Origin of the sequence: Aromatoleum petrolei, from assembly GCF_017894385.1 — a bacterium.
GTDB lineage: Bacteria > Pseudomonadota > Gammaproteobacteria > Burkholderiales > Rhodocyclaceae > Aromatoleum > Aromatoleum petrolei.
The window spans coordinates 456,640-568,820 of the sequence record NZ_CP059560.1 but is presented as its reverse complement, the minus strand read 5'-3'; the positions used below and the strand labels follow the sequence as shown (position 1 = coordinate 568,820).

The window sequence follows — 112,181 nt, the reverse complement described above, 5'->3', positions numbered from 1 at the left end:
GCGGCTGCCGTCGTGCATCAAGTATCCCTCGCTCACCAGCGGACGAAGGAGATTGAGCAGACTGCTCTTTGGGGTCTCGAGCAGGACGTTGAGGTCCGCCAGAGTAAGTCCATTCGGGGACCGGGCCAGAGCATCGAACAGGCCGAGCAATCGGGTCAGCGAACGGGGGCCGCCGATTTCCTTTTCAGCGGCCAAGCTCTCCGCTTTTGCCATGAAGCGCTCCTTTCAAAGTCGTTCAATTATTGGAACGCGCATATTACAGGAAGTGCGGGCTCGGTACGACAGCCGTCGACGGCGGCTTTGCCGCCGACCCTGCGCTCCGTGCGACGTGCAGGGCGGAAGTCGTATCAGTTCAGCAGGTCGGCCGATATAGGCAGGCGCTGCTCCTCGCCACGCCCGGCAGCGCGCACTTGCGCACCTCGACAGCTTGCCCTTGCGACCCGCGTGGCCGCGCTCGAGGCGGCGCTTGCCCGCTACGGCGCGCCAGAAATCTTCAATAGCGACCGATGTAGCCAGTTCACGGCGGAGGCCAACATCGGGGTGTTAAAGCGCCATGGAATCCGCATCAGCATGGACGGGCGTGGGCGGATGGAGGGTTTGCCTTTATGTTCCTGTGGACATGCTCGCCGCGCTCATGATGATTCGGGTCCCCGTCTCGTTTCCTGGTTAGGGACAAGCGCACGGAAGAGGCGGCCCTGCGTTGGGCGTTAGCCGCGCGATGCTGCCCTCAACGAATGACACCGGTTTCAACCTGTCCGTGACGAGTGTAGAGCGTCAAGGCTGTGAGGCGACAGCGTGGGTTCGGACATCGTTAGTCGGCTGGAGCCTGCCGGCTCTCCAATCCGCCCGAGTCCTTCGGTCGGGGGAGCTGAGCATACGGAGGTAGTCAGCCCTGCTTGACCATGGGGAAGAACGTTTATAAAATTGATCAACGTTCAGAAAATTGCATGGAGTCCACATGAACAAGCACCTCCGCACCTCGGAATACCTTCTATTCGACGTCAGCGATCGCGTCGCGCGCATCACTCTGAACCGTCCCGACAAGCGTAATGCGCTGCATCCTGCCATGCTGGCTGAGTTGCGTGATGCGCTGCTCGAGGCGGACGACCTGAACGACGTCAACGTGGTCATCCTCGAGGGGGCGGGCAAGGATTTCTGCGCTGGTTACGATCTCGCCGGCGCCTATGCCGGGTTCAAGGACGGCACGCCCCCGTGGGACGAGGGCCGTTACCGCACGGTCAACAAGTCGGTCGATGACGATTGCTGGAACATGGAGCAGACCCAGAAGCTCAACATGGTGCTGTTCGACATGCACAAACCGGTGATTGCCAAGGTGCAGGGCAACTGCTTAGCCGGCGGCACGGATCTCGCCCTCATGTGCGACATGGTCATCTGTGCTGAAAACGCAAAGATCGGCTTTCCCGCGGCCCGTGCCAACGGCACGCCGCCTATCCAGATGTGGGTCTATCACGTTGGTCCGCAGTGGGCCAAGCGCATTCTGATGACCGGCGACAATCTGTGGGGCAGGGACGCCGCCCGCATTGGCCTGGTACTCGATGCCGTCCCCGCTGAGGAACTTGACGACGCGGTCAACGAGCTGGCGCACCGTATCAGTTTTGTGGACGCCGAGCTGCTGTCGTCCCATAAGCGCATCGTCAATGCGGCGCTGGAACTGCAAGGCGCCAGAACCCTGCAGCGTTTCGCCGTGGAAATGGACGCGCGAGCCCACTTGTGCCAAGGCCCCCGTCGCACCCAGTTCAAGGCCGACATGGCCGAGCTAGGCCTGAAGGATGCGTTGAAGAAGCGCGATGAGCCGTTCGGCGACGGCATGGTCAAAATGAGCTGGCTCGACAAGTGATGAGGGCATCAGTCATGTCTGATAACTTTCTGATCGATGAGCCAATCAAGGGCGTCAAGCGCATCACCATCAACCGTCCGGAGTCGACGAATTCCTTTCAGTTCGAGATGTACACGGAACTCGCCGATCTGTTCAGACAGATCAAGTACGACCCGAAGATCCGGGTGGTGATTCTGACTGCCGCAGGAACCAAGCATTTCTGCACCGGCCACGACCTCAAGAACCCCGGCAAGGCGGACTGGGTCCCGGAAGGCGTGGGCAAGCCCTTCTTCTCACGGTATGCGATCGACGTCATCGCCTCGCTGCCGGTGCTAATGCGCAATCTGCCGCAGCCGGTGATTTGCGGCGTGAACGGCACCGTAGCCGGAATGGCCCTCGCCTTCCCGCTGGCGGCGGACATCACGATTGCCGCGAAATCGGCCAAGTTCGTCAACGCCATCCACAACGCCGGCTCGGGTGCCGAACTGGGCATCAGCTACCTGCTTCCCAGGGCGGTGGGCGCTCAGCGGGCGGCCGAGATCCTATACACCTCGCGCTCGGTGATGGCCGACGAAGCCGAGCGTATCGGCCTGGTCTTGAAGGCCGTGCCGGACGAGGAATTGCAGGACGCCTGCCTGGAAATTGCCAAGAACATCGTCGTCAACGTGCCGATGGGTATTTGGGTGACCAAACAGTCGTTGTGGCACAACATGAATGCGGGCAGCCTGGAGCAGGCAATCGAGTTCGAGAGTCGCGGCGTCTATGTGGCGCAGTCTACCGAGGACAAGGTCGAGAAGCAGAAGGCGTTCTTCGAGAAGCGAGCACCGAACTTTAGCTTCAAGTAAGCAATGCCGCGGGGCCGGCCGGGCACGCCTACGTACCTTTCAGACGCAGTCAAGGACCGGCAGTCATGCGGCATCGAGCCGCGCTTTAGGAGACTGGGAAGTGAATTTCGAGACCATCCGTTATGAAGTCAAGGAAGGCATCGCGACGGTGACACTGAACCGTCCCGAAGTGTTCAACGCGCTGAACACGGCGATGATGAACGAGCTCATCGCCGTGTTCGACGAGACCGACCTTGACGACAAGGTTCGAGTCGTGGTCGTGACCGGCGAAGGCAAGGGCTTCTGCGGCGGTGCGGACCTGTCCAAAGGCGCCGATGTCTTCGACAAGAACAAGACCGGCAGCGCGGCGCAGGACAGTCCGATCCGCGAGGACGGCAGCTTTGATTACAGCAAGGAATCGGCGCGCGACGGCGGGGGCAAGCTCGCCCTGCGCATCTTCAACAGCCTGAAGCCCGTGATCGGTGCGATCAACGGCGCAGGCGTCGGTATCGGCGCCTCAATGCTGCTGCCCATGGATATCCGCATCGCCAGCGAAAAGGGTCGCTTGGGCTTCGTCTACGCCCGGCGCGGCATCGTCTACGAGTGCTGCTCGTCCTGGTTCCTGCCGCGCATCGTGGGCATCAGCAAGGCACTCGAGTGGAGCCTCAGCGGCCGCGTGATGCCGGCTGAGGAACTCAAGGTCGGCGGTCTGGTGAGCGAGGTGGTGCCGCACGAGCAGTTGCTGCCGCGCGCGTACGAAATTGCGCGCGAGATCGCCGACAACACTGCGCCGGTCTCCGTCGCACTGATGCGCCTGATGGCGTGGCGCAGCCTCGGCATGGCGCATCCGATGGAGGCGCACCGCATCGAAAGCCGGGGCATCTGCACCCGCGGTCGCAGCGCGGACGCGAAGGAAGGGGTCCAGTCCTTCGTGGAGAAGCGGTTGCCCGTTTTCCCCTGCACCGTGTCAAAGGACATGCCCGACTACTTTCCCTGGTGGGAAGAGCCGTCCTACTTCTAACCGTTCTTTGACTTCGGTCAGCGCAAGGAGACAGTGTGTGAACACATCCATCACCGAACTCTTCGGCATCAAGTACCCGATTCTCAATGCAGGCATGGGGCGGGTGGCATTTCCGAACATGGTCGCTGCGGTATCGAACGCGGGAGGCTTGGGCGTGCTCGGCGCAGGTTCCGGTGACCCAAGGCAGACGCGCGAATACATCAGAGAGATCCGCTCGCTGACCGACAAGCCTTTCGGCATAAACGCGCCGCTGGCGCTGCCCAACGGAAGAGAAAATGCGATTGTCGCCCTCGAGGAGAAGGTGCCGGTCATCAACTACTCCATGGGCAAAGGCGACTGGATTGTCAAGACAGCCCACAAGTACGGTGGCAAGGTCATGGCGTCCGTCAACGACGTCAAGCTCGCGCAGCGCGCCGAAGCCCATGGCTGTGATGCCGTCATCGCTGCCGGTCACGAGGCGGCCGGCCATGCGGGCGAGATCGGGACCTTCGTCCTGGTGCCGCGGCTGGCCGAAGTGCTAAAGATCCCGGTCATCGCGGCGGGCGGTATTGCCAACGGCGACGGCCTGGTCGCAGCCCTCGCCCTGGGCGCGGGCGGGGTGTCGATGGGCACCCGTTTCTGGACCACCAAGGAAGGTCCGATGCACCAGAACTGGAAGAACAAGGCCCTCGAGCTGGACGTCCAGGACACGCTCTTCTCCCCCCGCTTTGACGGCATACCTTGCCGCCAGATGAAGACGGCGGCGTCCGAGCGCATGATGAACACCAAGATGCTGAACGTGTGGGAGATCTTCCTGAACTCATTCGCCATCGCCAGGGAACTCAACATCCCCTGGCCCACGCTGGTGAAACAGACCTTGTCGCTGGGCCCTCGGCAGATCGAATCCATGATGCGCATGTCGAAGATGATGCAGATGCACACGATCACGATGACGACTGGCGATCTCGACAAGGGAATGACTGCGTCCGGTCAGTCGGTGGGCCTGATTCACGACCTGCCCAGCATCGCCGAGGTAATGGAGCGCCTCGTCGCGGAGGCGGAGTCGGCGCAGCGCCGGCTTGCTGTTCAGATATCCGAGTCCGGGACCGTAAAATGCGGACGAGTCGTCCGTGCCGCTGGGTAGCCCTAGCTCCGCGGTCTGATGTCCCTTGTTGCGGTCACCGGGCGCCCCAGGGCGGTTACTCACCACCTCGACGGGGTGCCGCAAGGCGGCGGGGGCACAGGCAATTGGCTTCAATGTGGTGCCTTCGCGCATCAGCAGGCTCTTCTCCGCGAGGTGTGTCTTGATGACCTCGAAGATCCTGTGCGTGAGCTCGTGCGTCTCCTGCTGGCAGGCGTCGAAACTTCAACAGTGTGATTGCATCGGGCACCGCTTCCCACAGCGCGCCGGAAAAGATCGCTGAGGAAACAGCTCGCGCCAAATGTCCTGAGTTCTCGCATGCGGCGGATCGGAGCGTTTCGCCCCGATCCGCCGCACCTGGATTGCCCTACTTGGCAATCCTGTCGCGCCCGCCATCAGGTCGGCGCGACGTTGTAAGGCTTCGTTATACGGCAAACTCTGCGTAACCGTTAGTGATCACGACGAGATCTCGCTCCTGCACACGGCACCGAAATGCCGCTTTGCGATTACCTTCGTTCCAGATGTCGGTCACGATGGTCTCACCGGGGAATACTGGTGCGCTGAAGCGGGCATCGAAACGTCGCAGGCGGGATGGCGCACCTTCACCGACGGCGCGTACCAGCGCGCGTGCGGCAACCCCGTAGGAACACAGCCCATGGAGTATGGGTCGGTCGAAGCCGCCACTTCGTGCGACCGTCGGATCGATATGCAGGGGATTGTAGTCCCCGGACAGGCGGTAGATCAGCGCCTGTTCCGGCCTGGTCGTCAGCGCGATGCTGAGATCAGGGGCGCGCTCGGGTGTGGGATGGGGCTTTGGCGCGCCATCCGGGTTGCCCCCAAAGCCTCCATCGCCCCGCAGGAAAGCCGTTGCCTCGGAAACGCCGATGAGTTCACCGCTGGCCGCATCGGTCAAGGTTCGTGACATGCGCATGATCGCACCTTTGCCGGCGCCCTTGTCGTAGATCGCCTCCACTTTCTCCTGACCGATGACTTCGCCTTCGGTCGGCAATGGCCGATACATGGTGAGCCGTTGTTCACCATGCAGCAACATTTTCCAGTTGATCGCCAGCTCCGGCTCCATGATCCAGAAGCCCGGCGGACAGAGCGTCACCGCCATCGTCGGAAGTGCCTCGAGCTGCTCTTCGTAGGTGAGAAGCAATTCCTGGGGATCGCAGGGATCCGCCTGCCCAGCGCCGACTCCCAATGCATAAAGAATAGTATCCCTCTTGGAGTGGGATGCTCTGACTGGGGCGAAAACCCTGTTCATGATTACTTCGTAATTTAGTGCCATGCTGTCTCCACTGTCTTGCTGATCTTCTGGCTTCGGTATTGAATTCTCGAAACGACGTCGATCTGCGGCGTTCAGGAAATCCTGTCCAGATCCATCAACAATCGTTCCGGAGAGTCACCAAAATCGCGAGTCGTCCCGTGCATGCGCAGTGCGTGTTCAGCCACACCTGGTTGGAACACGTAACAAGCACCAATCGTATGTCCTGTCGCTGCAGCGTTCGGAAGCGCATCAAGATCCAGACTTCTGGACCCCGATATGTGGATGGCGCGCCTGAACAGCATGAGCGCCTCCAGTTCATCGGGATCATTAAAGTTGACCTCGATCCAGGGCTTCATGGTCCTCAGATTCTGCCCGGCAAAGGGCGTCGGCGACAAAATGCGGGTGTCCTGCACAGTCCAGTTCAAGAAGTTGACGCCGTCAACGTACATCGTTGCAAACTGCTGCTCTTGCCCTTCGGACCAAGTGATTTCAAAGTCATATTCACGCAGGCGGATACCACGCGCTGCGTGCGCTATGGCCAGTCCCGCCATGTCGAGCATGTGCGTACATTGCATGCTGCCGTCGATATACCGATACACGTTCGTGAAATCGGTGGTAAGCGGCATTCCCTCGAGCCTTGAGAGCGCCGCCGCCGCACTTGCACAGAGACTCCAGGGAGTGCGCAGGGCCAGCCCCTCGACGGCGACAACTCGCACAGAATCGTGCCGAACGGTGACTCCGTAGCGGTGGGGGTCGTCTTCGAGATCTGCGCGAGCCTCGCCAGTGTCAGTCTTGACGCGTATGCGGCGGCGGTAAATGTCCCTTGGACGCATCTCAGGGGTTGAAATCGAGGCCCTTGTCGTCAAGGAAAAGGTCCTTATCCGACGCAGCGATGTCCCGCGCGGTAAGACCTCCGGGATTGGACAAGACGGGGCCAGATACCATCTTCAACTCCATTATCTTGGTGCCCGAGGCAAAGATCGTCCTATTCGTTTTGTCTCCGGAAAGGCTGCTGACCATGTACAGGATGACCGGGGCTACGCGCTCCGGTGACCACGATTGGGACAGCTCTGATGGAAGAACATTCGCTGTGAGAGGCGTGACGGCGGCAGGAACCAGGGTCCAAACGCGGATTCCGTATTTCTTTCCCTCCAACGCGAGGCTATTGCTGAACCCCCAGATTCCTGCTTTTGCGGCGCCATAGTTCGTCTGTCCGACATTGCCAGCCAGACCTGAAGAGGAGCTGGTATTGACGATTACCCCTCCTGCTTTATTGTCCTTCATCCAGCGAAACACCGGCTGCGTGACGCAGAAGGTACCCTTGAGATGGACGTTTACGACCGCATCCCACATCTCTTCGCTAAGGTTGGCAAGACCCTTGTCGCGCAGAATCCCCGCATTGTTGATCAGGATATCAACACGTCCGAACGCCTCTAGTGCCGTGACGAGGATCGACTCCCCACCGGCCATGCTGCTCACATCGGCGACTGCGGCAACCGCGCGACCTCCATTGACCTCGATTTCGTGTACCACCTTCGCTGCGTTCTCCGCGTTGAAGTCGTTTACCACGACACCTGCGCCTTCTTTCGCCAGCAAGAGCGCGTAAGCGCGACCCAACCCGCTCCCGGCTCCCGTGATGATCGCAACCTTGTTGTCTAACAGACCCATTGCTCTTTCTCCTTGATTCGACTCTGAGATGCTACAAAGAAGTCATTGCGTCTTTTGAAACCTGGGGGCCGCTTAGGCGGGGTCGGCTTTCTTCGCCCGTGCTGCGGTGCGATTCGCGATCCTGGTAAACAGGATGCGGAAGGCGGATGTGAGGTCTGTGCCGAAGTTGGGATCGCCGTTCTTGCCGAAGGCCTCGGCGATCTCTGCCCATTCGGGCTCGGGAATATAGCGGCGGGCGGCTGGCAATATGAATTTGTCTTCGGTGCTCATATGTGCTCGCGTGAAATCCATATAGACATCAAGGGCTGTGATCGATTCGTCAGCACCGCGTCCAGGATCCGCCTCGTATGTCGCCAGGGCTTGTTTCAGCTGGTTCAGTTTGTAAGAGTCTTCTCTATGCTGGACAGATAGTTCTGCGATTACCTGGTCGAGTTCGCTCGTCCGCCCGCGCAACCGCGGAAAGATATAGTGTTCTTCCTTGGGATGATGCAGCTTCTGTGGAAAGGTCTCGATGTAATACAGCATTGAGCGCAGAAGACTGAAATCCGGGCTTAGGCCTTCATTGCTGGCCGTTTGCAGCAGGTGCCTGATCCCATAGATCATTACCGCGAGCGAACGATGCTCGTCCTGCATAATGGCAATGGTTTTGTTCATCATGGGCGCCGAAGAGCTGCTTTCGCTCGGTCCAATCAGCACGGGAATCTGGGCGTGCGAGAGCACTTTTTGCGTCTGAGAACCCAGCATGACGCTCTTGATCCCCTTGCGACCATGGGATGCCATGCATATCAGATCGCAGCCGCAATCTTTGGCTGTCTGGAGGATCGCTTCATGGGGGTAATCGCTCACCTTGAGCACTGAGCCGAAAGCCACCCCCGCTTCCACCGCATAGGTCTCGGCCTTGGCTAAGACCGCACGTCCATCGCCCGCGGCGATCTCGGCAAAGATGTCGGGGGAAAGCAGGTGCATAAGGGCCCCATCACCGAACAGAGAGGCAGCGTATTCGCGTTGGGCGTGAAAAAATGTCACGCGCGCACCTAGAGCACGCGCCAGCCCGACGGCAGATGCAATTAATTCATTGGACAATTCGGTGCCGTCGGTGGGTACCAGCAGATGGCGATACATTACTGTTCCTCAACGGTTAGTTGGCATCCCGTCCGGGCGTAGCCGGCAATCAAGTCGCCCGCACTGGACTTGTACGAGTGCGGTTGGCGAGCTTGCCTGGTGGAAATTCGAAGGTGGCGGCTTTACCTCCTCGCCGAACCCTTCAAGGCCGCGCGTGCCGCTGTACTCGAACGGCATATCGGACATTGCATTCGTGTACTCGGCGATGCGGTCGATCTCGTCGGCACGCGGTGCCACCCGTTCGCGCGCTATGCGGCGGACAAAATCTTGAATGGCGGGTTGGTAGTCGTGCAATGCGTAAGCCATGCTGGTTCGTGTGGGAGCGGACGTTTTTGCGCAAAGGCGCTTTACAAAGATGAACGGTGTTCGCTATAGTGAACACATTCCGGCGGTATGTCAAGAATCCTTCGCATCGCGTTGCCGCAGTCTTTCCCCCTCCAGCGCCCGGCCGACTACTGGGAAGTGACGCGCAAGGGAATGATGCAATTCTGTGACAAAAAAGTGAACAGAGTGCGTATAACTATTCAAAAGCCCGCGAAACCGCCTCACTCTCCCGTCCGCGGCGCTATGGAAAAGCCATGATGAATCCATCGCAAAAGCCAGTATCCGAACTCTCTTTGATGGCGGTCCTCATGCTGGCGGTCATGGTTGTCGGCTTCGACGGAGGCATGATGTTTTCCGCCATGCCTACGATGATTCGCCTCTTCGGCGACCCGGTCGTGGCCGGCTGGCTGATCACTGCTTATTTCCTCACTGCCGCAGGCTCCTGTGCCGTTTCCTCACGCTTGGGCGATCTTTACGGGCGTGGCCGCGTACTGCGCTGGATGTTCGTCATGGCGATTCTGGGTTCCGCCATCGCAGCATTCGCCCCGACCCTGGAATGGATTGTCGTGGGGCGGGCCCTGCAGGGGATCTCGGACGCGATCCTGCCGTTGACATTCGGGCTGGCGCGAGAACGGCTGCCGGAACACCGCGTCCCCCACGGGATCAGCTATCTTTCCGGGGCAGGTGTCATCTTCGCCGGTCTGGGTGTGTTCCTGGGCGGCGTGGTTGTGGATAACCTGTCATGGCATGCACTGTTCTATGCATCCGGCATGTTAGGGGTGGTCGCGCTCCTCGCGGCCGAACTGGTGCTGCCACCCTCGAAGATGGAGATAAAGCGAGAGGCCCTGGATATCATCGGCGGCCTGTTGTTTCTTCCTGCCATCACCTTGGTGCTGATCGCCATTACCAATGCGAAGAAGGCGGGGTGGCATGACCCGGCTGTGCTCGCAATGATCGGACTCGGGTTGGCGCTCATGGTCGTCTGGGCGCGGTACGAGTCGCTCCACCCGAATCCTCTGATCGACGTGCGGCAGTTCCGGAACTGGCAGATCGCCATTACCAACCTCAACATGATTCTATTCGGCCTGGCCACTAGCCAGCTGATGTTGGTTCTGCTCCTGCTGCTCCAGCAGCCAAAATGGACGGGCGTAGGCCTCGCGCTTTCGGCGACACTGGCCGGCGCCATCAAGATTCCCTCAAACCTGACGGCTTTGATCACGGCCCCCTGGTGTGCCCGCCTTACTGGGCGCTACGGGGCGCGCCAGGCAGCTCTCTACGGCTTGGCTTTCCAGACAGTGGGGTGGGCCATGCTGACCGGGATCCATGACTCGCTTCCGGCCGTTGTGGCGCTGCTGATCTTCCTCGGTGTGGGGACCAGTATGACTTATGCGGCCTTGGCGAACCTGATCGTGGAAGCGATCCCCGCCGAACGTACTAGCGAGGCCATTGGCGTGATGCAGGTGGTGCGGACTACCACCACGGCCATCGGGGCCCAAGTGGTCACCTTTCTGCTCTATTCGTCGACGTTGAGCGATCCGAGCGGAGGCGCGGGCATCTATCCATCGCCCTGGAGCTACAAGCTGACCCTCGGGGCTATTACCTGCGCTGTGTTCGTCGGCTTGCTGCTGACTTACACGTTGCCGCGCCGTTCCACTGCCAGCCCGGCCGTAGCGATCAGCAGCTGAGGGCGAGGGCGTCACCTAGTTGCAGGGCGAGGCCGGTGACCGCCAAGTGCATGGGGCCAAGACTATCTTGCTCAAGATAGGCGGTATGTTCTTCAGTGACCAAGGCTTGGTGCTACGGGTCGAGTGACAGGTCATCCAGCCGACGGAGTCTTGCTGGTGGCTAAACTTGAAAGGGAGTAGATGATGGGAGTTCTGCTGACGGATGCCGACGAAGGCGTGCATGAGAAGGGGGAGCAAACCAACTGGAACGAAAGTCGGTACGTCGATTTCTGGGACGCGAATCAGCGGGTGGGCGGCTGGTTCCGCATCGGCAATCGGCCGAACGCAGGCTGGGCAGAGATGTCCGCCTGCATCACCCTCCCGGACGGCAAAACCGCTTTCATGTTCGAACGGCCGAAGATAACGGCTAACACGCTGCACTCGGGCAATCAACAGTGGGAGATCGTGCAGCCTTGGGTCGCCAATCGCGTCCAGTATCGGGGGGAACTCATGGTCATGGACGATCCGTGGATACTCATCGATCCGAAGAGGGCCTTCGAAACCGCGCCGCGCGCGTTCGCTGACATCGACTTGGTCTGTCGCTCAACGGGGCTCAAGACAGTCATGGGCTTCGATCAGGATCACATCGACAAGATCTTCCTGCCCGGCCAGGCCGGTTTCCACTACCAGCACCTGGCCCGTACGACGGGGACGGTGAGGGTCGGTGAACATTGCTGGCAGGTGGCCGGCTTCGGCGGCAAGGATCACTCCTGGGGACCGCGGAACTGGCACGCAAAAATCTATCTGCGCTGGCTGATCGCCGCGCTGGACGACGACAACGGCTTCATGCTCGTGCGAGCGGTCGGTCCGACCAAGAAGACGCGTAGCGGCTTCGTGCTCGACAAGGGAAAGTTTCACCTTGTCGACGACTTCGATATGAAGAACCACTATGCGGGCGAGCCGAACTTCGAACTCAGAAAGGTGGAGCTTCGGATCAGGAGCGGCGAACGTATCTGGGATGCCGTCGGCACGCCCCAATCCTGGCTACCGCTGCGGCACAAACAGCATAACGAGAAGGGGGAGGAAGCAATTCTGCGCATCGTCAAGTCGCCAACCGATTGGCAGATGGCCGGACGGCACGGCGAAGGCATGTGCGAGTATCACGACCTCATGGTGGATGAACGACCCATTGGGCTGGAGGATTGATGGACACGTCGCTCCGAGGCATCGACGCTGCCGCGTTGGATGGCTGGTTTCAGGACAATATCGCTGACGTTCATGCCCCGCTTCGCTTCGAGCTGATCGCAGGGGGGCATTCGAACCTCACCTACAGAGTCGATGAAGCCGGCGGCAGGAAGTTCGCGCTGCGCCGGCCTCCGCTTGGTTTCAAGCCCCGACATGGCGCGCACGACGTGGTGCGCGAATATCGGATTCTCGCCGCATTGAAGGACTCCGCGGTGCCCGTTCCGGTTGCGGAAGCGCTCTGTACCGACAGTTCGATCATAGGCGCGTCCTTCTATGTGACGCGTTGGGTGGAAGGATACATCCTCGACAGACCTTCGCACGTCGAAGCGGTGCTAGCTGATTCGGGTGCGCGCCGCCGAGCCGCGTTCAGCCTGGTCGACACGCTCGCCGAACTCCACCGTTGCGAAGTGGACGCCGTCGGGCTCGGTGACCTCGGACAGCGGGACAACTATCTCGAACGGCAGCTCATTCGCCTCGGCCAGGTATGGGAAACAACGAAAACGCGTGAACTGCCGATCATCGACTCGCTTCACAAAGAGCTGCTTGCACGTTGTCCGCCGCAGCGCTATACGGGAATCGTGCATAGCGACTATCGTTTCGGAAACGTCATGTTGGGGGCTGCCGGCGACGTTGCTGCAGTGTTGGACTGGGAGCTGTGCGCGCTCGGCGATGTGACGGTCGACGTCGCCTATCTGCTGACCAACTGGGACTTGCCCGAAGACCCGTGGCCCGACGTGTGGATGCAGCCTGCGCCCACGCGTGCCGGCGGCTTTCCTTCGCGGCACGAAATTCTTGCGCGCTATGCGGAAAAGACCGGCTTCGATCTGCAGGCCATCGACTATTACTGCGCCTTCTGCTATTGGCGCATCGCCGTACTTGCCGAAGGCATCAAGCGCCGCTACGAGACGGGCGTCATCGCCCAACACACTGATCTGGATGCGCTCGACCGTCGTGTGCGGAATCGCGCGGCCATGGCGGAACGATACCTGAAGGCAGCCTAAGGCGCGGCCTGTGAGCAGAACGACCGGGCCGGGGAGGCCGGGGCCCGCGTCAACCGGCAAACAGTTTGTGGCTCGGTCGATGCGGGCGGTCGTATGCCAGGCATACGGGCCACCGCACCACTGGCAGTTGAGGAAGCTTCCGATCCTGTGCATGCAGCGCGAGCTCGGTACCCCCAGAGCAGGGAGTCGATTTTCCCGACAAGGCGATTGGGGACGAATGCCGTGGGAATCGGTACGCTTAGGAACCTAAGGCTGACGAAAGCGGGGAGGCCGCTTTTCCCGGAAGGCATGCATCGCCTCGTCCACGTCGCCTGTCAAGGCGCAGAGCACCTGAGTGCGATTCTCCATGTCGATCGCAACGTCCAAGCTCGCAATTTCCAGGGCACTGGCCACGACTTGCTTGGTCATGCGCACACCGAAGGCCGAGTTGGCGGCGATCGCCGTTGCCAGTTCCATAGTTGTATCGAGCAGCATTTCGTCGGGCACGACCCTGGAGACGAGTCCGATGCGTTCAGCCTCAGAGGCATCGAAAGGCCTGCCAGTAAGCATCAACTCATAGCAGCGGGCAAGCCCTACCAAGCGCGGGAATAGCCAGCTGATGCCGCAATCGCCGGCCGCTAGACCGATGCGGGCATTGGCGACATGGAAATTGGCGCTGGCAGCGGCGATGCGAAGGTCGGCAGCGAGGACCAAGGCGAAGCCGGCGCCGGCGGCTGGTCCATTTACCGCAGCGATTACCGGCTGGGGCAACTTATGGACACGCTTCACAATAGCGGACAGGCGTTCCTGACTGAGCATGCCTTCCCACACCTGTCCGAGGTCTCCGTCTTTCAGAACCGCCTCCGAGTGCTTGAGGTCATAGCCGGCGCAAAAGCCTCGGCCGGCACCTGTGACGACTACGACCCGCACAGTGCTGTCGCTCGCCAGAACATCCAGTGCGGAATGCATATCCTCGATCCATTCCGTTGTGATTGCATTCAAGCGCTCGGGGCGGTTCAAGGTCATCAGGGCGATACCGTTCTTGCCCCGTTCCAGCATTATCGTGTTCATGCCGTGTCGCTCCCGTTCAGGATCTGCAGCGCGCGGATTCATCGGCAGTTCGGCAAGGAGTTGTCGATCGTCACCGTCAGCCGACTCATGATGGTGCTTGGATTCAGCGCTCAGAAGCCGCTTGCTGTTATCTGACATTGCTATCTTGAATTAGTAGTTGGCGATGATCGGAGGCCTTACGACTGGCTACGCTTCTGCTGAGCGATGAACGCAGCCGCAATGGCATGGTGCTCCTCGCTCAGCGTCGCGGCGAGTTGCCGGCCGAGGGTGGCGTCGAGCATTTGCGCCGCCGACCGATGGAGATAGAGGTTCATGAGCTTCTTCGTCTCGCGCAGGGCTTGGCGCGGTTGCTTTAGCAGCTTGTCTGCCAAGGAGCGGGCCTCATCCATCAGTCTTTCCGGCGGCACGACCCGATTGGCAAGCCCGAATTCCACCGCCTGTTGCGGCATGATGCGGTCGCCGGTAAAGATCAGTTCCTTGGCGCGCAGCAGGCTCGTGTAGAGCGGCCAGGAAACGGAGATGCCGTCACCGACGACGAGGCCGATGTTGATGTGGGGTTCGGCCATGAACGATTTCTCCGACATCAGCACGATGTCGCACAGGGTTGCCATCGTTGCGCCCCATCCGACCGCCGGACCGTTGACCGCCGCGATGATGGGAATCGGCACGTCGATAAAGCCGTGGATGGTGCGCCTTGAATTTTCCTGCACGGCCCGTGCGAAATCCGTGTCGTCGAGCGTCTTGACGAAGTGGCGCATATCGCCGCCGGCGCTGAAGGCGCGCCCCGCACCGGTGAGGATGGCCACCCTGGCCTCCGAATCCTCGGCCAGCGCGCGGAAGAGCTTGGGATAGGCGAACAGCATCTCGGTGGTCGATGCGTTGAGGTCATTCGGCCGGTTGAGCGTGATGATGCGCAGCGCTCCTTCGGCAGTCACGAAGATGTCTTCCGGAAGATCGTAGAGGTTGGACATGGGTTTCCTTCACAAGAAAAATCAAACCCGGGCGCCGCTGTCGAGGCGCAAGAGAGCGGTATTGAGATAGGGGTTCTCAATGACTTGCAGGGCGAGCGACGCGTACTCCCTGGGCAGAGCGGAACGCTTGGAATACAGGTTCCAACTGCGCATGCGCGTCTTGTCTTCGGGAATGTGCTTGTGCTGGGTCAATTCGTAGGCGGAGCTGCAAAGATGTCCGATGCGCACGACGACCATTTTCCGCAGCACGGGGTCGAAACCGACGGAATCCAGGATGCGCTGCCCAAGCCCTCCCGCACTCGGCCAGCTCCGGCGGGGCGTGATTCAGCGTGGGTAGCACGCTGACTTGCGGTACGCCTTGCACTCGACGGCGCGCCTCTTCGTCGAGTGCCTCCGGCAGTGCGTAAGGGATGGACGCGCGGCATGGGGGGCTTCTCAGACGTCTATGACGATTTCACTCGCATGGCGCACAACCCACTGCCGGAAGCTGGTGAGCGGGAGGCCGTACGAGTTAAGGGCTGAGATGTCGGCCCGATAGCCAATTTCGTTGGTCCATTCCTGCGAGCGCACCCAGCCGGGGAAAAGGCCCGCCGCGCGGGCGTCGCCAGGACTTACCGACTCGGCGCGAACCCTCTTGTGCAATTGCTCGCGGAGCACGCTGGCGACCTCGAACATAGTCAGCGTTTCGGCCGCTAGGTCGATGTTCTGACGGTCGAAGCGCATCGGATCGGCGATGGCGGCGCGGGCGAAGGCGCCGACGTCGTCGGCGGCGATCATTTGCATGCGGGTTTCAGGCAGCAGGGCGCTGACAATCCGTCCTGCCCGCAAATGCGGAAACATGCGCTGCGCCTTGGGCTGCGCAAAATTGTCCATCAGGAAGGCAGGCTTCAATACCGTCCAATGGAGAAAACCTGCGTTGCGCACGGCTTCTTCGATATCCCACTTGTCAGTCCAGTATTTCTGGTACCAATAGCCGCTTTCCCATCCCGGAAACCCGGTGTGCCGGCCGGCCTCGCAGACCGAGGCATGGACGAAGTGCCGAACGCCTGTTTGGCGTGCAGCCTCCACCAGGGCGAAACCATGGCGCCGCTCGGCGTCGGAGCCGTCCGGATCGGGCTGCTGCACCGAGAACACACCGTAGATGCCTTCCATGGCGGCAATTAGCGACGCCATATCCCCCATGTCGCCTTTTGCGATTCCAGCTCCGCATCCGGCGAGAGCGCGCGCAGCCGGCCCATCCGGAGTGCGCGTCAGAATGCGAACACGAAAGCCTGCGCCGAGCAGTTCGCGCGCAGCGGCGCCTCCCTGAGCACCCGTAGCACCGGTGACAAGAATGTGCGGTTCGGGTCGGGGCATGTCAGTAATCCTCCGAATGTTCTTGATGGCGAGGGCAAGCTTTCGTCCGCTGCGTGCGGATGTGGCTGTAGCGTGCAGAAAGCAGAACAACGTTCAAAGTATACAACAATACGCACTTCTGCATTACAAAGCACCAACGCCAAGTCCGGCAGCCATGGCCGTAGGTTCCGCTCGGTGAAGGCAACGACTATTTCGGCCCCTTAACCGCATGCCGATGCGGGATTGGACGCGTCCTGCAGCGTTGCATCGAGCGGCGCGACTTTGTCGAGATCGGCTTGCTTGATCTGGAGCTTCGCATCGAGATAGATCTGCGTCGTCTCGATCGAATCATGCCCCTCGCCAGCCAACGCTTGGCCCAGATTCGAGGGATGGGACCGATAACAACCAGCGCGCTGGTCGGTTCGGTCGTGCGCACTCGCCGCGCGGGGGAAAAGTCGAGCCGATACGCGGCGCGAGCTCTTGACGCTCACCGTGCCCGAGGTGCGCCGGCTCCTTGTCGCGTTGGCGCTCGTGCGACACCCCTCACCGTCAATGGTCCGGGCGTGGTCCCGATGGCGACGCCGGCATCAAGGGCGCGTGAAGCGATATCACTGGGCTAGAAGAATCAGACAACAAAGTAAAGACCAGCTGTAGTACGAGCTAGAAGATAGGTCGTATTAACATTGTGTTCAGAAAGATTGACGGCGTTCAAGAAAAATGAGTAGATTTATTAGCCGGTGTGGAGTGGTGTTTAGCCCGAGGAACGCAAGCGCCAAGTTGCACGACGGTTTAGCGATGCGGACGTGCAGCGGGCTGTCGAGTTTGCGAAGGGCGCATGTTCCCGACCGGTATTCTCCATGACGGTTCATACCTCTGCCTCGCCTTGTGCGCTAGGCGAAGGATGAAGGCTGGAAACTTCGCTGTGGAGGCGTGTTAAGCCGAATCCGCTGAGGCCCCGTTTAGGGGGCATTCTTGGAACAACCCTGCGAGGTGATCGCGACCGAATGAATCAGCAGTCCCGAAAGTCATTCGCGCCCACACCGGTTTTGGTTCAACGAACAACGAAGCATCACGCAAAGCAATCAAGGAGCCGAACATGAGGGCCATCGTCTGTAAGCACTACGGACCACCACAATCGCTCGTCCTCGAGGAGCTGCCGGAGCCTGTGCCCGGTCCTGGGCAGTTGGTAGTGGAGGTGCGTGCGGCTGGGGTGAACTTCCCCGACGCTCTGGTCGTGCAGGGCAAGCACCAATACCGGCCCGTGCCGCCATTCGGGGTGGGATGCGAACTTGCCGGTACAATCAAGGCGTTGGGCCCGCGGGTCGGGGGTTTTTCCATCGGCCAGAGGGTCTATGCCCAGGGATCGCACGGGGCTTTTGCCGAGGTGGCCCTGGTCGATGCGGACGCCGTCCGGCCGATGCCGGATGACCTTTCCTTTGAGGCGGCGGCCGGCCTGTCAATCACGTATAACACGGCCTACTATAGTTTGGTCATCCTCGGCCGGGTGTCGCCGGGAGAGACTGTCCTCGTGCTCGGCGGCGCGGGCGGCGTTGGCCTCGCCGCGATTGAGGTAGCTAAGGCGTGCGGGGCGCGGGTGGTGGCCGCTGCGTCTAACCCGGAAAAGTTGGCGGTCTGTGCGGCGGCCGGAGCTGACATGCTGATTAACTACAGTGCCGAGAACCTGCGGGAGAGGCTCCGGCACTTCGCGCCCCAGGGGGTGAACGTGGTGCTCGACCCAGTTGGTGGCGCCTACGCGGAGCCTTCCCTGCGTGCGATGGCTTGGCAGGGGCGCTACCTGGTGGTGGGATTCGCCGCCGGTGAGATTCCCAAAATTCCCCTCAACTTGGTCCTGCTGAAGGGCTGCTCCGTGACCGGGGTTTTCTTGGGGGAGGCGCTGAGCCGAGAGCCCGAGACGGCGCGCGCCATCGAGACAGGGGTAGGGGAGCTGATGGCTGCCGGCAAGATCCGTCCATACGTTTCGGCGCGCTATCCCCTCGAGCGCACCGCTGATGCACTTAACGACCTCCTAATGCGACGAGTCATCGGAAAAATTGTCATTACCCCTTAAGATAGCTGCACTCACCCAAGAACGGCATATTGAGCCAAGTCGCGGTGCGCCGCCTCCGTTCCGCGGAAGTGCTCGGTCAGAAAATCGACGAAAACGCGAATCTTGAGGGGCAGGTATTCCCGATGAGGATACCGGATGAAAATCTCTTGCGTTTCGCTGGATAGGCTTCGAATGCGGTAGTCCGGCAACACTACCTTGAGTTCGCCGGCAGCGAGGTGAGACGCTACCATGCCGAAGTGGGAAATCGCGATGCCTAGCCCGGCTAGAGAGGCGTCAATGACGGCGTCAAAGTGTTCCGTCACCACCAGGCGGCCTTGGGGATTTAGAAGAACGCGGTGTGATTGATCGGCCTTGCCGCCGAACTCATCCACCGCTTCGAACTCCATAGCAGGGACCTCCCCTGTCGAGAGGCGAACCCGAATGAACTGGTGGGATGCCAGATCCGCCAATGTCATGGGAACGCCATGGGCCATCAAATAACTGGGACTTGCTACCAGAAAGAGGTCATGCAGTTCGTACAGGCGGCGTGAAATCAGGCTCGAGTCTTTCTTGCTGCCGCGCACGATGCCAACGTCCAGTCCCTGGCCGATAAGATCCGGCATGCCATCGTTAAAAGACATCTCCAGGTCGACCTTGGGATATTTGGAGAAGAAGGTCGGGAGGAGAGGCAGGATATAGTACTTGCCAAAGACGGTGATCGAGGAGACCCGAATCAGGCCGGTGGGGCCCATTCTGGATTCTTTGAGCAATTCGCTCGCCTCGTCCAACTGGGCCAGGCCAGCGCTGACCTTCTCGAAGTACGTGCGACCTTCCGCGGTGAGGTGCAGGCGCCTCGTGGTTCGATTGAAAAGCCGGGTATCCAACTGCATCTCCAGTTGGGCGATGCTCTTGCTCACCGCTGGCCGCGAAATGCCTAAGCGGTCGGCCGCCGCTGTGAAGCTTCCGGTACGCACCGCCTGTTCAAATGCACGCAGGTACTCAAGCGGGATCACGGCTCTTAGTAATCGCAGTTTGATATTCGTTGTAATGCTAACTGGAAAACGTGTCGAATGCGAGTTCATTTGGCGCAGCACGGCCATCGGCTTGGCGGTCCCGGATCTGGCCGCCGTCCAACAGAGCCTCCAGGACGTCTCACTGTGAGGCAAAAGGGTGTCTAGGAAACCCGGCGCGATTCACAAGTTTCAGTGCGTAGCAACACTGTGGGGGCCCCGGGGGTGCAAGCACCCAAGTCTATCCGACTGTCCATTCTTCGGAATTGGTTATTTCTAGTTACTAGTAAGTGACGAGAAAACGCCTTTTTCGTGGCCAGTGGCTTACCTAGAATGGCCACAAGTTCCGGTGGAGCTTACTTTTCTAGTAACCCTGAAGCCGCTGAAAGGAGACCCAAATGAGCACCGAGGCAGTCGCTGTGGATCGTTCGAAGCTCCCGTTAGTTTATTCCTGTTCTGGCTGCTCGAGCGCGGCGCAGACGAGTAACGATGTGGCGCTGGCACTGGATCGGCGCAACCTGGCCGAAATGTCCTGCATCGCTGGCGTGGGAGGGGACGTGCCCAAGCTGGTGAAGGTTGCCAAGTCGGGGCGCCCGATCATCGCCATCGACGGCTGCGCGCTGTCCTGCGTCAAGAGCGCCTTGGCGCGCCACGGCGTTCAACCGGCGGTGTGGCACGAACTCTCGCAATACGAGGTCGAGAAGGTCTACGGCGCCGATCCGGATCAAGCTAACGTCCAGAAGGTTCTCGACATCGTCATCGAGTCGATTCCCAACTGACCTCTGCCTAATGCGCGCCCGGTTGGGCAGGGGGGCGCGCAGATGAGGACTTCTTCCTGTTCGGCTTTACGAAGGGATCTGAAGTGGAAGTGAACTCACTATCGGTCATCGTCGCCGGAAGCGGCGGAGCAGGGGCCATTTCGACGGGTAGCTTGCTACTCGAAGCAGCGGGCCTCAGCGGGTGGTATGCCTACATGACGCGCTCGGTCGGAGCGCAGATTCGCGGGGGCGAAGCGGCCGCGCAGCTGCGCGTCAGCTGCGGCCCCGCCGCCTCGCATGAGGACCATTTTCACATACTGCTTGCGCTGGACTGGAAGAACGTTGGCAGGTTCGCCGCCGAGATGCCGCTCACTCAGGACAGCCTGATCATCGGCGACCCGGAGCAGGGGGACGTGCCGCCAGAGATTGCGGCCAGCGGAGCACAACAGGCGTTGCTGCCGATGAAGCAGATGTGCCAGGCGATTGCCGGCGGGCGTCCGAACATGGTGGCCATGGGCGCCTTGGCAGGCCTGCTGAGTCTGCCGCGTCAGGTCGTCGATGCGGTCCTTGAGAAGCAATTCGGGCATAAAGGAGAGAAGGTGCTGGCCGCCAGCCGTGCGGCGGTCAATGCCGGACTGGATGCTGTCTGCTCCCTACCTGAGATGCCGCGGTTGGCGCGGCCGCGAAGAAGCGCTGAGACCCGCTGGATCCTCACGGGCAACCAAGCGACGGGCTTGGGAGCCTTGCGGGGCGGTGTGCGTTTCGTCGCCGGCTATCCCATTACCCCGGCCACTGAGGTCCTCGAGTGGATGGCCCCGGCGTTGGACAAGGTGGGTGGCACCCTCGTGCAAGCCGAAGATGAACTGGCGGCGATCAATCAAATTATCGGCGCCTCATACGGCGGCACGCCCTCGTTGACTGCCACGGCGGGGCCTGGACTATCGCTGATGACGGAGTCGATCGGCCTTGCAGTCGCCTCCGAAACGCCTATTGTGGTGGTCGATGTCATGCGCGGCGGGCCCTCGACCGGCATCCCCGCCAAGTCCGAACAAGCCGACCTGAATATCGCGCTCTACGGTCTTCACGGCGATGCACCACACCTGGTGCTGGCGCCTAATTCTGTGCCGGACTGCCTCTTCGCTACCCAGTGGGCGGTACACCTCGCCGAGAGTCTGCAGACGGTTGCTCTCGTTCTGTCGGATCAGGCCCTCGGGCAAGCGCGCTCAGTCGTCGATAAACCGGCCGACTCGATCTTTCCAACCCGGCGCCTCACCGCGGCTGCGTCCGCCGTAGACAAGTATCAGCGCTACGCATTGACTGATACCGGCATATCTCCGATGGCCATTCCCGGCACGCCCGGCTGTCAGTACACGGCCGATGGACTCGAGCACAACGAGGCAAGTCTGCCGTCCTCCCTCGCGGCGGACCACCAGCAACAACTGGATAAGCGCGAGCGCAAGCTTGCCCTCCACGACTACGGAGTTTCCTGGGCCGACGTGGAAGGGGAAGGGGATATCGCCATTATTACCTGGGGTTCCTGCACAGGCGCCGCCCGCGAAGCGGCGCGCAGATGGCGCGATGAAGGCCGCAGCTTGCGTCTGATCAGCCTTCGGCTGCTCGCTCCCGTGCAGCCGGAAAAACTCGCCTCGGCCCTTTCCGGCGTTTGGCGGGCGCTCGTGGTTGAGCAGACGCACAGCGGTCAGTTCCAGCGATATTTGCGAGCGCACTACACGCTGCCCGCCCAGCTCGAATGCCTGAACCGACCTGGTCCGTTGCCGATTCGGTCTAACGAAATCCTCGCGAGGCTAGCCAAGTGGAAATGAATACCAATAGTGAGTCAGGTCGGTGCGCGAGCCAAGACCCCTATGACTCGGACAGCTACCTGTCCGCCGTCAAACCGATCTGGTGCCCGGGGTGCGGAGACTACTCGGTGCTCTCTTCGCTCACCAATGCGCTCGCCTATCTGCAGCTGCCACCCGAGCAGGTGGCGCTGGTGTCGGGCATTGGCTGCTCCTCGCGCATCCCCGCATACACGAATGTTTACGGCTTTCACGGCGTGCATGGCCGCGCGCTGCCCGTTGCCACCGGGCTGAAACTGGCGCGTCCCGATCTGACCGTCCTGGTGGCTGGCGGCGACGGCGACGGGTTTTCGATCGGCGGCAACCACTTTCTGCACGCCTGCCGGCGCAACGTCGATCTGACCTACATCATCATGGACAATCAGGTGTATGGCATGACGAAGGGGCAGGCCTCGCCGACTACCGCTCCCGACTGGAAGGGTAGCGAGCTCACACCCGAGGGTACCGGCGTCAATTCGTTTCAGCCGCTAGTGATCGCGTTGGCGGCTGGGGCAAATTTCATTGCGCGCTGTTTTAGCGGGGAGCCAGCCAATCTCGCTGAAATCCTGGTGCAGGCCATCCAACACCCGGGCTTTTCGGTAGTGCAGGTATTAAGCCCCTGCGTGACCTTTAGGCCCGAACAGCGCCAATGGAAGAATCTGGTGCGCATGGCTCCCGAGGGCTTGGGCACGGATATACAGGCGGCGACGCAGCGGCTAATGGACGACGACGGCCTGACCATCGGCCAGGTGCTATACAAGGGCAACCGGCCACCCTACCGGTCCCGGAAGGGCTGCGAAAAGAAGATGAGTGAGCTGGAAATGGAATTTGCGCTATGAGCGGGAAACAGAAACCGAACCGGTCGCTCGAGGAGTTGTTCGAGTATGCCATGGCTATGGAACGAGAGGCAGCCCGACGCTACACGCAGCTGTCCGACATGATGGCCCAGCATAACAATCCCGAGATGGCTGACTTTTTTCGGCGCATGGCCGACGTTGAGTGGCTGCATGTCTATAACGTGGGCGAGATCCGGCGTGAAGTGGGTGTGCCTGAGAACATCGGCAAGGCCAAGCCCGGATTGGGTTTGGACGGAGCGGAAGTTCTCGACGTTCTTGACATACATTACCTGCAGCACCCTTACCATGCGCTCACCCTTGCCCGGCAACATGAAGAGCGTGCCGTAAGTTTCTACACCGATCTGGCGGGTTCGGCCGAGAACGAAGAGGTGCGCGCAATGGCCCGGCGCTTTGCCGGCGACGAGGAAGCCCATGTCCGGGAGCTGGACCGGTGGCTGGCACACTACCCCAAGCCTGAAGAGGGCTGGGACGACGATCCCGACCCACCCAACGAGCTGGAATAGTTTTACTGTAAAAGGAGGCCATCATGGCACTTATGATCACCAAACTGTGCAGCGCCTGTGATGCCTGTCTGTCCGAATGTCCCAATCAGGCTATCAGCGCCGGCAAACCCTACGTCATCGATCCCAACAAGTGCACGGAGTGCGCCGGTTCCTTCGATACGCCGCAGTGCATGGACATGTGCCCCGTCAAGGGCGCGATCGTGCCTGCGGTCCCGAGCGTATGACGTGTCGTTCTATCCACTGCGCCTCCGTTGCGGGTCGTGCCCGAAGTTCGCCCAAAGTCATGCGTTTCTGAAATTGAATCTTGTTTCTCGGCATCGCCCATCTCCCCGCGAAATCAAGCGATGCCAGTTTGCCACCCCATCGGCTCACACGCTGATCCTCCTGGATAACCAATCGGTGAGAACTCCACTATGGCCATAGATTCTCAGCAATTCCGTTCAGCCCTGGGCTCCTTCGCGACGGGCATTACGATCGTCACCACGCGAGATAAGGTCGGCCGCGATGTCGGGCTTACGGTCAACAGCTTCAACTCGGTATCCCTGGACCCACCCATGGTGCTGTGGAGCCTCGCGAAGAAGTCTCAGACCCGACAGGCATTCCTCCAAGCTGGGTATTTTGCAGTCCATATCCTGGCAGCCGACCAGAGTGAACTCGCCACTCGCTTTGCCAGCCGAATGGACCGTTTCAGCGGTCTAGTGCTGGAGCGCGGAGAAAAGGAGATCCCACTGCTGCAAGGTTGTGCGGCGAGGTTCCAATGCAAGACGGTGTCCTGTTACGAGGGAGGTGATCACGACATATTCGTAGGGGAAGTTGTCTCATTTGAACATTTTGACAGGCCAACTCTTGTTTTCCTGGGCGGCCGCTATGCGGTTGCGGTTGAAAAGCCGGACCTATCGGGCCAAGAGACAAACACGTCGAGTGACCTCGGGCGAAACACCCTTGGGTACTTGTTCGCGCGAACCTATTATCACCTGCGGGTCCGGCTTCGTCCTGAGCTGGCGCGGCTCAATCTGACTGAAGCGGACTCCTTCATCCTCGCTGCTCTCGCTTTGAACAGCCCCTGTACCGCTCATGAGCTGGCGGATCTGGTTGGAGTGTCTGGCTATCAGATGACGCAGCAAGACATGATGCGCCTAGCCCAGCGCAACCTGATTGATCTGCGGGGCAGCGGAGGTGCGGATCAGGTAGTTCAACTTGCGGACGCAGGCACAAAGATCGTTCTAAACATTGCCTCAGTGTCCGCGGCGATCGAATCAGACGCGGTGACGGATCTTAGCTACACAGAAATCGAGCTTCTCAAGCAAATGTTGAGAAAAATCATTCGAAGGACCAAGGCGCCCTGGCAAAAGGACCCCCTAGTTCTGGAGAGCTCGGGTGTCGAGGTGAGGTAGCGCTACAAAGTCAGCTGGAATGGCTACGAGCTGAATCTGGACACCGCCGGCTGCGGCGTGTCGATTGCGGCGCCGCTCTCGTCCGCCTCGATGCACGACAGCGGCGCCGCCATTCCTCTGTCGCTGATCGGCGTGCAGCACGGCACCAACCTCTACGGCGTCATGGGTGCCGGTATTGCTGCTTCGAGTTGCTTCAACGCTTTTCCAAGGTCCTCGCCCGTGGATAATTTGCTGCCGCAGCGCCAGTCTTGGTGTCCATCAAACGGGGACAGCTCCACCATTGATGGTCTCGGCCAGCGCATTGTCGTAGCTGTCACCCCGACTACCGACCGACGGCTAATGCCCGCTTCGGCCAGTCGCTTGCTGTGGCGGATCGAGACGTACTGCGAGCCCCGATTGCTGTGGTGGATAAACCTGGTGCGATTCACACCATCATCAGCTGGGCAAATCGGGGGCGATTCACCCACCCGGTCAGGTTCGTCGGAATGCGCAGCCGTCAGGGCAAGCGGAGTTCACATTTTCCGCCCACAACCTCACGCGCCTGCTCAATCTGATGTGGCCGAAGGCCGCCTATGGACAAATCCGCCTGTTGTGTGGCCAACTGCCCAAGGGCAGGAAAATGGCGCGAAAACGCCTCGCGAGATGAGGGACGGCGCGCTTCCGGTGCCGAAAAAGCGGAAAGTTCCGGAAGGAATCTCGAGTTTCTCACCGTCCTGCTAATTGAACGGCGATAGCGTCCGCCGGCAAGCAAGGTGCGTCTCGAACGGATACGCAGCATATCAGCCGGGGAATTTCGCACAAGCGCTCGAAATCTTCCGCGCTTATTACAAGCGACGCGGACCGCAAGACGCCGGCGATGCGCCTGGGATTGGCTCGCGGCCCCGTGGCGCTCGAAGACATCTTCCACTTCGAGCAGGAGGCCTCGAATCAAGCATGAAAAAGCGGACGAATGGCGCGCACTCGTCCGCTTCGAAACAGCCTGCGTCCAGCAACACGTCAAGTTACCGGCTAGGGCTCTGCCAGGGGATTTTTACTTAGCTTGAACACGAGGCATAAGAAACTTGCCATGCCTTATGCGGAGAGCCATTCGGTAATGACGGAGTCCCGATCAGCGTCTACCGCAGGTGGCGCCTTCATGCCCGAACCTGCACGTTCGCCAGTGTGGTGCCAGCGGATTGCGGATGTGATGTTGGGCCATTGTCCGACTTCGCCCTCGACGATGCCGCGGGCCGCAAAGTGAGGATGCTTCATCACCTCGTCGATCTGCAGCACCACGCAACCCACGACATCCCAGTCGATGAATCGCTTCTCCCATGTTGCGGCGTCCTCCTTGACGAAAATCGCAGCCAGTTCCCGTCCGAGCGTCTCGTCGTCGGCGCCGAACTCGATCTCTTCGCCGGTGTGGTAATGGAGCATATCTTCGCGTCCGATTCCGCGGCAAAAGGCGGCCCAAAACTTAGGCTCCAAAGCGCCGAGCAACACCGGTTTGCCATCGCGCGACAGATAAGTGTTGTAGATTGGACCCATCTTGTGGTCATGGGAGTTGAAGCGTTCCCCGGTACGCGTGCTCATGGCAATCTCGGTACGGTGGGCTTCCACCATGGCGTCCCAGCAGGAAAGATCAACCCAAGCTCCCTCGCCGCCCTTGCGCACATTGGCTATCGCGGCGCAGATCGCCATTGCGGCGTAGGTGGAGCCCATTTCGTTGCCCCAACTAGTGAAGGGTGTCCCAACGCGCGGTTGGCCATCTTGCCACTCCAGGGGCATGCAATCCGCCAGGGCATCCATGTTGAGACCATGGGAGGGAAGCTGGGACAAGGGACCGGTCTGTCCGAAGCCAGTGACGGAACAGACGATCAGGGAAGGCCGCTCCTGGCGCAGGGCGGCGAAGTCGATTCCGTGTTTCAGCCAGGTTCCGGGCAACTGGTTCTCGATGATCACGTCCGCTTTGCGGGCGAGCCGGAGAAAGAGCTCTCGGCCTTCGGTCGTACCCAGATCCAGCGCGATACTGCGCTTACCGCGGTTCTGGGGCTGATGTTGCGGGCTTTCGCCGTCCGGCGCGAAAGGTGGAATGTGACGGATCCGGTCGCCGCCTCCCGGTCGCTCGACCTTGACCACGTCGGCGCCCAAGGTCGCGAGCTTGAGGCTGGTGAGCGCCGAAGGAATCAGAAAACCGATATCCAAGACGCGCACTCCGGCGAGAGGAAGATAGCTGCAAGTCATGTGTATGAGTCCATTATTGGTGACAGCCGGCTACCCGACAGGCTTGAGGATTCATGAGACCGGAAGTGCCGCCTTGGGCAAAGATCCGGTCTCATGAGCGGGCTTACAGGTGCAGCCAGCGTGCGGCGTTCTTCCAGAGAATGGCGTCGCGCACTTCCAGGGGGGCGCCGTCGAGCATAGCGTTGATGCCCTTCTGGCTTTCGGGCCAGTCGGAGGCGACATGCGGGAAGTCGGAGGAGTAATTGATGTTACCCAGCCCAATCTCATCGCGCAGGCGGATCGCGGCCGGATCGAAGATCGTGTTGAATTGCAGGTGGCCGCGCCGGATGTATTCGCTGGGCGCGTGCTTGAGCTCCGTGAACCCTCCCCAGTACCGATGCTTGTAGTAGTAGTGATCCATGTTGCACATGAAATACGGCACCCAGGAAGCGCCGCACTCGGAGATGCTGAACATCAGCTCCGGGAAACGGTCGAACAGGCCGGAGATGATCAACTCCGCCGCGCACAAGGGGCCGCCGGTGACCGAGTCGATGCGGCCGATGTTCCACAGGGCAAATTCCCGCTTGGTCCAGTCAGCGATGCCTCGCGCCCACCACGGTCCATTGACGCTGCCATGGATGGTGATCGGCATGCCCAAGTTCAGCGCCTCAGCCCAGAACGGGTCGTCGTCCGCCGTGAGTTTGCCCTGCCCGGAAGGAAAGCCGAGGTTGACGACGCACTTGATCCCAGGCAGCTTGCGCACCCGACGCAGCTCCGCAATGGCGTCGTCGACATTCGTGCCGGGAATCAGGGCTACGCCAAACAGCCGCTCCGGACAAGGTGCGCAAAAGTCGGACAGCCAATCATTAAAGCCGCGAATTAGCGCCAAATACGCCTCGCGTCCTGCCGTGTGCTTGATCTTGGGCAACTCTCCGCCCACCGGCGTCCCGCAGTACAGGAGCGTCGCGCTGATACCGTCCAGGTCCATCTCCCGCAGCCGATCCTTGTAATCACCGTGCGCTCCCGGGGAAATCTCGTGGGGCGGTTCGGCAAGAGGGCGAATGTCCATCGGACGGCAACGTCCGGCCTGCATATTGATCCACAAATCGTAGACATGCCCCATACCGATCCCCCATACGGTCTCGGTTACCAGGGAACGGTATTCTTCGGGCACGTACGGCGCCCAAACCTTGGGTGCATGCTCCAGATGCTGATCCACGTCGATGACACGGTAATCGTAAGCCATGATTCTTTACTCCTCTTGATGTCTCGGAACTGTGACAGGCACGCGCACTGGCAACCGGGTGCGAGCTGGTAAGCACTTTAGGCGGGCCGGTTGAACGGATAAAGGCGTTTCCTGCTCATTCACTGGTGAGTGAACGTAACCAATCGGCTGCGACGATTGCTTCGCTTCTTGTCCTCCGTTCGCAATTGGAATTGCTCCCTTCCGCTGGGGATCCGGTCGGAAGTGGGCTGTCGCTGGGGAGGTGATCTGGCGCGCGTCGCGGTAGACGCTTGAGGATCTCGCGAAACACGGTGGTGCGGCCCGAGGAAGGTCGAGCGCGTCGTGGAGCATGAAGCGGAAGTCGCCCTGCGGCTCTCCGCCGTTTGCATTTCATGCGCGTACTGTCTCTTTATATGACGATATTGACGGGAATGTTGGTAACGTCCTACCGAGGCTCGCATTCGCTTCCAAGCTTGCGCTATCGACGTCAAGGAGATTAATATTAGAACTGTGTTCAGAAATACGCACTTCTTATCTATCAGTTTCGAATTCCAAGGAGCGGCAGCATGAGTGCGAAGACAGTGATCGCGGGCGTGGGCATGATTCCCTTCTCCAAGCCGGGAAAGAGCAAGTCCTACGACGAGATGGCCGAGGAGGCGGTGCGGTTGGCCCTGGCTGACGCCGGGATCGACTACAGCGAGGTGGGGCAGGCCTACGCCGGATATGTCTTCGGCGACTCCTGCTCCGGCCAGGCGGGCCTCTATCGGGTGGGCCTGACCAGCGTGCCCATCATCAACGTGAACAACAACTGCGCGACCGGCTCGAGTGCCCTGTTCCTGGCCCGCCAGGCCATCGAGGCCGGCGCGGTGGATGTCGCCTTGGCGGTAGGCTTCGAGATGATGCTGCCGGGGGTGCCTGCTGGCGGCTGGACCGACCGCAAAGCGCCTTCCTTCGTCCTGGAACGGGAAGCCGAGGCCATTCAGGGTCGCTTCGACAATGTGCCCATGGCTGCCCAGCTCTTCGGGGGCGCCGGGGTTGAATACCAGCGTAAGTACGGAATGAAAAACGAGACCTTTGCTCAGATCTCGGTCAAGGCTCGGCGCCACGCCAAGCTGAACCCCTTGGCCGTGTTCCGCGAGCCGATCACGCTGGACGACGTACTCGCTTCCCCTAGTTTTTTTGGCCCCATCACTCGCCTGCAATGCTGCCCGCCCACCTGCGGCGCTGCCGCAGCCATCGTCGTCTCCGCAGACTATGCGAAAAGCAAGGGCCTCAAGCGCACTGTCACAATCGCCGGCCAAGGCCTTGCGACGGACGGCCAGTCATTCCTTGACGCCAAGAGCATGATGACATTGGTGGGCTACGATATGACCCGCAAGGCTTCCGAGCGCGCCTACAAGATGGCGGGCATAGGGCCCGGGGACGTGAACGTGGTGGAATTGCACGATTGCTTCACCGCCAACGAAGTGATCTCCCAGGAAGCGCTGGGTTTGGTGCCCGAAGGTGGCTCGGAAAAATTCATCCTGGATGGAGACAACACCTACGGTGGCCGGCTCGTCGTCAACCCTTCCGGCGGTCTCCTCTCCAAAGGCCATCCGCTGGGCGCCACCGGCCTGGCGCAAATCTCCGAACTGGTCAGCCAACTCCGAGGCGAGTGTGGCGAGCGGCAGGTGACAGGCGCGAAAGTGGGTCTCCAGCATAACGTGGGCCTGGGTGGTGCCTGCGTGGTCACCCTGCTCTCCGTCTGATCGGTTCTATGAACTGAAATCCAGAGGGGAAAAATGCGCAGTCATGTCGCAATGGAGGCCGTGCATCGGGCCGTCTTAGCGTTATCGATTGCGCTGTCCGCGACTGCATTCTCCGAAGTGTCAATTCTGCCGTCGACGCAGCTCCGCCTGCGGTCACTACGCGCAACAGGCCCTCATTCGAGCCGTCGTGGCGCTATGTGGACTTGATGGCTGCAGAACGCTATGACGAACTCGGAACTTTGATCTCCGGCTAGGCCGCAAGGGCGGTTTGCCGGGAATATGGTGCCGAATTGAACACAATTGGGTGTAGGGAGACCCGATCATGAGCACAGCGGAATTGGCCAAGTTCGTGCTGACGACTCGCTACGAACATCTGCCCGTCGAAGCGATTCGGATCGCCAAGGGTAGCATTCTCGATACCCTCGGCGTGGCGGTGGCGGGGGCGGTGGAGCCACCGACCCGCATTCTGGTCGACTATGTCAAAGAGATGGGCGGGAAGCCCGCCGCTCGCGTCTGGGGGCATGCATTCGATACGTCGCCGCCCTATGCCGCGCTGCTCAATGGAACGTCCGCACGCGCATTGGATCTGGACGACGTTTGTACCGGCTGGAAGGGTCATCCGTCAGCGGTGCTGGTGCCCGCCCTGTTCGTAATGGCGGACATCGTGCCGATGTCCGGGCAAGATGCGATCGCCGCTTTCCTCGTTGCCCACGAGATTGGCCTGCGCGCTCATAAGGCCGGCGGTGACGCGGCATTCTTCCGCGGCGCCGATATGTCGCTTGCGAACGGCAGCTTTGCCAGCGCTGCAATTGCAGGCCGCGCTCTGAAGCTCAATGACGCACAGATGCGATGCGCATTCGGCATCGCCAGCTGCGGCAGCTTCGGCTTGACGCTTTCCCATGGCACCCATGCCACGTCCTATCAGGAAGGCTACGGCGCGATGAATGGAGTGCAAGCAGCTCTGCTGGCGCAGTGCGGCCTAACGGCGCACGAGACTGTCTTCGAAACGCATCCGCACGGGCTTGCCCATGTGCGTGCCGGCGAGACGCCCGATGTCGCGGCGCTCGTCAAGGATCTAGGATCCTACTGGGCGGTCGCCGATATGCAGGAGGAGACCGGGCCGTTGTGCCCCAAGCTCTACCCCGCGTGCGGGGCCACGCATACCAGTATCGAAGCCGTGCTCGGCTTGGCGAGAGACCACGATATCGACGCGACCGATGTGGAAGGCATCGTGACGGAAACGAGGAAGTACGTCGACGAGCTACTGTTGCACTGCCATCGGCCGACGACGGGTTTCGAAGGGAAGTTCAGCATGGAATATTCATTGGCGGCCGCGCTGCTGGATCGGCGGATTTCGCTGGAAACCTATACTGACGAAATGGTGGCGCGACCCCAGGCGCAGGATCTCTTGAAGCGCGTCACTTATGTGCACATGCCCGACGATGCGCCGGGGAACCTCCTGAAGCAGACGGTAACGATCGCGCTGCGCAATGGAACACGCTTGTCCCGCACTGTCGAGTTCCCCAAGGGGCATCCGAAGAACCCGATGAGCTGGGACGACCTTGTCGAGAAGTTCCTCGATTGCGTAGAGCCGCATCTCGGCCGCGCCCGCGCCGACAGGATCGTGGACTCGGTGACGCACCTGGAAACCGTGAAGGACATGCGGGAACTGGGCGATGCCCTCGACGTCCGGAAAGGAATTCGCTCGTAGCTGAGGGAAAGGAAGTCTCTGTCGAGGGAAGTGTGGCTGCCCAGTTCCATGAGCCCGCTGCCTCTCCGTCCGGCGGCTACATCAACGGCCAGACCATCGCCATAGATGGTGGTTACACGATTTTCTTCCACTGATTACCCCTCATTCAAGGAGAAGCCATGCTTAGATTCGACGATCAGGTCGTGCTCATCACCGGCGCCGGCCGCGGCATCGGCCGCCAGCACGCCCTTTTCCTTGCCGACCGCGGCGCAAAGATCGTGGTGAATGACTACGGCGGGGGCTTACGCGGCGAAAACGGCAATGACCCGGCCCCCGCTGATGCGGTGGTCGCGCAGATCCATGCCGCCGGAGGCAATGCGATGGCCGCCTGCTGCGATGTCGGCGACGCTGCACAGGTACGGGCGATGGTGGACGCCGTCGGCGAGCGCTTCGGCCGTCTGGACGCGATCATCCACAACGCGAGCACGTTTGCCGAGCTGGGCTCCTTCATCGATGCCAGGGCAGAGGATCTGGAGCGGATCATGCGGGTCAATGCCTTGGGCGGCTGGAACGTTGCCCATGCCGCTTGGCGACTCATGGTCGCCCAAGGCTATGGCCGGGTCGTCATTACCGGGTCCGGGGCCGGTTTCTTCGGTCGACGCAAGGATCAAGCCTACAGCGTCGCCAAATCGGCCCTGATGGGTCTCACCAAAGTGCTGGCGACCGAAGGCGAGGCTCTCGGCATAAAGGTTAACCTGGTGGGGCCCGTGGCCTGGACCGGTACGTCCCAGGCCATGGGCATGCCCTCCGTCATGGCCGACTTTGCGCCGCCCATATTCGTCAGCAACCTGGTCGCCGTGCTTGCGCATGCCGATTGCCCGGTGAACGGCGAGATGTTCCACTGCGGCGGCGGCTTGGTCACCCGCGTTTTCGTCGGCGAGACACCGGGCACCGTGTTCCGCGCGGAGACCATGACACCGGAAGCGGTTCTTGCAGAGATGAACCACATCCTGGACGAAACCGGTTACGCCATACCTGCCTCCTCCGACCGCTCCGGCGCTCGCCTGTCCGCTGCCATTGCCTCCGTCAACCCGGCCTTTGCCGAGGTTCTCGCCGAGGCGAAGCGTAACCGGTAACTCCCCGGCGTCGTTGTCTACGTCCGAAGGGTAGGGAAAGGCGACCGCAATGGATGGCTGGCGAAGAGCTGTTTCCGGCATCGCGGCGTGGATTCGTCGACGCGACAAGCCGGTTCCTGGCCGAGTCCAGCCGACAATTGTTCGCGAGTACAGATCCGGCACAACGGCAATGTATAGCGAGCCTTCGTCGGTCCATAGGTACGTGAAGTCGGCCAGCCACTTCTTGTTCGGCGCATCCGCCTCGAACTCTCGCTGAAGTAGCTTCGGTGCAATGCTGTGTTGGGGCCGCAGCCCCGCAACGTTGGGTGAGCGACGACGCTTCTTGCGCGCAGCCAGCCCGGCCGCCCTCATCAAGCGAGCAACGCGATGAATGCCGTAGTGCTCGCCCCTGGCAAGTACGTCGTGCCAAACGCGTCGGCTACCGTAGGTCCGATCGCTCGCTTCGAAGCTTTGCCGAATCAGCCCCGCGGGCTTCTCGTTGGCGCGGGTACGCAGGCTTGGCCGCCTATTGAACCATTGGTAAAAACCGCTGCGGAAAATCCCGAGCACTTCACACAGAACCCGAATTGGCCACACCGGCCGGTGTTTGGCAACGAAGCCGAACTTCACGTCGGGTCCTTCGCGAAGTAGCCGAGCGCTTATCTAAAAACATCGCGCTCCATCTTCACTCGCGCCAGTTCGCGCCGCAGTTGCTCAAATTCGGCTTGGCTGTCGCTCTTCAGAGACCTGCCAGGCGTCAAATCGGTGCGACCTCCTTCCGCATTCAACACCCATCGGCGCAGCACGCTGCGCTCGAGGCCCAGATCTCGGGCCGCCGCTGTCGCCGTCATGCCCGGCTGCGTTGCCAATCGCCTCGCGCTTGACCGCGTCCGCGAACTTCCTTCCGGTCCGCATCGATTCCTCCTAGACACATGTTGCCATGCAATGTGTCCGGAGAATCGGGGTAGGTTGCCCTAGACCGGCCAGAAGTACACCGCCTTGAGCGGGCCTGGCCCCGCGCGCCGTCCATTGCCTTGACGCTGGAAGCACCGATCGAGGCGAACCGGGCCTCAAAGTCCGGCTCGATCAGTGCGATGGCTTGTTGGCCGATCGGCGTCAGCCACGGTCGGCTTCAAAATGACCCTTCGCTTGCGATGCCGGCTTCATCAAATCACGGTTCCTACCCGCTTCGTTGATGCCCTCGCGCACATGACGCATGGCGGCGAGAAAGAAAATTGCCGTCAGCAGGCCGGAAGCAGCTCCGGTCAACATGGCGTAACGGAGAGAATCCACCCCGAAAGACGCAGCCCAATAATCGCTGAGAAGACCGGTGAACTGCGGCCCGAGGCCTGCACCGATCAGCGCGATCAAAATAAACAGGATTGCGGTGCCTCTGCCCCGCATCTCGGCGCCAAGCAAACTTTGGAACAATCCGTGACCCGGCCCGTATTGCATCGACACGCCGATGCCGAAAAGCATTAGAAAGACAATGCACCAGAAACTGTCCTGCACCAGCAGCATCGCGGCGCCAGCGGCAACTATGATCAGAGACGTGATCGCGTTCAACCCGGGGATCCAGCGCACATCCCTTGCGCCAAGACGGTCTGCCAGGATCCCGCCGATCACCGTGCCCAATGCGCCGGCGAGGCCATAGCCAAGAGCGATCGCCAAGCCGGCCTCGGCCACCGAGAAGCCGTGCGATCGCATTAGGAAGGGGGCCACCCATGCGAGAACGGTTCCGCTGGCAAAAGTGCCCCACACCACGCCTGCGACAACGAACAACAGCGCTGGGCTTCGTGCCATGAAACGCAGGGTCACAAGAGGGCTGAAATCCGCGTGGCCCCGCGGTTTGTCCAGCGTTATGAGCTCCTGACGCACCGGTTCGCGCAGAGTAAGAAGCAGTAGCAGACTAAGCACTATGCCTGGAACACCGGCAATGAAGAACACCATGCGCCAGTCGAACTGGGCGGCGACAAGGCCCCCCAAGAGATAGCCGACTGTTATGCCGAGTGGTGTCCCTAGCATGTAGATCCCCATCGCCGTCGAACGCCGCCGCAGCGAGAACAAGTCTGCGAGCATCGACATGGCGGATGGCGTACCACCGGCTTCTGCCGCACCGACGCAAAGACGCGCAACGACGAGGAAAAGAAAGCTTTGCGCCACTCCGCTGAGCGCGGTAAGCCCGCTCCAGATGATGATGATCACGGCAAGGAGGTTCCGGCGATTCACGCGATCCGCGAGCATACCCATTGGAATGCCGGCGAGGGCATATGGGAGGGAGTGCACCAGTCCCGAATAGAAGCCGAGTTGCGTGTCGGTGAGATCAAACTCGTGCTTGATGGGTTCGAGAATCGCAAATACTACTGTGCGGTCCACGAAGTGCAGAACATAGACCAGTGTCAGCAACCCCAAGGCATACCAACGATACCAAGAGCGTTCCTGCCAAGGGGTCTTCTTGTCTATACCCACGCCTTCCCCCAAATGACTCATTGTCATAATCAGTGTGACTCGTGAGTGGGTTGCGATACGGGAACTGCGAAGTTTTGGGCGAGCCGACCGCCGTCGACATAGACAGTCTGCCCAGTCATGAAACTCGCATCATCGCTCGCAAGAAAACAAGCGACACTGGCCATCTCGCTGGGATCAGCGAAGCGGCCTAGTGGCGTCCGATTGAGCATTACCTGCTCCAAAGCGGGGTTGGCCGCAAGGCCTGCCGCCATCATCGGTGTCCTCATCGGCCCGGCGCCCACGGCATTCACACGGATTCCGTGTGGTGCGAGAGATATCGCCATGGAGCGAGTCAATCCGCCCACTGCTGCCTTGCTCATGCCATAAGCTGTGTGAAAGGTGGCAAGGACAGCTTGAATCGAGGAAATATTGACTATGCGGCCACGCCGCCCCGTCTGCACCATATGACGGGCGACGTGCTGGCTGGGCAGAAAGGTGCCTTTGACGTTGATCCTGTAGAGGCGATCGATCTCCTGTTCACTGGTATCAAGAAAATTCTCGGAGCAATGCACACCAGCGTTGTTGATCAACACATCGATACCGCCCCAGGCGGCCACAGTTTCCGTCACCATGGCGTTCACCGCTTCAGCATTGGCGACGTCGCAAACAAGTGCGAGTGCTTGCGCCCCCTGGTGATGCAACTGTGCCACCGCCTGTTCGCCGGCTTCCCGATTAAGATCGGCAATGACAACTCTGGCTCCGGCCGCGGCCAGGCGCCGGGCACATTCGAAACCCAGCCCTTGGGCGCCGCCAGTGACAATAGCGTTCTTTCCCTCGAAATTCATGCTATCCCCTTCATTCCTCTCTTCTACGGATCAAGGAAGAACACCACCATCGACGCGCAGCAGCGCGCCGGTGGTGAAGCTCGATGCATCGCTAGCGAAATAGAGCGCCGTGCCAACAATCTCGTCTGGTTGGCCGAAACGCTGCAGCGCAAAGGTTTTTGCCGCCTCGTTCAGCTTGTCCATGTCCCAGGCCTTGGCGATGTCCGTGAGGAAACCGCCCGGCAGAATGCAGTTCACCCGCACCTTAGGGCCCAGGTCCAGCGCTAGCGCCTTGGTTATCGCGTTCAAGCCCACTTTGGCGGCGGAGTAGGGGGCAATGAAGGGCTCGGGGCGCTCCGAACCGATGCTGGAAATATTGATGATGGAGCCGCCCGCGCCCTGCTTCATGCGATTGCCCACCAATACCGATAAGCGGAACGGCCCCTTCAGGTTCACCGAGAAAACGCTCTCCCACATGGCCTCGGTCACATCGGAGAGACCAGGGAACAGAGGCGACTTGCCGGCATTGTTAACCAGGATGTCGACCTTGCCGAAGCGCGCATAGGCCGCCTCTACCAAACCCTCCAGCTCGTCCCAATGACCTGCATGGCAGGCGTAGGGCAGGGCCTGGCGGCCCATGCCTTCGATCTCGGCGCAAACCGCCTGGCAGCTCTCAAGGTTGCGGCTGGTGACCACCACATCGGCGCCGGCTGCAGCGAAGGCCAGGGACATGGCCCGACCCAGCCCCCGGCTACCGCCAGTAATCAGCGCAACCTTTCCGGTCAAATCAAAAAGCTTGGCGGCGGCTGTCATCGCTTCCTCCCGTGAATCCGTTCGTACTCAGCCTGTTCCGCCAGCGCTTTCGCGTGTTTCTTGCTGGCCTCTTCCACCTTTCCGGGGAGCCACTCCGTCGGCCAAAGGCCGGGAGATGGACGATAGTCTCGCAGAATGATACGGCTCGCCGTTGCCTGGTGTACTTCGTAAGGTCCGTCCATGACACCCTGCGTGGGCGCTTCCATCCACATACGGCCGAGGGGCATCTCATTGGAGCAGCCCAAGGCGCCGTGAATATGCACTGCACGCTCCACAACGTCCCGGTGAAGCTTATAGGCGAAGGTCTTGCAGAGGGCGATATCGCGGCGAATGTTCGAGTTGTATTCCTTGGCCTGGTCAATCTGCCATGCCGTGTAGAGCACGTAAAGGCGAAACTGCTGGATCTCAGCGTAGGAGTCGGCGATCGCCTGCTGCACTGTCTGCTTCTCGCTGATCAGGCTGCCGAAGGAGCTGCGGGACAGTGCGCGCTCGCACATCATATCCAGAGCGCGCTGGCAGATGGCGATGGTGCGCATGGCATGGTGGATACGGCCGCCGGAGAGCCGGGTCTGCGCGATCAGGAAGCCTTCACCCGGTGCGCCGATCAAGTTTTCGGCTGGCACTCGGACGTTGTCGAAGCGCACATGGGGATGGGTGCACGCCTCTGTATCCATGTCGTGCTCACCGCCCATGACGCAGGTCTGACGCAGGATCTCGAATCCCGGCGTGTCGGTCGGGACCAGGAACATTGAGGCCCCTTTAGTCACCTTGACGTCGGGGTCGGTGATCGCGAGCAAGACGATGAAAGCGGCATTGCTGGCATTGGAGGCGAAGAACTTCTCTCCGTTGATGACCCATTCATCACCATCCCGGACGGCTCGCGTCTTGAGATACGAGGGATCAGCCCCGGCCTGCGGTTCTGTCATGGAAAAGGTGGAAAAGAGCTCGCCTTCCAACAAGGGCTGGAGGTACTTGGCCTTCTGCTCTTCGGTGCCGTAATGGGCCAGCACTTCGGCATTGCCGGTGTCGGGGCCCTGCACACCGAAAATGGTGGGCGCCCAATTGTAGGCCCCCAGGATCTCGTTCATCAGCGCCAGCTTGACCTGGCCGAAGCCCTTGCCGCCCAGCTCTGGCCCCAGGTGGGTAGCCCACAGCCCCATCTCCTTCACCCGCGCCTTGAGGGGGTCGATCACAGGACGCAACCAGGGTGACGGCTTCGCGTGGTGCAGCTCGGGCCACAACACCTCCAGAGGTTCGATCTCCTCCTTAACAAAAGTCTTCATCCAGTCGAGCTTCTTCTGGAAGTCCGGGTCGGTACAAAATTCCCATGCCATTTCATTTCTCCTTGCTAGTTAGCCAGCTGTGCGCGCGCGCGCTCCAGCATGGTCGGTATCTCTTGTGCCGCTCGCGCTCCCTCGCCGGTCGGGTCACCACCCCGCCGCTTGTGCTTTGCGATTTGGGCGCTGATCGACGCCAGCTTGAACAGCACCAAGGCCTGGAACCAGCCTAGATCCCTCACTCGCCGGTCGGTTGCGGCCTCGTACTCGCCGAGCAGGACATCCGGCCGGGGCATGCCCGGCGCGTCCCGTACCGCTGAGGGATGCACTTTAGGATCGGCGGTGAGCAGGAACCAGGCGAGGTCGACCCGTGGGTCTCCGCGTGACCAGATCTCCCAATCGATAACCGCCACGACCTCGTTTCCCCTGCACAACGTGTTGCCCAGGCGGTAGTCGCCGTGAGTGAGGCAGGAGGGCACGGGTGCCGGCAGGGAGGCTATGAGGGCGTTACCGACCTCCACTGAACCGGGCTTGAGGTCCTCGTCCACTGTCGCGAATAGCTTGACCCAGCGCTCCACTTCAGCTGACAACGCGATTTCCGGCTCGTCCCCCAGGCCCTTGGCCTGGAGGGGTACGCCGTGGAGCGCTGCCAGCATGCGAGCAGCCGAGCGGGCGCGCCCCTCGATCTCGACCGCCGGGGGCATGCCGGGGGGATTGGGGTTATCGGGAACGTCGATATGAGGTTCGAAGGAATCCCCAGCCACGAAGCTCATGGCGAAGAAAGGCGGCACTTCGACCGGCGCACCGGCGTCGGCGAACAACACTCGGGGTACCGCCAGACCTGGCGTTCCTTCCAAAGCAGCGAGCAGCCGGGCCTGACGCAGCACATCCCGGTTCCCCACCGGCTTGACGCCGGGCGGCGCCACCTTCAGTACAATATTCTCATCGCTCGCCGGGCCGCCCCGAACTGTCGCCAGGTAGGTCAGGCTGGATGCCCCCCCCCGAAGGGGTTCCACGGCCGTGATGCTCGCCTCCGGTATCCAGTCCCGGACAGCCCGGTTGGCGCGGATCATCAAATCCTCAATGTTCAGATGCACATCTACTCCTTTCCTTTCGGTCGTTCGTCCCCGTCGACACCGCAGCGGACAAGGTTTCGTTCAGGGTGTTCACGTCCTTTCGTGTGACGACCCCTTCGATGGCCCGTCCCTCTAATGGGCCTTCGGGTAACCGCCGCCGCCGAAGGCCGCATCCACGGCCTTGCGATCGACGACGAACCCTGCTTTGGGTAGGGCATCGGCAAAGTCGACGAAGCGCGGTTTTTTGTAGCTAGCGATGCGGGCCTTGCAGTGCTCGATCAACTCTTCCGGTGTGGCGCTGGCGTCAGAGCGCAGCACCACCACGGCTTTGACGCTCTGCTCCCACTTGGGATCGGGCACCCCGATGACGCAGACATCGGCCACCGCAGGATGCGTGCGTAGACAGTTCTCCACTTCAGCCGGGTAGACGTTTTCCGCAGCCGACTTGATGATGGTGGTTTTCGGTCCTACGAAGACCAAGGAGCCATCTTCCTCTCGCTTGCCCAGATCGTTGGTGTGGTGCCAACCGTCGCGGCTGCGCGTCTCGTTCTCCTCGCCGGGTCGGTCCCGATCGAAGTAGCCCGACATCACCAAGGCCCCGCGCACCACGATCTCGCCGGTCTCGCCGGGGGGCACATCCTGCCCGGTCTCATCTACGATGCGTACCTGAACCATGGAGATGGGGCGCCCCGCCATCGTGCTGCCGCCGAAAGCGCGCATCGAGAACATGCCCATCACCTCGGTCTGGCCATAGCCGCCGAAATTCCGGCCCCAGGGGCTGGAGGCGGGGGCCACCATGGGATTGCCGTTGTACTCCTGGGCGTCAGCGGTGGCCCAGCAGCTGCTCACGTCGTACTTGCCTTCGGCGTTGATGGCGCGGATCTGTTCGATGGTGGGAGGCGGGAGGAAGGCGTGGGTAACCCGCTCTTTTTCGATGCACTTCAGCACGTCTTCGGCGTTCATGCGCGCGATGAACGCATTGCAGCCACCGTGGTGGAACACGGCCAGGGTCGTCATCAGGGTGGCTATATGACACATGGGGCCGGAGTTGAGATTCACGCTGCTCTCGTCCACACCCTGCACCCGCCCGATGATCAAGTTCTGGTACATGACTGCTGAGTGGGTGATCAGGGCGGCGCTGGGCCGGCCGCCGAAAGCGGCCGTGTAGACGGCCAGGACCGGCAATTCCGGCTCTATGCGCTCCTCGTCGTCCCGGTCAGATTGGATAGCCAGCAGAGCTTCGTAGCTGTCGGGGCCGTCACTGTCATGCTGTATCCAGCAGTGCTCGTCCTTAACCTTGCCGCGCGCGGCTCGCACGGTATCGCCCACTTCCGCCTCTTGCCAGATGATGACGTGAGGTGCGAAGTCCTCTATCACCGCAGCCATCTCGCTTTCACTCATGCGCCAGTTGGCGGGGCAGCAGATGGCGCCGAGCTTGGCGGCAGCCAGCAAGCATTCCAGCAGCCGATGGGAGTTCTGGCCCATCCAGAGCAGGCGCTCTCCTTTTCGCATGCCCTTGGCACGCAAGAGGTTGGCCAGGCGATTGACCCGGACGTCGAACTGTTCGTACGTATAGCAGACGTCGCCTTCTACCAAGGCCCTAAAATTCCGCCGGGAACGTCGATGTTCCCGCAGGATGTCTCCCAAGGCGTGCAGACGAATGGTCCGATATGCACTCTCAGTCATGAAGCCCCTCGAAAAGGTTGTTTATCCAAAAATCCCGGCCTGTGTTAGAGGTCCGTTGCGGGAAGGGCCAGAGCCTTCCCTTAGGCGGTGTTTCGGTTCATCAAGTCCGCTTGGGTTTGAAGGCGGAGCGGGGTAGGGAGCCGACCGCCACGGGCTCGATTTCCACCTTGACGCCCAACTCCTTCTCCAGGATCTGGACCAGGGAATTCGGCGACCCCTCGCACTCGATTCGCAGACGCATGACTCCGTCCTGCTTGTCGGACTTGATCATCACGAATTCAGGCGCCCCGTGCGGATCGAGTGCCAACTGCACGTCCAGGGGGAACAGCATGCGGTCGCCCGCTTGGAAGATGTCGGACTTGCGCCCAAGCAAACGGTAGCGCAACCCGATCTCCCCGCAGGGGCAGGAGCCCGGAACGCGCTCGACGATGTCTTCGACGTCGTAGCGCAGCCAGAATGCGTCGGTATCCAGACTGGTCCATACCAAGTGACCGCGTCCGCCTTCCGGAACCTCCTTGCCGGTGACCGGGTCGCACACCTGCGCGATGGCCAGATCGGGGAGGGTATGGAAGCCGGTATGGAAGCGGCAGTCGCTTACAGCGCCGGCCGGGATTTCCGAGGAGCCGCTGGTGTTGAAGATGCGGACGTTGTAGCGTTCTTCGAAACGCTTGCGCGGGCCCTCGAACTGGCAACTCGCCTCGATGATAGCCATGGATGCACCGCGGAAAAGTTCACCTAGATCGATTCCGATCTTTTTGGCGGCCTCTTCGTAAATGTGCAGCTGCGATCCAGTAGTCATATAGGCAGTCGGCTTGAGGGCCTGCCAGATCATCAGATGTTCAGCGGCCACGTCCACGGATATGGGCGGACCAACTGGAATCTCCATGGCGGGGAGCGGTCGCAGGCCGTTCACGTGCCCCCCTGCTCCGCTATAGACTCCTCCCGGCCAGCTATGGGTCATGCGGCCATAGGGACGCAACCCCATACGCCACCAGTACCGCGTAATTGCGGACCACATCTTGTCGGCGTCTTTGAAGGTGCGCAGGTACATCATGGGCTTCCCCGTCGTGCCAGCGGAAGCCGTTACTGACGTGGCCTGCTCGAGAGCCACGCCGCGCCAAGTGCCCCACGGCGGGTTGGCCGCATCGTCGGCGCGCAGTTCGTCTTTGATAGTGCGCGGGATCTCGTCCAGGGGCGGCATTTCCTCTGCATTCAGGCCAGCCGCCTCGAACTTCTTCTTGTAGAAGGGAATCGGTTGTTCCCAGATGCGCCGCCACATTTTTTCGAGAGCGGTTCTCTGTACAGCGGCCAGCTCTTCAGCGGACATCGCTTGTCTGGCAGGATCCCAGAGTTCTCGATTGCTACCTGCGTTCATTCACGTTCCCTCTTGCTAATGGAGAAAATCGAACTGTTCCAGGGGGCGACGGACAGGTGCGCCCAAATAGCCTGCGTTGCTTTCAGAGCATGGCGTCCCGCATCTCCCGGATGCTCCGTGGGCATGGGGGAATACGTTGACGACGAGGTTGCTCTTCGATGATTCTTGCCGGTCGCTGTGGGCTCGGGGCGAGACCGAGAGTATCTGTAAGCAATCCCAATCCCCCACTGACCACATGGCCTGATCGTGTTTATAAATATAAACGCTATTCAGAAAATTAGTCAACGCAACTTTGCATGTGTGCCCGTAGGCCACCGCTTTCCGGGCGGGTGCCAAGCGGGAAACAGGTGGACGATGCGCACAAAATGGCGCCCGTAGCCGTTGTTTTCGGCGATGATGTGTTGGTCTGAATCCAACCGGCCAAGATGAATGTCGTTTGACCGGTCATGCTGATTGTCGCCGTCTGCCAACTCGCCGGTCGGGCTGGCCGGTTGGGTCGGCAGCCGAGCGAGGACGTCTTTCACCGCATACGGATCGGGGCCGTTTAACTTAGCCGACTGGATCAGGCTAATGATGGGCGCCGGTCGCTGGCCGGCATGCGAGCTATCCGCGAATAGCCAAGTGCCACAGCGGCGGGCTACCGGCCGGAGTCGATCAGCCAGGCAAGGACGATCTCGCGAGAGATGGAGCCGGCCTCACGGATGACGGATGGGGGCTTAATAGTGACGAAGCCCGGTAAGGTTGGTGGAGCGACGGCTCCTGAAGTGACCTTCAGACCAGGTTTAGTCGATCGCCGGACCAAGGAATGTACGTCGAACAAGGAAATTCGTGGATTCCTGACGCGCTACATCGTGAGGGAGCTGTACCCGCGCATTCTTGCCGATCTGGCCGACTCCAGAACGTACCAGTTGCCATAGGAGCGTCAACGCCTTGATGGAGAGCTCTTGGGGCAATCTGAAGAACGCATTGGTGCATGATCAGTGCTACGTCTGCGCGGGCGCCCGCGCAGACGTTAATCGAGAATACGTGGAAATCTTCTGCAAGCGCCAACGGCGCCACTCGCGCCTTCGTTATCTGGCGTCGGCCTGTTTGCTCAACAATTCAAACAGGCCGCCGCCGCTTATGCCGGGGGCGCCCATTGTAGACAGGCCACCTCAGTTCCAGAAAGGCGTTATTTTTCGTCTACGCACGTGTGGTACAACTTCGGCCAAGCGTAGGAAATCGAACGGTGCCTATTGCGTATCTTGTCACCATAGCGTCATCCCGCCGCCTTTGCCATTTCCCCCGCTTTCGCTCCCAGACGCAACACCAACTTCCCCATGACCTCGCCTAAATGCCTGGTTTGCCGGCCATTGAGCATGCGGGCGTAATGGCGTTCGAGAATGCAAGCCAGCTTGTACTGCGCGAGCACCATGTAATAGGTGAGATTGCCGATGTCGCGCCCGGTGCGCTCAGCATAGTATTCGGCGAGCTCTTCTCGATAGGGATAACCGTCGGGATCGAAATAGCCTGCAGGCGGAGTCGATTCGTCGCGACCACGGAACGCGTAGAGCACCCAGCCCAGATCGAGCAGCGGATCGCCCACTGTCGTGAGTTCCCAATCGATCATCGCCGCCAAGCGTACCGGCGGCTGATGCTGGAACAGCGCGTTGGCGAAGCTGTAATCGCCATGGATGATTCCAGCAGGCGACATGGCGGGCGTATTGGCGCGTAGCCAGTCGGCGGCGTATTTCAGCCCGGGGATCTCGCGTCCTGGATAATTCTCGCTCTCGCGGTAAGAGGCGAGCAGACTGGCCCAGCGGTCCACCTGCCGTTCGAGGAAACCCTCGGGACGACCGAAATCTTTGAGGCCGACGGCACGATAATCGACTTTTGCCAGGCGCGCGATGCCCTCCACCAGGGCAAATGCCTTCTGCCGGCGATGTTGGGGCACATTGAACGGCGCAGGGTCGAACCGGTTCTCGTCGTACCCAAGCCAGCCATCCACCATCGCCATCAGATAAAACGGTGCGCCGATCACCGTATCGTCGGCACAGTAGGCATGAAAATGCGGATGCGGCACGTCGCTTCCGGTCAGCGCCTTGAGCATACGCGCCTCACGCTCGATGATGCGGTTGCTGTCTGGGCGCGGCACCTTGGGCGGGCGGCGCAGGACCACCGACTCGCCTCCGCGACTGATGCGAAACACTGCATTGCTGCTGCCACCGCTCAGTAGTGTACAAGTGAGCGGGCCGTCGCCTAATTCCGCCAAATGCTCATCAAGCCAGCACCGCAAACGCGGTACATCCACTAGGCCGTCGAGAGTAGATTCCATCTTCGTGTCCATCAGGTGTTCGCAGAGTAATGCATCATTTATTCGGTCAGGTGCTCAGCGGGCGATTCCACCCTCGCCAACCGGTGCATTGCGGCTCGGTGCTCCCGCGCCCCGCGCGCGAAACGCGTCATTTCGGCGGGAGCCAGGTCATTCACCAGCGGCACGCTGGCGAGCAGGTGGCGGATGCGGTCGAATTCCGCGACTGCGGTTCTTTCTGGTGCCGGGTCATATCTGTGCCTAGCAACGCGATCGAATTCGATCATGGCATCACCGTGTCAGTGGTGTAGAAGAGCGGCAGTCGCACGGGCAGTTCCGCGGGTTTGCGGATCGTGACGTCGTGCTGGTATCGGGAGGCACAGCGAGCGTGGAGGAAGCGTCACGCGGCACTCGGCAGTCCGCCGGCCAGGGCGAGTGCGGAGAGGTGATGGTGGGTGTCGCCGAACAGGATTTCCAGCACGGTCAGGTGGCGGTAGTAGTGTCCGACGTTGCACTCCTCCGTCACCCCGATGCCCCCGTGGAGCTGGATCGCCTGAGTGCCTACGAATCTCGCCGATTTGCCGATCTGCACCTTGGCAGCGGAGATCGACCTCGAGCGTTCAACCGCATCCTTTTCGTCGGCCATCATGGTGGCGAACATCGCCATGCTTCGCGCCTGCTCCACCGCCACTAGCATGTCGACGGCACGGTGCTGGAGCGCCTGGAAGGAACCGATGGTGACGCCGAACTGCTTGCGCACCTTGAGGTACTCGACCGTAATCTCGGTAGCTTTCTCCATCGCGCCCACCGCCTCGGTGCAGATCGCGGTCAGCGCGATGTCCACGACCCGCTCGATGAGGGGCAGGGCCTCGGCGGTGGTGCCGATCAGTGCAGTGGAAGGAACACGGACATTGCACAGGTCGACATCGGCCGCTCGCCAGCCGTTTTGCACCGTGTAGCTGCGGCGCGCGACGCCGACAGCCTTCGCGTCCACAAGGAACAGGGCAATCCCGTCACGGTCTCGTCGATCGCCGGAAACCCGCGCGGATACGATCAGCCAGTCGGCGCTGTCACCATGCAGCACGTGGCGCTTCGCTCCGTTGAGCAGCCAGCCGTCCCCTTCTTTCCGGGCGGTGGTGGCCACGTCCGCGAGGTCGAAACGCGACTGTGTCTCGCCGTGGGCGAAGGCCATGAGCAGGCCGCCATCGGAAATCGACGGAATCAGGTCCGCACGCTGGGCCGCGGAGGCGCCCAGGCGCAGCAGATTGCCGCAGACCACGACGGTCGACAGGTAAGGCTCCAGCACGAGGCCGCGACCGAACGCTTCCATCACCAACATGGTCTCGACGGGGCCGCCGCCGAAGCCGCCGTCTTCCTCGCTGAAGGGCAGGGCGAGCAAGCCCATCTCGGCGAATTGGGCCCACCGCTTGCGGCTCCAGCCGTCGGGCTGCGCCGCATAGGTCTTGCGCGACTCGAAGTCGTACTGCTCGGCGATCAGGCGGTCGACGCTATCCTTGAGCATCCGCTGTTCGTCGGAAAGATCGAAGTTCATGAGCGTCCTTACAATCCGAGAATGGCCTTGGCCACGATGTTGTGCTGGATCTCGTTGGAGCCGCCGACGATGGAGACGTGGCGGGCGAAGTAGGCGTTGGGCGCTGTCGCCAGTGCCCAGTCGTGTTCGGCTTCGGTTTCGCTCTTGATGCCACGCAGGAAGTCCCTGTCGTATTCGAACGCGTCGTAGCCCGCCACTTCCATCAGCAACTCGGCTGCGGCCTGCTGCAACTCCGATCCCTTGATCTTGAGGATTGAGGTCTTGGGGTCGGGCTTGTCGCTCGCGGCCTTCATGCTCTCCGAGATGACGCGCATTTGGGTCATTTCCAGAGCCTTCAGTTCGACCTCGATTGCGGCGACGCGCTCTCGGAAGGCGGGATCCTCGACCAGTGTCTTGTCGCCCAGCATCACTTTGGCAGCGAGCTCTTTCGCCCGGCGGACACGGTACTTGGACACACCGACGCGCGCGATGCCGCTGCGTTCGTGGCCGAGCAGGAACTTGGCATAATCCCACCCCTTGTTTTCCTCCCCTACGCGGTTGGCCACCGGTACGCGGACGTTGTCGAGGAACATCTCGTTGGTCTCGTGGTTGCCATCGAGGGTGATGATCGGGCGCACGGTGATGCCCGGCGATTTCATGTCGATCAGCAAGTAGCTGATGCCCTGCTGCTTCTTCGCTGCGGGGTCGGTGCGCACCAAACAGAAGCACCAGTCGGCGTGGTGGGCCTGCGAGGTCCACAGCTTCTGGCCGTTGATGATGTAATGATCGCCGTCGCGGACTGCCGTGGTGCGCAGGGATGCCAGGTCGGAGCCGGCTCCGGGCTCGGAGAAGCCCTGGCAGAACCAGTAGTCGTGCGTGGCAATCCTCGGGAGGAAATGCTTTTTCTGGTCGTCCGTGCCGAAGGCGATCAGTACCGGGCCGATCATGTTGACGTTGAAAGAGACCGGCTCCGGTACAGGAGACATGTGCATCTCTTCCCTGAATATGTACTGCTTGACGGCATTCCAGCCCGTGCCGCCCCATTCCTTGGCCCAAGCCGGCGTCGCCCAACCTTTTTCGTGGAGGATGCGCACCCAGCGCTTCATTTCCTCTTTGGAAATTCTTTGTCCGAGCTCGCACTTGCGGCGGATGTCCGCAGGAAGCGCGGTTTTAAAGAAGTTCCGGACTTCGTCGCGGAAGGCCAGTTCTTCGTCTGTATAGCGCAGATCCATGGAATTCCTCAGTCGATGACGCCTTCGGCGCGCAGCCGGGCGATTTCTTCGCCACTGAACCAGGAGGCGAGAGCCTTGTCTGCGTTCGCCGAATTGGCTTCCTGGGGCGGGGTCGGTATGTCGGGCTTGGTGCGGCTGAATTTGGGCGCGGGCGCGGGTTGCACTACACCGCCCACCTCGATGAACACGCCGCGCGCCTTCATGTGGGGATGCTCGGGTGCTTCGAGGAAACTCAGAACGGGGGAGGCGCAAGCGTCGCTATGCTCTAGGATTGCCGCCCACTCGTCACGCGTCCTTGTTTTGAAACGGTCAGCGACGATCGCCTTGGCGGCCTTCCAGTTGCCTGCTTCCATCTGCTTGCCGATGGTCGCCGGATCGATATCCATCAATTTGAGCCATTCGGCATAAAACTTCTCTTCGATGGGGCCCACACAGATATAGCGGCCGTCCTTGCATTCGTAGGAATCGTAGAAGTGGGAGCCCGAATCGGTAATGTTGGTGCCGCGCGTACCCGGCCCGGATTTCCAGATTCCGGCGGCGAGCATGCCGAAGAAGGTCGTGGCGAGGTTCGCCGCCCCATCCACGATGGCTGCATCCACCACTTGGCCCTTCCCCGAGGCGCGCGCCTCGATGATGCCCGCCAGAATGCCGAGGGCCAGATAGAGCGAACCGCCGGCGTAGTCGCCGAGGAGATTGAGGGGAATCGAAGGCGGCTCGCCCTCGCGCCCGATTGCGTCGAGGATGCCGGTCAGTGCGAGGTAGTTGATGTCGTGACCTGCCCACTTGGCCATGGGCCCGTCCTGCCCCCACCCGGTCATTCGCCCGAAGATCAGGCGCGGGTTGCGGGCGAGACAGGTGTCCGGGCCGAGACCCAGGCGCTCGGTGACGCCGGGACGGAAGCCCTCGATCAGGGCGTCGGCCTGTTCCACCAGCTTCAACACCATCTCGACCGCGTGCGGATCCTTCAGGTCCACGTTGATGACGTGACGATTGCGCAGCAGCGTGTTGTACTTCAGCGGGCGCTCGATGCCGAGCTTGACCGCCACCTTGCGATCGACGCGGATCACGGTCGCGCCGAGATCGGCGAGCAGCATCGCGCACATCGGCCCTGGGCCGATGCCGGCAAGTTCGACGATCTTGATTCCGGCAAGAGGGCCCATGGTTACTTGGCCCCCTTGGACCGCATCGCGTCCCACTGCTCGTCGGACCAGTCCTGCATCGCGCGGAAGCTGGGGCCACCAACGCCTTGCATCCAGCGGCCACCGTCCATGACAACGAGGTCGCCGGTCACGTAGCCCGAGCCGTCGCTCGCCAGGTAGGCAAAAAGGTTGGCGAGTTCGGCGTGGTCGCCGAAGCGGCGCAGGGGAACACTGCTCTCCTGGCGCTCCACCTGGGACCCCGGGGGATACAACTGCTCCCAGGCTCCGGGGGTGGGGAACAGACCGGGCGCTACGGCGTTGAGGCGGATGTCCTTGGGGCCCCATTCCACCGCCAGACTGCGAGTCATCGCCAGCACGCCGGCCTTGCAGGCGGCGGAGGGCACGGTAAACGCGGAGCCGGTGAAGGAGGGCGTGGACACCGTGCTGATGACATTGCCGGGGCGGCCGCCCTCGATCCAGCGGCGCCCGGCGGCGATGGTGCAGTAGAGCGTGCCGTGAAGGGTGGTGTCGAGGACGGAGTCGACCGCGCGGTGGGAGAGTTTTTCGGAACGGGCAATGAAGTTGGCTGCCGCGTTGTTCACCAGCACGTCGAGCGGGCCCTCGCGCCAGATCTCGTCCATCATCGCTTCGACGGCTTCGCCGTCGCGGATGTCGCAGGAGATGGTCTCGATCTTGCTGCACGTGTCGCCGAGGGCCGCACGGAATTCCTCTGCGGTGGCATCGAGCACCTCCTTGCGCCGCCCGCAGATCACCAACTGGGCGCCGAGTTCCAGGTAGCGCTTGCCGATGGCTTTTCCCAGACCAGTGCCGCCACCGGTGACGAGGATCTTCTTCTCTTTTAGCAGGTCGTCTTTGAACATGTCCTGATCACTCTTCGACCATATCCTGTTGCTCGGAGACTAATCGGGGCGTGTCGTCAGGCTCGGATAGCTCGTCCCGTCGTTCCACGTAGTTGCGCGAGATACCAGCGAGCTGCTGTGATAGGGACATACCGGCGGCAGAGTGCTGCCGAGCAGCACGACGGCGGCCGGAAGCCCAGCCCGGCCTTAGCGATGGTCTGAGAGTCAACAACATGTCATTTCTCCGGGCGCAATTAGCGCTTCGCCGCGCGGCCGAGAATCCCGTCGGCGATGATGTTGCGCTGGATCTGGTTGGTTCCTTCCAAAATCTGCACCACTTTCGCGTCCCGGAAGTAGCGATTGATCGGATATTCGGCGGATACGCCGGCGGCACCGAAGAGTTGCACCGCGTCGGTGGCGACCTGCATGGCCACGTCGGAGGCGAAGCACTTGGCCATTGCGGCCATCGGTGCCAACTCCCGGCCGGTCACCCCTGCGTCCACCATCGCGGCGGTCCGGTAGACCAGCTGACGTGCGGCCTCGGTCTTCATCGCCATGTCTGCGATCATCCAGCGGATGCCCTGAAAATCGCTGATCTTCTGGCCGAAGGCGGCGCGCTCCCTGATGTACGCAGCGGCATGGTCAATGGCGCCTTGGGCGATGCCCACCGCACGGGCGGCAACGATCGGGCGGCTGGTATTCAGTGCTTCCATTGCCACCTTGAAGCCCTGACCGCCTTCGGGGCCGAGGCGGCTGTTCTCGGGCAGGAAGGCGTTATCGAAGAATAGGGGGCAGGAAGGGATGCCGCGTGCCCCCATCTTGTCTTCTTTGCGGCCGACGGTCAGGCCCTCCACCGGCTTATCGACTATGAAAAGATTGATGCCTAAAGGTGCGCCGTCTTCCCCCTGGGTCTTCGCCGCGACCAGGATGAAGTCGGCAATGTCGGCGTTGGTGCACCAGATCTTGGCGCCGTTGAGCCGGTACCCGCCGGGCACACGGCGGGCGGTCGTCTTGATCCCTGACACGTCTGAGCCGCTCTGCGGCTCGGTCAGCGACAAGGCGCCACGCAGCTCCCCTGTGGCCAGGCCCGGGAGCAGGCGCGCCTTCTGCTCATCTGTGCCGCCGGCGAGAATGGCACCGAAGGGCGTCCATTGCACAACCAGCAGATAGCCGGTGTTGTAGCAGACGCGACCGAACTCCTCGACGGCCACGCAGGCGGACAGCAAGCTGCCAGTGCCGCCATAGTCGACCGGAAAGGGCAGGGCGAAGAGGCCCAGTTCCCTGAGCAGCTCGAACATGTCGTGAGGGTACTCCGCGCTGCGGTCGATCTCATCGGCCCTTGGCGCAACCCGCTCGCGGGCGACGCGGCGAATGAGATCCTGGATGGCAAGCTGGTCTTCGTTCAGTTCGTAGCTCATGCTGGTCCGTGGTCGAAGTCGGCGCCCTGACGAGGAGCCTAAAAAATGAATGATGTTCGTAATGGTGAACATGGCTCGCCGTAATGTCAAGATGGCTGACAGATGCCGTGGCGGGCTGCGGCGCCCATCCCATTGCCCTTAACTCATGGAAATTTCGAGCGTCGGTTTCCTCCCGCCCCCGACTCGCCGATCGCTTGGCTAAAACCCATACTCGAATGCTCTGTCGCGGACTCCTGGCGTCTGTTCTCGTCGACGTGGGCGATGATCTCAACCACGAGTGCGCGCAGCCATTGTTTGTGGGCGCGCATGGTCAGCCTGTGCATTCCATGCGGCATGCAGAGTCTCGGCAGGGCCGTTGAAGTCGGTCTCGCGAGCGATCGAGTCGGGCTACTTCGCGGCTTCGAGCCGTTGCCTGCACAAATGAATCCGCCGCAGCGCTTCTTCTGCCCGCACTAGGCTCGCTCGAGGCGCGCATCGAGCACGGCCACGCGCTTGCCCGTGCGCGCCTCGGTGTCGGCCTGTTGCCGACCGCAGTAAACCGAGGTATCGTTCTTCGATGAAAATGAATGGCATTCAAAAAACAGGTGTGCGAGCTGATCGTTGCCAGCCAACTCGATGCTTCGACTGCGACAACATTTCCGGACAAGGCGGGCGACCGAGGACTCGATTATGAGAACAGCAATCTTCAAAGGTGCCGGGACTCCCCTTGTCATTGAGCGGCGGACCGATCCAGTGCCAGGTCCCGGCGAAGTCGTTGCGCGGGTAGATCGCGTCGGTGCATGTCGGGCCGAACTGGAGGTGGGTTCCCGTGTGCTGGTGATGGGAGGCATCCAATGATGCGCGCCGATTCCGTTCATGCGGGGCGCGGAGCGGTGGAGGAGGACGCCGCTCCGCGGGGGGCGAGCATGGTTCCGGAGGGCTTCGAGCTCATCCCTCCTTTCGGGCCCTTTCATGAGCTGACCGGCCCGCTCTACCACAAGCGGGTCGAGCACGGTTACGTGGTCGGCATGCGCGTCGAGGACAAGCATCGTAACCGCGGGCAGATGGTTCACGGAGGGATGATCTGCATGCTTGCGGATACCGCCTTCTCTTGGGCCAGTGGCCATGTGCGTCCGGCGGCTGCGCAAGCGCTCACCAGTCACCTCTCCGTCGGCTTCGCCGGCAATGCCAAGCCGGGCGACTGGATCGAGGCTCACGTCGACATCGTCAAGGCGGGACGGCGTGTGGTGTTCTCAGACTGCTTCATCTGGTGCAACGGGAAACGTATCGCCCATGCGACGGCGCAGTTCCAGATTGTGAGCGTAGGCGGGGGCGCGACGGATTAGTGTTTGTGCACGGCGCGCCACGCTTTCACGCAGACCAGATCGCGGCCCACGTCATCCGCATAACGATACGGCGAACGTCGGCTGGGGTTTCCTACTGAGGTTCTCTCCTTTTGCCACGCGGCCCCCGCCTACGCCGCCAGCGTCACCGGCCGGCCAAAGAAAAAGCCCTGAAACAAGTTGAAGCCGAGTGCCAGGCAATCGGTTGCACGCTGCTTGCAGTCGACCTTTTCTGCCAGCAGTCGCAGCGGCCACATCTTCAGTCGGGCAACGAGGTTTGCGAGGGAGGCCGGCTCGAGCATGAGCGTGTCGACCTTGACGATATCCACGACGTCGAGGAGGGGTTCGTACTCCTCTCCGTAAACGCTGAAATCATCGAGCGCAAGCCGGTAGCCCTGCGCCTTCAGTTCGCGGCAGCGTCGGACGATCTCGTCACTCACGCGGATCGTCTCCAGCAATTCGATCACGACGCGCTGCTGCGGCAGTGTTTCGATCGCCTCGCTCATCAACGTCGGCCCGTCGACGTTGATGAATGCCCTGCAATCGCCCACGACCGTTTGGATGCCTAGAGTGTCGAAGGCATTGGCGATCACGGTTGCGGTGGCCATGGAATGGTCAGTAACTCGAGCGCAGCCATCCGGCCCGGCACGAAACAGAAGCTCGTACGCAATCACATTTCGGTAGCGGTCGACGATGGCCTGCCTTCCGAGAAACACGTCGGCCGGTTTCAATCCTGGTTCTTGCTTGATGTTCGGGTCCGTAATGACCTGAGGTGATGCAAAACAGTTAGAGCGATCGGCAGGTCCAGTTCCGTCCGTTCGCGCTGAAACCATAGTGCCGAACCCCAAAATCTGCTCCGTTGACCTGTCCATGTCTTGCTCCCGCCCTCTGCCGTTTCTCTTAAAATAGTGAACGATGTTCAACATAGTGAACAAGTGTCTGTGAGTCAAGGGAGAGATTGAACCGAAGGGCGGTGAGGGGTAGAGCCGGCAGGCAGCGGTGGGGCCCGGGTCGGGTCTAGGGAGTGCCCTGTTCTATAAAAAGTGAACACTGTTCGTATTTATGGGTTATTCTTGAGAGAAGGAACAACCCTTCGCCTGGGAGCATTTTCTCCCGGGGTACAGCATGGAGCGGGCAATGGACTTCATCCCTTCTTCTAACGACGAGGACTTTCGCCGGGAAGTACGGAGCTTCCTGCGCGAGCATCTGCCGGCCGAGCTGGCCTGGCGGGGGCAGCAGGGCTACCTGCCGGACAAGGAGGATTCCCTGCGCTGGACGCGGATCCTGCACGAAACCCGCGGCTGGTCAGTGCCGTTTTGGCCGAAGGAATACGGCGGCACCGGCTGGTCGGCGGCCCAACGCTACATCTTCGCGGAGGAGTGTTATCTGGCGGGGGCGCCGATCCAGAATCAGGCCGCCGTTGACCTTGTCGGGCCGGTAATCTGTCATTTCGGCACCGATAAGCAGAAACAGCGCTTTCTGCCGCCGATCCAGCGCGGGGAGGTGTTCTGGATCCAGGGCTTCTCTGAGCCGGGAGCGGGTTCCGATCTGGCCAATCTGCGCACCACCGCCATTCGTGACGGTGATCATTACGTCGTCAATGGCCAGAAGATCTGGACCAGCTTTGGCGTGTACGGTGACTGGAACTTCATGCTGGTTCGCACCGATCCGGCCGCCAAGCCGCAGAAGGGGATCTCCTTCCTGCTGGTCGACTCCCGATCGCCGGGCGTCACGATTCGTCCCATCACGAGCCTGGACGGGTGCGGTCATCTCGCGGAAGTCTTTTACGACAACGTCCGCGTGCCAGTCGAGAACTTGGTCGGCGAGGAGAACAAGGGTTGGGGGTACACCAAGTTCCTGCTCTTCAACGAGCGCGCGTTCCTCGGTGCCGAGGCGCCGGCGCTGAAGCGCTATCTCGCCAAGATTCGCCGCTACGCTTCGCGCGAAAGAGTTGGCGGGAGACCTCTAATCGAGGATCCGAACTTCGCCGCACGCATGGCGCAGTACGAGCTTGAGGTGCTCGCCATCGACATGACCGTGCAGAAGATCCTGCATCAGGGCCTCACCGAGCAGAATGGCGGCATGGCGATCGGCTCGATGCTCAAGGTTCGGGGTTCCGAGATGCATCAGAAGCTGACCGAGATGCTGGTGGAGGTGATCGGCGATTACGGCCCGGTGTTCTATCCGAGCACCGCCGACGACCCGTCGGTGCGCGAGGAGCAGTTCGTCGGCCCTGAGTATGCTCCGGGTCTTGCCGCGGAGCTGTTCTACCGCCGTGCCTGCTCGATCTACGGCGGTACGGCGGAGATCCAGCGCAACATCATCGCGAAGACCTTGTTCGGCCTCCCGTGAAACGCTTCTGACGTCCGGGAATACGTATGCACACTTCCGATCGCTCCCAGCAGAACCGGATCTTGGTCGCCAAGGTGGCAAGCTCCTACGAGACGGGCATGTTCCAGTGCGTGGGCTGGCTCACTGCCGCCTTCAAGCTGGTCTCCGCGGGTGCTTGCGCCATTTGCGCGCCTTGGGCGATCTGTACGGCCAAGCTGTATATGGATATGACGGCCAGACGTGGCGGACGTCATGCGATGGTGGCCGTGATGGTCCTTGACGAGCTGGGCTCCGATGACGCTGAAAGCCGCTGATCCTGCTTGGGGCTCGGGCGTGTTTCCGACTGCAGAGGCCTATCTGCTCGCGTTTGCCGCGGCGAGGGCCACACTCTTTCTCATGTTCATTACTACATGGCTACTGCCTGGACGATCGCCGGTGGCGGTTCAGGCCCGTGCAGCGGCCTGATTCGTAGGAGGCACCGCCGGATGAATTTCGATCTCAGCGAAGAACAGCAGATGCTGCAGGACAGCGTCCGCCGCTATGTGGACAAGTCCTACACTTTCGAGGCGCGGGCGCGGCTGGTGGCGGACGCCGGCGGTTTCAGCCGCGAGACATGGAGCACATTTGCCGAGATGGGCTGGCTGATGGCGCCCATTCCCGAAGCCTATGGCGGCCTGGGGTTCGGCGAGGTGGAGACGGCGCTGATTGCCGAGGGGCTCGGGCGCGGCCTGGTGCTCGAGCCCTACACCTTCTGCACGGTCTTCCCCGCGGCTATCCTGCGTGGCTGCGCTGGCGAGGCGCAAAAGGAGGCACTTCTTAGTGCCTTGGGCGGCGGCGAGACGCTGGTCGCGGTCGCTCACAGCGAGCCGGAGGCGCGCGGCTGCGTCGCTCACGTGTCCGCATCGGCCACGCGACGGTCCGATGGCGCTTACCTGCTGAACGGCCGCAAGAGCCTCGTCGTCGCCGCGCCGATGGCCGATCGCATCATCGTCGTCGCCCGAAGCGCCGGCGCCGTACGCGACGAGGCCGGCATTTCCCTGTTCGTCCTCGACCCGCATGGGCCGGGAGTCCGGCTCGAACCCTACCGCCTGCTCGACGGCACGCCAGCCGCCGACATCGTGCTCGAGGACGCCGTCGTGCCGGCCACCGCCTTGCTCGGCGAAGAGGGCAAGGCTTTCGCCGGTGTGCAGCGCGGGGTGGATGAGGCCATCGTGTCGCTGTGCGCGGAGACTGTCGGTGGCATGGAGGACGTGATCGCCCTGTGCGCCGAGTACCTCAAGACGCGCCAGCAGTTTGGCGTACCGATCGGCAGCTTTCAGGCCCTCCAGCACCGCATGGCCGACATGGCGATCGAGCTGATGCAGGCGCGCGCGACCCTGCACCGGGGCCTCGCGGCGCTGGCCGATCCGGGGCTCGGGGACACGAGCGCGGTGATTTCCGGCTGCAAGGCTCAGATCACCAAGAGCGCCAAGTTCGTCTCCGCCCAGGGCATCCAGTTGCACGGCGGCTACGGCATCACCGAGGAGTATCGGGTGGGCCACCACTATCGCCGGCTGGTATTGGCCGACGCCTGGTTCGGCAATCTCGACTACCACCTCGCTCGCTATGCAGCGCGCATTCAGGCCGAAGGCCGGACGATGGCTTTCGCCTGACGACCGCGCCCTCTTCACGCAAAAGGAAACGACTCATGAAGACCGCAGTCACCGAGCTTCTCGCCATCAAGTATCCGATCGTCCAGGGGGGCATGATGTGGGTCGGCCGTGCCGAGCTCGCCTCCGCCGTATCCAATGCGGGGGGGCTTGGCACGCTCACGGCGCTGACCCAGCCGACCCCGGATGCCCTGCGTGTCGAGGTTGAACGCTGCCGCGGTATGACGGACCAGCCCTTCGCCGTGAATCTCACAGTCCTGCCGACGGCGAGCCCGCCGCCGTATGCCGAGTACGTCCAGGCCATCATCGACAGCGGCGTGAAGATCGTCGAGACTGCCGGTAATGCAAAGGAATACTTCGACAGGTTCAAGGCGGCCGGCATTCGCATCATTCACAAATGCACTTCTGTGCGCCACGCTCAAAGCGCCGAGCGCAACGGGGTCGACATCGTAAGCATCGACGGTTTCGAATGCGCTGGCCATCCCGGTGACGACGACATTGGCGGCCTCGTGTTGATCCCGGCGGCAGTAAGTGCGCTGAAAATTCCGGTCATCGCATCCGGCGGCATCGCCGACGGCAGGGGACTGGCCGCGGCGCTGGCCCTTGGCGCCCAAGGCGTCAATATGGGGACGCGCTTCATGACGACGCAGGAGGCGCCGATTCATCGCAACATCAAGGAAGCACTGATCAATGGCAGCGAGCGCGACACTGTACTGATCTTCCGCACCCTCAAGAACACCGGGCGCGTGTTCCGGAACGCTATTTCCGAGGAAGTGGTGAGCATCGAGCGGCGCCCGGGGGGCTGCACCTTCGAGGATGTGAGGCCGCTCGTGACCGGTGCCCGAGGGCGCGGTACCCTGGAGTCGGGAAACGTCAATGATGGTCTCGTGTGGGGGAGCCAGGCCATCGGCCTGATGAACGACATCCCGACCTGCGCGGCGCTTCTCGAGCGAATGGTGAAGGAATGCCGGGAACAGCTCGACCGCGCACGCGCCTACATGTAATCAGGAGGCGGAAAGTAAGACAACCCATGGGGGCTTTCGCGCAGGCGCGCCCGGTATTCCCCGCTGGGTCGAAGGGCAGTCGCGCGTGGAGTACGGTTTCGACCGGCTTGTGGACGCGGGGCCTGGTGCGGGCGCTAGTGCAAAAGAACCCGCCTCAGCCTGAGCCTGTCCTCGGTCGGGACGCCGCTGGCTCGGTTTGGACTGACCGCGCAGAAGCCGCTGCAACGCGCTTACCAAGGTGATCCGGCGGCGGTTGAGCGATGGCAGCGCGACACCAAGGTGCTGCTACGGAATCAGATTCGCGAGGCAAATTCTATGAACGAGATAGAAGGACGTACTGCCGTCGTCACTGGTGCCGGCGGCGGAATCGGGCGGTCCATTGCCCTTGCCCTGGCGGACGCGGGTGCCAATGTAGTCGTGTCGGATATCGAACCGGAAGCGGCTGCAGCAGTCGCTGCAGAGGTCCGCGACCGGGGTGTTCGATCAATGATGGTCAAGACGGATGTATCGCGGCTCGATGAGGTCGAACAACTCGCTCAGGCTGCCTACAAGCAGTTTGGAGCCGTCGAGATTCTCGTCAATAACGCCGGCGTGACTCTCAGGCCCTTCCGCGCTTCGTGGGATACCAGCTACGATGACTTCCGCTGGGTGATGAGCGTGAACTTCTGGGGAGTGTTGCACGGCCATCACGTCTTTGTTCCGCGCATGCTGCAGACTGAAGGTGAAAAGCACATCGTCAACACCTCCTCGATGGCCTCGCTCCTTACCGTTCCAGGGCATTGCGCGTATTCCATATCGAAATGCGCCGTCGACGGGCTTTCTCACTGTGCGCGCGAAGAACTCAAGACACAGGGAATCGGCGTCAGCATCCTGCACCCGGGGCCGGTCCGCACGCGCATCATCTCCAGCGAGCGTCTTCGAACGGAGGAAGATCGCTCCGAGGCCCGGGGCGTAAAACCGTGGGCGGATCCGACCAGCGCCGCCAAGGCCGAACATGATGTGCGGAGCGTCCCCTCTCAAGTTGATCCAGACGTCGCGTCAAGTCCCATGGACTACATAACGGCCAATGCGATTGGCATCAAGGTTGTTGCGGGGATCAGGGGGAATATTCCGCACATTCTGACGCACCCTATCCCCGTCGAAGCGCTCCAAGCCCGTACCAACGTGGTCATTGCAGGCTTACCGCCCCACGGCGGTTGATGTGCGAAGCACCGGCCATGAGCGAGCCAACATTGCGGATCGGCTCGCATGGCATAGTAGGGCATGCGTCGATGCGGCCGCCCGGCTCTGCATAGGTGTACTCGAGGCAGACACCGCCGACATTGCCTCGCCATCACCCCATGATTGCTTGCTCAATCGGTGGAGGTTCTCCTTTCGAAGCCAGCTATCGATATTCGCTACGCAGAGTTGCCACGGCGCTTCGCTTTGGCCACTTTGCCTGGTCAAGCTCAAGCGCCGTAAGCTTCATTTCGGTCGCCCCTTTCGTTCAAGTGGTTGCGAGCACAACCACTTTGGCACAGCGATGCCGTTTCAGGAGGGGGCGACCATTCCATTAACTTGACGCACACAACTCTCGGCGATCAGTCGATCCATCAGTTCGGCAACCGACGGAATGCCGTGGATCGCTCCGACCGGCTGGCCGGAAGCGACGATCAAAGATTGAACTCCAGCTTGGCGATAATGTTTTTTTGCACTTCCCGGGTGCCACCAAAGATCGTAGAGGCGCGTTCGAACAGGAACCGGGCAGATTTTCCCGGCACGTCTGCCGGCCAGGCGTCAGAATTATGTAATGTATCGGCGTCGCTGCCGAAGAACCGCAGTGCGCGCGCGCCCAGTGCATCGACCTGAAGTTCGGTCACGCGCTGCTGCATCTCTGCGCCACAGATCTTCAACGCGGAGACCACCGCATCGGCATTGTGGCTGGTCCTTTCTCCGGCCAGGATGCGCAGCACGGACCATTCGAGTGCGTGCAGATCGGCTTCGACCCGCGCCAGCTTGCGCGCGAAATCGGGGGTATCGATGAGCGTAACGCCATTGATCCGCTCGCGCCAAGCCGACTCTTTCGCCCTTTCCAGCTCGCGCTTGTTGAAGTACAGGAAGGCGCTGGTGGTGCGCTCCTTTTCCAGCAGGTATTTGGCGTATGTCCAGCCCATGCCGGCTTCCCCGACGAGCTGATCCTTCGGCACCCGCACATTGTCGAGGAAAACCTCGTTGAGGTCGTGCCCGCCGTTGATGGCTTCGATCGGACGTATTGTGATGCCGGGCGCGTCCATCTTGACCAGCAGGAAAGAAATGCCTTTCTGCGGTTTGACCGTCTGGTCGGTGCGCACGAGGAAGAATCCCCAGTCGGATTCGGCTGCGTCGCTGGTCCAGATCTTTTGCCCATTGATGACCCATTCGTCGCCGACCAGTTTGGCATGCGTGCGCAAATTGGCGAGATCCGAACCGGCGCCCGGTTCCGAGAAGCCCTGGCACCAAATTTCGTCGCCGTTCAGCATGGGGGGCAGGAAACGTTGCCTTTGCGCTTCCGAACCAAACGCCACGAGGACGGGGGCCACCATGTGCAGGCCCTGCCAGCCATAGTCTATCCCGTCGGCCTTGTACAACTCGTCGAGGAAGATGTGCTTGCGGATCGGGCTCCATGCGGTCCCGCCGTACTGGGGTGGAAGATGGGGCGCCCCCCAGCCCTTGGCATTGAGAATCTTTTGCCAGCGGCGAAAGTCGGCGATTGGCGGCGGATACATGACGGCGGCGCGGCGCGCAATATCCGGCGGCACGTTTTCCTGCATGAACTGCCGAACCTCGAGCCGGAAGGCCTCGTCTTCTGGGCTGAAATTGAAGTTCACTGCTTGTCTCCCTGGTTGCGTTTCTGTTGGGCGATGAAGTTCGATGCGATCGTGTGATGCTCTTCGCTCAGGGTCGCGGCCAACTGGCGGCCGAGGGTGGCGTCGAGCATTTGCGCCGCCGACCGATGGAGATAGAGGTTCATGAGCTTCTTCGTCTCGCGCAGGGCTTGGCGCGGTTGCTTTAGCAGCTTGTCTGCCAAGGAGCGGGCTTCATCCATCAGTCTTTCCGGCGGCACGACCCGATTGGCCAGCCCGAATTCCACCGCCTGTTGCGGCATGATGCGGTCGCCGGTAAAGATCAGTTCCTTGGCGCGCAGCAGGCTCGTGTAGAGCGGCCAGGAAACGGAGATGCCGTCACCGACGACGAGGCCGATGTTGATGTGGGGTTCGGCCATGAACGATTTCTCCGACATCAGCACGATGTCGCACAGGGTTGCCATCGTTGCGCCCCATCCGACCGCCGGACCGTTGACCGCCGCGATGATGGGAATCGGCACGTCGATAAAACCGTGGATGGTGCGCCTTGAATTTTCCTGCACGGCCCGTGCGAAATCCGTGTCGTCGAGCGTCTTGACGAAGTGGCGCATATCGCCGCCGGCGCTGAAGGCGCGCCCCGCACCGGTGAGGATGGCCACCCTGGCCTCCGAATCCTCGGCCAGCGCGCGGAAGAGCTTGGGATAGGCGAACAGCATCTCGGTGGTCGAGGCATTGAGGTCGTTTGGGCGGTTCAGTGTGATGATGCGCAGGCCACCCTCGGCACTGACGAGGATGTCTTCGGGAAGATCGTAGAGGTTGGACATGTTTCTACCTTTTGTAGAGGTCAGATACGCGCGCCGCCATCGAGGCGCAGGAGGGGGCGCGTTGAGTAGGCGTTCCCGACGATTTGATAGACGCGTATTCGCCCGGGCAGCCGAGGCGCTTGGGATGCAGGTTCCAGCTCTTCATCTTCGTCATGTAGTGGTCGGGTACCGAGCCATCGTTCACAAGTCCGTGGACGGGTCGAAGTACGTCACTGCACGGCGATTGACGCGACCGATCGGTTCCATAAGGGCGCAGCCTGGTATGGCTTTCATCCAACAACTTTGCGATGATAAAAATTGAACAGCGTTCAAGTAACGGCTATCCTACACCTACTCGCTGTATGAATAAAGTCACCGAAAGGAGCCATTCATGATTTCCCCTCTCTTCGATCTGCGCGGCAAGGTCGCCATCATCACGGGATCCAGTCGTGGTCTTGGCCTCGCCTCGGCCCAGGGCATGGCCGAGCACGGCGCCAAAGTGGTCATCTCCGGCCGCAAGCTCGAGGCGTGCGAGAAGGCGGCCGCCGACATCCGGGCCGCGGGCGGCGAGGCGATCGCGGTCGCGAGCAACATTGGGCGCAAGGAGGAGTTGCAGGCCTTGGTGGATGCCGCGGTGGCGCAATGGGGTCGCGTTGACATCGTCATGGCGAACGCTGCCATCCACCCTTGGGTCGGTTCGGTGCTCGATCTCAAGGAAGAGACCTTCAACAAGTTCATGCAGGTCAACGTTCAGAGCAGCATCTGGCTGGCACAGATGACTGTGCCCGGCATGCTCGAGCGCGGCTACGGCCGGTTCATCGTGGTGGCCTCCATCGTCGGCTTGGTGGGTGATTCCATCACCGGCACCTACGGCATGACGAAGGCGGCGGACATGCAGTTCGTGCGCAACATGGCGAACGAATTCGCGAGTAAGGGTGTCACCGCCAACTGCATCGCCCCGGGGACCTTCAAGACGGAGATGGCTCGTTCGCAATGGGAAGACGAAGAGACGATGAAGTGGTATTTCAATCGCAATCCCTCGAAGCGCTTCGGGGACGTGGAGGAGATCGCCGGCCTCGCCGTGCTGTTGGCCTCCCCTTCCGGCGGCTACATTAATGGACAGACCATTGCCGTCGATGGCGGTCATACGGTTGCCTTCCGCTGACGAACCGGGGGCGCGTCCCAGGACAATTGCTTATCCCGTGAGGATGGCGGGCGGTTGCGGAGCAGCCTTGCCCCGCAACCGGGGAGCGAACAGGCAAATCCAATTTCGATCCTCCCTGTCGCAAAGCGGCGGGGGCGTAATCAAATGAGACGAACATGAAATCGAACGACATCCTCTCGACGCTTGACGAAGGCGTCCTGACTATCACCCTGAACCGGCCGGACACCCACAATGCCTGCGACATGACAATGTGGGGGCTGCTGCTGAAGCTGCTCGAGGACGCGGCCATGGATCCGGCGGTGCACTGCGTTCTCGTCACAGGTGCCGGCAAGTCCTTCTCCGCCGGCGCGGACGTGCGTTCCTTTGGCACCATCGACCCCGCCGATCCGATGGCGATGCGCTACGCCGACGACCCGGTATGGACGGGCATCGAGCTGCGGACGGCGCGGCTGGTGCGCAACGCCCGCATCACCGAACTGCTTCACACCATGGGCAAACCCACCATCGCGGCGGTGCGGGGTGCCGCTGCGGGCGCTGCCCTTGCGGTCGCAGCCGCCTGCGACTTCCGTATCGCGTCGGAGACGGCGAAATTCGTCGCGGCCTTCTCCCGCATCGGCACCTCGGGGGACTTTGGCATCAATTACTATCTGACCCAGCTGGTCGGCCCCGCCAAGGCGCGGGAAATGCTCTTCTTTGGCGACAAGGTCGGCGCCGAGGAAGCGCTGGCAATGGGGCTGGTGAATCGTGTGGTGGCCGATGCGGAGCTGGAATTCGAGTCCCTGGCTCTGGCACGTCGCCTAGCCGGGGGCCCTCCGGTGGCCCATCGGCTGATGAAGCAAAATCTCGTCGCCGCTGAAACCGAGAACTTGCACAATGTCATTGAGTTGGAGGCGCGCAACATGCTGCGTTGCCTGCAGACAGAGGACTCCAAGGAAGCGGTGCGCGCCTTCCAGGAGAAGCGCGAGCCCAAGTTCAGCGGACGTTGAGAGTCCATAGACGGCAAGGGTAGCGATTCTGCCGGCGCTGCGCACGGGGATGCAATGGAAGGCGCTCAACGGCAGCGGGATTTGCTCGAGCATTTCGGCATACCGACTGCTTGCCGAATGGCGGGGTGCGGGCGTTCTTGGACGCGTCTGGCACGAGGGTTTGCTCTAATAAGATCGGCTTGAGGGCATTGATGAAGCTGCCCCCGTTATCAAACGGGGGCAGGGTCAGCCCGAGGCGACGGATGCGGAGAGCCGAACCGCCAGAAAGCATCGCTGAAGCCAGCGCCAGCGTCACGCCAAGCTACAGAGCGGCAGCGCCGGCAGGCCACAGCATCTGCGCCACGACCGCAAATCCGCTGCAGCCATTCATAGCGACTGCAAACAACCTCCTGCCTGTCGTCGTTGGACGGGACGCTCAGTCGACCAGGCGCATCAGCGCCTCCTGGGCGCTCGACGCGACCAGGCGCCCATCACGGTCGAAAAACTGTGCCCGGTTGAAGCGGCGACCACGCTGCTCCGTCGGGATTTCGTGGACCATCAGGAGCCAGTGATCGGCGCGGAACGGCCGATGGATCCACAGGGCGTGATCAAGGCTGGAGATGAGTATCTCGCCCCCATAGTGGGGCGCGCCCGGAAGCATGCGAAACGGAGCCGCCAGCCAGCAGTCGCTCAGATAGCCCAAGGCCGCCGTGTGCCAGCAAGGGGCATCGGGCAAGGCTTGGGCGACCCGCAACCAGTACATCGGCGGTCTATCGCCCGACCGGCGCGAGACCAGCGCTTCCAGGTCCGGGATGCGGACATCGACATCGCGTTGCGGGCGCCCCATGCGCCGCAATGCAGCCGGCGGAAGGCGATGGCCGTCCCTGGAGACCATCGCGGCCAGGCTTGGAAGCGCCTCTGGCGGCGGAACTTCGACCTGGAGCGAATGAGCTTGGTCGTCGCCGGTCTCGCCTTCGTGAAACGATACGTCGGCGGTGAAAATGGTTCGCCGGTCTTGGGAAACAACGACACGGCGGTGGCTGAAGCTTCTGCCATCACGAACCCTCTCCACGTCGAAATCGAGCGCCCTCGAGCCGTTGCCGCTGCGCAAAAAGAAGCCGTGGAAGGCGTGCGGGGCGCGCGTCGGAGGTACCGTGAGCAGCGTGGCCATCATCGCCTGGCCGATAAGCTGCCCGCCGAACATTGTCCCGCTCGCATTGGCACAAGCGTACTGGTTGGCGAATCTGTCGACACCGCTTTCGCGCAGGGACAGCAGATCCATCAGGTTGCTGCCGTCCCAGGCGGCTAGCGTGGCGACGGAGTCGGAAGGATTGGCGGTAGGGGCGGCCGAATAACGATCAGTAGGTTTCAATGCTTTAGTCGTGCCTTCCTCAAGCTCGCAGAGACAATTTGAGCAGACCTAGATTGTGGGGAATCCGCCGAAGAAACATTGCCATTTCTTCATCGCGTTTCTCCCTCGGTTGGCGGCAATCCCGGCATGGGCGCGCGATGTTTCTTGAGGTTCTAAAATGTGAACAACGTACATATATAAATATGATAGCACTGACCTCGGCTGCGGGACAAGGCATCTGGCGAGGGCTGTGTTCGGCTGGATCCGCCTGCACGGCTTTAACGCGGCCATGTGTGCAACCGCAAACGATATTCTGTAAGATGAACGGCGTTCAGTAAATGGAGATTTGGCGATGAGGCGAGCAGCGATCGTGATGCCCGTGCGGACCGGGGTGGGGACCTTCGGCGGCAGCTTGCGGCCGGTGGCGGTGGAAGTGCTGGGCGCGACAGTGGTTAAGGCAGTGCTCGAACGTACCCGGCTGGATCCAGGGCGCATCGATGACGTGGTTTTCGCCCAATCCTACGCCAACAGCGAAACCCCCTGCGTCGGGCGTTGGGTGGCGCTGCAGGCCGGTCTGCCGGTTGAAGTGCCCGGCATGCAGCTCGATCGACGCTGTGGCGGCGGGCTCCAGGCCATCATTACTGCTGCGATGATGGTGCAGAGCGGGGCGGCCGACGTAGTCGTCGCCGGCGGCGTCGAAAGCATGAGCAACATCGAGTACTACTCGACGGACATGCGCTGGGGAGCACGTTCCGGTACTGTGAAGCTGCACGACCGCCTCGAGCGCGGACGCGAGCGGTCCCAGCCGGAGACGCGCTTCGGCTATATCTCCGGGATGATCGAGACCGCCGAGAACCTGTCCAAGCAATACGGCATCACCCGCGAGGCGTCGGACGAATACGCGTTGCGCAGCCACCAACGTGCTGCTGCCGCATGGAAGGCGGGCAGGTTCGACGAGGAGGTAGTGCCCGTCACGGTGCCTCAGCGCAAGGGCGACCCGATGATATTTGCCCGCGACGAAGGCATTCGCGCCGACGCCACCGGCGAGACCTTGGCCGAGCTGAAGCCGCTCATGAAGGGGGGGACGGTCACCGCCGGTAATTCCAGCCAGCAGAGCGATGCCGCCGCCGCTTGTCTCGTCGTTGCCGAGAACAAGCTCGTAGAGCTCGGCCTCGAGCCCATGGCCTTCCTCACCGGGTGGGCAGCGGCCGGCTGTGAGCCCGCCACCATGGGGATCGGGCCGGTGCCGGCAGTGGCCAGGCTTTTCGCCAAGACGGGGCTGAATCTCAATCGGATGGATCTGGTCGAGGTCAATGAGGCGTTTGCCTGCCAGGTGCTGTCGGTGCTAAAGGCCTGGAACTGGTACGACGCCGACAAATTGAACGCGAATGGTTCCGGCATCTCGCTCGGGCACCCGATTGGCGCGACGGGTGTGCGCATCATGACCAGCATGTTGCACGAGCTGCGCCGGCGGGGCGGGCGCTACGGGCTGGAAACAATGTGCATCGGGGGTGGCCAAGGTTTGGCGGCCGTTTTCGAGCGGCCCTGATTTTCCACTCGGGGCCTGGACATGGCGACTCATCCCGATTCGGCGCTGGCGCCGCTGCGGTTTCCGTTGTATCGGGCGCTCTGGATCGGTGCCTTCGCCGGGCACCTGGCGATCTGGATGCAGAGCGTAGGTGCGGCGTGGTTGATGGCAACGATGACGTCCTCGACGCTCGTCGTCGCCTTGGTGCAGACGGCGACCAGCCTGCCCGCGTTCTTCTTCGGACTGCCCGGTGGCGTAATCGCCGATTTGGTTGATCGTCGTCGCTACCTTTTGGGCGTGCAACTGACGATGCTCGCGTCCGCGGTCGCCCTGGCGGCCTTAACGCTCTCGGGACTAATCGCGCCGTGGAGCCTGTTGGCTCTGACCGCGTTGCTTGGCGCGTGCTTCGCCCTGCAGATCCCGGCATGGCACACAACGCAGGCCGAATCGGTACCGCTCCGGACACTTCCGGCGGCCCTGGTCCTCGGAGCCGTTTCATATAACGCGGCTCGTGCGGTGGGACCGGCGTTAGCCGGCGGCATCGCCATGGGCGTCGGACCGGCGGCGGTATTCGCCGCTGCGGGAGTCTGTCTTTGCGTGGGTGTCGTGGTTATTTTTCGGTGGCGGTACGTAAGGCATGTCGGTGACTTGCCGCCGGAGCGATTGCTGAGAGGGCTTCGCAGCGCGATTCGCTACACGGCTCACTCCCAGGTCATGCGGATGCAGATGCTGCGGACGGCTGCTTTCGTATCGGCAGGAGGGGGGCTGTGGGCACTGCTGCCTGTCCTTGCCCGCGATCAGTTGAACATTGGAGCGGGTGGGTATGGTGTGCTTTTCGGCAGCCTCGGGGGGGGCGCCATTCTTGGCGCATTCCTTTTGCCTTCGCTCCAGAAACGGATCGAGGTGAACGCCCTTGTCACCGGGGCGGTGGTCCTCTATAGCGCGGCGACGCTGGTTGCGGCCTACGTTCCTTTGGCGCCTGTGGTTTGTCTTGCCTTGGTGCCTGCCGGTGCCGCATGGATGATGGTGGGCAATATCAATCTGGCTGCCATGCAGACAGCAATCCCCGCGTGGATTCGTGCCCGAGCCATCGCGGTATATATGCTGACGTTCCAGGGGGCAATGGCGCTCAGCGGAGGCATCTGGGGGGGCGCGGCCGAGTACTTGGGTGTATCGGGCAGTCTTGCGGTCGCAGCCGTGACGATGACCGCAGGCCTGGTGATTCTTAGGCGAAACCCCGTTCGCTTCGGCAGCGAAGCCGAAGTAACTCCGTCATCACACGACTTTCCCCAGCGGGACTTTCGGGCACCGCCGGCCGAGGAGGGCCCTGTAGCGGTTCAGATCGAGTACCAGATCGATCCAACCGCCAAGGACGAGTTCTTTCGTGCGATCCACACTGTCGGGCGTGCTCGCCGCCGGGATGGTTCCAGGTTCTGGCGGCTGTACCGGGATCTAAGCAATCCGACGAAGTATGTCGAACGCTTCATCGTCGAGTCATGGACTGAATACCTACGCCAGCAATCCCGCGCGACCGTTGCGGACAGGTTGGCGGAGGAACACGCCAGATCCTTCCATACCGGAGAACGGTCGCCTCTGACGTCGCACTACGTCGCCGAATCGTTCTTGGAGAGTCGTTGATCGAGCCCCGTCCAGGAGCGAGGTCCGCGCTTTCTCCGGTCGGTTCGGCCGACTCCTTCGATTCGCTATGGCTGGACTTCCGTGTCGTCGGCCGCGCTTTTCCTTCTCGGGCGTATTCTCGAAAAACAGGATGCCATGCGAAAAGTCGCTTGACGAAGGCAATAACTACGTTCAGAATGCTGTACATCGTTCAAGTATAGGTAGCAGCCGGCCTAGCCGGCAGGCACTTCGGCAAGCAACCGTTGCGGAGAGATCAATGGGAAACATGGTCAAGGACAAAGTGGTCGTCATTACGGGGTCGGGAGCCGGCATCGGTCGTGACTTCGCGCTCGCCTTTGCGGCCAGCGGGGCAAAGGTCGTGGTTAATGATGTGGGCAGAGCCAGGGACTCGGACGAATTCCTCGCCAATCAGGTGGTAGATGAAATCAGGGCCGCTGGAGGCGAGGCCATTGCGGCAACGCAGAGCATCGCCACGTGGGATTCGGCCCACGAGATCATTCAGAAGGCAATTGACGCCTATGGCCGTATCGATTGTGTGGTCAATAACGCGGGTATCGTGCGCGACCGCTTCTTCTTCAAGATGAGCGAGGAGGAGTGGAAGGCGGTGATCGACGTCCATCTGAACGGCTCGTTCTACATGTCCCGAGCAGCCGCACCGCATTTCAAGGAGCAGAACGGGGGCTCGATCGTCCACATGACCTCGACCTCCGGCTTGATCGGCAATTTCGGCCAGTCGAACTATTCGGCCGCCAAGATGGCTATCGTCGGTCTCTCCAAGTCGATCGCGCTGGACATGGCGAAGTTCAATGTCCGCTCGAACTGCATCGCGCCCTGGGCCTGGACCGCAATGACGGCGACGATTCCCGAGGACACGCCCGAGAACAAGGCGCGTGTTGCAAAGATGAAGAAGATGGAAGCTGGGAAGATCGCGCCCTTGGCCGTCTATCTGGCCAGCGACGCCGCGGCGCACGTTTCCGGTCAGATTTTCGGGGTGCGTGCCAACGAGATCTACTTCTTCAATCAGATCAGAATGATCCGGTCCTTGCATCGAGACGGTGGTTGGACGCCAGAGACCATTGCCGAGCATGCCATGCCGGCTTTCGAGTCGAGCTTCTTCCCCAACGTCCCGTCGCTGACGCTGACGCCCTGGGACCCGATCTGAAAGTTGTCTCCTCCTTATCCCGGCCCCGCTGTGGCCGGGATCTTTTTTTAGGGGAATTTCAATGGAAACTGTTGGATTGGGATTTTGTTTCGAGGACTTGCCTCTGGGCAGGCAGTTCAAAACCGTCGGTCGAACCGTTACCGAGGCGGATATCGTCAACTTCATCAATTGCATCGGGATGACGGAGGTGCTGTTCACCAACGTCGAATTCCTAAAGCAAGAGTCCGACATCAAGGGGCGGCCCGCACCGGGTTCTCTGGTCTTTTGCTTCGCTGAAGGCCTCTTGGCGCAGTCCACGATGCAGACAACAGGTTATGCCTTCCTTGGTATGGATTTGAACATCGAGGGGCCGACGTTGGCCGGCGACACGATCCACGTCGAGTGTGAAGTGATCGAGAGTCGTGTGTCCAAGAGCAGACCGGGGCGCGGACTGATTCGCACGAGGAATCGCGTGGTGAAGCAGGATGGCAAGGTGGTGATGACCTACACCCCGCTGCGAATGATCAAGTGCCGTGAGGCATAGAGGTTGGGTGAACCAAATGCTCTCCCGGCCTGATACCTCAAGCGCAGCGGCGACCGGACCTCTTGCGGGAATTCGTGTCGTCGACTTGTCCATTAATGTGCTCGGTCCCGTGGCGACCCAGATTCTGGGCGATATGGGCGCCGACGTCATCAAGGTCGAGACGCCTCAGGGCGATCCCAACCGCGATACCGGCCCGGCGCGCCATCCCGGCATGTCGGCGATGCACATGAATCTGAATCGCAACAAGCGCAGCATCACCCTTAATCTGAAGAATCCTGATGCCAAGAAGGCGCTGATGCGTCTCGTGGAGACCGCCGACGTCGTCGTTCACAGCATGCGTCCTGCGGCCGCGGTGCGCCTGGGTATTTCCTATTCGGATATCTCCGCCAAGAACGATAGGATCATTTACGCTTATGGGCCCGGTTACCGCCAGGACGGACCGAAGAAAGACCTGCCAGCCTTCGACGACGTGGTTCAGAGTGAAAGCGGTATCGCGGCACTGATGGGGCAGGTCAATGGGGAACCGCGCTACTACCCGACAGTAATCATCGACAAGTTCTGTGGCTACATCCTGGCGTCCAGCATAGGTATGGCCTTGTTCGCACGTGAGCGCACCGGCAAGGGCCAGGAAGTCCATGTGCCGATGTTCGAGACGATCTTGTCGTTCAATTATCTCGAGCACCTATGGGGCGGAGCCTTCGATCCCCCGCTGGATCCCGGCGTCGGCTATGTGCGTCTGCTTACGCGCCACCGTCGGCCCTATCCAACCAAGGATGGCTACATTGGGGTACTCGCAGTCAACGACGACCAGTGGCGGCGGATGCTGCCGGCGCTCGGGCGCCCGGAGCTGGTGAATGACACGCGGTTCGCCACCACCGCGCACCGGGTTCGGCACTACGACGAGTTGTACGGCATCGTGGCCGAGCAGCTCAAGCTCAAGACCACGGCGGAGTGGTACGAAATTTTCGATGCGATCGATATCCCGAACGGACCGATGAATTCGCTCCAGGATCTGCTCCACGACCGATATCTTGCGGAAACGGGGTTCTTCCACCGTTACACGCATCCAACGGAAGGGCCGGCCGTCACCACCAGCGTGCCAGTGCACTTCTCCGAGACTCCGGGATCCATCCGCCTGCCGCCGCCATTGCTTGGCGAGCACAATCATGCCGTTCTCTCCGAATTGGGATACAGCACGGCGGAAATCCACGCCCTATCCACGTAAGCGCAAGGAGCCGACATGCAAAGAACGATGCTCAAATCGAAGCTTCATCGCGTCACCGTGACGCATTCTGAGCTTCATTACGAGGGATCGTGTGCCATCGACAGGGATTTTCTCGACGCTGCCGATATCGCCGAGTACCAGCAGATCGAAATTTACAACGTCAATAACGGGGAGCGGTTCACCACCTACGCCATCTCGGCTGAGCGCGGTTCGGGCGTGATCTCTGTTAATGGTGCTGCGGCCCGGAAGGCGGCGCCGGGGGATCTGCTGATCATTGCCAGCTATGCGGTGTATTCGGAGGTCGAACTGGCCAACTACGAGCCGAGGCTTGTCTATTTTGATGGCAGGAACCGCATCGTCGACGCCCGTAACGCCATTCCTGTGCAGGCGGCGGCCTGACGCCTGGCAACACCTCATTACGTGACATTCAGATACCAGGACAGGCCGCGCTGAAGGCTGCCCCAAAAAGCGCGGCACTCTAGCCATGGGATATTCGGCAAAGAGAGGCGACACCGGTGATGGGTGCTGCGAGGCCCGGCCGAGCAAAGCAAGGGAGTAGGGATGGAACGCGAGTCGACGGAATTCGACGTCCTCATCGTCGGCGGCGGCCCCGCGGGGCTGGCGGCGGCGATCAGGCTGAAGCAGCTCGCCGACGAGGCTGGGCGCGAGTTGTCGGTTTGCCTGATCGAGAAGGCGGCCGAGATCGGCGCCCACATTCTGTCGGGGGCGGTGATGGATCCCCGCGCGCTCACCGAGCTCATCCCGGACTGGAAGGAACGAGGCGCACCCCTCGACACCCCGGTGAGCGAGGATCGGTTAATGTTCCTCTCCGAGACGGGCGGGTGGCGCTTCCCCAATGCCTTGCTGCCCGACTGCTTCCTCAACCACGGCAACTACGTCGTGCGCCTGGGGAATGTGGTGAAGTGGCTGGGCGAGCAGGCCGAAGCTCTCGGGGTGGAGGTCTATCCGGGCTTCGCGGGAGCGGACCTGCTCTACGACGAGAACGGGGCCGTCAAGGGCGTAGTGACCGGCGACATGGGCGTCACCCGCGGGGGCGAGCCTGGCCCGAACTACCAGCCAGGGATGGAACTGCACGCCAAATACACCCTCTTCGCCGAGGGTTGCCGCGGGCACCTGGGAAAGCTCTTGGAGGCGAAGTTCGACCTCCGTCGGGAAGCCGATCCTCAGACCTACGGGATCGGCCTGAAGGAGCTGTGGGAGGTGCCGACCGGGCGCCACGTCCCCGGCCTCGTCGTGCACACTGTCGGCTGGCCAATGGATGCGGCCACCTACGGCGGCGGCTTCGTGTATCACCTCACGGGGAGTCTCGTCGCGGTGGGCTACGTGGTGGGCTTGAATTACACGAACCCGCATCTGTCGCCCTTCGAGGAGTTCCAGCGTTACAAGCTGCATCCTGAGATCCGCAAGTACCTCGAGGGCGGCAAGCGCCTCGCGTACGGCGCGCGAGCAATCACCGCCGGTGGACTGCAGAGTCTGCCCCGACTCGTATTCCCGGGTGGGGCCCTGATCGGCGACGACGCTGGATTCTTGAACGCCGCGCGCATCAAAGGGAGCCACGCTGCGATCAAGAGCGGCGCGCTCGCGGCCGAGGCGGCCTTTGCCGCGCTTTCCGCGGAGCGAAACCGCGACGAACTCGTGTCCTACCCGGAGGCCTTCCGCGCGAGTTGGCTTTTCAAGGAGCTGCACAAGACTCGCAACTTCAAGCCCTACATGAAGAACGGACTGTGGCTGGGCAGCTTGCTCTTCGGCGTCGACCAGAAGCTCCTCCAAGGCAAGGCCCCCTGGACGCTGCACAACACTGCGGATCACACCAGCCTGAAGCTGGCTGCCGAGAGTCCGAGGATCGAGTATCAGAAGCCCGACGGCGTGCTTAGCTTCGACAGGCTCTCCTCGGTGTTCCTGTCGAACACCAACCACGAGGAAGACCAGCGCTGCCACCTGCGGCTGAAGGATTCGACGATTCCCATCGCGGTCAACCTTGCCCAGTACGACGCCCCTGAGCAGCGCTACTGCCCGGCGGGCGTCTACGAGATCGTGCACGAGGAAGTCGGCGCGCGGCTACAGATCAACGCCCAGAACTGCGTGCACTGCAAGACCTGCGACATCAAGGATCCGACGCAGAACGTCGATTGGACCGTGCCGCAGGGAGGGGAGGGACCGATCTACCAGGGTATGTAGCGGCGGTCGCTCGTCCCGAATACGCTTTTTCCGGGGTATCGGCTCTGGTTTGCAGATGGCGCTCTCCCCCTCTTCCCTGCAAGTGTCACCGATACCCCTTTTTTACAACCTCCTGACTGAATACCGGATTGAACGCGTTGGGCTCTGGGTTGGCATCATGGTGGGGGCCACCTGTGTCGGGTGACGCAGTGGTGACGTTATGCGGGCGTTGCTGATGCGCGTCGCCCCGAACACCTACCGTTGGAACGAATCTAATTTTCGCGTCGGTGACGAAGGTGTTTGATGTCGGCTGCCATCACGCAGGGCGAGCCGATTGGCAGGTGGTCCACAGTCTCGCCACGGGCAGTGTCCCCGCCGCGATTGCGACTCCGATCTGACTTCAGTCGATGGAATCGGCCGGCGGCGGCATGCGCTCATCGTGGTCGCCCTTGGCGCCGCTCCCTTGCTCACTGCAGTGGTGTCAAAGCCGTTCCTTGCGAACCTCGGCAAACGGCGACGACTCGCTGATCCGACCGACTTCAAGACATATCAGGGGCCGCCAACGGTACTCGCTGGCATTACCTCCTGTTTCTCCTCACATTGACAGCAATCGGCGCTGGGTGGGCCAACTCCTACTCGATGGGCTCACGGTGTCGGGCGGCGACGAAATCGGCTTTGGCGTCGATGCCGAGCTAGTAGCCGAGCGATACGCGATGGAATCGTCCGGTCGCGCTGTCGTCGTGGATCGCAAAGCCAAAGTTGTAGATCCTGCCGGTTTCCAGCTTGGCATCGCCCTCGCCGCCGCCCGCGAGCTTGCGGGTGAACACGACCGAGCAGTTGCCCCCATAAAGCTTGCCGTCGGCACTGACGAGACCCTTGCCGCCTTCCATGACCCGCTTGTCGGCGACATATCCGTCGAAGCCCTTCTTCTCGTCGCTGCGCCACGCCTTCAGCAAGCGACGCCCCCTTGACGTACTTGGGCAGCGCGATGTTCGGCCTGGGCCGATCCGGCCACGAGAATGTCGATGCACATTCCGTGGCGTTTCTCCATGAGCACATGCCCGCCGTAGCTGAGCTTCGCCGGCTGGCCGACTGAGGCCGCGCATCGTAGCAGGACAAGGATTGTGGAGCCTGATCTAGCAGTGCGAGACGCGTTGACACCGCTGATTTCCCATGTTTGAATGTGCATGTTCAAAAAACAGAACATTGTTCAAAAGACAAGAGTGAGTGACGCAGTGACGGTTCAAAAAATGGAATCGATTCACTAGAGTCTGTCGATATCCTGCAAAGCAGATAACGGCAGCGGCGATAGAAATAGACGCCTCGAAGCGAACAGCGAGTTTGTCGTAGCAAGTGGCGATGTGGCGACGCTGTTCGGGCGAAGAACCGTTGAATGAGATTGCGACTTTGTTCTGATGAACTTCATATTCACGAACTTGTTTGCGGTTGCCTCTGGGCGGAATGAAGCCCCGTGCGCCCAGCTCTCGAATACGCCCCAAGAGATTGGCCGCGTCGAACGCCTTGTCGGCGATCACCGCTTCGAGATCCCCGATTGCGACGGGCAAATTATCCGCTTCAGTGTGGTCGTAGCGCTCACCCCCGGCGAGGCGAAATCGTCCCGAGTCGATCTACCGCGGCGCGCCTTCCGGTGCTCTATCCCCCACGAGAGCGGCCGAGACCTTGTTGTCCCTTTTTTTTTTGATGGACCTGCCGCGTGCCGGTGTACGCGAACAATGGTGCTGTCCAGGAATATCTCCTCGACATCGGCGTCTTCGGAAAGCCGGGCGAAGACCGCTTGCCAAGCGCCCTTGTCCGCCCGACGAGAAAAGCGCGGAAACACGCTATTCCAAGGACTGAGCTGTGGCGGAGGATCCCGACATGGAACACCTGTGGCTGCTCCGTTTGCCGCGGAAGTGGGCGCGCCGTCTGGCGCCAAGCCGGTCGTGTTGCGGCTGCTGACCAACCGGACGGCGCCGACCCGGCAGGCGCCAGCCGAGCTGGCGCACTGGTACCGCGCTGGGAAGTGGAGTTGTTTTTCCTGATCTTGAACTAGGGGGCCGGGTCGAGCGGCTGAAACCGGCCAAGACCGCCCGGCTGCAGACTGTTTTGGCGCCCTAGATGGTGATTGCTTGGAGGATCAATCAGCAGATGTGCTTGGGACGAACATCGCCTTCGTCGAGGGTGGCGGATATGCCCGACAGTTCGGGGTTGGGTGAGTTGAAGTGCAATGGAGTGTAGAAAAAGGAGGAAGGCATGAGGAACGAGAAAACAAAGGGGAACGTCGAGAGTTACGAAATTTCGGGCACCCGACACTGGAAGCGGAGCACGGTTTTCCTGGCGGTTGCCATGGCCGTCGGTTCTGGGCCGGCCTCCGCCTTTAAGATCGAGACCGACAATCCGGACGTTCAGATGTCGCTTGACACAACGCTTCGCTATAACGCGCTTTGGCGCGCCTCGGAGCGCGAGGCGGCGCTGGTCAACAGCAACACGGACGAGGGCAATTACCTCTTTGATAAGGGCGATTTGGCGCTGTCGCGGTTTGACGTGTACTCCGAATTCGACCTTAATGTGCGCAACATGTACGGCTTTCGCCTCAGTGGCACTGCTTGGTATGACCCGAATTTCCCTGACGAGGGAAAGAGCGATCCGAGGTTCGCCGCTGTGGCGAACTACCCGGGGAATCGATTCACTAACACCGTCAAGCGCTTTTATCAAGGCCCTAGCGGCGAATTCCTAGATGCGTTCGGTTGGGCGAATCTGGAACCCGGAGGAACGCAGCTCAATGTGAAGGTCGGGCGCTTCGCTTGGCTGCCGGGTGAATTCCTGTTCGGAAACGGCGGCAGCGTCAGCTTCTCGATGGCGCCGAACGATGGCCGCAAGACTGACCTCAGCCCGGGAGCGTCGGCCAAGGAAACGGCGATTCCGATCGGTCAGGCCGGCCTGATCTGGCAGCTTTCTCCCGCTTGGACAGCGATGGCGCAGTACACGGGCGAGTTCCGTTCGTCGCGAATTTCTGAAGGGGGCACCTTCTTCGCCGTCGGCGACGGCGCAACTCTTGCACCTCCGTTTCTATCCTTTCCCGCGGTCCCGCGCGGAAATGCCCGCGAGGGGGACAAGGGAGACGTGGCGCTGGGGGTAAAATTTGCGCCCAGCGCCTGGCAGGGCAATAACCTCTCCTTCTGGTATCGCAAGTTCGACGACAAGAACCCGACCTGGCTCAACCAGGTCCTGATCGGCCCGACGGGCCCGGAAGCCCATGCTGTCTACGCGCAGGACATCAAGCTTTATGGCGTGACGTCGAACCTCCAGGTTGGTGAATGGGCCGTCGGTGCTGAACTCAACTATCGCGAGAACATGCCGCTTGCGCAACGTTCCGGTGTCGTCTTTGGCGCCGGATCCAAGATGGAGGGCCCCCGGGGCAACACTTACCATGCATTGCTGAGCGGCGCGAAGGTCTTCACCAGGAGTGCTCTGTTTGACAGCGCTCCCCTCGCCTTCCAGTTCGACTACACGTACCTAGACAAAATTACCAAGAACCGGGATCTCTTCAACGGCGACATGCGCGGCGTCGCGGGTTTCTGTGACAACAACGAGATTCTGCGCGGCTGCGCGACCCGGAGCGCTGCCAGCGTGGGCGTCTCGTTTACGCCGACTTGGCAGCAGGTTTTCCCCGGCATGGATGTCTCCATGCCCCTGCTGCTCATCTACGGGCTCCACGGGAATGCCGCTGCCGCCGGTGCGGGTACGATGCCGGAAGAGTCCTACCTGATCCGTATCGGTGGCCGCGTCGATTATTATTCAGGCAACCACAAGCACCAATTCGATCTGAGCTACACGCAGCGCGATGGCAAGAAGGGGACCCTTCCCGGCGCGGCCACGAGGAGCTTCTCGGGGTTGGCAAATTTCCGCGATCGCGATTACGTGGTCTTCACCTATTCCACTGCATTCTGAGAGACATACGAGGACGCACCGATGATGAAACTGCGCAAAATTTGCACGGCTATTGCCGTTGTGGCGACGCTTGGCGCCCATGGGACCGCAGCGTTCGGCGACGAGGAGCGTTTGCCCTGGGGGGCGATAAAGGCGGGGAACAAGGAAGGGACCATCCCCGCCTATACCGGCGGTCTGCCCGACACGACTAACCCGCCCGGGTTCAAGAAGGATTCCGGCTTTTGGGCTGATCCCTTTGCAAAGGAGGAGCCGCTGTACACCATAACCGGTGCCAACATGGCGCAATATGCGGACAAGCTCTCCGAGGGGGTCCAGGAACTGCTGAAGCGCTACCCGACCTTCCGGGTCAGCGTCTATCCGACACACCGGAGCGTGTCTTACCCAGACTGGGTAATCGAGAATACAAAGAAGAACGCCGCGGGGCGCTGCAAACTCATTGAGAACGGCCTCGCCGTTACCGGTTGCTTCGGCGGCATACCGTTCCCCCAACCGAAGAACGGCTACGAGGCGATGTGGAATCATCAGCTGCACTATCTTGGGCACTCGATGTGGAACTACGCCAAGTTATGGTACGTGGATGCAAGCGGGAACAAGGTCATGACCGGGGAGGTCAATAACCGACAAGAGAATCCCTATTACAACCGGGATATGACTCCTGAGAGTTTTTATGCGGCTGGGGGCCAGTTTTACAACACCAACAACATCTATACCGCCCCGGCCAGGATTGTCGGCGAAGGCAACATGCAGAAAAAAACCGTAAATCCGGTGGCGAACCCCGACAGAACCTGGAACTATCAACCCGGCCAACGGCGGGTTCGTCTCAGTCCGGATTATCTCTACGACGCTCCGCTCGGAACGTCGGGCGGCGCCATGTTGGTCGACGAGATCTTCGTCTATTCGGGCATGCTCGACCGCTTCGACTGGAAGGTCGTTGACGAGAAAGAAATGATCGTTCCCTACAATGCCTATCGGTGGTACAACGCCAAGGCGGATGAACTGCTGCAGAAGAACCATCAAAACCCCGACCTGATGCGCTGGGAATTGCATCGGGTGTACGTGGTCGAGGCGACGCTCAAGCCGGGGCAGCGCCACGTGCATCCGAAGAAACGGTTCTACTTTGATGAGGATTGCCAATGTGCGCTTCTGATGGATGGCTGGGATGCCGCCGGCAAGATTTCGAAGGGGCTAATTGCACCGATCTTTGTCGCCTACGATAAGAAAATTGGCTTTACAGGCTTTACCGCGATTTACAACTTCAACACGGGGATCTATTTCCATTCCTCGCTCGCTGGAGACTCCAAGGGTATTTTCTTTGACATCGACAAGGTAGATTTCGGCACCTACTATACGCCGGACGGCTTGGCGCGCAGGACCCAGCGTTGATGGGTTGACTCAACTGGGGGAGCGCAATCGTCGGTGTCGCCGATAGATAAGGCCTCATTGGATGAGAGTCCTCTGAAGGTACGCTCCCCCGCCCTCCAGAATGCGATTTCACTCAGGGCGCCTGCCGGGCATGGGTCGCTCTGGATTCGCTCGAACTGAACTGCGGGTCGTAGTCGGCTCTGTACTCGAGATACACCCGGCACGCGTTGCCCCCGCCGTCGTCCTCATCCTGGAATTTACCGACATCCGTCAATAGTTCCATTCAATCATCGCATCCGCGGACCGCCCATGTCACAGGATTCACATAAGTGTCACTGCAAGAGCCCTACGGATAGATCGGCAGGCCCGGATGTCCGGGATCCACCGCGTAGCGACGGCGGCGTCGCGCTTTGCGGCGCCTGCCGCGATAAGAAAACCTGTCGCCTAGGTTTGATCAGCGAGCGATTGGATGAAACCGGCACGGCTTGGTTCGAGCTTCGCTGTCCCAAGGACCACGAGGGCGGCCCAAACGTTGCACACGGTGGCTGGACTGCTTCGGTTCTCGATGAGTGCCTCGGTCACGTCCCGCTCCTGCAGGGCGTGCTTTCGGTTACCGCCGAACTCGCGGTAAGCTTCATCAAGCCGGTGCCCATTGAACGCCCAGTTGAGGTGCGGGCACGGATCGAGCGACGCGAAGGATCGCGCATTTACATATCCGGAGAGATGGTCTTGCTGCCCGGGCGAGCCGTGCTTGCCAGAGGAAAGGGCACCTGGATCGCCCGAGATCGTACCCATTTTGCCCATTTTGAGAACTGGCTCGCTGAACAAGACTCGATGAGCGGAGCGAATCAGGTTGCGCTCACGAAGGCGCGGGCTTGACACGGCAAAACGGAGGTGCTCTACGTTTTTCGCCTTCCGGCCGAACAGTCCTCGTGCTGTCATTTCTTGCCGATCCCGTTGTTCGATCCGGTTCTGCGGAAACGTGGTCGGCGACAGACATCCGAAGGTGGATGTGGCCCACGGTAAAGTGCCAACCACGCAGAGATGCGCACTGGAAAAATCCCAGGGTCAATGGTCGGCAACCAACTTACTTTTTAGTACCATTGTCAGCAATCAACTGGGTAGCCAAACAGAATGAGGTTCACCTTTTCGGGAATTGCCGCGTGCATCGTCCTGTCGAGTGCTGCACTCAGCACGCCGTCCATTGCTGCCGCCGAGTCAGCCGCGGCCGTCGAAGCCAGTGAGAGCTCGGCCGCCAAGGCCCTTCTTGAGCGCGCCGCTGCCCGTTACGGCGCGGACGGCGACGCCGCTTTGGCAGCCTTCAGTCGTGCCGGCGAATTCCTCAGCGGTGATCTGTACGTCTATGTCCTCGGTGCTGATGGCGTCATGAAGGCGAGTGGGGGGCCGTCGATGACGCTGGTCGGGCGGAATATCATTGATCTCAAGGATCCCGAAGGCAAGCCCTTCATCCGGGAAATGCTGGAAGGGGCCAAAGCCAATGGTTCCGGCACGGTGAAATACCGCTGGCTCAACCGCCAGCACGGCAGGGCCGAGCAGAAGGTCGTCTATTATCGGGCTGTTGGTGACAGCATCGTTGCCGTCGGTTACTACATCCCGTTCGCGTCTGCAGAACAGGCGAAGGCGTTACTCTGGCGGGCGGTCCACGAACTTAAGCAGGATCCGCAGGCTGCGATTCGTCGTTTCAACGATTTGAACGGCGGTTTCGTTCAGGACGACCTCTATGCATTCGTCATCGGCAACGACGACGCAATCATGTACGCCCACGGCGCCCAGCCGCGCCTAATCGGGAAATACTCGAAGGACTTGCGTGATGCGGCCGGGAAACTGTTTGTCCAGGAAATGCTGCGCCGGACAAAGGGCGATGATGTCGCCGAGGTCCAATATCTCTGGCGGAATCCGGTCACCTTGAAGACCGCGAAGAAGACGACCTACGCGAAACGCGTTGGAAAGTATGTCGTAGGTGTTGGCGCCTATTCAGTGGAGTGACAATCACGGGAGGGGGCGCGAGCTGAGCGGCCGGGGACATAAGTAACAGCTGTCCGCGCGCGTTGAATTTTGACCCTCTGGAGGTGCGGGCGAAAACTTGGACTGTTTATGCTGCAATTCCCAGAAACTGCCGGTACTCCAAGGGGCTCAGACCACCGAGTGAGAGTTTGATTCGATGCTGGTTATACCAGCGGATGTAGGAATCCACCTGCTGCATGAACTCGCCAAGCGTCGTGTTGATCCAGTTGCGATGGTAGTACATCTCGTTTTTCAGCCGTCCGAAAAAACCCTCGCAGGCCGCGTTATCCGGTGAGCACCCTTTGCGTGACATGGAACGCGTGAGGTCGGCCTTGTGCATTCGCGAGAGCCACCCGGGCCAGCGGTAATGGGCACCGCGATCGGAGTGCACAACCGGCCGATCGGGACTCTCGGCGATTGTCTCGATAGCGGCATCCAACATGGTGTTTACAAGCTCAGCGTCCGGACGCGTGCCCACGGTCCAACTGACGACGAGTCCGTCGAAGCAGTCGATCATGGGCGACAGATATACCTTGCCTGCGGGCAATTGGAATTCTGTGATATCGGTGAGCCACTTCTTGTTTGGTGCCGCAGCCTGGAAGTCACGATTGACCAGGTTCTCCGGTGCGACGTCCAGCTCCCCCTGGTAGGAACTGTACCGGCGCCGCTTCACGGTAGCGACGATGAGCTGCTCCTGCTTCATCAGGCGGCGCACGATCTTCTCGGAGACGTGCCCGTACCCTTTGGCCAGCGCCGCGTGGATGCGGCGGTAACCGTAGCAGTGATGATTGGCTTCGAAGAGCGCCACAATGGTCTGGCGAAGCTCCGCGTACCGGTCACCAAGGCGCAGCTGCGCGCGATGATAAAAATAGGAGCTGCGGGCGAGGTCAAGCCGTGCAAGGAGTTCTGGCAGAGCGTGGATCTGTCGCAGGGCATCAATCAGCAGCGTCTTCTCCCGATTTGTCAGGAGCCGCAGGTCGATGCCCAGATCTTTTTTTAACAGTTCGTTGGCCTTCGTCAGCAGGTCGTGTTCGAGCTGCAGGCGCTGGACGTCCCTACGCAGAGCGTCGAGCTCGCGCTCCAATTCTCCGCGGCTGGCAGTTTGTGGCAAATCGCGACGGTGTGTCATGTATGCGGGAGCCTCATGACCAAGTTGCTGATCTTTCCACTTGTACAACGTCTGGCGGCTAATGCCCACCTCCTGAGCCACCTCGCGCGCACTCTCACGCCTGGAGCACAGATCGATCACCGCAGCTCGCTTCTGCTGCTCCGATCGGGGCTTGGAGGTTACGATCTTGCCAACGACGCGTCGCCTAGCTTCAGGATCATATTCATCGATCCAGGCCGAAAGCGTTATACGGCAAGGGTAACCCAGCGCCTTCATGGTCGCTGCCTGGCACCGACCATGAATCAGATAGTGCTCGACGGCAACCCGCTTCTGTTCATCTAAATACCATGGCTTGGTGCGTACATAGCCTCCTGGCAAGTCGTGACGACGTTCGTATTCTCGATACCAGTCCTTGAGTGCATTCTTCGTCGGGTAGCCCAGCTTACGGATGGTCGCACCCACGCGCTTACCAAGTTTGATGTAGAGCTGCACGGCCCTCATGCGGTCTGCGTACGAATACATGGACGCTCTCCTTAAGAGTCCAAGTTTTCGTCCGCACCTCCACATCCTCATGGTCAGTTTTCGGCGCGTAGCATCAATCTATGAATTGCCCGGCCTCCGTTGAGATGCCGGGCGCGCCATCGGAGCGCGTGCAATTCCATGGCGTGACGTTGGAATATGTTGATCGAATCCTAAAAACCATTGCAGAGTCATGGTTGTTGCGGGCGCGGTTTGGCTATGACGGCCTCCCGCGTACTCGGGGTGCGATTATTCACAAATGGAAATAAAGTTTCAGAAATTCGTGCATTTATTCGCAACAGAGCCCCCGGTACAGTGCGCCTGCATTCAAGCCATTCAGGTGATTCAAGCATTCGCGGCAGATCAACTTCAAAGGAGGATAGCCATGGAGTTGTCGGTACAAGCAACAGCGCGGGCAACGGCAGGTATTACCGCGACGGACCCTCGCGCGGATATCGAGGCCAACGCACGGAACATGATCATCAAGACGCGCGCCACCTTCGCGCATCCCGTGCAGGCGGGGCGCGGCGACGAGCCGGAAGGCAGGCAGTGCCGCGCCAGGCGCGCGCAACGGCCCTTGCGAATCCGCTGACGCGGGTTCGTCCCGAGCTGATCGAATGCTGTTCCCGAGGGGCGGCGCCGACGGAAGTCAGCGCCGCCCCTCTGTATTCAAGGACGCGAAAAGCTCGGCGACCCAGTCGACGAAGACCCGGATCTTCGCGCTCAGATGGCGGTTCGGGGGATAGACGACGTAGATCGGGAAGCCCGGTGAGGTCCAGTCCTCCAGTACCGGTACCAGTTCCCCCCCAATCAGGTGCCGATCGAGCATGAAGCGGGGCAGTTGCACGATCCCCAACCCCGCGAGGGCTGCCGCGAGGTAGGCGTTGCTGTCATTGACGGCGAGGGCGTACCGGCCCGGCAACTCGATGCGCTCGCCCTTGCGCTCGAATTCGAAGGGCGAAATCCGGCCTGTGCCCGCCGAGAAATAGCCGACGACGTGGTGCGGCCCGCCGAGTTCGGACGGGTGCCTGGGTAGGCCGTGCTCGGCGAGGTAGGCGGGTGCGGCACACGTGACGTATTCGATCTGTGCGATGCGTCGGGCAACCAGCGATTCGTCGGCGAGGTTGCCGGCGCGCACCACGCAGTCGACGTTGTCCGCGATCAGGTTCACGAGGCGGTCACCCGCACCGAGGTCGATCTGGATATCCGGATAGCGGGCATGGAAGCCATGCAGCGCGGGGATGATGATCCGGGTGGCGACCGCCGCGGCGACGTCCACGCGGACGCGCCCCTTCGGCGAAGCCTGGGCGTTCGACAGGCTGGAATCGATTTCCTCCAGTTCCGTCAGTAGCCGCGCCGTCCGCTCGTAGTACGCCGCGCCGTCGGCGGTGACGGTGACGCGCCGCGTGGTGCGGTTGAGCAGCTTCACCCGCAGGTGCGTCTCCAGGCTCTGGATCAGCTTCGTCACGGTCGGCTTCGGCATGTCGAGCGAGTCGGCCGCCTTCGTGAAGGTGCCTGCCTCGACGACGCGCGCGAACACGCGCAGCGCCAGGAATTGGTCCATTCGCTTCTCCTCCGGTCCGTCAGACGCGATTGCTGCAGCGCGATTATTCACCAAAGGAAATAAAGAAGCTACGAATCGATTATTTATTCATTGAAGTGTGGGAACTATCGTTCAGCCCATCAGCGCTGTCGGCGCCTACTGTAGGTCCCAACGACCATGTTCCGCTTTCTGCAATCCTGCTGCCTTGCCAACCCGAACCAGCTTCCGGCCACGGAAGACTGCAGCATCGACGTCGGCCTTCCGCGCCCGCTGGGAGTGCGTGTCTATGGGAAACGTCGTGCCGGGGCCGCGCTGGTCGTGCATTTCCACGGCGGTGCCTTCGTTTCCGGTTCGCTCGACAGCGGCGCGACCGTCGCCCGTCTGCTGGCCGATGCGGGGGCGGTCGTGGTGTCGGTCGATTACCCGCTGGCGCCGGCTGATCCGTTTCCGGCAGCGGTCGATGCCGCCTACGCCGCGCTGCAGTGGGCGTGGCGCAGGCGCGCCCGGCTCGCGGGGCAGGGGGCAGCACTGTTCGTCGCCGGCGAGGAGGCGGGCGGCAATCTCGCCGCCGCCGCGGCGCTGATGGCGCGCGATCGTCTGGCGCCCCGGCTTGCCGGCCAGATCCTGCTCTCGCCGATGCTCGATCCCTGCCTCGGCACCGCATCGGTTCGCCGCAGCGATCAGGGGCCGGCCGCTTGCCCGTTGGCGAGAGGGTGGTGCGGATACCTGCGCGGGCCTGCCGCCGCCGAGCACCCGTATGCGACACCCGGTCGCTCGACGCGCCTGGCGGGGCTCGCCCCGGCGCTGCTGATCACCGCGGACGACGATCCGCTCCGCGACGAGACGCTCGCCTATGTGCACAGGCTGGGGGAGGCCGACGTGCCGGTATCCGAGTTCGTGTTGCCGGCGCCCACCGGTTGGCCTGCCGTCCTGCAGGAACCTGCGAGCCTCGGAAGGCCGTGGGAGGAGGAGCTGGGCACCCGCTTCGCGACCTTCCTCGTGAGGGCGGGCAGGCGGGAATCCGTCGATCTCGCCTGAACGAATTTTCGCTCAAAAAAGGGGTTGACTCCGTACCTAACTACGGACTTTAGGATGCCTCGCGTTCCCCAATACTGCAACCGCAGCTCAGAACACATCAACAAAGCAATAAAGGAGTTTGCCATGTCCCCAGAGAGCCATTCCAAGCACCGCCGGCTGTGGACCGCCGGCTTGGCCGTCACAACCCTCACCGCCATTTCCGCTGCCGTCCTCGGCCTGCGCCCGGCGCCGGTCGAAGCGAACCCGAGTGCGGGTGCCCCGTCCGCGACGCCGGTGTCCGTCGCGACCGTCGAGCAGCGCGAAGTCGCGACCTGGGACGAGTTCTCCGGTCGCCTCGAAGCGGTCGAGCGCGTCGATATCCGCTCGCGCGTCGCCGGCACCGTGCAGGCGGTGCATTTCCGCGAAGGCGGGCTCGTGAAGGCGGGGGACCTGCTGGTCACGATCGACCCCGCACCCTACGCGGCGGAGGTGGATCGCGCCGCGGCCCAGGTCGCGGCCGCGCAGGCGCGGGCGGCTTTCACGACGAGCGAACACGAACGCGCGCAGCGCCTGTGGGAGCAGCGCGCGATCGCCGAGCGCGAGTTCGAGGAACGCGTGAATGCGCGCCGCGCCGCGGATGCCGATCTGCGCGCTGCGCAGGCCGCGCTGCAGTCGGCGCGCCTGAACCTCGGCTACACGCAGGTGAGGGCGCCGGTGTCGGGGCGCGTCGGACGGCTCGACGTCACCGTCGGCAACCTCGTCGCGGCCGGCCCCGGTGCGCCGGTGCTGACGACGCTGGTGTCCGTGAATCCGATCTATGCGAGCTTCGATGCCGATGAGGAGGTCGTCGCCCGTGCGCTGCAGGCGCTGCGCGAGGCCCACGGCGAGGCGGCGCGCATCGAAAGTATCCCGGTGCAGATGGCGACGACGATAAGCCAGGATCGGGCCTACGCGGGCCATCTGCAACTGGTCGATAACCAGGTCGACGCCCGCAGCGGGACGGTGCGCGTGCGCGCCGTGTTCGACAACGCCGACGAGAGCCTGATGGCGGGGCAGTTCGCGAAGCTGCGGATGGGACGCCCGAAGGCTGCGTCGGTCGTGCTGATCGACGAGCGCGCGATCGGCACCGACCAGAGCCGCAGGTTCGTGCTGGTCGTCGATGCCGACAACAAGACCGCGTACCGCGAAGTCACGCTGGGCGGCACGGCCGACGGGCTGCGCATCGTCAGTGCCGGGCTGCAGGCGGGCGAGCGCATCGTCGTGAATGGCCTGCAGCGCGTGCGGCCGGGTTCGCTCGTCGCGCCGCAGGCGGTGGCGATGGACGGCCGCATGCAGGCCCACAGCGACAGCAGGGCCCGTGCCGCGGATGCGGCCGGTTCGCCGCAATCCTGATTGATCCGTAGTCCGGAGCACCATCATGAATCTGTCCCGCTTCTTCATCGACCGCCCGATCTTCGCCGGCGTGCTGTCGCTGCTGATGCTCGTCGCCGGCCTGCTCGCGTTGCGCGTGCTGCCGGTGTCCGAGTACCCCGAAGTCGTGCCGCCGTCCATCGTCGTGCGCGCGCAGTATCCCGGCGCGAACCCCAAGGTGATCGCCGAAACGGTCGCGACCCCCCTCGAAGAGTCGATCAACGGCGTCGAAGGCATGCTCTACATGGGCAGCCAGGCGACCACCGACGGCCTGATGACGCTGACCGTCACCTTCCGCCTCGGCACCGACCCCGACAAGGCGCAGCAGCTCGTGCAGAACCGCGTCGCCCAGGCCGAGCCGCGCCTGCCCGAGGAGGTGCGCCGGCTGGGCGTGACGACGGTCAAGAGTTCGCCCGACCTGACGATGGTCGTGCACCTGCTGTCGCCCAACGGCCGCTACGACATGACGTACCTGCGCAACTACGCGCTGCTCAACGTCAAGGACCGCCTCGCCCGCATCGACGGCGTCGGCCAGGTGCAGCTCTTCGGCTCCGGCGACTACTCGATGCGCATCTGGCTGGATCCGCAAAAGGTCGCCGCGCGCGGTCTCTCGGCGGGCGACGTCGTGCGCGCGATCCGCGAGCAGAACGTGCAGGCCGCGGCCGGCGTCATCGGCGCGTCGCCGGGCCTCAAGGGCATCGACCTGCAACTCTCGGTGAACGCCCGCGGGCGCCTGCAGAGCGAGGAGGAGTTCGGCGACATCATCGTGCGCACCGACGAGGATGGTGCCGTGACGCGTCTACGCGACCTCGGCCGCATCGAGCTGGGCGCCGCCGACTACGCGCTGCGCTCGCTGCTAGACAACAAGGACGCCGTCGCGATTCCGGTGTTCCAGGCGCCGGGTTCGAACGCGATCGAGATCTCCGACCGCGTGCGCGAGACGATGCAGCAGCTGAAGCAGCACATGCCCGAGGGCGTCGAGTACGAGATCGTCTACGACACCACCCAGTTCGTGCGCGCGTCGATCGAAGCGGTTGTGAAGACCCTGCTCGAAGCGGTCGCGCTGGTCGTGCTCGTCGTGATCCTGTTCTTGCAGACTTGGCGCGCGTCGATCATCCCGCTGCTCGCGGTGCCGGTGTCGATCGTCGGTACCTTCGCGGTGATGCACCTCTTCGGCTTCTCGATCAACGCGCTCTCGCTCTTCGGCCTGGTGCTCGCGATCGGCATCGTCGTCGATGACGCGATCGTCGTCGTCGAGAACGTCGAGCGCAACATCGAGGCGGGCCTCACGCCGCGCGAGGCGACCTACCGGGCGATGCGCGAAGTCTCCGGCCCGATCATCGCGATCGCGCTGGTGCTGATCGCCGTGTTCGTCCCGCTCGCGTTCATCACCGGCCTATCGGGCCAGTTCTACAAGCAGTTCGCGCTGACGATCGCGATGTCGACGGTGATCTCGGCGATCAACTCGCTGACGCTGTCGCCGGCGCTCTCCGCGCTGCTGCTGAAGGGTCACGACGCCCCGAAGGACGCGCTGACGCGCGGCATGGACAAGGTCTTCGGCCGCTTCTTCGCCGCCTTCAACCGGACTTTCCGCCGCGGCGCCGACGCCTACGGCGGCGGGGTGCGCGGCGCGATCGGGCGCAAGGCGGTGATGATGGCGGTGTATCTCGCGCTCATCGGCCTGACGGCGGGGCTCTTCAAGGCGGTGCCCGGCGGCTTCGTGCCCGCGCAGGACAAGCAGTACCTGATCGGCTTCGCGCAGCTGCCGGACGGCGCCACGCTCGACCGCACGGAAGAGGTCATCCGTCGTATGGGCGAGATCGCGCTGCAGCAGCCGGGCGTCGAGCACGCGGTGGCCTTCCCCGGCCTGTCGATCAACGGCTTCACCAACAGCTCGAACTCGGGAATCGTGTTCACGCCGTTGAAGCCCTTCGACGAGCGCAAGGGCGAGGCGCTGAGCGCAGGTGCGATCGCGATGGAGCTGAACAAGAAGTTCGCCGGCATCGAGGACGCCTTCGTCGTGATGTTCCCGCCGCCGCCGGTGCAGGGGCTCGGGACGACCGGCGGCTTCAAGCTGCAGCTCGAAGACCGCGCCTCGCTCGGCTACGAGGCGCTCGACGCGGCAACCAAGGCCTTCCTCGCGAAGGCGTCGAAGGCGCCCGAACTCGCGGGGCTGTTCTCCAGCTACCAGGTGAACGTGCCTCAGCTCTTCGCCGACGTCGACCGCACCCGCGCGCGCCAGTTGGGCATCCCGGTGACCGAGGTGTTCGACACGATGCAGATCTACCTCGGCAGCCTGTACGTGAACGACTTCAACCGCTTCGGCCGGACCTACTCGGTGCGCGTGCAGGCCGACGCCCCGTTCCGCGCCCGTGCCGAGGACGTCGGGCTGCTGAAGGTGCGTTCGCAGACGGGCGAGATGGTGCCGCTGTCGTCGCTGATGAACATCCAGTCGAGCTTCGGCCCGGAACGCGCGATGCGCTACAACGGCTTCCTCTCCGCCGACATCAGCGGGGCGCCCGCGCCCGGCTACTCGTCGGGGCAGGCGAAGGCGGCGGTCGAGCGCATCGCCGCCGAGACGCTGCCGCCGGGCATCGGCTTCGAATGGACCGAGCTGACCTATCAGGAAATCCTCGCCGGCAACTCGGCGGCGTGGGTGTTCCCGCTCGCGATCCTGCTGGTGTTCCTGGTGCTCGCGGCCCAGTACGAAAGCCTGACGCTGCCGCTCGCGATCATCCTGATCGTGCCGATGGGCATCCTCGCGGCGATGACCGGGGTGTGGCTCTCCGGCGGGGACAACAACGTCTTCACGCAGATCGGGCTGATCGTGCTGGTCGGGCTGTCGGCGAAGAACGCGATCCTGATCGTCGAGTTCGCCCGCGAGCTGGAATTCGCCGGACGCACGCCGATCCAGGCGGCGATCGAAGCGAGCCGCCTGCGTCTGCGCCCGATCCTGATGACCTCGCTGGCCTTCGTGATGGGCGTGCTGCCGCTGGTGCTCTCCACCGGTGCCGGCGCCGAGATGCGCAGCGCGATGGGGGTGGCGGTGTTCGCCGGGATGATCGGGGTGACGGCCTTCGGCCTGTTCCTGACGCCGGTGTTCTACGTGCTGCTGCGCCGTCTCGCGGGCAACCGCGCGCTGAAGCTGCACGGCGAGATCCCGCACCTCGAAGCCTTCGCCGCTTCACCCGTCACCGGCGGCGCCGCAACCGCGCCGGGGCTGGCCGCACCGCGTGCGCATCATGAATAAGGAGTTGAACATGACACTGCTGACCCAACCGCTGCGCATCGCGTTCGCACCGCTCCTCGCCGCCCTCGTGCTGGCTGGTTGCGCGACGGCGCCCGCGATCGATCCTGCCGCGCTGCCCAGCGCCCCCGCGGCCTTCAAGGGAGGCGACGGACGCTGGACCCAAGCCCGGCCGGCCGAAGCGCATGCCGACGGTGCATGGTGGAAGACCTTCTCCGATCCGGTCCTCGATGGATTGGTCGAACGCGCGCTGGCGCGCAACAACAACATCCAGATCGCCGCGGCAAGGCTGGCGCAGTCCCGCGCGCTGCTGCAGGCGGCGGACGCCCAGCGCGCGCCGCAGATCGGTATCGGCGCGGACGCGACGCGGCAGGGCGGGGCGATCACGCCCGCCGGGGGCGGTGCCGGCAACCTCTTCCGTGCCGGCGCGAACTTCTCGTGGGAACTCGACCTCTTCGGCCGCCTCGCGCAGGCGAGTAACGCCGCGTCGCTCGACGCCGGCAGCCGCGAAGCCCTGCTGCGCAACGCACGCCTCGTCGTGCAGGCGGACGCCGCGCGCAGCTATCTCGCCCTGCGGGCGCTCGACGCCGAACGCGCGCTTGTGCGCGAGACCGTCGGTGCCTACCGCGACACGCTGGCGCTGACCGAACGCCGCTTCGAGGCCGGCGACATCGCCGAACTGGACGTCGCGCGCGTGCGCACCGAACTGGCAGCGACCGAATCGGACGCGCTCGCCCTCGACCGTCGCCGTGCCGAAGTCGAACACGCGCTCGCGGTACTGGTCGGCGATGTGGCGTCCGGCTTCGGGCTCGACGCCGGCGACTGGAACACGGCGCTGCCGATGATACCCGCAGGCGTCCCGAGTACGGTGCTCACGCGCCGGCCCGACGTCGACGCCGCGCGGCAATCGATGCTCGCCGCGCAGGCGCGCGTCGGCGTCGCGCAGGCGGCGTGGTTCCCGGACATCGCGCTCACCGGTTCGGGGGGCTTCGCGTCCACGGACCTGGGCGAACTCTTCAAGTGGTCGGCCCGCGCTTGGGGCGTCGGCGCATTGCTGTCGTTGCCGATCTTCGACGGTGGCCGGCGCGATGCGGGTGTGCGCAGCGCGAATGCGGAGCTCGATGCCGCGCTCGCCGGCTACCGCGAACAGGTGCTCGTCGCGTTCAAGGAGGTCGAGGACCAGCTGTCCGCGTTGCGCCTCCTCGCGGAACAGGGCGAGGCGCAGGCGCGCGCGGTCACGGCGGCAAGCCGCGCGACGGTCCTGTCGGACGCGCGCTATCGTAACGGCCTCGTGAGCCAACTCGAACTGCTCGACGCCCGCCGCAGCGAGCTGCGCAACCGGCGGGAGGCCCTGCAGGTGCGCTCGGCCCGCTACCAGGCGACCGTCGGGCTGGTTCGTGCCCTCGGTGGCGGGTGGGAGTCCGCCTACGGTCCGGCCTTGGTCGGACGCAATGCGGGGGGCCGCAGCGCCGGAGGGTGAAGTCCGACCCGGTGCCGCGCGCATGGTTCAGGGGTGGGCTACTACCGAACCTCGCGCCCGTTGAAACTGGTTGCATCGGATCCGTCGGCGGTAGGCCGCGGGGAAGTGCGCGAACAGAGAGGTAAGGAAATGTCGAAGGCATTGTGCCGGCGCTCACGTCCGCGGACAACCCTGCAGCACCGCAGGACTGGCGATTGGCAAGTCGTGGGCCGGTGCGGACGGTCGGCCGACGAACCGTGACGGACCGCGTCCGGCCACAACCAGCCGTTCGTGGTCCGCTCGGAATCTTCCTCACTCGACCGTACGTGGGTGGCCGGTTTGCGGCGGCGAACTTGAGCACCGCCTTGACCCGACCCGGCCAGGGGTGTCCATTCAGTCCTCTAACAGAGCGTCATGCAACGCCCGATTCAGGCTGGAAGCGGGCGGACAACCGGCACGAATATATCGGCCGCTTACTTTGGTGGCGGCACGAAGGACAGACGCCGAAGTTAGCGGAAAGGCCGCGAGGCGAGTTCCAGTCCCAGCAGCGCCAAGAACAACAGAAAACATTGCCGAAATAACTTGGGGTTGATGTGGACACGCACTGTTTGTCCCAGCCACATCCCCGCGAGCGCCGGAACGATGGCAGTGGCTGACAGGCCGAGTTGCTCGAGCCGGAATGCTCCATGCGTCGCCAGCCCAATGGCCAGCGCCACGGTGGAAACCGTGAAGGATAGACCCAGCGCCTGCACCAGTTCGTCCCTCTCCAGCCGTAGGGCCTGCAAGAAGGGGACGGCGGGTATCGTGAAAACGCCAGTGGCACCGCAAATTGCGCCGGTGAAGAGTCCGATGATGGGCGATATCCAGCGCTCGACATGGGGCGGCACAGATAGGGCCGGCGAGAGCAACGCGTACCCCGCATACACCATCAATGCACTCCCCAGCCCGAGTCCCGACCACAATGGATTGACGCGCACCAGTAGTGTGGTGCCGCCCACGGTACCTATCACGATGCCCAACATCATCGGCCACAGTCGGCGCATCAGTCGCGTGGTCGCGGCGCCGGCGAGTAATTGCCAGACATTCGTCACGAAAGAGGGAATCACCAACATGGCAGTAGCTTCAGCCGGCGGCATCACAGTACCGAGCAATCCCATGGCCACGGTGGGCAGACCCATGCCGGAAACGCCTTTGACTACGCCGGCGCTAAGGAAGGTGAAGGTCAGCAACGAGAGGAAAAAGGAGGATTCGTTCATGGGCTGCATTGGAATCCAATGGGTGTATTGGGCACAATGCGGTTTTATGGCTCTAGCCTTCGGATGAACCGAAGTCTGGAAACGGGGCGTAGCATGCGGCTCGATATTGCAGACCTTCATCTGTTCCTGTGCGTGGTGGATGCCGGCAGCATCACCCAGGGTGCCGCGCGTGCCAACCTCGCGCTGGCTTCGGCCAGCGAACGCCTGCGGAGCATCGAAGCCGATGCGGGCGTGGCACTTCTCGAACGCCGTCCCCGAGGTATTGCCACTACGGAAGCCGGGGAAGCGCTCGCTCATCATGCGCGACTGATACTCCGCCAACAGGCGCTACTTAAGGGCGAATTAAGGGACTTTGCCGCCGGCGCTCGTGGCACACTTCATCTCTATGCCAATACGGCGGCACTGGCGACGTTTCTTCCATCACGACTCGCACCATGGCTGGCGGAGCGTCCGCGTCTGCATGTCGAACTGAAGGAGCGGACCAGTGCTGAAATCGTCCGAGCCGTTGCCGCCGGATTGGCCGAGGCCGGCATTGTCTCCAATGCGGTAGAGCCGGGAAACGTCAAATTGCTGCCGGCGGCAAAGGACCACTTGGTTCTAATCGTGCCGAAGGAGCACCGTCTCGCGCAATTCAGGCAGGTTCATCTAGCGGACGTTCTCAACGAACCCTTTGTCGGTTTGACCCCTGAGAATGCACTACAGGACCACCTCGACTACCACGCTCGCACCGCCGGCCATCCGTTCGCGCTGCGAATCCGCATGAAGACCTTTGAAGGGCTGTGCGAGATGGTGGCGCACGGTGTCGGCTTGGGCATCCTGCCGCAATCCATCGCAGGCCGCCTCCGGCGGCGGCACAGCTTCCGGACCGTAGCCCTGACAGACAATTGGGCGTGCCGGCAACTCTGCCTGTGCTTTCGAGACTGGGAAGAGCTGTCACCGCCGATGCAGCGCCTGTTTATCCATTTGAGTGGCAGCTTGAATGCCACCTCCAAATCCCTTTGCTCGAGCTGAGAACTTCGTGACGAAGCTGGCTTGATTGGCGAGGGGATGCGCCCGCGGGCAAGTCATCGACGTCGCTCGCTTCACGCAACGTCTTCAGAAGAAGGCCAAGCTTCCGCAATAAACTTTAAAAGAAGACGTTTGATGCGGGGTTAGCGAACGTCGGCATAGGGGGCGACTGCACTCGATTTGGCGACTCGGGGACAGCGGCACCATGTGCGAACGGCGCGGTTAACGTGTGTGCATGCATGTGCGTCCTGCAATATCAAGCAGCTGCCGCGACGTTTGTTCAGGCGAACGTGAGCCAGCGTTTGATCGCCGACAGGTCGCTCGCAGCAACGCGACGGGTCTTAATGACGTGCAGCGTCTAGCCCGGCCAAATCCCGATGGGGATTCGGCTCAAGACCAGCAGAGTCGGTTATAGCCAGTGCTTGCTGGCTGTCTGCTCGACGACGAGTGCCCGCAGTGTGTCCCAGTCGATTTCGGTGTCGGGTTCGTGAGGTACGCGGATTTCGAGCGTGGCCACGCGGCGGGCGCGCATCTTAGCCGGCTTCAGATCATCGACAAGATGGGCGACCGCGACCTCGATGGCCCGGGCGGAGTAGGCCGGCGAGAAAAATAGGTGCGCTTCGCGCAAAAACCTGCCGTGCAGGAGCAGCGATCGTCGATCGTCAGTGACGAGCGGAGAAGGGGGCTCGTCGAGCGGGATCTGGATGGTTTAAAAGCTGCCGACGCAATTTAACCTGGTCTCTGCCAACCAGGGGCAGAGTGGTTTGTTCATTGTTCGGGTAGTAAAATATCAATACCGCAAACTGCGACACGGGAGTTCAGGATGCCCAACCTGTCAGTCAAACTCGACGAGGCCATGCGCCAACGACTGCACGACATCGCGATGCAGGAGGGGGTGACCCCGCACGCCCTGATGCTGCGCGCGATCGGTCATGAACTCGATCGCGCCGAGGCGGAAGGCGCCTTTGTCAGGCGTGCCCTGCAAGCTCGTCAGCGGGTCGAAGCGAGCGGGATGGCCATTGACGGTCTCGCTTTTGATGCCTACCTGCGGGCTCGAGTGCGAGGGGCGTCTGCGCAACGGCCGACCCCGCAGGACATTGGAAAGCCGGAATCCAAGGAACCGGACGCATGACGCGCTGGTGGTTGGCGCCAGAGGCCGCGGAAGATCTTGAGCGACTGGCGGATTTTCTTCATGATTCCGCGCCGGATCTGGCTGCCGACACCGTGGACCTGATCCTCGATGCCTTGGGTACTCTGTCTCGTCATCCGAATATCGGCCGACTGATGGCCCATGGATTGCGCGAACTTGTAATCTCGCGCGGCCGAACAGGTTATCTGGCGCTCTATAGCTATGATGAGCAGCACGACGCAGTGCTCGTGCTGGCTATTCGACACCAGCGTGAGGACGACTGTCATTGATGACTCGCCCGAGCAACGTCGATGGCATAGGCAAAAACCGTTCTACAAAACGGCCTCCACATCAGCACTGATGCGGCTTTCACGGGGGGCGTTGGCGGGGTTTTGTAGATCGAAAATTGACTTAACTTGCTGATTTTAAAGAAAACAGCCGGTGATTGTGGCTCCAGGTGTCACCGGTTCGATCCCGGTATGTCGCCCCATATATTCAAGCAGTTAGCGAATCGCAGTATCCAAAGTGGTTGTAGAACGATCTACAAAACCGGGCCCGCCGATGAGCGGGCCCGTTTGTTTTTAAACGGTTCCGCACTGGATTCGCGAATCTGCAATCATCGTGGCGGCCGATAACACTGAGCACCCGCATTGCGTCGCGATCATCGCATCGCCGGTAGCCATCGCACGTCGAGCACAGATTCATCTTTGTGCTGTCCGCGTTTCGGCGAGGTGCCCCTGCGGCTTGACCCCACAGCGGCCCGTTCAAAGGGTCAATGATGGCCGACGGTCTGTTCCGGCGCCTGCTCGAGCACCGCGATCGCTTCGCGGGCGATGAAAACGCGGTTGCGTTGGCGCGCGGTGCCCGTCGGACGCCGAACGAGGCGAGATCGGCGACGGCATTGTTGGCGGCGGGAAAGGGCGCGCCATGGAGGCGCTTCACCTGGTTGACTGTGACGACGGGCGTACCGGTGAGAGCGGCGACGAGCTTGCAGCTCGCCGAGTCGGCACGCCGGTCCACGACGCGCCGGTTCCAGTCGTCGCGCAGGGCGGCCAGTTGTGCGACAAGCGCCATCGACTCGTCGCAAGCGCTCAATACCGCCTGCGTGAAGAAGTCGATCCAGCCGTTCCAGCGCGAGCGCAACTGGACTTCCAGCAGGGCATCGAAGTCGTCGTGCCGGTTACGGTACAGGGGGCCGGACACATACAGCGGCGGAAATTCCTCCGCGGCAAGCATCAGCGGGATCCGCAGGCATCCGGTGCGGCCTTGCCGTCGCGCTGCCAGATCAGACGGCCGTCCTTGAGCACTTCGCGGATGCGGTGCAGAGGCAGCTGGCGGGCCTCGCCTTTGTCATCGACGAGGGTGCAGGCGAAGTGGCCGTGATCCGCGAACTCGAGCCGGCGCAACGGAACGTGGACGATGCGCCGGGCGACGCGGTCGTAATAGCCGATGACGAACTCCCCGCGGCCGAAGACGGGGTCCCAGCGGATGCGGGCGAGCAGTGCGTGGATTGGAATCATGGCGTGCGCTGGGGGCAGGGGACGGCAGGCGCGGTAGGATGCTGCATCCGCAGTGTTTCATCCGCACTGACCGCCATGCCGCCTGCCCGTTTCGCCGCCGCATCCGCCGCCGAGCCTCTTGACCTGCGCACGCTGACACGCCGCTTCGCCCACGCCGGCCGGCTTGAGGCCATCCTGTTGCGCCCGGCGCGACGGGCCGCGGCGCAGCCGGTGAGCGAGGCGCGCGCGCTGGCCGGCCGCGGACTCGCCGGGGACCACCGCGCCGCCTTCGGCCGCGGCGGCGGCAGGCGCCAGCTGAGCCTGATCCAGGCCGAGCATCTGGCGGCGGTCGCGGCGTTGGCGGGCCGCGACGAGGTCGATCCGGCGCTGCTGCGACGCAACCTTGTGGTCTCCGGCCTCAACCTGCTCGCCGCGCGCACGCTGTTCCGCGACCAGCCGCTGGTGCTGCGCATCGGCGCCGAGGTCGTGCTCGAGCTCACCGGCGTCTGCGAGCCCTGCTCGCGCATGGAGGAGGCGCTCGGCTCCGGCGGCTACAATGCGATGCGCGGCCATGGCGGCGTCACCGCGCGCGTCCTGATTGGCGGCGTGCTGCGCATCGGCGACGCCGTCGTCTGCGAAGCGGCGCCGCCTGCGGCCGCGGCGCCCGGCCCCCGGCCCCGACGCGCCCCTCACAACCCGCCCGGAGAACCCCGCCCGGAGAACCCCGCATGACCGCCCTGATCCTCGGACTGCTGCTGTTCTTCAGCACCCATTCGGCGCGCATCTTCGCCGAGGACAACCGTGCCCAGTACATCGCCCACTACGGCCTGGCGAAATGGAAGCTCGCCTACTCGCTCGCCTCCGCGATCGGCCTCGGCCTGATCGTGTGGGGCTACGGCGCGGCGCGGCTCGACCCGCTCGTGCTGTGGGCGCCGGCGCCGTGGACGCGGCACCTGGCCGCGGTGCTGACGCTGCCCGCCTTCATCCTGATCGCCGCCGCCTACGTGCCGGGCACACGACTGCGGGCGAAGCTCGGCCACCCGATGGTGCTCGGCGTGCAGCTTTGGGCGCTCGCGCACCTGCTCGCCAACGGCGCGCTCGCCGACCTGCTGCTGTTCGGCTGCTTCCTGGTGTGGGCGATCGCGAGCTTCGTCGCCGCGCGCCGGCGCGACCGAGCGCAGCGGGTGGTGCGGGGGGAAGGAGCACTGGGTTGGGATGCGGTGGCGACTGCGGTCGGGGCGGGGGTGTGGGTCGTGTTTGCGCGCCACCTGCATGGGGTGTTGTTCGGGGTGGTGCCTTTCGGGTGAGGGGGCGGGGCGGGTTCCGGCTGACGGCAGCCGCGGGATTGTTGACCGAGGGCATCGGCGGGCGGCGACGCAGGTCAGCGTCGATGAGGAGACCGTTCCGATCGTTGGGCGGGCCTTCGGTCATGCAGGCCGTAGCGCTCGATCGACGCTGCGCCGGGGCCGTAGCGCAATCTGCCGACAATTTCACCCACCACATCGACATCGGCACGGTGAACAGCGCATTCCCGAACGGGAAGCCGCTGCTCGTTGTCACAGCCGCCGTAGCAACGGCGCCTTTGGAGCGACACGACCGAACTGGCACTAGCGGCCAAGTGCCGTCGCTCGTGGCTTTGACATGGCCTTCATTCGAGAGTCCCCTTCACTCAGAGACCTGCCGGCCAGCCAAGCTTGAAAGCTGCGCCATAGACGGCTTCGTCGAGCCGGCGGGACGCTCGCTCACGAAGTCGGCGTACGGCGGCAACGTCGTCACACTCGATCTCGGCGCGGCGTACTACATCGACATCGGCACGCAGATTGATGCCGCGGTCCACTTGGGCGCGAACGACAATACGCCGGATCACGCCTGCACGATCGGTTTGTCGCATTGCTTCCACTAATCAGCCAGAGCTGTGCTGCAACCCGCTCGGTGAGAGTGCGTTGCCGGGAAATCGTGATGCCCCCGGCAGCGCACCGTGGCAGTCGGCAACAGTGCGCATGACAGAATCGTTGCGATGGAGGGAAGTCCGATACATCATCAATCGTTCGCATTCGGAACAGCACCATGACATCCAAGTGCCAAAGGGAGAATGACTACAGCACGAGGCCCGCGACGACGGTGAGCTGGTGCCTGCCGCACGCGGTTCTGTCGTTCGATCTGATCCGGCGTATCGCCCCTGCGGCCGCGATCATTGACGCGGGCTATTCACAACTGACGGTACTGGCATGACCGAGCCGTCTTCCATTTCCTGACAGATCCCGCCGCGCGCCACGCCTACGTCACGCAGGTCAGCCGCGCGGTCAAGCCGGGCGGGCATGTCATCACCGCCACCTTCGGACCGAACGGCCTAGCGCACGCCCGTACCTGCCGCCCCCCTTTGGGCCTCAGTCGTCGTCCTTCACGTGATGGTCCTCGCGATCGCGCTCGTCGTTTCGCGTCGCGCGGTCCCCGTAAGCAGCGCGGGCGACCTCGGCCGACGTGAATCTGCAGTCCCGGCGGGCAGCCAATTTTCGAAGGAACTCGGCGTTCGCGGGAGGCAGTTCCCCGATGAGCGTCCTGATCTGCTCGCACGTCTCTACCGGATAGGGCGCTGCCGCCATAACCGGCAGGCTGCCGGCAACGATGACGCTGGTGAACGCGGCAGACAGAAAATTGCCCGGACTAAAAAAATGACGCATTTCATTACTCCCGATTTCGGCACCTGAATAGGGCAGAAGGTGGACACGGAGGAGACAAGGCGATGCGAATACTCCATCGCACCGCTCCCCATTCGACTCGGGCAAATGTAGATGCAGGAGAGTGAATGTGGCCTGAACGACTTAAATCGGGCTGAAATGCCGTTCATTCTCCATTCATGCAGACAGCGGAAAAATAAAGGTCGTCGAACGCTTCGTCTGGATGCTGGATGACTTTATTCCGGCGTCTCCGACGCGTTCGTGAATATGTCCTTATACTTTTGCGTTACATGATGCATATTGACGCCACTTCGACCGATCTGTTTTTCTGATGGGTGCCTGCCATGACTTCGCTCACCCTCCTGTTGTGGATAGCGTTCGGGATCATCGTTCAATTCGCCATTTTTCTTGCTGTCGAATTTTGGCAGCACTGGAAGAAGTACACCGCGCTACGCCTCCGCTCGGATCCGGATAAATCGGTGCCGCTTCCCGAGGCAGCACCGGAAACCAATGACGCCGGGGGGAAGTCCTGGACGGGCTTCCTTCCCTTCCGAGTGGTGCGGAAGGACGTCGAGGACGGGGCCAGGACTGTGTGCTCGTTCTATCTTGAACCCGAGGACAAGCGGCCTCTTCCACTCTACCTCCCCGGTCAATTTCTGACGTTTCGCCTCGAAGTTGCCTCGCCCGATGGCGGGACGGAGGAGATCACCCGCTGCTATTCGCTGTCGGACGCCCCGCGAACTGACCTGTACCGGGTGTCGATCAAGCGAGTTCCTGCCCCGCCTGGCAATGCCGTGCCAGCAGGACGCTCGTCGAATCATTTCCACGATCACGTAAACCCGGGCAGTCGCCTGATGGTTCGTGCGCCAGCGGGACATTTTCATATCGATCGGAGTGACGCCCCTGTAGTTCTGATTGCCGGGGGGATCGGCATCACCCCGATGCTGAGCATGGCGAATTGGTGCGCGGCGGAACAGCCGGGACGGGAGCTGTGGTTGTTTTACGGTGTCCGGGATGAACGCGAGACCGTGATGCTCCCTCATCTGCGCGCGCTCGCGGAGCAGCATCCGAACATTCATCTGCGCCTTTGCGTCAGCAGCCCCGGCACCGTGCATGAATCCGAATCGGCCTACGTTCGCCGCGGACGTGTAGATGTGGCCTTGTTGCGCATGGAATTGCCGCTCAAGCCTTATCACTTCTACATCTGCGGCCCCACGCCGATGATGGAAAGTCTGGTTCCGGCGCTTGAGGACTGGGGCGTTCCCGACAACCATATTCATTTCGAAGCCTTTGGTCCTGCCTCAATCAAGCGACGCACGAAAAGTGCCCCGGCGAGCGTGGTGTCCGAAGGGGCCGCCGCCGGGACCGGCCTTGCCGTCACCTTCGGGAAATCGGGCAAGACCCTGGCGTGGAACGCGGGTGGCGGTAGCTTGCTCGAACTGGCCGAGGCGGGCGGAGTGAATGTTCCTTCCGGGTGTCGGGCCGGTAGTTGTGGAACGTGTCAGACGAAAATCGAGTCGGGCGAAGTCAGTTATCGACAGGAGCCGGACTTCGATCCGGAGCCCGGCACGTGCCTGCTGTGCGTCTGCGTCCCGAAGACCGCCGTGACACTGGGGGCTTGAATGACGAAAACCATCTGGCGCAAACACATCCTGCCTTTCGCGGTGCTGGTGGGGCTTCTGGGTGTGGGTACGGTCCTGGGCGACTATCTCCTGCATCGCCTCAATCTGGTGTGGATCGGGCGCTACCTGGGCATCCCCGGCACACTTCTGATCATTGGATCGCTCGCGTACTCGCTGCGAAAACGCAAGATGATCAGTTCGGGGAACCCGAAGTCACTCTTGAATATGCACGAATTTTCGGCATGGTTCGGATCACTGCTCGTCCTGATTCACGCGGGAGTGCATTTCAACGCGATCCTTCCGTGGCTTGCGACCGTTGCGATGGGTATCAACACCATCAGTGGCCTGGTCGGGAAACTGCTCCTCGGCCGTTCTCGCGAGCACGTTCAGGCGCAGCGCGACCACTACCAGCTGCGCGGCTTGTCGCGGACGGAGGTTGAACAGGCGGTGTTTTGGGACGCCGTCACGTTGGATGCGATGACGCGCTGGCGAAAGGTCCATATCCCGATCTTTGTCGCCTTTGCGGTCCTCGGCCTCGGCCACATCATCAGCATTTTTCTCTTCTGGGGCTGGATATGAGCCGGATGGTGAAGTTCATTCTGGCTATCAACCTCGCAGTGCTGGCCGTACTGACGTTCGCATTCCCGGATCTCATGGTCGGGCCGGGGAAGCTGATACCTGGGCACCGGGAACTAGAGGGAGACTGTTTTGCCTGCCACCAGTCATTTTTTGGTGCTTCTGCCGAACGCTGCATCGCCTGCCACGAACCGAAGGACATCGGCCGTCTCACAACCAAGGGCCAACCCATCGCGAAACCGCTGACCAAGACGCCGTTTCACCAGAAACTCGTCAAGGACGACTGCGTCGCGTGCCACAGCGACCATGCGGGGGTAAAACGTTACCGACAGCAAGGGCGCTTCAGTCACGCGCTGCTCCAACCCGATTCACGCGACCAATGCGAAACGTGTCACAAGTCGCCCACGGATGCGCTCCATCAGAAGATCACGGGCAACTGCGGAGAATGCCACGGGCAGGAGAAATGGGTTCCCGCCACCTTCGATCATGACAAGTACTTCAGACTCGATCGCGACCACAACGTCAAATGCGTCACCTGCCACGAGCGCAATGATTACAGTCGCTATACCTGTTACGGCTGCCACGAACACACTCCCGAAAACATTCGCCGGGAGCACATCGAAGAGGGCATCCGCAAGTTCGACGACTGCGTCGAGTGTCACGTCAGTGCGGACGAGCATGACATCAGGGACGGTCGTGGAAGAGAGGGCCGAGGCGGAAGGGACGACGACGATTGATAGGCAAGGTGGAGGATCCGAAACCTATCGTGCCGCAACAAACGTAAGGACTCGCACTCCGCTGGAAACATGGCGGAGACCAGCCATAATTGGAAGGACGGCGGCCTGACACAGAGAGCGATCGAGCGGGCATGATCCGAGACGGCCCGGCTCGGCTGCAGCGCACCGGATCCGCCCCCCGAGGAAGACGCGATGAATTCGTTCAACAGACGTGTCGCGTGGCGAATCGGCTTCATAAGTGTGCTCCTCGGTGCCGTCGCGAGCCTCGGCGCCTGGGTCGTCGCCTACAAGAATGCAGAGGACGCCACCGTGGCGCTGGCCACGGAAGAGTCCCGACGTCTGCTGCGCCACTCCGATGCTCTCGAACTTAGTGGTCCCGATGCAGGGGAGCGGGCCCGCAAGGCGGTCAAGACGCTCGCCGGCGGACTTTTTGATGTCGCCGAAGTCTACAATTCACACGGAGAAAAGCTCGCGTCAGCGATGACGCCGGAGGGGCAAGAGATTGAGGCTCAGCTGCCATCGCATCCTCGCCCCGGATCCGGCGAGAGCTCGCACCAGAGCTTGAAGCTCGACCAAGGACGTCGCGTTCTACGCGTGTTCGTGCCTCTGAAGGGGGCCGTCGACAGTGGGACGGCCGAGGTACACGGATATTTCGAGGGCGTGCGCGTCCTGCCTCCGTGGCAGCGCCAGCAAATGCTCATCCATGCGCTCAGCGGCGCAGTCATGGTCGGTCTCGCGTCGCTGTTGTGCGGCGCGACGATCTACCCGGTCGTCGTCCTCCTGTCGGCAGACAATGAGCGCAAGGCCCGAGAAATTCTCGACTCACACCTCTCGCTGATGGAAGCGCTCGGACGGGCAGTAGGCAAGCGCGATTCCGACACCGGTGACCACAATTTCCGCGTCGCTTGGATGGCGGCGCGGATCGGGGAGCGGCTAGGCCTGAGCGACAGGGCGATGCAGTCACTCATAGTCGGCGCGTTCCTTCACGACATCGGAAAAATCAGCATTCCCGACGCCATTTTGCACAAGCCGGACCGGCTCGACTCCGGAGAATCCGAGATCATGCGTACGCACGTCGCGCAGGGCGAAGAGATTGTGTCCCACATCGGATGGCTCGACGAGGCCAAGGCAATCGTTGCCGCCCATCACGAAAAATGGGACGGGTCGGGCTACCCGAGGCAGCTTGCCGGAGATGCGATCCCACTGTCAGCGCGCATTTTTGCCGTGGCCGATGTGTTTGACTCGCTCTGCTCGAAGCGGCCCTACAAGGAAGCGCTGGATTTTGATGCGGCGATGTCGATCATGGATCGGGATACCGGCCGCCATTTCGACCCCCGGGTAATGTCGGTCTTCCGGCCGATTGCCTGGGATCTCTTCGAGGCTCTCGAGGGGGGCGACGACCAGCTCGCGCGGCGACGGCTGGAGGATTGCGTTCGCCGGCATTTCGGTATCTAGCCTGCCGGCGCCTTCGCTCCCGCCACGTTTGCATTACCGCTCCGCCCCGATCAGCAGCCGTTGCCTGATTGCTGGGGTGAATAACCGGTGTGGGTCGAATACGGTTATAGCCTGAGGTGACAAGCGGTCATTAAGCGCCCCAAGCGAGTGAACGGCCGTTGACCGGCCGCATTGCCGTCCGAGGTGGGCCAAAGGTCCAAGGTCGGCGTTGGCTCGGGCAGAGTAGGCCGGCGAGAAAAATAGGTGCGTTTCTCGCAAGAACCTGCCGTACCGGAGCAACTGCGTCGATCGTCAGTGACGAGCGGAGAAGGGGACTCGTCGAGCGGGATCTGGATGGTTTAAAAGCTGCCGACGCAATTTAACCTGGTCTCTGCCAACCAGGGGCAGAGTGGTTTGTTCATTGTTCGGGTAGTAAAATATCAATACCGCTAACTGCGACACGGGAGTTCAGGATGCCCAACCTGTCAGTCAAACTCGACGAGGCCATGCGCCAACGACTGCACGACATCGCGATGCAAGAGGGGGTGACCCCGCACGCCCTGATGCTGCGCGCGATCGGTCATGAACTCGATCGCGCCGAGGCGGAAGGCGCCTTTGTCAGGCGTGCCCTGCAAGCTCGTCAGCGGGTCGAAGCGAGCGGGATGGCCATTGACGGTCTCGCTTTTGATGCCTACCTGCGGGCTCGAGTGCGAGGGGCGTCTGCGCAACGGCCGACCCCGCAAGACATTGGAAAGCCGGAATCCAAGGAACCGGACGCATGACGCGCTGGTGGTTGGCGCCAGAGGCCGCGGAAGATCTTGAGCGACTGGCGGACTTTCTTCATGATTCCGCGCCGGATCTGGCTGCCGACACCGTGGACCTGATCCTCGATGCCTTGGGTACTCTGTCTCGTCATCCGAATATCGGTCGACCGATGGCTCATGGATTGCGCGAACTTGTAATCTCGCGCGGCCGAACAGGTCATCTGGCGCTCTATAGCTATGATGAGCAGCACGACGCAGTGCTCGTGCTGGCTATTCGACACCAACGTGAGGACGACTATCATTGATGACTCGCCCGAGCAACGTCGATGGCATAGGCAAAAACCGTTCTACAAAACGGCCTCCACATCAGCACTGATCCGGCTTTCACGGGGGGCGTTGGCGGGGTTTTGTAGATCGAAAATTGACTTAACTTGCTGATTTTAAAGAAAACAGCCGGTGATTGTGGCTCCAGGTGTCACCGGTTCGATCCCGGTATGTCGCCCCATATTTTCAAGCACTTATGCGTTTTATAGATGCTTTTGGCATCTTATGAAAATTACGAAATACGCTGTAAGTGCCTGTTTTGCCAGATGCGAGCACAGGAGCGAAGTTCTGGGGTTCCTGTGCGCCGCGGCCCTGGCTCCCCGTAATCATGTGTTGTCCTCCGCTGAGCCCAGCAACTAGGGGCTCAGGAGTGTCGCCGCCCACGACGGCCGAGGGTCATCAGACACCGGCGTATCCAAGACTACGAATCGTCGCGTCCCCGGAGCCAGTACCCCACTCGCAGCTTCCGATCGAAGCTAAAGACGTGTTCACCAGGTTCTTCCTCGCAGCACCCCACCAGCCGATTAATCTTGCCGAACCCGCCATCCCGCAGCGACACCTTGCTGCCGCACAGGGGACAATCCGCCACGTAGCGGACGAGGCGCAGGTTGTAGCCGCGTGACCGCCCCGGAGCTCCTGCAACTTCGGGGTCCCAAACCAGCTCGATCTGGCGATCCTTCTCGGCGAAGGAATAGAAGAGCGGCGAAGCCATAATGATGAATCGATCATAGAGCCGCGCCAGAGGCCGCAGTAGGAACCAGAAGAAAGCTGCCGCAAGGACGATCAGCTCCCACTGGAGCACGCCTTGGGCCATTCGCATTAGGGTGATCAGTACAGGCAGCGCCCCTAGCAACACCATCAGTCTGAGACCGACCGCCGGGACGTAGCGACGAACGCCATCGATGCGCATGCTTGCGTCCTCCTCTGACCGAAACAGCAGCGGCCACAGGAACAGGCGTCCCAGTAAGGAGAACCGCAGACTCGTCCGGTCCTCGCGGTACTGAAGCACAAAGGGCATCCTCGGGCATCACGAGGCAATGAACGGATCCGGTTATCCGCGCGGTCTCAAGGGCGAGGAAATCGCGCTCGAGGCCCGTATCGTCAGCGTGGCCGAAGTAGCCGTCCATACCATAAGCCGTGGACAAACGATCGCGCTGTCGACGAGTTGCGTGAACTGGCAAATATGGGCAAGCTCGATCGGGACTGTGTCGAAGCTTTGTGCGAAGACCTCGGCGAAATCGCAAACGTGCAACTCGAATTCGCGGATTAGATTCGAGTTTCGATCCCGACAATCGGCTGGCTGCGAGCGTGGCAACTGACGAACCTCCAGGAAGGAGGACCCAGATGTGCCTGCGTGTTGCCGACGAAGCGCCGGGTCGGTGATTGCCGCGCCCTGCGGGTCCGTGAACCGGGCGTCGGTTCCGTGTCCGTCGCGGTAGTGAAGATTCCGGCGGCCTGCGCCACCGCGCTTGGCCGCCCCTGCAATACATGGAGCCTCAAATGAATTCTCCCATGCTGACACCCTTGGTACCGTCGCTGCCCTTGATGGATCCTGGCGGTTACGTCCGCTCCGCCTTCGACTACTGGCGCGATGCGATGGAGCGCAGCCTCCTCTTCCTGGACGTCATGCGTCACCGCGGAAATCAGTACCTTGAGCACATCGCCAAGACCAAGCCCAGCGTGCTCGGCTTCGACACTGAGATGCTGATCGACGGCCGCGAACTGCCGAGGCCGGTGAATTACGAGCTGCTGCGCATTTCGCCGCCGGCGGGCATTTCGATCGATCCGCACAAGCGCCCCTTCGTCGTCGTCGATCCGCGCGCCGGACACGGCCCCGGCATCGGCGGCTTCAAGCCCGACAGCGAGATCGGCGTTGCGCTGCGCGCTGGCCATCCGTGCTACTTCGTCGGCTTTCTGCCCTACCCACAACCGGGCCAAACTGTCGAGGATGTGGTCGAGGCGGAGATCACCTTCCTGCGCCACGTCATCGAACGTCACCCGACGATTTCGGAAAAGCCCATAGTGGTTGGTAACTGCCAGGCCGGCTGGCAGATCATGATGGCCGCGGCGCTTGAGCCCGACCTCTTCGGTCCCATCCTCATCGCCGGCTCGCCGCTGTCCTATTGGGCGGGCGAGCGCGGCAAAGCGCCAATGCGTTACATCGGCGGGCTGGCGGGCGGTAGCTGGGTGACCGCGCTGCTGAGCGACCTCGGCGCGGGGCTGTTCGATGGCGCCTGGTTGGTACATAACTTCGAGAATCTCAACCCTGCGAACACCTGGTGGACCAAGCAGTACCGCGTATTTGCGAACGTCAACACGGAAGCCTCCCGCTATCTCGAGTTCGAGCGTTGGTGGGGAGGCCACGTCGTGCTCGGCGGCGAGGAGATCCAGTACATTGTCGACAACCTCTTCGTCGGCAACCGGTTGTCGACAGCCCAACTCGTGACCTCCGACGGGCGCCGCATCGACCTGCGCAACGTGCGCTCGCCGATCGTCGTCTTCTGCTCGCGCGGTGACGACATCACCCCGCCGCCGCAGGCGTTGGGCTGGATCCGCGACCTCTACGAGGGTGTGGACGGCATAGTCGCGAACGAGCAGACCATCGTCTATTGCGTCCATGACAGCACCGGCCACCTCGGCATCTTCGTGTCTGGCAGCGTCTCGCGCAAGGAACACACCGAGTTCACGGCCAACATGGACTATATCGACGTGCTGCCGCCGGGCCTCTATGAGACTTCGATCTCGCGCGCCAACGAGCGTCCCGACGCCGGGCTGATCGACCGCGAGTACCTGCTCGAGTTCACGCCGCGCACCATAGCCGAGCTCGACCGCGAGGTGCAGCACGTGCCCGAGGACGACGTCCGCTTCGCCACGGCGGCACGCATCTCCGAAATCAACCTCGGCCTCTACCGCCTGTTCGTGCAACCGTGGGTGCGCGCCCTGGCGACGCCCGGTACGGCGACGTGGTTGCGCCGCATGCATCCCAATCGTCTCGGTTACCGGCTGCTGTCGGACAACAATCCTCTAATGGCGCCGATCGCGGCGCTGGCGGAGAAGGTGCGCGCAGACCACCATCCGGTAGAGGAGGACAATCCCTGGCGTGTCGGCGAGGGCCGCCTGTCCGGGCAGATCGCCGGCGTCCTCGACGCCTGGGGTCATTGGCGCGACCGCGCGAGCGAGCAACTGTTCCTGCTGGTTTATGGTCAGCCGCTGCTGCAGGCAGTGGTGGGGCTCGGTACCGGCCATCCGCCGCGCCGCCGCCCGGGCGGGGAACCGGAGCACCGCCGCTTCGTCGAACGCCGCCAGGCCGAGCTGCGTGCGCGCGTCGCCGAGGGTGGCCCCCATGAGGCGGCGATGCGCTCGACGATCTACGTGCTCGGCGGTGCCCCGGCGACCGACGAGCGCAACTTCAAGCGCATGCGCGCCTCGCGCGCCGAGCTCGAGCCGCGCAGCACGCTCGCCGATTTCAAGCACCTGTTGCGCGAGCAGTTCTTCATCCTGAAGTGCGACCGCGAGGCGGCGCTGGATGCGATTCCGACGTTGCTCAAGGGGCTCCCCGCCGCGGAGATCGACGCGCAGCTTGAGCATATCCGGCACGTGCTGGCGGCGAGTGGCGACCTCAGCGCACACGCGGCCGATCGCTTCGCGCGCATCGAGGCACTGTTCGTGCGCGCCCGCTCCGAAGCCTCCGCCGAGGCGGATGAAGACGCCACGATGAAGCGCAGTCGCCCCTCGGTTCGGAAGGCGAGCGGCAGCGCATCGCAACGGCGGCGTCGCAAGACGGACGAAGCATGAAACCGTTCCGTTCAACGAGGTAGGTGTCCGGCACACCCTGCGAGCCGCCTGTCCCCCGACGGCGCAAGGCCGTCAAACCGAGCCTGTAGGGCACGTGCGATGCTGCGCGCTATCCCGACTGGCTTGCGGTGGTGAAAATCCGCGCCTTGCTGCGCGAAGTCTCTACGTGGCTGAAGGCAGAGCGTAAGCAATGGGATGGACGCCCCCACCCGACAACGGCATCAACGTGCCAGAGTGGCAGTGTCGCCAACCACTCGAATCGGAAGGAGCGTCCGCCATGCAGATTACGACTGTCGGCATCGATCTGGCCAAGAACGTGTTTCAGGTCCATGGAGTGAACGAGCACGGCAAGGCGGTGCTGCGCAAACAGATGAGACGAGAGCAGGTCGCGGCGTTCTTCGCGAATCTGCCGCGCTGCCTGATCGGGATGGAAGCTTGCAGCAGCGCACACCACTGACCGCGACGGCGATGGTCGCCTCGATCGGTGACGCGAGGAATTTCGATAACGGACGACAGCTTGCAGCATGGCTGGGGCTCGTCCCTCGACAGCATTCGAGCGGAGGCAACAACAACCTGCTCGGCATGAGCAAGCGCGGAGACTCGTACCTGCGAACGTTGTTGATCCACGGCGCTCGGGCTGTGATCTACCGGGCCAGCCTGCTGCCGGATGCCGGCGGCTGGCTCGTCAAGCTCGTGGCGCGTCGCAACGCGAATATTGCGGCGGTCGCCCCGGCCAACAAGAACGCGAGGACGAGCTGGGCGCTACTGGCTCACCAAAGGACGTTCCGATCTGACTACGCCCACATTGCCGAGGCTGCGTAGGCAACGACAACAGCATTACCAAGGGAGGAGGAGCACACACCACCGATTGCACAGGCGATCACGTAGTGATGGCAAGACAGGTCAGACCGTGGTTGGCAAAGCCCGAGGCCGGACGAGGCACCCAGAGTGCGTGTAAGGGATCGCGGCGCCGACCAGCACAACCCATCAGGGACAGCGAGCAGGTCTCGCAGCGAAAGTCCGAATGCACGGGAGCAATTTTTACCTTGGAGCCATCACCCAATGAGCGCTTGGCAAGCAGGGGGCGTCCATGTACGGTCCTGGCGCTGCTCACTGCGATGCAGCAAGGTCTGCCGGCGCTCGCCTGCGGCGTATCGGCGGCGGCGATCATGTGCGTGCTTCCGTTCTGGTTGCAGCCCTGTCTGTTGCGGCCCGTCCGGAATGCGAGTCTTCAGCTTCAAACTATCGACGAAGGCCGGCTGGACGAGCCGACGCCGGCCGCCGACTGCCCGTGCGGCAGATCGAGACGTTGCGCATCCGTTTGAAAGCGATGTTCTGCGACGTCATGCTCGCGGCAGAGCAGGTCAAGGAGCGGGCCGAGGGCCTTGCCGCCGACCTGCGTACGACTCACGACAACGCGGCTCAGCAGGCGGGACAAGTGATGGACGCGGCTGCGGCGACGGAAGAAATGAGCACGGGTGCTGCTGAGATTTCCTCAGGCACCGATGAGAGCACGCGGGCCGTCGAGCGTGTCCGCGAATATGCCGAAGACGGGCAGCAGGCCGTCTGCCAGAACATCGGCATGGCCCGGCATCTGGTCGATGCGGTGGGCGATTCGGAACGGAAGCTGCAGCGCGCCAGCCAGTCGGTTCACGAGATCTCGTCGGTCGCCAGCCTTTTTGCCGAGATCGCCGAGCAGACGAACTTGCTGGCCCTGAACGCGGCGATCAAGGCGGCGCGAGCTGGCGAATAGGGCCGTGGCTTCGCGGTGGTCGCCGACGAGGTTCTCAAACTGGCCGAACGCACGGCGACGAGCACCAAGTCGATCAATTCGACCGCCGATGCCGTGCGTGCCGACACCGACGCCGCGTTGGGCGCCATGCGTCTGGTCGTCGAGGACGTGTTGGCCGGCAGCGCGTCGCTGGAGCAGACGGAACTCCGCCTTGCCGAAATTGTGGCGGTAGCCCGTCAGTCAGCCGGCCTGGCGGTCCAGGAGCGGGAGGCGCTCGGCCAGCAGACGGAAGCCTCGAACCAGATCGCCGGAACGATGGAGCGGATCTCCTGCGGCCTGGATGCCAGCCAGCAGGCGGTGGCGAAGATCCGTGACGCGGGTGCCGAACTTTGCGACACCGCTCTGGAACTGGAGCATCTCACAGCCCATCTGCGCGTAGCCGGTAAGTGAGAGCCCGGCAGGATGGCAGGGGCAATTCGAGCGGGGGGAGGTTTGAAGCATGCGGACAGCAACTCGTGCTGAGGCGGGGCACCACGACCGCCGCCCGTCATTCCTCGAACAGTTCAGAATGCGTACCCGCACGCACGAAGATGATGACCTCGCCACTCAGCCGGTAGATCAGTAGAAGATCGCCGCCGATGTGACATTCCCGGTGATGAAAGCGGGTTGGCGGACGATGACGCCGATGAGGGCAGCAGTCTGGGGTACTTGCTCATCTGTATCCCAAAATTTGCAATTCATCGCATGAAGACCATTCTCACCACTGAAATCTTCGACGCCTGGTTTGCCGATCTCCGAGACCCGCAGGCGGCAGCCCGCATCAAGATGCGAATCGGTCTGGCAGAGTTGGGCAACTTCGGCGACTGTGATCCGGTGGGAGAGGGAGTTCCGGAGATGCGAATCCATTACGGGCCGGGCTACCGCGTGTATTTCACCCAGCGCGGCCTGGAAGTGGTGATCCTGCTGGTGGGCGGCGACAAGTCCACCCAGGCCAAGGACATCAAGACCGCCTTGAAGCTGGCACGGGAACTGTGGGAGAAGGCGATGGCACTCAAACTGCGCAAATGGGATACGGCCGAGCACCTCAAGAACGAGGAGGAAATGGCGCTCTACCTCGAGGCTTGCCTGAAAGAAGCCGGGGACGATGCGGCCTTCATCGCCAAGGCACTGGGCGATATTGCCCGCGCAAAAGGCATGACCCAACTGGCCAAGGATACCGGCCTGGGGCGGGAGAGCCTGTACAAGGCCCTTTCCGGCGAGGGCAATCCGAGCTTTGCCACCATCCTCAAGGTGACACACGCGTTGGGCCTGCAGTTGCACGCGGCACCGCGCCACGCGCCGGTGTGATCGCATGGCGCGTGAAAAGTGAACTTCGCGTGGCGGGCCGTTGCCCCACGTGGCCTCGTCGAGATGGCAGACCGTGGAGCTCGCGACGATTTTTCCTATGCGCTTGTCGTCGTCCGGAGAGTTCGAATTTTTTCGTAAGATCGCGCGGCCGTTTCCCGCCAATACTGGCATTTAAAGGCGATGTTCTTACGAAAAATCGAGCCTAAGGTATTGATTTTACGAAATTGTAGGTTGGATTGTGGCTCCAGGTGTCACCGGTTCGATCCCGGTATGTCGCCCATATATTCAAGTGGTTGGCGAATCTCAGTATCCAAAGTGGTTGTAGAACGATCTACAAAAGCGGGCCCGCCGATGAGCGGGCCCGTTTGTTTTTAAACGGTTCCGCACTGGATTCGCGAATCTGCAATCATCGCGGTGGCGGACAACACTGAGCACCTGCATTGCGTCGCGATCATCGCATCGCCGGTAGCCATCGCACGTCGAGCACTGATTCATCTGTGTGCTGTCCGCGTTTCGGCGAGGAGCCCCTGCGGCCTGAGCAAACAGGGGCCCGTTCACAGTTTCAATGATGGCCGACGGTCCTGTTCCGGCGCCTGATCGAGCACCGCGATCGCTTCGTGGGCGACGAAAACGCGGTTGTGTTGGCGCGCGGTGCCCCTCAGGACGCCGAGCGAGACGAAATCGGCGACGGCATTGTTGGCGGCGGGAAAGGACACGCCGAGGAGGCGCTTCACCTGGTTGACGATGAAGACGGGCGTACCGATGAGAGCGGCGACGAGCTTGCGGCTCGCCGAGTCGGGACGCCGGTCCGCAACGCGCCGGTTCCTGTCGTCACGCAGGGCGGCCTGTTGCGCGGCAAGCGCCATCGACTCGTCGCAAGCGCTCATTGCCGCCTGCGTGAAGAAGTCGATGCAGCCGTCCCAGCGTGAGCGCAACTGGACTTCCAGCGGGGCACCGAAGTCGTCGCGCCGGTTACGGTACAGGAGGCCGGACACATACAGCGGCCGACATCCCTCCGCGGCAAGCATCAGTGGGACCCGCAGGCGTCCGGTGCGGCCTTGCCGTCGCGCTGCCAGATCAGACGGCCGTCCTTGAGCACTTCGCGGATGCGGTGCAGAGGCAGTTGGCGGGCCTCGCCTTCGTCATCGACGAGGGTGCAGGCGAAGTGGTCGTGGTCCGCGAACGCCAGCCGGCGCAGCGGCACGTGGACGATGCGCCGGGCGACGCGGTCGTAATAGCCGATGACGAACTCGCCGCGGCCGAAGGCGGGGTCCCAGCGGATGCGGGCGAGCAGTGCGTGGATTGGAATCATGGCGTGCGCTGGGGGCAGGGGACGGCAGGCGCGGTAGGATGATGCATCCGCCGTGTTTCATCCGCACTGACCGCCATGCCGCCTGCCCGTTCCACTGCCGAGCCTGCCGCCGAGCTTGTTGACCTGCGCACGCTGACACGCCGCTTCGCCCGAGCCGGCCGGCTCGAGGCGATCCTGTTGCGCCCGGCGCAACGGGCCGCGGCGCAGCCGGTGAGCGAGGCACGCGCGCTGGCCGGCCGCGGACTCGCCGGGGACCACCGCGCCGTCTGCGGCCGCGGCGCCCGGCGCCGATGCGCCCCTCACAACCCGCCCGGAGAACCCCGCATGACCGCCCTGATCCTCGGACTGCTGTTCTTCAGCACCCATTCGGCGCGCATCTTCGCCGAGGACAACCGTGCCCAGTACATCGCCCACTACGGCCGGGCGAAATGGAAGCTGGCCTACCCGCTCGCTTCGGCGATCGGCCTCGGCCTGATTGTGTGGGGCTACGGCGCGGTGCGGCTCGACCCGCTCGTGCTGTGGGCGCCGGCGACGTGGACGCGGCACCTGGCCGCGGTGCTGACGCTGCCCGCCTTCATCCTGATCGCCGCCTACGTGCCCGGCACGCGACTGCGAGCGAAGCTTGGCCACCCGGTGGTGATCGGCGTGCAGCTTTGGGCGGTCGCACACCTGCTCGCCAACGGTGCGCTCGCCGACCTGCTGGTGTTCGGCTGCTTCCTGGTGTGGGCGATCGCGAGCTTCGTCGCCGCGCGCCGGCGCGACGGGGCGCAGCGGGTGGTGCGGGGGGATGGGGCGCTGGGTTGGGATGCGGTGGCGGTGGGGGGCGGGGCGGGCGTGTGGTTCGTGTTTGCGC

Annotated in this window: 104 protein-coding genes and 13 pseudogenes (2 of these 117 only partly in view); 66 read left to right on the top strand and 51 right to left on the bottom strand. The window is 62.1% G+C overall.

Annotated features, from left to right (window positions below; genetic code table 11):
• Positions 1 to 213: the 5' end (the start) of an IclR family transcriptional regulator gene (locus tag ToN1_RS02595; protein WP_169205996.1), read on the bottom strand. 603 nt of this gene lie to the left of the window's left edge; the window shows 213 of its 816 coding nt (coding positions 1-213); it begins with the start codon at positions 211 to 213; its stop codon lies off the left edge, out of view.
• Between the two features lie 231 nt (positions 214 to 444).
• Between ToN1_RS02595 and ToN1_RS02590 the strand changes: the two are divergent.
• The 5 genes and pseudogenes from ToN1_RS02590 to ToN1_RS02570 all read left to right on the top strand — a co-directional run.
• A pseudogene (locus ToN1_RS02590) lies at positions 445 to 588 on the top strand (IS3-like element ISAfe17 family transposase); the annotation flags it as partial.
• Between the two features lie 370 nt (positions 589 to 958).
• Complete coding sequence (locus ToN1_RS02585; RefSeq protein ID WP_169205997.1) at positions 959 to 1,858, top strand: crotonase/enoyl-CoA hydratase family protein; 900 nt, start codon at positions 959 to 961, stop codon at positions 1,856 to 1,858.
• Between the two features lie 14 nt (positions 1,859 to 1,872).
• On the top strand, positions 1,873 to 2,682 hold the full coding sequence (locus ToN1_RS02580; protein WP_169205998.1) for an enoyl-CoA hydratase-related protein: 810 nt from the start codon (positions 1,873 to 1,875) through the stop codon (positions 2,680 to 2,682).
• A gap of 100 nt (positions 2,683 to 2,782) precedes the next feature.
• Positions 2,783 to 3,682, top strand: coding sequence for a crotonase/enoyl-CoA hydratase family protein (locus ToN1_RS02575; RefSeq protein ID WP_169205999.1), 900 nt, complete (start codon positions 2,783 to 2,785; stop codon positions 3,680 to 3,682).
• 37 nt (positions 3,683 to 3,719) lie between these two features.
• Positions 3,720 to 4,805: an NAD(P)H-dependent flavin oxidoreductase gene (locus ToN1_RS02570; protein ID WP_210147996.1), complete on the top strand. Its 1,086-nt coding sequence runs from the start codon at positions 3,720 to 3,722 to the stop codon at positions 4,803 to 4,805.
• Between the two features lie 87 nt (positions 4,806 to 4,892).
• Here ToN1_RS02570 and ToN1_RS25015 read toward each other — a convergent pair.
• The 6 genes and pseudogenes from ToN1_RS25015 to ToN1_RS02545 all read right to left on the bottom strand — a co-directional run.
• A pseudogene (locus ToN1_RS25015) lies at positions 4,893 to 5,058 on the bottom strand (IS5/IS1182 family transposase); the annotation flags it as partial.
• 168 nt (positions 5,059 to 5,226) lie between these two features.
• On the bottom strand, positions 5,227 to 6,093 hold the full coding sequence (locus ToN1_RS02565; protein ID WP_169206001.1) for a MaoC/PaaZ C-terminal domain-containing protein: 867 nt from the start codon (positions 6,091 to 6,093) through the stop codon (positions 5,227 to 5,229).
• 71 nt (positions 6,094 to 6,164) lie between these two features.
• Complete coding sequence (locus tag ToN1_RS02560; RefSeq protein ID WP_244861109.1) at positions 6,165 to 6,905, bottom strand: DUF2889 domain-containing protein; 741 nt, start codon at positions 6,903 to 6,905, stop codon at positions 6,165 to 6,167.
• Position 6,906: 1 nt separating this feature from the next.
• The gene (locus ToN1_RS02555; RefSeq protein WP_169206003.1) at positions 6,907 to 7,740 is read right to left on the bottom strand and encodes an SDR family NAD(P)-dependent oxidoreductase; all 834 of its coding nucleotides are present in this window, start codon (positions 7,738 to 7,740) and stop codon (positions 6,907 to 6,909) included.
• Positions 7,741 to 7,812: 72 nt separating this feature from the next.
• Positions 7,813 to 8,862, bottom strand: a complete 1,050-nt coding sequence (locus tag ToN1_RS02550; RefSeq protein WP_169206004.1) for a universal stress protein — start codon at positions 8,860 to 8,862, stop codon at positions 7,813 to 7,815.
• Positions 8,863 to 8,871: 9 nt separating this feature from the next.
• Positions 8,872 to 9,168 (bottom strand): hypothetical protein, encoded by a 297-nt coding sequence (locus ToN1_RS02545; RefSeq protein WP_169206005.1) that lies wholly within the window; start codon positions 9,166 to 9,168, stop codon positions 8,872 to 8,874.
• 272 nt (positions 9,169 to 9,440) lie between these two features.
• Between ToN1_RS02545 and ToN1_RS02540 the strand changes: the two genes are divergently transcribed.
• From ToN1_RS02540 to ToN1_RS02530, 3 genes are all read left to right on the top strand, one after another.
• Positions 9,441 to 10,871: an MFS transporter gene (locus ToN1_RS02540; RefSeq protein ID WP_169206006.1), complete on the top strand. Its 1,431-nt coding sequence runs from the start codon at positions 9,441 to 9,443 to the stop codon at positions 10,869 to 10,871.
• A gap of 183 nt (positions 10,872 to 11,054) precedes the next feature.
• Positions 11,055 to 12,056 (top strand): DUF7065 domain-containing protein, encoded by a 1,002-nt coding sequence (locus ToN1_RS02535; RefSeq protein ID WP_169206007.1) that lies wholly within the window; start codon positions 11,055 to 11,057, stop codon positions 12,054 to 12,056.
• The gene (locus tag ToN1_RS02530; protein WP_169206008.1) at positions 12,056 to 13,096 is read left to right on the top strand and encodes a phosphotransferase family protein; all 1,041 of its coding nucleotides are present in this window, start codon (positions 12,056 to 12,058) and stop codon (positions 13,094 to 13,096) included. The genes ToN1_RS02535 and ToN1_RS02530 overlap by 1 nt, the downstream gene beginning before the upstream one ends.
• A 246-nt stretch (positions 13,097 to 13,342) precedes the next feature.
• On the opposite strand, the gene ToN1_RS02525 is transcribed toward ToN1_RS02530, so the two are convergent.
• Positions 13,343 to 14,101, bottom strand: coding sequence for an enoyl-CoA hydratase/isomerase family protein (locus tag ToN1_RS02525; protein ID WP_244861104.1), 759 nt, complete (start codon positions 14,099 to 14,101; stop codon positions 13,343 to 13,345).
• A 75-nt stretch (positions 14,102 to 14,176) separates the two neighbouring features.
• Between ToN1_RS02525 and ToN1_RS02520 the strand changes: the two are divergent.
• Positions 14,177 to 14,269, top strand: a pseudogene (locus tag ToN1_RS02520) (winged helix-turn-helix domain-containing protein); the annotation flags it as partial.
• 53 nt (positions 14,270 to 14,322) lie between these two features.
• Here the strand turns inward: ToN1_RS02520 and ToN1_RS02515 are convergent.
• From ToN1_RS02515 to ToN1_RS02500, 4 genes are all read right to left on the bottom strand, one after another.
• Positions 14,323 to 15,117 (bottom strand): enoyl-CoA hydratase/isomerase family protein, encoded by a 795-nt coding sequence (locus ToN1_RS02515; RefSeq protein ID WP_169206010.1) that lies wholly within the window; start codon positions 15,115 to 15,117, stop codon positions 14,323 to 14,325.
• A 21-nt stretch (positions 15,118 to 15,138) separates the two neighbouring features.
• Entirely contained in the window at positions 15,139 to 15,354 is a 216-nt protein-coding gene (locus ToN1_RS02510; protein WP_169206011.1) for a hypothetical protein, read from the bottom strand.
• Between the two features lie 198 nt (positions 15,355 to 15,552).
• A complete protein-coding gene (locus ToN1_RS02505) occupies positions 15,553 to 16,473 on the bottom strand; it encodes an NmrA family NAD(P)-binding protein (protein ID WP_169206012.1) in 921 nt (306 codons plus the stop codon).
• 200 nt (positions 16,474 to 16,673) lie between these two features.
• A complete protein-coding gene (locus tag ToN1_RS02500; RefSeq protein ID WP_169205969.1) occupies positions 16,674 to 16,943 on the bottom strand; it encodes a hypothetical protein in 270 nt (89 codons plus the stop codon).
• 605 nt (positions 16,944 to 17,548) lie between these two features.
• Here ToN1_RS02500 and ToN1_RS02495 point away from each other — a divergent pair.
• The gene (locus ToN1_RS02495; protein WP_169206013.1) at positions 17,549 to 18,520 is read left to right on the top strand and encodes an NADPH:quinone oxidoreductase family protein; all 972 of its coding nucleotides are present in this window, start codon (positions 17,549 to 17,551) and stop codon (positions 18,518 to 18,520) included.
• Positions 18,521 to 18,531: 11 nt separating this feature from the next.
• Here the strand turns inward: ToN1_RS02495 and ToN1_RS02490 are convergent, their stop codons facing one another.
• Positions 18,532 to 19,599 (bottom strand): LysR family transcriptional regulator, encoded by a 1,068-nt coding sequence (locus ToN1_RS02490; RefSeq protein ID WP_169206014.1) that lies wholly within the window; start codon positions 19,597 to 19,599, stop codon positions 18,532 to 18,534.
• A gap of 308 nt (positions 19,600 to 19,907) precedes the next feature.
• Between ToN1_RS02490 and ToN1_RS02485 the strand changes: the two genes are divergently transcribed.
• From ToN1_RS02485 to ToN1_RS02455, 7 genes and pseudogenes are all read left to right on the top strand, one after another.
• The gene (locus ToN1_RS02485; RefSeq protein ID WP_169206015.1) at positions 19,908 to 20,288 is read left to right on the top strand and encodes a putative zinc-binding protein; all 381 of its coding nucleotides are present in this window, start codon (positions 19,908 to 19,910) and stop codon (positions 20,286 to 20,288) included.
• An 83-nt stretch (positions 20,289 to 20,371) separates the two neighbouring features.
• Entirely contained in the window at positions 20,372 to 22,090 is a 1,719-nt protein-coding gene (locus tag ToN1_RS02480) for a 2-oxoacid:acceptor oxidoreductase subunit alpha (RefSeq protein WP_169206016.1), read from the top strand.
• A 107-nt stretch (positions 22,091 to 22,197) separates the two neighbouring features.
• Entirely contained in the window at positions 22,198 to 22,944 is a 747-nt protein-coding gene (locus ToN1_RS02475; RefSeq protein ID WP_244860946.1) for a thiamine pyrophosphate-dependent enzyme, read from the top strand.
• The gene (locus ToN1_RS02470; RefSeq protein ID WP_169206017.1) at positions 22,941 to 23,465 is read left to right on the top strand and encodes a ferritin-like domain-containing protein; all 525 of its coding nucleotides are present in this window, start codon (positions 22,941 to 22,943) and stop codon (positions 23,463 to 23,465) included. The genes ToN1_RS02475 and ToN1_RS02470 overlap by 4 nt, the downstream gene beginning before the upstream one ends.
• A 23-nt stretch (positions 23,466 to 23,488) precedes the next feature.
• A complete protein-coding gene (locus ToN1_RS02465; protein ID WP_169206018.1) occupies positions 23,489 to 23,689 on the top strand; it encodes a 4Fe-4S binding protein in 201 nt (66 codons plus the stop codon).
• A 189-nt stretch (positions 23,690 to 23,878) separates the two neighbouring features.
• On the top strand, positions 23,879 to 24,859 hold the full coding sequence (locus ToN1_RS02460; protein ID WP_169206019.1) for a flavin reductase: 981 nt from the start codon (positions 23,879 to 23,881) through the stop codon (positions 24,857 to 24,859).
• Between the two features lie 3 nt (positions 24,860 to 24,862).
• A pseudogene (locus ToN1_RS02455) lies at positions 24,863 to 25,050 on the top strand (IS5/IS1182 family transposase); the annotation flags it as partial.
• Here the strand turns inward: ToN1_RS02455 and ToN1_RS25010 are convergent.
• The 3 genes and pseudogenes from ToN1_RS25010 to ToN1_RS02440 all read right to left on the bottom strand — a co-directional run.
• A pseudogene (locus ToN1_RS25010) lies at positions 25,049 to 25,269 on the bottom strand (hypothetical protein); the annotation flags it as partial. The pseudogenes ToN1_RS02455 and ToN1_RS25010 overlap by 2 nt on opposite strands.
• A gap of 661 nt (positions 25,270 to 25,930) precedes the next feature.
• Positions 25,931 to 27,043, bottom strand: coding sequence for a CaiB/BaiF CoA transferase family protein (locus ToN1_RS02445; RefSeq protein ID WP_169206020.1), 1,113 nt, complete (start codon positions 27,041 to 27,043; stop codon positions 25,931 to 25,933).
• A 142-nt stretch (positions 27,044 to 27,185) separates the two neighbouring features.
• Positions 27,186 to 28,307, bottom strand: coding sequence for an amidohydrolase family protein (locus tag ToN1_RS02440; protein ID WP_169206021.1), 1,122 nt, complete (start codon positions 28,305 to 28,307; stop codon positions 27,186 to 27,188).
• A gap of 545 nt (positions 28,308 to 28,852) precedes the next feature.
• Between ToN1_RS02440 and ToN1_RS02435 the strand changes: the two genes are divergently transcribed.
• From ToN1_RS02435 to ToN1_RS02425, 3 genes are all read left to right on the top strand, one after another.
• Positions 28,853 to 30,034 (top strand): lipid-transfer protein, encoded by a 1,182-nt coding sequence (locus ToN1_RS02435; RefSeq protein WP_169206022.1) that lies wholly within the window; start codon positions 28,853 to 28,855, stop codon positions 30,032 to 30,034.
• A gap of 322 nt (positions 30,035 to 30,356) precedes the next feature.
• A complete protein-coding gene (locus tag ToN1_RS02430; RefSeq protein ID WP_169206023.1) occupies positions 30,357 to 31,745 on the top strand; it encodes an MmgE/PrpD family protein in 1,389 nt (462 codons plus the stop codon).
• A gap of 158 nt (positions 31,746 to 31,903) precedes the next feature.
• The gene (locus ToN1_RS02425) at positions 31,904 to 32,860 is read left to right on the top strand and encodes an SDR family NAD(P)-dependent oxidoreductase (protein WP_169206024.1); all 957 of its coding nucleotides are present in this window, start codon (positions 31,904 to 31,906) and stop codon (positions 32,858 to 32,860) included.
• A 123-nt stretch (positions 32,861 to 32,983) separates the two neighbouring features.
• On the opposite strand, the pseudogene ToN1_RS25005 reads toward ToN1_RS02425, so the two are convergent.
• From ToN1_RS25005 to ToN1_RS02335, 17 genes and pseudogenes are all read right to left on the bottom strand, one after another.
• Positions 32,984 to 33,754: pseudogene (locus ToN1_RS25005) on the bottom strand (IS3 family transposase); the annotation flags it as partial.
• 201 nt (positions 33,755 to 33,955) lie between these two features.
• Positions 33,956 to 35,335, bottom strand: a complete 1,380-nt coding sequence (locus tag ToN1_RS02410; protein WP_210147994.1) for a spinster family MFS transporter — start codon at positions 35,333 to 35,335, stop codon at positions 33,956 to 33,958.
• 2 nt (positions 35,336 to 35,337) lie between these two features.
• Positions 35,338 to 36,132, bottom strand: coding sequence for an SDR family NAD(P)-dependent oxidoreductase (locus ToN1_RS02405; protein ID WP_169206027.1), 795 nt, complete (start codon positions 36,130 to 36,132; stop codon positions 35,338 to 35,340).
• A 30-nt stretch (positions 36,133 to 36,162) separates the two neighbouring features.
• On the bottom strand, positions 36,163 to 36,924 hold the full coding sequence (locus ToN1_RS02400; protein WP_169206028.1) for an SDR family NAD(P)-dependent oxidoreductase: 762 nt from the start codon (positions 36,922 to 36,924) through the stop codon (positions 36,163 to 36,165).
• Positions 36,921 to 38,258: an acyl-CoA dehydrogenase family protein gene (locus tag ToN1_RS02395; protein WP_169206029.1), complete on the bottom strand. Its 1,338-nt coding sequence runs from the start codon at positions 38,256 to 38,258 to the stop codon at positions 36,921 to 36,923. Before ToN1_RS02395 ends, ToN1_RS02400 begins: the two co-directional genes overlap by 4 nt.
• A gap of 14 nt (positions 38,259 to 38,272) precedes the next feature.
• Positions 38,273 to 39,298, bottom strand: a complete 1,026-nt coding sequence (locus ToN1_RS02390; protein ID WP_169206030.1) for a phosphotransferase family protein — start codon at positions 39,296 to 39,298, stop codon at positions 38,273 to 38,275.
• Positions 39,299 to 39,409: 111 nt separating this feature from the next.
• On the bottom strand, positions 39,410 to 40,873 hold the full coding sequence (locus tag ToN1_RS02385; RefSeq protein WP_210147993.1) for an AMP-binding protein: 1,464 nt from the start codon (positions 40,871 to 40,873) through the stop codon (positions 39,410 to 39,412).
• Between the two features lie 190 nt (positions 40,874 to 41,063).
• On the bottom strand, positions 41,064 to 42,338 hold the full coding sequence (locus ToN1_RS02380; RefSeq protein ID WP_169206032.1) for a phenylacetate--CoA ligase family protein: 1,275 nt from the start codon (positions 42,336 to 42,338) through the stop codon (positions 41,064 to 41,066).
• A 467-nt stretch (positions 42,339 to 42,805) separates the two neighbouring features.
• Positions 42,806 to 42,994, bottom strand: a pseudogene (locus tag ToN1_RS24945) (transposase domain-containing protein); the annotation flags it as partial.
• Between the two features lie 602 nt (positions 42,995 to 43,596).
• Positions 43,597 to 44,664, bottom strand: coding sequence for a phosphotransferase family protein (locus ToN1_RS02370; protein ID WP_169206033.1), 1,068 nt, complete (start codon positions 44,662 to 44,664; stop codon positions 43,597 to 43,599).
• Positions 44,665 to 44,690: 26 nt separating this feature from the next.
• On the bottom strand, positions 44,691 to 44,915 hold the full coding sequence (locus tag ToN1_RS02365; RefSeq protein WP_169206034.1) for a hypothetical protein: 225 nt from the start codon (positions 44,913 to 44,915) through the stop codon (positions 44,691 to 44,693).
• Positions 44,916 to 45,028: 113 nt separating this feature from the next.
• Positions 45,029 to 46,180: an acyl-CoA dehydrogenase family protein gene (locus ToN1_RS02360; RefSeq protein WP_169206035.1), complete on the bottom strand. Its 1,152-nt coding sequence runs from the start codon at positions 46,178 to 46,180 to the stop codon at positions 45,029 to 45,031.
• Positions 46,181 to 46,188: 8 nt separating this feature from the next.
• Positions 46,189 to 47,391 carry an acyl-CoA dehydrogenase family protein gene (locus ToN1_RS02355; protein WP_169206036.1) on the bottom strand — a complete coding sequence of 401 codons (1,203 nt, stop codon included), beginning with the start codon at positions 47,389 to 47,391 and terminating at the stop codon, positions 46,189 to 46,191.
• 8 nt (positions 47,392 to 47,399) lie between these two features.
• Positions 47,400 to 48,551, bottom strand: coding sequence for a CaiB/BaiF CoA transferase family protein (locus ToN1_RS02350; protein WP_169206037.1), 1,152 nt, complete (start codon positions 48,549 to 48,551; stop codon positions 47,400 to 47,402).
• Between the two features lie 2 nt (positions 48,552 to 48,553).
• The gene (locus ToN1_RS02345; protein WP_169206038.1) at positions 48,554 to 49,411 is read right to left on the bottom strand and encodes an SDR family oxidoreductase; all 858 of its coding nucleotides are present in this window, start codon (positions 49,409 to 49,411) and stop codon (positions 48,554 to 48,556) included.
• A 233-nt stretch (positions 49,412 to 49,644) separates the two neighbouring features.
• Positions 49,645 to 50,808, bottom strand: a complete 1,164-nt coding sequence (locus ToN1_RS02340; protein WP_169206039.1) for an acyl-CoA dehydrogenase family protein — start codon at positions 50,806 to 50,808, stop codon at positions 49,645 to 49,647.
• A gap of 452 nt (positions 50,809 to 51,260) precedes the next feature.
• A complete protein-coding gene (locus ToN1_RS02335; RefSeq protein WP_210147991.1) occupies positions 51,261 to 51,419 on the bottom strand; it encodes a hypothetical protein in 159 nt (52 codons plus the stop codon).
• A gap of 222 nt (positions 51,420 to 51,641) precedes the next feature.
• Between ToN1_RS02335 and ToN1_RS02330 the strand changes: the two genes are divergently transcribed.
• Positions 51,642 to 52,133: a PaaI family thioesterase gene (locus ToN1_RS02330; protein ID WP_169206040.1), complete on the top strand. Its 492-nt coding sequence runs from the start codon at positions 51,642 to 51,644 to the stop codon at positions 52,131 to 52,133.
• Positions 52,134 to 52,261: 128 nt separating this feature from the next.
• On the opposite strand, the gene ToN1_RS02325 is transcribed toward ToN1_RS02330, so the two are convergent.
• Complete coding sequence (locus ToN1_RS02325; RefSeq protein ID WP_244860945.1) at positions 52,262 to 53,002, bottom strand: EAL and HDOD domain-containing protein; 741 nt, start codon at positions 53,000 to 53,002, stop codon at positions 52,262 to 52,264.
• Positions 53,003 to 53,267: 265 nt separating this feature from the next.
• Here ToN1_RS02325 and ToN1_RS02320 point away from each other — a divergent pair, with 265 nt between their 5' ends.
• The 6 genes and pseudogenes from ToN1_RS02320 to ToN1_RS02295 all read left to right on the top strand — a co-directional run bounded on the left by ToN1_RS02320 (position 53,268) and on the right by ToN1_RS02295 (position 58,314).
• Entirely contained in the window at positions 53,268 to 54,482 is a 1,215-nt protein-coding gene (locus tag ToN1_RS02320) for an acyl-CoA dehydrogenase family protein (RefSeq protein ID WP_169206041.1), read from the top strand.
• Positions 54,483 to 54,508: 26 nt separating this feature from the next.
• On the top strand, positions 54,509 to 54,775 hold the full coding sequence (locus ToN1_RS02315; protein WP_169206042.1) for a hypothetical protein: 267 nt from the start codon (positions 54,509 to 54,511) through the stop codon (positions 54,773 to 54,775).
• 171 nt (positions 54,776 to 54,946) lie between these two features.
• Positions 54,947 to 56,113, top strand: coding sequence for an acyl-CoA dehydrogenase family protein (locus tag ToN1_RS02310; RefSeq protein WP_169206043.1), 1,167 nt, complete (start codon positions 54,947 to 54,949; stop codon positions 56,111 to 56,113).
• Positions 56,114 to 56,148: 35 nt separating this feature from the next.
• The gene (locus ToN1_RS02305; RefSeq protein ID WP_169206044.1) at positions 56,149 to 57,114 is read left to right on the top strand and encodes an NAD(P)H-dependent flavin oxidoreductase; all 966 of its coding nucleotides are present in this window, start codon (positions 56,149 to 56,151) and stop codon (positions 57,112 to 57,114) included.
• Positions 57,115 to 57,175: 61 nt separating this feature from the next.
• Positions 57,176 to 57,420, top strand: a pseudogene (locus ToN1_RS24675) (helix-turn-helix domain-containing protein); the annotation flags it as partial.
• 9 nt (positions 57,421 to 57,429) lie between these two features.
• A complete protein-coding gene (locus tag ToN1_RS02295; protein ID WP_169206045.1) occupies positions 57,430 to 58,314 on the top strand; it encodes an SDR family NAD(P)-dependent oxidoreductase in 885 nt (294 codons plus the stop codon).
• Between the two features lie 452 nt (positions 58,315 to 58,766).
• On the opposite strand, the gene ToN1_RS02290 is transcribed toward ToN1_RS02295, so the two are convergent.
• Both ToN1_RS02290 and ToN1_RS02285 read right to left on the bottom strand, forming a co-directional pair.
• Entirely contained in the window at positions 58,767 to 59,960 is a 1,194-nt protein-coding gene (locus tag ToN1_RS02290; protein WP_169206046.1) for an acyl-CoA dehydrogenase family protein, read from the bottom strand.
• The gene (locus tag ToN1_RS02285; RefSeq protein WP_169206047.1) at positions 59,957 to 60,760 is read right to left on the bottom strand and encodes an enoyl-CoA hydratase/isomerase family protein; all 804 of its coding nucleotides are present in this window, start codon (positions 60,758 to 60,760) and stop codon (positions 59,957 to 59,959) included. The genes ToN1_RS02290 and ToN1_RS02285 overlap by 4 nt, the downstream gene beginning before the upstream one ends.
• Before the next feature lie 370 nt (positions 60,761 to 61,130).
• Here ToN1_RS02285 and ToN1_RS02280 point away from each other — a divergent pair, with 370 nt between their 5' ends.
• From ToN1_RS02280 to ToN1_RS02270, 3 genes and pseudogenes are all read left to right on the top strand, one after another.
• Positions 61,131 to 61,904, top strand: a complete 774-nt coding sequence (locus ToN1_RS02280) for an SDR family NAD(P)-dependent oxidoreductase (protein ID WP_169206048.1) — start codon at positions 61,131 to 61,133, stop codon at positions 61,902 to 61,904.
• Between the two features lie 155 nt (positions 61,905 to 62,059).
• On the top strand, positions 62,060 to 62,890 hold the full coding sequence (locus tag ToN1_RS02275; protein WP_169206049.1) for an enoyl-CoA hydratase-related protein: 831 nt from the start codon (positions 62,060 to 62,062) through the stop codon (positions 62,888 to 62,890).
• Between the two features lie 22 nt (positions 62,891 to 62,912).
• Positions 62,913 to 63,056: pseudogene (locus ToN1_RS02270) on the top strand (IS5/IS1182 family transposase); the annotation flags it as partial.
• Positions 63,057 to 63,305: 249 nt separating this feature from the next.
• Here ToN1_RS02270 and ToN1_RS02265 read toward each other — a convergent pair.
• Positions 63,306 to 64,151: an acyl-CoA thioesterase gene (locus ToN1_RS02265; protein ID WP_169206050.1), complete on the bottom strand. Its 846-nt coding sequence runs from the start codon at positions 64,149 to 64,151 to the stop codon at positions 63,306 to 63,308.
• Positions 64,152 to 64,572: 421 nt separating this feature from the next.
• On the opposite strand from ToN1_RS02265, the gene ToN1_RS02260 reads away from it, so the two are divergent.
• The 7 genes from ToN1_RS02260 (at position 64,573) to ToN1_RS02230 (ending at position 72,495) form a co-directional block, all read left to right on the top strand.
• Entirely contained in the window at positions 64,573 to 65,769 is a 1,197-nt protein-coding gene (locus ToN1_RS02260; RefSeq protein WP_169206051.1) for an acetyl-CoA C-acetyltransferase, read from the top strand.
• Positions 65,770 to 65,790: 21 nt separating this feature from the next.
• A complete protein-coding gene (locus ToN1_RS02255; RefSeq protein WP_169206052.1) occupies positions 65,791 to 67,386 on the top strand; it encodes an MFS transporter in 1,596 nt (531 codons plus the stop codon).
• Between the two features lie 256 nt (positions 67,387 to 67,642).
• The gene (locus ToN1_RS02250; protein ID WP_169206053.1) at positions 67,643 to 68,548 is read left to right on the top strand and encodes an SDR family NAD(P)-dependent oxidoreductase; all 906 of its coding nucleotides are present in this window, start codon (positions 67,643 to 67,645) and stop codon (positions 68,546 to 68,548) included.
• Positions 68,549 to 68,609: 61 nt separating this feature from the next.
• Positions 68,610 to 69,071, top strand: coding sequence for a MaoC family dehydratase (locus ToN1_RS02245; RefSeq protein WP_169206054.1), 462 nt, complete (start codon positions 68,610 to 68,612; stop codon positions 69,069 to 69,071).
• A gap of 16 nt (positions 69,072 to 69,087) precedes the next feature.
• Positions 69,088 to 70,296: a CaiB/BaiF CoA transferase family protein gene (locus ToN1_RS02240; protein WP_169206067.1), complete on the top strand. Its 1,209-nt coding sequence runs from the start codon at positions 69,088 to 69,090 to the stop codon at positions 70,294 to 70,296.
• A 15-nt stretch (positions 70,297 to 70,311) separates the two neighbouring features.
• Positions 70,312 to 70,695 carry an aspartate 1-decarboxylase gene (gene panD / locus ToN1_RS02235; RefSeq protein WP_169206055.1) on the top strand — a complete coding sequence of 128 codons (384 nt, stop codon included), beginning with the start codon at positions 70,312 to 70,314 and terminating at the stop codon, positions 70,693 to 70,695.
• A gap of 162 nt (positions 70,696 to 70,857) precedes the next feature.
• Entirely contained in the window at positions 70,858 to 72,495 is a 1,638-nt protein-coding gene (locus tag ToN1_RS02230; protein WP_169206056.1) for an electron transfer flavoprotein-ubiquinone oxidoreductase, read from the top strand.
• A 671-nt stretch (positions 72,496 to 73,166) separates the two neighbouring features.
• Here the strand turns inward: ToN1_RS02230 and ToN1_RS02225 are convergent.
• The 3 genes and pseudogenes from ToN1_RS02225 to ToN1_RS02215 all read right to left on the bottom strand — a co-directional run bounded on the left by ToN1_RS02225 (position 73,167) and on the right by ToN1_RS02215 (position 74,009).
• Positions 73,167 to 73,430, bottom strand: coding sequence for a DOMON domain-containing protein (locus ToN1_RS02225; RefSeq protein WP_169205970.1), 264 nt, complete (start codon positions 73,428 to 73,430; stop codon positions 73,167 to 73,169).
• 20 nt (positions 73,431 to 73,450) lie between these two features.
• Positions 73,451 to 73,564: pseudogene (locus tag ToN1_RS02220) on the bottom strand (IS5/IS1182 family transposase); the annotation flags it as partial.
• A 46-nt stretch (positions 73,565 to 73,610) separates the two neighbouring features.
• Positions 73,611 to 74,009, bottom strand: coding sequence for a transposase (locus ToN1_RS02215; protein WP_169206057.1), 399 nt, complete (start codon positions 74,007 to 74,009; stop codon positions 73,611 to 73,613).
• Between the two features lie 718 nt (positions 74,010 to 74,727).
• Here ToN1_RS02215 and ToN1_RS02210 point away from each other — a divergent pair.
• The 4 genes from ToN1_RS02210 (at position 74,728) to ToN1_RS02195 (ending at position 79,794) form a co-directional block, all read left to right on the top strand.
• Complete coding sequence (locus ToN1_RS02210; protein WP_169206058.1) at positions 74,728 to 76,425, top strand: DUF1302 domain-containing protein; 1,698 nt, start codon at positions 74,728 to 74,730, stop codon at positions 76,423 to 76,425.
• A 21-nt stretch (positions 76,426 to 76,446) separates the two neighbouring features.
• On the top strand, positions 76,447 to 77,808 hold the full coding sequence (locus ToN1_RS02205; RefSeq protein WP_169206059.1) for a DUF1329 domain-containing protein: 1,362 nt from the start codon (positions 76,447 to 76,449) through the stop codon (positions 77,806 to 77,808).
• Positions 77,809 to 78,096: 288 nt separating this feature from the next.
• Complete coding sequence (locus ToN1_RS25000) at positions 78,097 to 78,666, top strand: PaaI family thioesterase (protein ID WP_169206060.1); 570 nt, start codon at positions 78,097 to 78,099, stop codon at positions 78,664 to 78,666.
• A 255-nt stretch (positions 78,667 to 78,921) separates the two neighbouring features.
• Entirely contained in the window at positions 78,922 to 79,794 is an 873-nt protein-coding gene (locus ToN1_RS02195) for a cache domain-containing protein (protein ID WP_169206061.1), read from the top strand.
• 106 nt (positions 79,795 to 79,900) lie between these two features.
• On the opposite strand, the gene ToN1_RS02190 is transcribed toward ToN1_RS02195, so the two are convergent.
• The gene (locus ToN1_RS02190) at positions 79,901 to 81,442 is read right to left on the bottom strand and encodes an IS3 family transposase (RefSeq protein WP_210147988.1); all 1,542 of its coding nucleotides are present in this window, start codon (positions 81,440 to 81,442) and stop codon (positions 79,901 to 79,903) included.
• A 256-nt stretch (positions 81,443 to 81,698) separates the two neighbouring features.
• Between ToN1_RS02190 and ToN1_RS02185 the strand changes: the two genes are divergently transcribed.
• Positions 81,699 to 82,031, top strand: a complete 333-nt coding sequence (locus ToN1_RS02185; RefSeq protein ID WP_169208773.1) for a hypothetical protein — start codon at positions 81,699 to 81,701, stop codon at positions 82,029 to 82,031.
• 57 nt (positions 82,032 to 82,088) lie between these two features.
• On the opposite strand, the gene ToN1_RS02180 is transcribed toward ToN1_RS02185, so the two are convergent.
• Positions 82,089 to 83,003: a LysR family transcriptional regulator gene (locus ToN1_RS02180; protein WP_169208772.1), complete on the bottom strand. Its 915-nt coding sequence runs from the start codon at positions 83,001 to 83,003 to the stop codon at positions 82,089 to 82,091.
• Between the two features lie 156 nt (positions 83,004 to 83,159).
• Here ToN1_RS02180 and ToN1_RS02175 point away from each other — a divergent pair, with 156 nt between their 5' ends.
• The 4 genes from ToN1_RS02175 to ToN1_RS02160 all read left to right on the top strand — a co-directional run bounded on the left by ToN1_RS02175 (position 83,160) and on the right by ToN1_RS02160 (position 90,136).
• The gene (locus ToN1_RS02175) at positions 83,160 to 84,020 is read left to right on the top strand and encodes an alpha/beta hydrolase fold domain-containing protein (protein ID WP_169208771.1); all 861 of its coding nucleotides are present in this window, start codon (positions 83,160 to 83,162) and stop codon (positions 84,018 to 84,020) included.
• Between the two features lie 123 nt (positions 84,021 to 84,143).
• The gene (locus tag ToN1_RS02170; RefSeq protein ID WP_169208770.1) at positions 84,144 to 85,391 is read left to right on the top strand and encodes an efflux RND transporter periplasmic adaptor subunit; all 1,248 of its coding nucleotides are present in this window, start codon (positions 84,144 to 84,146) and stop codon (positions 85,389 to 85,391) included.
• Between the two features lie 25 nt (positions 85,392 to 85,416).
• Positions 85,417 to 88,659, top strand: coding sequence for an efflux RND transporter permease subunit (locus ToN1_RS02165; RefSeq protein WP_169208769.1), 3,243 nt, complete (start codon positions 85,417 to 85,419; stop codon positions 88,657 to 88,659).
• Positions 88,660 to 88,669: 10 nt separating this feature from the next.
• On the top strand, positions 88,670 to 90,136 hold the full coding sequence (locus ToN1_RS02160; RefSeq protein ID WP_169208768.1) for an efflux transporter outer membrane subunit: 1,467 nt from the start codon (positions 88,670 to 88,672) through the stop codon (positions 90,134 to 90,136).
• A gap of 488 nt (positions 90,137 to 90,624) precedes the next feature.
• Here ToN1_RS02160 and ToN1_RS02155 read toward each other — a convergent pair whose 3' ends face one another.
• The gene (locus ToN1_RS02155; protein WP_169208767.1) at positions 90,625 to 91,371 is read right to left on the bottom strand and encodes a sulfite exporter TauE/SafE family protein; all 747 of its coding nucleotides are present in this window, start codon (positions 91,369 to 91,371) and stop codon (positions 90,625 to 90,627) included.
• A gap of 93 nt (positions 91,372 to 91,464) precedes the next feature.
• Between ToN1_RS02155 and ToN1_RS02150 the strand changes: the two genes are divergently transcribed.
• Positions 91,465 to 92,382 (top strand): LysR family transcriptional regulator, encoded by a 918-nt coding sequence (locus ToN1_RS02150; RefSeq protein WP_169208766.1) that lies wholly within the window; start codon positions 91,465 to 91,467, stop codon positions 92,380 to 92,382.
• 406 nt (positions 92,383 to 92,788) lie between these two features.
• On the opposite strand, the gene ToN1_RS02145 is transcribed toward ToN1_RS02150, so the two are convergent.
• Complete coding sequence (locus ToN1_RS02145; RefSeq protein WP_169208765.1) at positions 92,789 to 93,007, bottom strand: hypothetical protein; 219 nt, start codon at positions 93,005 to 93,007, stop codon at positions 92,789 to 92,791.
• A gap of 195 nt (positions 93,008 to 93,202) precedes the next feature.
• On the opposite strand from ToN1_RS02145, the gene ToN1_RS02140 reads away from it, so the two are divergent.
• Together ToN1_RS02140 and ToN1_RS02135 are read left to right on the top strand one after the other, a co-directional pair.
• Positions 93,203 to 93,511, top strand: a complete 309-nt coding sequence (locus ToN1_RS02140; RefSeq protein ID WP_169208724.1) for a CopG family ribbon-helix-helix protein — start codon at positions 93,203 to 93,205, stop codon at positions 93,509 to 93,511.
• Complete coding sequence (locus ToN1_RS02135) at positions 93,508 to 93,798, top strand: type II toxin-antitoxin system RelE/ParE family toxin (protein WP_169208764.1); 291 nt, start codon at positions 93,508 to 93,510, stop codon at positions 93,796 to 93,798. The genes ToN1_RS02140 and ToN1_RS02135 overlap by 4 nt, the downstream gene beginning before the upstream one ends.
• A 205-nt stretch (positions 93,799 to 94,003) precedes the next feature.
• Here the strand turns inward: ToN1_RS02135 and ToN1_RS02130 are convergent, their stop codons facing one another.
• The gene (locus ToN1_RS02130) at positions 94,004 to 94,744 is read right to left on the bottom strand and encodes a Fic family protein (RefSeq protein ID WP_169208763.1); all 741 of its coding nucleotides are present in this window, start codon (positions 94,742 to 94,744) and stop codon (positions 94,004 to 94,006) included.
• Complete coding sequence (locus tag ToN1_RS02125) at positions 94,744 to 95,028, bottom strand: DUF504 domain-containing protein (RefSeq protein WP_169208762.1); 285 nt, start codon at positions 95,026 to 95,028, stop codon at positions 94,744 to 94,746. The genes ToN1_RS02130 and ToN1_RS02125 overlap by 1 nt, the downstream gene beginning before the upstream one ends.
• A gap of 75 nt (positions 95,029 to 95,103) precedes the next feature.
• On the opposite strand from ToN1_RS02125, the gene ToN1_RS02120 reads away from it, so the two are divergent.
• From ToN1_RS02120 to ToN1_RS02105, 4 genes are all read left to right on the top strand, one after another.
• Positions 95,104 to 95,739, top strand: coding sequence for an MOSC domain-containing protein (locus ToN1_RS02120; RefSeq protein WP_210147987.1), 636 nt, complete (start codon positions 95,104 to 95,106; stop codon positions 95,737 to 95,739).
• Positions 95,736 to 96,314, top strand: coding sequence for an NnrU family protein (locus tag ToN1_RS02115; RefSeq protein ID WP_210147986.1), 579 nt, complete (start codon positions 95,736 to 95,738; stop codon positions 96,312 to 96,314). The genes ToN1_RS02120 and ToN1_RS02115 overlap by 4 nt, the downstream gene beginning before the upstream one ends.
• 122 nt (positions 96,315 to 96,436) lie before the next feature.
• Positions 96,437 to 96,910, top strand: a complete 474-nt coding sequence (locus tag ToN1_RS02110) for a hypothetical protein (protein WP_169208717.1) — start codon at positions 96,437 to 96,439, stop codon at positions 96,908 to 96,910.
• Positions 96,911 to 97,074: 164 nt separating this feature from the next.
• Entirely contained in the window at positions 97,075 to 97,239 is a 165-nt protein-coding gene (locus ToN1_RS02105) for a hypothetical protein (protein WP_169208718.1), read from the top strand.
• Between the two features lie 155 nt (positions 97,240 to 97,394).
• Here the strand turns inward: ToN1_RS02105 and ToN1_RS02100 are convergent, their stop codons facing one another.
• Positions 97,395 to 97,688 (bottom strand): hypothetical protein, encoded by a 294-nt coding sequence (locus ToN1_RS02100; protein ID WP_169208719.1) that lies wholly within the window; start codon positions 97,686 to 97,688, stop codon positions 97,395 to 97,397.
• 341 nt (positions 97,689 to 98,029) lie between these two features.
• On the opposite strand from ToN1_RS02100, the gene ToN1_RS02095 reads away from it, so the two are divergent.
• The 6 genes from ToN1_RS02095 (at position 98,030) to ToN1_RS02070 (ending at position 103,123) form a co-directional block, all read left to right on the top strand.
• The gene (locus ToN1_RS02095; protein WP_169208720.1) at positions 98,030 to 99,307 is read left to right on the top strand and encodes a 2Fe-2S iron-sulfur cluster-binding protein; all 1,278 of its coding nucleotides are present in this window, start codon (positions 98,030 to 98,032) and stop codon (positions 99,305 to 99,307) included.
• A complete protein-coding gene (locus ToN1_RS02090; RefSeq protein ID WP_169208721.1) occupies positions 99,308 to 99,886 on the top strand; it encodes a hypothetical protein in 579 nt (192 codons plus the stop codon). It begins immediately after the preceding gene.
• Positions 99,887 to 99,960: 74 nt separating this feature from the next.
• A complete protein-coding gene (locus tag ToN1_RS02085) occupies positions 99,961 to 100,620 on the top strand; it encodes a cytochrome c3 family protein (RefSeq protein ID WP_425305826.1) in 660 nt (219 codons plus the stop codon).
• 192 nt (positions 100,621 to 100,812) lie between these two features.
• The gene (locus ToN1_RS02080) at positions 100,813 to 102,075 is read left to right on the top strand and encodes an HD-GYP domain-containing protein (protein ID WP_169208723.1); all 1,263 of its coding nucleotides are present in this window, start codon (positions 100,813 to 100,815) and stop codon (positions 102,073 to 102,075) included.
• A gap of 452 nt (positions 102,076 to 102,527) precedes the next feature.
• Positions 102,528 to 102,836 (top strand): CopG family ribbon-helix-helix protein, encoded by a 309-nt coding sequence (locus ToN1_RS02075; RefSeq protein ID WP_169208724.1) that lies wholly within the window; start codon positions 102,528 to 102,530, stop codon positions 102,834 to 102,836.
• A complete protein-coding gene (locus tag ToN1_RS02070; protein ID WP_169208725.1) occupies positions 102,833 to 103,123 on the top strand; it encodes a type II toxin-antitoxin system RelE/ParE family toxin in 291 nt (96 codons plus the stop codon). Before ToN1_RS02075 ends, ToN1_RS02070 begins: the two co-directional genes overlap by 4 nt.
• A gap of 440 nt (positions 103,124 to 103,563) precedes the next feature.
• Here the strand turns inward: ToN1_RS02070 and ToN1_RS02065 are convergent, their stop codons facing one another.
• Complete coding sequence (locus ToN1_RS02065; protein WP_244860943.1) at positions 103,564 to 104,052, bottom strand: conjugal transfer protein TraG N-terminal domain-containing protein; 489 nt, start codon at positions 104,050 to 104,052, stop codon at positions 103,564 to 103,566.
• A gap of 127 nt (positions 104,053 to 104,179) precedes the next feature.
• On the opposite strand from ToN1_RS02065, the gene ToN1_RS24995 reads away from it, so the two are divergent.
• The 5 genes and pseudogenes from ToN1_RS24995 (at position 104,180) to ToN1_RS24940 (ending at position 109,119) form a co-directional block, all read left to right on the top strand.
• A complete protein-coding gene (locus tag ToN1_RS24995) occupies positions 104,180 to 104,461 on the top strand; it encodes an HD domain-containing phosphohydrolase (protein WP_210147984.1) in 282 nt (93 codons plus the stop codon).
• A 181-nt stretch (positions 104,462 to 104,642) separates the two neighbouring features.
• A complete protein-coding gene (locus ToN1_RS02055) occupies positions 104,643 to 106,937 on the top strand; it encodes a DUF3141 domain-containing protein (RefSeq protein ID WP_169208726.1) in 2,295 nt (764 codons plus the stop codon).
• Between the two features lie 277 nt (positions 106,938 to 107,214).
• Positions 107,215 to 107,388: pseudogene (locus tag ToN1_RS25060) on the top strand (IS110 family transposase); the annotation flags it as partial.
• Positions 107,388 to 107,759 (top strand): annotated as a pseudogene (locus ToN1_RS02050) (transposase); the annotation flags it as partial. The pseudogenes ToN1_RS25060 and ToN1_RS02050, both read left to right, overlap by 1 nt.
• A 268-nt stretch (positions 107,760 to 108,027) precedes the next feature.
• Positions 108,028 to 109,119, top strand: a pseudogene (locus tag ToN1_RS24940) (methyl-accepting chemotaxis protein).
• 97 nt (positions 109,120 to 109,216) lie between these two features.
• Here the strand turns inward: ToN1_RS24940 and ToN1_RS02040 are convergent.
• Entirely contained in the window at positions 109,217 to 109,279 is a 63-nt protein-coding gene (locus tag ToN1_RS02040) for a type II toxin-antitoxin system YafQ family toxin (protein ID WP_244861102.1), read from the bottom strand.
• Between the two features lie 134 nt (positions 109,280 to 109,413).
• Between ToN1_RS02040 and ToN1_RS24660 the strand changes: the two genes are divergently transcribed.
• Positions 109,414 to 110,016 (top strand): addiction module antidote protein, encoded by a 603-nt coding sequence (locus tag ToN1_RS24660; protein WP_244860942.1) that lies wholly within the window; start codon positions 109,414 to 109,416, stop codon positions 110,014 to 110,016.
• Positions 110,017 to 110,570: 554 nt separating this feature from the next.
• On the opposite strand, the gene ToN1_RS02025 is transcribed toward ToN1_RS24660, so the two are convergent.
• A complete protein-coding gene (locus tag ToN1_RS02025; RefSeq protein WP_210147983.1) occupies positions 110,571 to 111,044 on the bottom strand; it encodes a Fic family protein in 474 nt (157 codons plus the stop codon).
• Positions 111,044 to 111,328, bottom strand: coding sequence for a DUF504 domain-containing protein (locus ToN1_RS02020; protein ID WP_169208731.1), 285 nt, complete (start codon positions 111,326 to 111,328; stop codon positions 111,044 to 111,046). Before ToN1_RS02020 ends, ToN1_RS02025 begins: the two co-directional genes overlap by 1 nt.
• Before the next feature lie 75 nt (positions 111,329 to 111,403).
• Between ToN1_RS02020 and ToN1_RS02015 the strand changes: the two genes are divergently transcribed.
• Positions 111,404 to 112,181: the 5' portion of an NnrU family protein gene (locus ToN1_RS02015; protein WP_244860941.1), read on the top strand. 44 nt of this gene lie beyond the right edge of the window; only the first 778 of its 822 coding nucleotides appear in the window; its start codon is at positions 111,404 to 111,406; its stop codon lies beyond the right edge, outside the window.

What these genes read in the sequence shown, in the direction of transcription:
- ToN1_RS02585 (WP_169205997.1), top strand. Translation starts at nt 959, where the DNA reads ATGAACAAGCACCTCCGCACCTCGGAATACCTTCTATTCGACGTCAGC.
- ToN1_RS02580 (WP_169205998.1), top strand. Translation starts at nt 1,873, where the DNA reads ATGTCTGATAACTTTCTGATCGATGAGCCAATCAAGGGCGTCAAGCGC.
- ToN1_RS02565 (WP_169206001.1), bottom strand. Translation starts at nt 6,093, where the DNA reads ATGGCACTAAATTACGAAGTAATCATGAACAGGGTTTTCGCCCCAGTC.
- ToN1_RS02560 (WP_244861109.1), bottom strand. Translation starts at nt 6,905, where the DNA reads ATGCGTCCAAGGGACATTTACCGCCGCCGCATACGCGTCAAGACTGAC.
- ToN1_RS02555 (WP_169206003.1), bottom strand. Translation starts at nt 7,740, where the DNA reads ATGGGTCTGTTAGACAACAAGGTTGCGATCATCACGGGAGCCGGGAGC.
- ToN1_RS02550 (WP_169206004.1), bottom strand. Translation starts at nt 8,862, where the DNA reads ATGTATCGCCATCTGCTGGTACCCACCGACGGCACCGAATTGTCCAAT.
- ToN1_RS02545 (WP_169206005.1), bottom strand. Translation starts at nt 9,168, where the DNA reads ATGGCTTACGCATTGCACGACTACCAACCCGCCATTCAAGATTTTGTC.
- ToN1_RS02540 (WP_169206006.1), top strand. Translation starts at nt 9,441, where the DNA reads ATGATGAATCCATCGCAAAAGCCAGTATCCGAACTCTCTTTGATGGCG.
- ToN1_RS02535 (WP_169206007.1), top strand. Translation starts at nt 11,055, where the DNA reads ATGGGAGTTCTGCTGACGGATGCCGACGAAGGCGTGCATGAGAAGGGG.
- ToN1_RS02530 (WP_169206008.1), top strand. Translation starts at nt 12,056, where the DNA reads ATGGACACGTCGCTCCGAGGCATCGACGCTGCCGCGTTGGATGGCTGG.
- ToN1_RS02525 (WP_244861104.1), bottom strand. Translation starts at nt 14,101, where the DNA reads ATGACCTTGAACCGCCCCGAGCGCTTGAATGCAATCACAACGGAATGG.
- ToN1_RS02515 (WP_169206010.1), bottom strand. Translation starts at nt 15,117, where the DNA reads ATGTCCAACCTCTACGATCTTCCGGAAGACATCTTCGTGACTGCCGAA.
- ToN1_RS02510 (WP_169206011.1), bottom strand. Translation starts at nt 15,354, where the DNA reads ATGGTCGTCGTGCGCATCGGACATCTTTGCAGCTCCGCCTACGAATTG.
- ToN1_RS02505 (WP_169206012.1), bottom strand. Translation starts at nt 16,473, where the DNA reads ATGCCCCGACCCGAACCGCACATTCTTGTCACCGGTGCTACGGGTGCT.
- ToN1_RS02495 (WP_169206013.1), top strand. Translation starts at nt 17,549, where the DNA reads ATGAGGGCCATCGTCTGTAAGCACTACGGACCACCACAATCGCTCGTC.
- ToN1_RS02490 (WP_169206014.1), bottom strand. Translation starts at nt 19,599, where the DNA reads ATGGCCGTGCTGCGCCAAATGAACTCGCATTCGACACGTTTTCCAGTT.
- ToN1_RS02485 (WP_169206015.1), top strand. Translation starts at nt 19,908, where the DNA reads ATGAGCACCGAGGCAGTCGCTGTGGATCGTTCGAAGCTCCCGTTAGTT.
- ToN1_RS02470 (WP_169206017.1), top strand. Translation starts at nt 22,941, where the DNA reads ATGAGCGGGAAACAGAAACCGAACCGGTCGCTCGAGGAGTTGTTCGAG.
- ToN1_RS02465 (WP_169206018.1), top strand. Translation starts at nt 23,489, where the DNA reads ATGGCACTTATGATCACCAAACTGTGCAGCGCCTGTGATGCCTGTCTG.
- ToN1_RS02460 (WP_169206019.1), top strand. Translation starts at nt 23,879, where the DNA reads ATGGCCATAGATTCTCAGCAATTCCGTTCAGCCCTGGGCTCCTTCGCG.
- ToN1_RS02440 (WP_169206021.1), bottom strand. Translation starts at nt 28,307, where the DNA reads ATGGCTTACGATTACCGTGTCATCGACGTGGATCAGCATCTGGAGCAT.
- ToN1_RS02435 (WP_169206022.1), top strand. Translation starts at nt 28,853, where the DNA reads ATGAGTGCGAAGACAGTGATCGCGGGCGTGGGCATGATTCCCTTCTCC.
- ToN1_RS02430 (WP_169206023.1), top strand. Translation starts at nt 30,357, where the DNA reads ATGAGCACAGCGGAATTGGCCAAGTTCGTGCTGACGACTCGCTACGAA.
- ToN1_RS02425 (WP_169206024.1), top strand. Translation starts at nt 31,904, where the DNA reads ATGCTTAGATTCGACGATCAGGTCGTGCTCATCACCGGCGCCGGCCGC.
- ToN1_RS02410 (WP_210147994.1), bottom strand. Translation starts at nt 35,335, where the DNA reads ATGACAATGAGTCATTTGGGGGAAGGCGTGGGTATAGACAAGAAGACC.
- ToN1_RS02405 (WP_169206027.1), bottom strand. Translation starts at nt 36,132, where the DNA reads ATGAATTTCGAGGGAAAGAACGCTATTGTCACTGGCGGCGCCCAAGGG.
- ToN1_RS02400 (WP_169206028.1), bottom strand. Translation starts at nt 36,924, where the DNA reads ATGACAGCCGCCGCCAAGCTTTTTGATTTGACCGGAAAGGTTGCGCTG.
- ToN1_RS02395 (WP_169206029.1), bottom strand. Translation starts at nt 38,258, where the DNA reads ATGGCATGGGAATTTTGTACCGACCCGGACTTCCAGAAGAAGCTCGAC.
- ToN1_RS02380 (WP_169206032.1), bottom strand. Translation starts at nt 42,338, where the DNA reads ATGAACGCAGGTAGCAATCGAGAACTCTGGGATCCTGCCAGACAAGCG.
- ToN1_RS02370 (WP_169206033.1), bottom strand. Translation starts at nt 44,664, where the DNA reads ATGGACACGAAGATGGAATCTACTCTCGACGGCCTAGTGGATGTACCG.
- ToN1_RS02365 (WP_169206034.1), bottom strand. Translation starts at nt 44,915, where the DNA reads ATGATCGAATTCGATCGCGTTGCTAGGCACAGATATGACCCGGCACCA.
- ToN1_RS02360 (WP_169206035.1), bottom strand. Translation starts at nt 46,180, where the DNA reads ATGAACTTCGATCTTTCCGACGAACAGCGGATGCTCAAGGATAGCGTC.
- ToN1_RS02355 (WP_169206036.1), bottom strand. Translation starts at nt 47,391, where the DNA reads ATGGATCTGCGCTATACAGACGAAGAACTGGCCTTCCGCGACGAAGTC.
- ToN1_RS02350 (WP_169206037.1), bottom strand. Translation starts at nt 48,551, where the DNA reads ATGGGCCCTCTTGCCGGAATCAAGATCGTCGAACTTGCCGGCATCGGC.
- ToN1_RS02345 (WP_169206038.1), bottom strand. Translation starts at nt 49,411, where the DNA reads ATGTTCAAAGACGACCTGCTAAAAGAGAAGAAGATCCTCGTCACCGGT.
- ToN1_RS02340 (WP_169206039.1), bottom strand. Translation starts at nt 50,808, where the DNA reads ATGAGCTACGAACTGAACGAAGACCAGCTTGCCATCCAGGATCTCATT.
- ToN1_RS02330 (WP_169206040.1), top strand. Translation starts at nt 51,642, where the DNA reads ATGATGCGCGCCGATTCCGTTCATGCGGGGCGCGGAGCGGTGGAGGAG.
- ToN1_RS02325 (WP_244860945.1), bottom strand. Translation starts at nt 53,002, where the DNA reads ATGGACAGGTCAACGGAGCAGATTTTGGGGTTCGGCACTATGGTTTCA.
- ToN1_RS02320 (WP_169206041.1), top strand. Translation starts at nt 53,268, where the DNA reads ATGGACTTCATCCCTTCTTCTAACGACGAGGACTTTCGCCGGGAAGTA.
- ToN1_RS02315 (WP_169206042.1), top strand. Translation starts at nt 54,509, where the DNA reads ATGCACACTTCCGATCGCTCCCAGCAGAACCGGATCTTGGTCGCCAAG.
- ToN1_RS02310 (WP_169206043.1), top strand. Translation starts at nt 54,947, where the DNA reads ATGAATTTCGATCTCAGCGAAGAACAGCAGATGCTGCAGGACAGCGTC.
- ToN1_RS02305 (WP_169206044.1), top strand. Translation starts at nt 56,149, where the DNA reads ATGAAGACCGCAGTCACCGAGCTTCTCGCCATCAAGTATCCGATCGTC.
- ToN1_RS02295 (WP_169206045.1), top strand. Translation starts at nt 57,430, where the DNA reads ATGAACGAGATAGAAGGACGTACTGCCGTCGTCACTGGTGCCGGCGGC.
- ToN1_RS02285 (WP_169206047.1), bottom strand. Translation starts at nt 60,760, where the DNA reads ATGTCCAACCTCTACGATCTTCCCGAAGACATCCTCGTCAGTGCCGAG.
- ToN1_RS02280 (WP_169206048.1), top strand. Translation starts at nt 61,131, where the DNA reads ATGATTTCCCCTCTCTTCGATCTGCGCGGCAAGGTCGCCATCATCACG.
- ToN1_RS02275 (WP_169206049.1), top strand. Translation starts at nt 62,060, where the DNA reads ATGAAATCGAACGACATCCTCTCGACGCTTGACGAAGGCGTCCTGACT.
- ToN1_RS02265 (WP_169206050.1), bottom strand. Translation starts at nt 64,151, where the DNA reads ATGGATCTGCTGTCCCTGCGCGAAAGCGGTGTCGACAGATTCGCCAAC.
- ToN1_RS02260 (WP_169206051.1), top strand. Translation starts at nt 64,573, where the DNA reads ATGAGGCGAGCAGCGATCGTGATGCCCGTGCGGACCGGGGTGGGGACC.
- ToN1_RS02255 (WP_169206052.1), top strand. Translation starts at nt 65,791, where the DNA reads ATGGCGACTCATCCCGATTCGGCGCTGGCGCCGCTGCGGTTTCCGTTG.
- ToN1_RS02250 (WP_169206053.1), top strand. Translation starts at nt 67,643, where the DNA reads ATGGGAAACATGGTCAAGGACAAAGTGGTCGTCATTACGGGGTCGGGA.
- ToN1_RS02245 (WP_169206054.1), top strand. Translation starts at nt 68,610, where the DNA reads ATGGAAACTGTTGGATTGGGATTTTGTTTCGAGGACTTGCCTCTGGGC.
- ToN1_RS02240 (WP_169206067.1), top strand. Translation starts at nt 69,088, where the DNA reads ATGCTCTCCCGGCCTGATACCTCAAGCGCAGCGGCGACCGGACCTCTT.
- panD (WP_169206055.1), top strand. Translation starts at nt 70,312, where the DNA reads ATGCAAAGAACGATGCTCAAATCGAAGCTTCATCGCGTCACCGTGACG.
- ToN1_RS02230 (WP_169206056.1), top strand. Translation starts at nt 70,858, where the DNA reads ATGGAACGCGAGTCGACGGAATTCGACGTCCTCATCGTCGGCGGCGGC.
- ToN1_RS02210 (WP_169206058.1), top strand. Translation starts at nt 74,728, where the DNA reads ATGAGGAACGAGAAAACAAAGGGGAACGTCGAGAGTTACGAAATTTCG.
- ToN1_RS02205 (WP_169206059.1), top strand. Translation starts at nt 76,447, where the DNA reads ATGATGAAACTGCGCAAAATTTGCACGGCTATTGCCGTTGTGGCGACG.
- ToN1_RS25000 (WP_169206060.1), top strand. Translation starts at nt 78,097, where the DNA reads ATGTCACAGGATTCACATAAGTGTCACTGCAAGAGCCCTACGGATAGA.
- ToN1_RS02195 (WP_169206061.1), top strand. Translation starts at nt 78,922, where the DNA reads ATGAGGTTCACCTTTTCGGGAATTGCCGCGTGCATCGTCCTGTCGAGT.
- ToN1_RS02190 (WP_210147988.1), bottom strand. Translation starts at nt 81,442, where the DNA reads ATGTATTCGTACGCAGACCGCATGAGGGCCGTGCAGCTCTACATCAAA.
- ToN1_RS02185 (WP_169208773.1), top strand. Translation starts at nt 81,699, where the DNA reads ATGGAAATAAAGTTTCAGAAATTCGTGCATTTATTCGCAACAGAGCCC.
- ToN1_RS02180 (WP_169208772.1), bottom strand. Translation starts at nt 83,003, where the DNA reads ATGGACCAATTCCTGGCGCTGCGCGTGTTCGCGCGCGTCGTCGAGGCA.
- ToN1_RS02175 (WP_169208771.1), top strand. Translation starts at nt 83,160, where the DNA reads ATGTTCCGCTTTCTGCAATCCTGCTGCCTTGCCAACCCGAACCAGCTT.
- ToN1_RS02170 (WP_169208770.1), top strand. Translation starts at nt 84,144, where the DNA reads ATGTCCCCAGAGAGCCATTCCAAGCACCGCCGGCTGTGGACCGCCGGC.
- ToN1_RS02165 (WP_169208769.1), top strand. Translation starts at nt 85,417, where the DNA reads ATGAATCTGTCCCGCTTCTTCATCGACCGCCCGATCTTCGCCGGCGTG.
- ToN1_RS02160 (WP_169208768.1), top strand. Translation starts at nt 88,670, where the DNA reads ATGACACTGCTGACCCAACCGCTGCGCATCGCGTTCGCACCGCTCCTC.
- ToN1_RS02155 (WP_169208767.1), bottom strand. Translation starts at nt 91,371, where the DNA reads ATGAACGAATCCTCCTTTTTCCTCTCGTTGCTGACCTTCACCTTCCTT.
- ToN1_RS02150 (WP_169208766.1), top strand. Translation starts at nt 91,465, where the DNA reads ATGCGGCTCGATATTGCAGACCTTCATCTGTTCCTGTGCGTGGTGGAT.
- ToN1_RS02140 (WP_169208724.1), top strand. Translation starts at nt 93,203, where the DNA reads ATGCCCAACCTGTCAGTCAAACTCGACGAGGCCATGCGCCAACGACTG.
- ToN1_RS02135 (WP_169208764.1), top strand. Translation starts at nt 93,508, where the DNA reads ATGACGCGCTGGTGGTTGGCGCCAGAGGCCGCGGAAGATCTTGAGCGA.
- ToN1_RS02130 (WP_169208763.1), bottom strand. Translation starts at nt 94,744, where the DNA reads ATGCTTGCCGCGGAGGAATTTCCGCCGCTGTATGTGTCCGGCCCCCTG.
- ToN1_RS02125 (WP_169208762.1), bottom strand. Translation starts at nt 95,028, where the DNA reads ATGATTCCAATCCACGCACTGCTCGCCCGCATCCGCTGGGACCCCGTC.
- ToN1_RS02120 (WP_210147987.1), top strand. Translation starts at nt 95,104, where the DNA reads ATGCCGCCTGCCCGTTTCGCCGCCGCATCCGCCGCCGAGCCTCTTGAC.
- ToN1_RS02115 (WP_210147986.1), top strand. Translation starts at nt 95,736, where the DNA reads ATGACCGCCCTGATCCTCGGACTGCTGCTGTTCTTCAGCACCCATTCG.
- ToN1_RS02110 (WP_169208717.1), top strand. Translation starts at nt 96,437, where the DNA reads ATGCAGGCCGTAGCGCTCGATCGACGCTGCGCCGGGGCCGTAGCGCAA.
- ToN1_RS02105 (WP_169208718.1), top strand. Translation starts at nt 97,075, where the DNA reads ATGACATCCAAGTGCCAAAGGGAGAATGACTACAGCACGAGGCCCGCG.
- ToN1_RS02100 (WP_169208719.1), bottom strand. Translation starts at nt 97,688, where the DNA reads ATGCGTCATTTTTTTAGTCCGGGCAATTTTCTGTCTGCCGCGTTCACC.
- ToN1_RS02095 (WP_169208720.1), top strand. Translation starts at nt 98,030, where the DNA reads ATGACTTCGCTCACCCTCCTGTTGTGGATAGCGTTCGGGATCATCGTT.
- ToN1_RS02090 (WP_169208721.1), top strand. Translation starts at nt 99,308, where the DNA reads ATGACGAAAACCATCTGGCGCAAACACATCCTGCCTTTCGCGGTGCTG.
- ToN1_RS02085 (WP_425305826.1), top strand. Translation starts at nt 99,961, where the DNA reads ATGGTCGGGCCGGGGAAGCTGATACCTGGGCACCGGGAACTAGAGGGA.
- ToN1_RS02080 (WP_169208723.1), top strand. Translation starts at nt 100,813, where the DNA reads ATGAATTCGTTCAACAGACGTGTCGCGTGGCGAATCGGCTTCATAAGT.
- ToN1_RS02075 (WP_169208724.1), top strand. Translation starts at nt 102,528, where the DNA reads ATGCCCAACCTGTCAGTCAAACTCGACGAGGCCATGCGCCAACGACTG.
- ToN1_RS02070 (WP_169208725.1), top strand. Translation starts at nt 102,833, where the DNA reads ATGACGCGCTGGTGGTTGGCGCCAGAGGCCGCGGAAGATCTTGAGCGA.
- ToN1_RS02065 (WP_244860943.1), bottom strand. Translation starts at nt 104,052, where the DNA reads ATGCGCATCGATGGCGTTCGTCGCTACGTCCCGGCGGTCGGTCTCAGA.
- ToN1_RS24995 (WP_210147984.1), top strand. Translation starts at nt 104,180, where the DNA reads ATGAACGGATCCGGTTATCCGCGCGGTCTCAAGGGCGAGGAAATCGCG.
- ToN1_RS02055 (WP_169208726.1), top strand. Translation starts at nt 104,643, where the DNA reads ATGAATTCTCCCATGCTGACACCCTTGGTACCGTCGCTGCCCTTGATG.
- ToN1_RS24660 (WP_244860942.1), top strand. Translation starts at nt 109,414, where the DNA reads ATGAAGACCATTCTCACCACTGAAATCTTCGACGCCTGGTTTGCCGAT.
- ToN1_RS02025 (WP_210147983.1), bottom strand. Translation starts at nt 111,044, where the DNA reads ATGCTTGCCGCGGAGGGATGTCGGCCGCTGTATGTGTCCGGCCTCCTG.
- ToN1_RS02020 (WP_169208731.1), bottom strand. Translation starts at nt 111,328, where the DNA reads ATGATTCCAATCCACGCACTGCTCGCCCGCATCCGCTGGGACCCCGCC.